Raw genomic sequence first — 115,343 nt, forward strand, 5'->3', positions numbered from 1 at the left:
ATCCTAGGTAAATCAAACCGAGTGCAACCCAGATGAATCCACCGATTAACGTCGGGAGATCTAATAAGAATAGCAGCCATGTAATGAAGGCAGTACCAATAATCGGTGAAATTAGGTTAGCAACTAATCCTCGAATCGAGCTTCTATGCTGCTTCTTGTTCTTAAAATAGAGTGTAATGACACATAGGTTAACAAAGAAGAAAGCTGTTAACGCACCGAAGTTAACAAAACGAAGGGCCGCATCAATTGAAATGAAAATCGCTGATAATGTGATAACGGATGAGAAAAGAATATTTAGTACAGGTGTCTTATATTTTGGATGAATATAACCAAAGAATTTTTTTGGAAGCATCGAATCACGGCCCATCACATACAAGAGTCTTGAGACAGCTGTAACTGAAGCTAAACCTTGTGTGAAAATCGCTGCAATAAGGACGGTAATGAAGATCGAACCTAACAGACTTCCACCAACAATATTGACTAGCTCCAAGGCTGCGGAGTCTTGGTTTTGAAAAGTGAAATTAGGAACTATCAATTGGATGAAATAGGATGTGGCAACGTGTAATATACCGACAATTCCAATCATGATAAAGATTGCACGAGGGATTGTTTTCTTAGGATTGATCGTTTCTTCTGATAAAGTCGTCATTGTATCAAAGCCTAAAAAGGAGAAGATAACTATCGATGCACCGGCTAAAACAACCGAAAGGGACATTCCACTATTTATAAAAGGGTCCATTGAAACAAGTGTTCCGCTGCCTTCACCGCTAACCAATCCTTTAATGATAAAGCCGCAGAAAACGACAATGAAGATGATTTGTAATAGAACGAAGAAGCTACTAATATTGGCTGAAGAATTTACTCCTAATATGCTAATGATGGCTAGTAGGATTGTTAATCCAATAATCCAAGCATATGGCGGTACTTGAGGGAATTGGGTATTTAGGAAGATTCCAAATGTAATGCAAGCAATAATCGGGGCAAACAAGTAGTTAAATAGTAAGACCCATCCAACAATAAAACCAAGCTTCGGATTCATTGTTTTCTTTACGAATGTATATGCGGAGCCTGAGATTGGAATTTTCTTTGCCATAACGGCATAACTCGCTCCAGTAAAAATTACTGCTAACACGGCTACAGCATAGGCAGGAGTTAAGAACCCGCTTGATCCTTCATAAGCTACTCCAAAAACAGAGAAATATATCATGGGGGTATTCCACGCAAGACCAAGCATGACGACTTGAAATAACGTCAACGTTCTCTTTAAATCTGATTCTTTGTTCATCTCTAAACAGCTCCTTTTTGTGGTTACTACTCATCCTTACATTTTTCTGCAATACTAATTTGCTTCGGTAACGGTTGAAAATGATTATGTTGTTAATTCTTGTGTAAAATGGATCGGTCTTGCAACAAGTGTGTGATATAAGCTGACATACTTTTCGAACAATTAAGATTTTTCGCATTTGTGAAAACTTTGTCATGTTTTCTAACAGACTCCTTGTTGTCGGTTTGATAAGTCTTTATACTTCGAGTTAAGTTAACCGAATAAAGGTTCTCACAAAGCGTTGAGGACGAAAAAGCTTTCTAGGGTTCCGTTGATGATTGATCAAGCCTGGTCCGAGAGAGAGCGGTACAGATATTCTGTATTACACGGAAGGATAAAAGCCTGGGAGACGACTCCCAACGCTTTTATCCTTTTTTTTATTACCATTTACAAATTGGGAGGTAGCGGAAATGAACTGGAACAAAACAATTCCTGCAGGAGGCAAATGGTCTGGCGTAATTAGTAAAGGGAAAGAAGTACGATTTACTGCACTTGAAGGGGGAGCAAATCTTTCTGTATTACTCTACAATCCGAACGATTTAAGCGAACGCTACAACATGCCTGATACTCTAAAGGCGCAGCATACAGCCCATTTAACGACAGGGCATGTTCTTATGAGTGATAACGGGCGGGCGATAGCAAGTATTGTAGAGGATACACTTGGCTGGCATGATTCAATTTCTGGTTACACAACAAGGGAACTAACAGATGAGAAATACGGCAAAACAACATATCAGGACCTACGTAATGAGTGGTATCGCAGTGGGCAGGAAAATCTACTAGTTGAACTTGTCCGAAATGGATTAGGAAAGAGAGACTTAGTTCCAAATCTTAATTTATTTTCAAAAGTGTTCTGTGATGAGGCGGGAAACATGAAGTATGTAGTTGACCATTGTGCAAAAGGAACAACCGTAACACTTCGAACGGAGATGGATTTGCTTTTTGTCGTATCGAACACGCCGAATCCGCTTGATCCAAGAACGACGTATCCTTCCGTTCCAGTCAATATGGTAGTAGGAGACGCAGATGAAATCACAGCTGATGATTATTGTTTAAATTTTCGCCCTGAAAATCGGAGAGCCTTTGAAAATACTTGGGAATACGAAACGTTAGTGAAATAAGGAGGAGATCATATGGCAGTTTTTAATCGAGTTGAAAGTGAGCGTATAGCAGAAGAGGCAATTTACAGCGAGGTCATTCAAGCAGGAGATGGCTGGATGCGTGAAATCGAGCCGGGTCAAGTACTTAGAATAGAAGATTTAGAAGGAAATCAAGCAGCCGACACATTATTTTTTGATGCCGAGAACCTTGATGATCACTATAGCGCAATTGCTACAATTGCTGGTCAACAAAATATTTATCTATCAACAGGTTCAGTGCTTAGAGCAGAATCTGGTAAGCCATTAATGACAATTGTTGCGGATACTTGTGGTCGTCATGACACATTAGGCGGGGCCTGCTCTGCACAAAGTAACACCGTTCGTTACGCACATGAGACACTACCAATGCATAATTGCCGTGATACATTTATGCTGCAAATGGCAAGATACGATGGCAGCTATACGAAGCGTGACTTAGCACCGAATATTAACTTCTTTATGAATGTTCCAGTTACACCAGAGGGCGGACTTACCTTTGCGGACGGAGTATCAGCACCAAATCGCTATGTAGAAATGAAAGCAGAATGTCGTACGACAGCATTGATTAGCAATTGTCCACAATTGAACAATCCTTGTAATGCATACAATCCAACACCTGTACGGGTACTAATCTGGGAGAAGTAATCATTTTCTGAGATGGTTCAAAAGGGAGGGAGAACCTTTTGAGCTATCTCTCACATAAACAAAGAGAGCGGGGTTTTCATATGTTTAAGAAAGTGTTAATAGCAAACCGCGGTGCCATTGCGGTTAGAATAGAGCGAACATTGAAAAAATTAGGAGTGCAGTCAGTCGCAGTTTATACAGAAGCGGACCAAGACAGCTTACATGTCGACCATGCAGATGAAGCCGTGTTGATCGGTGATGGTCCAGCTAAAGATAGCTACCTAAACGCAGACCTAATTTTAGAAACAGCGATCAAGACAGGAGCAGAAGCGATCCACCCGGGCTACGGCTTCCTCAGTGAAAATGCCGACTTCGCTCGTGCGTGTCAGGAAAAGGGGATCGCCTTCATCGGACCGACTGGGGAGCAAATGGAGATGTTCGGCCTTAAGCATTCAGCTCGTGACATTGCGATCAAAGCTGGAGTTCCTTTGCTACCAGGGACGAACCTATTAACAGAATTAGATGAGGCCTTAACAGAAGCTGATGCAATTGGTTATCCTGTTATCTTAAAAAGTACGGCCGGTGGTGGCGGTATCGGGATGCGTGTCTGTGAAGATGAGGCAACTCTCCGCCAAGCCTACGAGGGCGTTCGCCACATGGCAGAAACAAACTTTAACAATGGTGGACTCTTTTTAGAAAAATATATTGTAAGAGCACGCCATGTCGAAGTACAGATTTTCGGAACAGGGTTAGGAGAAGTGGTGACGTTAGGAGAGCGCGATTGCTCGATCCAACGCCGCAATCAAAAGGTTATTGAAGAAAGCCCAGCACCTAACCTATCAGACGATGTCCGTGAAAAAATGTTTGCTGCTTCCAAGAGCCTAGCAGAAGAAGTAGGTTATCGTAGTGCAGGTACTGTTGAGTTCTTGTATGATCCAGAATCTGAAGAATTTTACTTTCTTGAAGTGAATACGAGACTTCAGGTAGAGCATGGTGTAACGGAAGAGGTATTAGGAATTGATCTTGTCGAGTGGATGGTTAAGGAAGCGGCAGATCAGTTGAAGGATTTATCTTCTCTAGTTCAAAAGCCTGTTGGTCATAGTATTCAAGCGAGAATCTATGCGGAGGATTGCCTTCAAAACTTCCGTCCAAGTGCAGGTCAACTTGATCAAGTCGTTCTATCAGAGAAAGCTCGTGTGGAAACATGGTTGCGTGATGGAGTCACCGTGACCACACTCTATGATCCGATGCTTGCAAAGATCATTGTTCATGGTGAAAACCGTGAAGAAGCACTGACGAAATTATACGAAGCCTTACAAGAAACCCGCTTCTATGGCCTGACGACAAATCTTCAATACTTACAAGCGTTATTAATAGATGAAGAATGCAAGGCAGGTCGTGTCTTTACACAAATGTTGAATGGCTTTGAGCCGGTAGAGAACGCGATTGAAGTTTTAGACGGTGGTGTGCAAACGACTGTTCAAGACTTCCCTGGACGTACAGGTCACTGGGATGTTGGGGTTCCACCGTGCGGACCTATGGATCCACTTTCCTTCCGAGTTGGAAATAAGCTACTTGGAAACAAGGATGATGCACCAGGTCTTGAGCTGACATTACGTGGCGGCTCTTACAAGTTTAGAAATGACATCTGGTTTTGTTTAACAGGTGCAGACATGCAGGCTCAATTAGATGAAGAAATAGTTGAACTTTATAAGCCTATCCAAGCTAAGAAAGGTCAAACTCTCGAATTTGGTGAAGCAAAAACAGGTATGCGAAGCTACTTATTAGTTGCTGGTGGATTCGATATGCCGCGCATCCTTAACAGTGCAGCAACATTTACATTAGGTGGATTCGGTGGACATGGTGGCCGTGCCCTTCGCCCTGGTGATGTGTTGAATGTTACTGGCGGAGTGGAGCCGTTTGAAACAAGAGAGCTCGACCTCACGTCACGACCAGAAATGACGAAAACATGGACAATTGGTGTCATTCCGGGACCGCATTGTACAGAGGAGTTTCTGCAACCAGAATACTTAACTCAATTAACTGAAACAAGCTGGGAAGTGCATTTTAACAGCTCACGTACAGGTGTCCGTTTAATTGGACCAGCACCAAAATGGACGCGTGAAGACGGTGGCGATGCTGGCTTGCATCCATCGAACATCCATGACAATGCGTATGCAGTTGGAACACTTGACTTAACAGGTGATATGCCTATTTTACTCGGCCCAGACGGCCCAAGTTTAGGAGGGTTCGTTTGTCCAGTGACAACTGCATCGGCTGAATTCTGGAAGCTTGGTCAATTACATCCTGGAGATAAGATTCGTTTTGAGTTACTCACCCTTGATGATGCAAATGAACTGCGTGCGGAACAAGAAAAACAACTAACCGCAATCGGTGAAGGCACAAGAGCAGAGGTTCGAGTAGAAAGTGTCTTACCACCAGTGAGAGAGGTTGACTCAAATTACCCAATCCTTGCACAAGAAGAGGAAAACAGACGATTCCCGATGACGATTCGCTGTTCAGGGGATGAGTATCTTCTTGTCGAGTACGGGGAAATGGAGCTTGATTTACTGCTTCGCTTCCAAGCACATGTCTTAATGAATGCGATTAAGGAAGACGGCGAAATTCCGTATGTGGATCTAACACCAGGGATTCGCTCGCTCCAGGTGCATATTGATCCAACGAAGACAACGGTGCAAGAAGCCGCGGCGAAAATTATGGAGCTTGATAGCCAATTGCCACCACTTGAAGAGATTGAAGTGCCGTCTCGTATTGTAAAGCTTCCACTATCATGGGATGATCCATCGACGCAGCTCGCAACTGAGCGTTATCAAAAAAATGTCCGCCCGGATGCACCATGGTGCCCGAGTAACTTGGAATTCATCCGTCGTATTAACGGTTTAAATAATTTAGATGAAGTAAAGGATGTTGTTTTTAACGCAAATTATATCGTTATGGGCTTGGGTGATGTGTATTTAGGAGCTCCAGTTGCGACTCCAATGGATCCACGCCATCGTCTAGTGACAACGAAATATAATCCAGCTCGGACGTGGACTCCGGAAAATGCGGTTGGAATCGGTGGTGCCTACATGTGCGTCTACGGAATGGAAGGTCCTGGTGGCTACCAATTCGTCGGTCGCACGATTCAAATGTGGAATAAGCTTCGTTCAACAAAGAGCTTTGAAGAAGGGAAGCCATGGTTGCTCCGTTTCTTTGACCAAATTCAATTTTACCCAGTTGGAGCAGATGAGTTGCTTGAGCTCCGAGAAGATTTCCCGCGTGGCCGGTTTGAAGCGGATATTACCGAAACAACCTTTAAGCTTGGTGACTACTTAGCCTTTTTAAAGTCAATCGAAGCAGACACAGCCGTATTCCGTAAGAAGCAGCAGGACTCTTTTAGAGCCGAGCGAGAAAGCTGGAAGGAAAAAGGGCTAGCAGAATACATTTCCGAACAAGATACCGTAGTCGAAAGTGAAGAGCAAGAGCTTCCAGAAGGGGTTGTTGGTGTTCACTGCACAATGCCTGGAAGCGTTTGGAAGGTGCTAGTGGAACCAGGCCAATTTGTGAAAAAGGGTGAAACCATTTTAATCGAAGAAAGCATGAAAACAGAGTTCCCCCAGCATGCCTCTTGTGATGGCTATATTGACAGCCTTTATGTGAAGCCAGGTGATGAAGTACACGCAGGGCAGCTTATTGCAGGTATTAGAGCAGAAAAAGTAGAGGCGGTGACGGTATAATGCACATTCCATACGAGTTAACAGCCCAGTGGTTAAGAGAACAATATACTAGGAAGAAACTGACTCCAAAAGCGGTCGTTCTTGAGATTATTGAACGAGCGAAAGCTGACGCTGGAATGAATATTTGGATTACGCCACCATCTCTTGATTTTATTCAACCATACCTAGAAAGGCTGAACTCTCTTGATATTGAGAGTTCACCGCTCTGGGGAATTCCTTTTGCGATTAAAGATAATATTGATCTAACCGGTGTTGAAACAACGGCAGGATGTCCCGATTATGCGTATATACCCAATCAAGATGCATCGGTTGTCGCGAGGTTGATTGCTGCGGGTGCTATTCCAGTTGGGAAAGCGAATCTTGATCAATTTGCTACAGGATTAGTGGGAACACGTAGTCCATATGGTGAAACTCATAATGCTTTACGGCCTGAGCTTATCAGTGGTGGATCAAGCTCTGGTTCAGCCGTTGCGGTCGCACGTGGCCAGGCAGTCTTTGCATTAGGAACAGACACAGCTGGCTCTGGTCGGATTCCAGCACTGCTAAACAACCTAGTCGGATATAAGCCGAGTGTTGGAGCTTGGCCTACAAAGGGTGTTGTGCCCGCGTGTGCAAGCTTGGATTGTGTGACCGTCTTTACTCATCAATTCGAGGATGCCTTACTTGTTGATCAGATTGCTCGTGGGGGTGAGGAACAGGATCCTTGGTCACGTGAAATTCCAGCCCCTGTTGCATCTGTTCCAGAGCGAATTGTTTTGCCAAAGGATACTCCGTCCTTTTATGGACCGTTTGCTGATCAGTATCGGCAAGCTTGGGAGCGTACAGTTACTCAGCTCGAGAATCTGAGTGTTCCAATTGACTATGTTGACACTCAATTCTTGTCGGATGCAGCGACACTTTTATATGGTGGGCCGATGGTAGCGGAACGCTGGGCGGCACTTGGCTCGTTTGTAGAAGAACATCCTGGTGTAACGTTTCCAGTAACAGAAGAGGTACTTCGTTCAGGGGCTGCCAGTCATTACGATGCAGCTGCTCTCTTCCAAGCACAGCACCAGCTTCAGGCGTTTAAATTACAAGCGAGGCAGTTATTTAGAAATGCTGTTTTAATCTTGCCGACTGCTGGTGGAACATGGACGCGTGAGCAAGTACGTGAAAATCCAATTGAAACTAATAGTGATATGGGACGCTACACAAACCATTGTAATCTACTCGATATGTGTGCAGTCGCCGTTCCATCAGGTGAAGCGGAAGCGAATTTGCCGTTTGGCATTACGATGTTCGGCTTAGCGGATGAGGAAGGATTGATCTGTGGCACGGCAGATTTATTCTTGAAGGCTAGTAGTCAGATTCAGTTAGAAGAGACGACATTTGTAGCGGTCTGTGGCTTGCATATGCGAGGCTTTCCGTTAGAGAAACAAATGAAGGGATGCCGGGCAACTTTTGTTCGTGAAGCTGTTTCAGCTCCTGTCTATCAATTCGTCAAGCTCCCATCCGAGCCGGCAAAGCCTGGTATGATTAAAAAAAGCGATGGTGGTGGAGGAGCAATCGAGCTTGAAATCTGGGAAATGCCTCTCAGTGAATTTGGCAAATTTGCAACAATGATCCCAGCCCCGCTCGGCATCGGCAAAGTAGAACTCGCAGACGGAAGTGAAGTCCCAGGCTTCATCTGTGAAGCGTATGCAGCTGATGGAGCAGAGGATATTACAGAGTTAGGTGGTTGGCGTAAAGTATTACAAGTGAATTAAGTTGAAGAAGGCAACAACTCCTCCTGGGAAAGGCGGGGTTGTTTTTTTTATGTTCACAAGGGACCACTATCTTCGCGTCGCTGGTGCGGACAATCGTTCCGTTATGATAAAAAAAATGCGAGATTTCAGATTGTTGTGGACATACATTACTCTATTAATCTCAAATTAGTTGATTCACCAGAGCTCGACCAAATAAGGTACCAGAAGTGCCCCAATAATATGAATCCTTTTTATATTAAAAAATACCTGATTCAATGTCCGTTAGTTCCTAGCTTACTTTGTTTGCTGACCACTAATTCTCAAACCTTTTTAAAAGAATTACCTGACTGGGAAGAAGACTAGAGAATGTCAATGAAGAGAGAGGGGAATAGAGGTTTCTTTCGTTGAAAATAAGGAGGATGAAAAGCAAAGGGATTGTTTGAGTTCAGTGTATAGGGAAAATATTGTATTATTAAAGGACAATATTTTACAAGGAGGTTGGATAACATTTGAGAAAGCTAGGTGGATACGATACATGAGATGAAGATGTAAAATATAAATTCCATTATAAGGATGATACTCGTGAAAACAATCAATTTATCTAAACAACAAATAGAATCAGCGAGAATAGCAAATAGACCTTCACTTAAACTCAAAATTGCATACCACACGACGAAGCAAGGCGATTACGAACGTGCCCGTAGGCTTTATGAGTCAAGCGATTTCTCATTGTTTTCTGATGATCAAAAGCTTGATTATTGTAAAGTCCTTCATGAAGCTCAATATTCAGATCGAGCCTTGGGCCTTCTTATACAATTAGAAGACGAACTAGATGATCCCTTTTTATATAACCTAAAAGCAAACATTCTTAGAGAAACGGGTGATCATGATGAAGAAGCTCTTATTGCCATTAATGAGGGCCTAAAACGTAACCCGACATCTCAGAGGGAGTTTTACTTTTACACAAGAGCACTAATTCATATGGACCTTGGCTATAACGAGGAAGCCATTCAGGATTACAAGGAAACCATTCGTTTGGAATCTCAAGAATCAGTTTGCTCTACTTGGTATGAATTAGCTGTTCATTATTCTACTCTATTAAGATCAGAAGAAGCCCTGTTTGCTTTTCACAAAGCCATCGAAAGAGAAGAACATGTTGTGCCGATGTACTATTACCGACTAGCGATGGAGTTAAGAGAGAAAGGGCAATATTCTGATGCTGTGAGCTATCTTAAAGAAGCTTCCCATTTGCATCAGAAATTAGTAGTAACTGAGGATTTTGGCCGGGTGGAGTACTTCAATAGAGCTCAATATTCGACCGCTGCATTTTTGAATTTTCATGAACAAGCCGAAGATCGTTGCTCCTACTTGATTGATCTTGCTCAAATTTATTTAGATCTGGAGCAAGTCGATGAGGCACTAGCCACATATGAGAATGCCATCTCTTTATACCCACGTTCTGATATTCCTTTTCTAGAAAGGGGATTGTTTTACCGGGGAATTAATAAGTATGAAAAGGCTATAGATGACTTTAAAAAAGGACTAGAGCTAGACCCAACTTATCCGATGTACACGTATTGGCTTGCAAGTTCCTATCTAGCATTAGAGCAGTATGAGAAGGCACTTTCACTTTACAATATTGTAATTGAGGAAGACCCAGCAGATGGTCATATTCTGCTTGAACGAGGCTTAACGCTTTTGGGATTGAAACGTTATGAGGAGGCAGAAGCTGATTACACGTCCGCTCTCCTGCTTGATCAGGAGAATAGTGAAATATTGTGGAAACGAAGCGACGCTCGAATGTATCTTGCAAAGTATGAAGAGGCTCTGGCTGATCTCATGAAAGCTCAACATCATAATCCTACACTAGAACAAGATCCATTCTTCTTGCTTGACGTTGCGATGCTGTTAAAATCGTTAGACTATTATGATGAAGCGGCAGTCGAGTTAACCAAAGCAATTGAGTTAGATGAAAATCATCCTTTGTTTTACCTGAAGAGAGCTGAAATTTATACAGATGTGAAGAGACATGCAGAGGCGTTAGCTGATTGCGATCGAGCTCTTGTTCTTGGTGGCAATCAATCAAACATTCATTGGCTCCGAGGGCTCATTTATTTAAATGATGACAAACCAGAAGAGGCTCTTCTTGATGCAATAGAATATCAAATCCTTAATCCGGCAGACCCAGCTTCCTATTATAATCTGGCACTTGTTTATGCAGAACTTGCAGACATAGAAAATGAAGTGACTAATCTGGAAACCTGTCTATCCATTGATCCATCCTACCGAGCCGCATACTATCAATTAGCCCAGTTACATGATTATTGGATGAACATGGATGAGGCTCTTTCTCACCTCTTAACATGGCTTGAATTAGATAAAGAATGGACCTATGAAGAAAAAATGGAATTTCTAGAAGACTCCCATTTTTCGACTGAGCTTTTAGAAAACGTTCAAATACGCTTACAATTGGATCATCAAAAAGGCTTTCTTGCATAATAGGTAAATTTCCTCCGTCCTTTAGAGTGTTATATGGACATGGGTTCCGCTATACACCTCAAAATAGGACTCATTCAACAAACCTTTGTTGCATAAGGTATCTGATGTCCGTCAATCATATCAAAAACCGTTCCTTTCATTAGAAACGGTTTTTGTTATTTAATAATAGGAAATTAATGTTAAACTATGAATGAGTTATGTGAAACTAGTAATTGCAATTGGAATAATTGTAATTCGTGTGATCTTTAATTGGATTAAATAAATTTATCATAGTAACGAATAGTCGGAAACAAGTGTTTAGAAAAGGAAACCTAGTAAAACACGGTAAATGGGGGACAACAACTATATGTATGGGATTGAACCGAACTTTTGGCTGAGATTAATAGTGTTATTAACAATTGTATTATTATTGTTAATTTCATTTGACAAACTAATGAGAACCTTGTTCAAAACGAAGAAAAAGAAACGATTTTCCTATAACCATATCAATGAAAAACATAAAAAAATAGACTGGATCATTAGAATAGCGACAATGGTTTTTCTCATATTGGGATTTGTAAATAATATTATGACAGATCCTAATAGATGGCCTTGGTTCTTGGAGCCATGGTTGATCACATTTGTTTTTATTTCTCTTTCCGAAATGGTTAGAGCAATTTTTGAGCGAAAGTATGCTGAGAATCCTAATGATTATAAAGTGACCATTAGTCAAATTGTATTTATTCTTTTATTAGTTTTTGTATTGTTTCAGACTGATTTTTTTGGACTCGTGTAAAGAATGGAGGGATTTATTGATGACTGTCACTACCTGAACTATGTCGAAGTCATATTGACAAGATACGGGTTTTGACAGCCTGTTTTACGATTCATGATCACGATACAAGTTTAAGTCCTACCGCAGCACTTAAAATCATTGCAATGAAAACCAACCTTTTCCAATCCTTTGATTCTCCATAGAAAATCATCCCTAAAATGGCTCCACCAGACGCACCAATTCCTGTCCAAATGGCATAAGCGGTTCCCATAGGGAGTGTTTTCATTGAAAAAGATAATAATAGGAAGCTTGCTCCAAATCCAAAAACTAATAGAATTAGGGATTTCCAATGACGGTCCTTATGAAATTTATTTATCATAGCGACACCAAACATTTCAAATATTCCAGCTAAGATTAAAGAAATCCAGGCCATTAGGAATCAGCCCCTTCCTGAACGTTATCCTTAGTTAGTAATTTCAAGCCAGTTACCCCCACTAGCAACAGTAAAATCAAAAGTATTTTACTCATCTTGAATGGTTCTCCGAAGAGTATGATTTCGGAAATAACAGTGCCAGCTGTACCCAGTCCTACAAAAACGGCATACACAGTTCCGACGGGGAGTTTTCGCCCTGCCATAATCAATACATAGAAGCTGATGATGATGGATATGACTGTTCCAGTCCAAGTCCAAAAGCCATCTGCATATTTCAAACCAATAACCCAAAATACTTCGAATAGAGCCGCAATAAAAACTTTCATCCAATCAGTGTTCATTGAAATGTCACCTCCAAAATTAATGCTGACCAAAAAACAAAAAAACCTAGAGATACTGTTTAACAGTTATCTCCCAGGCTTTTTTCCTTCCGTGACACAGCAAGCTGTGAGTTTTCTCTCGGACCAGTCCAACGGTAATGCTGCGGAACCCTAGAAAACTTTTCTCAATGCAATTAACTTAGATTATACACATAACTATAGAACATTCAATAAAAAAAGCATCGATGGTCGACTTACGAATGATTGTCAGTTGGAAAAGTCTGCTCTTATAACAAAGAACTCTTTATCCAGAAGAAGGAGGGGCGAGATGAAGGAACGATCGTGTGGAGGATAATGAACTAAGAAAATAGAATTGTTTATACTTAAGTAGTGACATGATATAGGGGGGAGAATGATGTTTGTATATAAAATAGATCGTGAAATCTCACTAAAATTAGTTGAGCTAAACGATGCCGAACAACTATTTGAGCTAACAGATCAATCTAGGGAACATTTAAGAGAGTGGCTTCCTTGGCTAGATACCAATACTAAGGTAGAGGATACACTGAATTTCATTAAGGCAAGCATGAAAAATTATGCAGAACACTGTGGCATAAACACAGTAATTTTATACAAAGGTAAGATCGTTGGGGTTGCTGGTTATAACGAGATCGATTGGATTAATAAAATTGCTTATATTGGTTATTGGCTTGGTAAGGAATATGAGGGTAATGGGATTATGACAAGAGTATCAAAAGCATTAACGAATTATGCCTTTAATGAGTTAAACTTAAATCGTGTTGAAATTACAGCTGCAGTTGAAAATATGAAAAGCAGGGCCATTCCTGAACGATTAGGCTTTATAAATGAAGGGTGCAAAAGACAGGCAGAATGGCTATATGACCATTATGTCGACCATGTGATTTATGCGATGGTCGCTGCAGATTGGCCTAGCTGACAAAGCGTGTGTGAGTGCTCTATAACGAAATCAAAAAAATAATTGATTCCCATTCCGAAGCAAGGAGGAACTGTTATGGGCACAACGATATTAGTAACAGGAGCGACTGGAAATATAGGCTATTATGTTGTTTGTGAACTGATTGCAAAGAAAGAAAAGGTTAGAGTTGCACTTAGAAATGTAGAAAAAGATAGGAATAAATTCACCGATTTAGATGTGGAGCTAGTTGAATTTGATTTCTTACATACGGAAACCTATGTTAAGGCTTTAGAAGGTGTTCGTAAGGTTTTTTTAATGCGACCACCACAGCTAGCCAAACCTAAGAAAGAGATGAAACCGTTTATTGATAAAATGAAAGAAGTCGGGGTTGAGCATATTGTATTTGTTTCGCTGATGGGAGTTGAGAAAAATCCAATTGTCCCACATCGAAAAATCGAAGATATGATTCAAGAGTCTGGAATTGGATTTACATTTTTAAGACCGGGATTTTTTATGCAAAATCTGAACACGAATCATTTAGAGGATATCGCACTACGTAACGAATTATTTATGCCTGTCGGTCAGGCAAAAACAAGTTTCATTGATACAAGAGATATTGCTTCCGTAGCGGCCGTCTGCCTCAAAGAAGAAGGACATTTGGGGAAGAAGTATACATTAACGGGTGCTGAAGCGATTGATTATTACGAAGTCGCCCAACTACTAACAGAAACCCTCGGGAGAAAAATTGAGTACAAAAATCCTGGCATTCTTGAATTCAGAAAAACTCTTATTAAGAGAGGCATAAAGAAGGAATTCGCAAACGTTATGACGATGTTATATGTTTTAACTAGGTTAGGGACTGCCGAGAAAGTAACAACAGGGGTGAGTGATCTCCTAAAACGAGCTCCTATTTCATTTAAGCAGTATGCAATCGATCATCAAGAGGAATGGAATAGATAAGGCAAGGTTTAACCATAGAAAATAAAGTTCCTTTAAGGAAGAGGGGGTGTCTTGATAGAACCGGACATTGCAAATAATGTCACATTAATTAATATCGTAAGTGACATAGATTTCTTGAAAAAGAGGAGGTGGAGGGATGAATCAGCTATTACAATACAAAAGTGAAGCATTTGTAGTCGACCATACCGTCATTGATTCACCTTTCGATATTCTGACTCATATTCATGATTGCTACGAACTTTTCTTCTTTATATCGGGTGACCTCACTTATTACATAGAAGGTCAGGCATATAAGCTGTCTCCATATGACTTAATCATTACGAATTCTAGAGAGCTTCATCGGATTGTCTTTGATTCCGATGCGTTATACGAAAGAAAATATATTCATTTCAAACCTGAATATATATCATCCTTTCAAACAGAAGACTATAATATGCTGACCTGTATTGAAAATAGAAAGTTAGGTCATTTTAATAGAATCTCAGCAACAGACGTCCGAAACAGAAAGATTGATCTCCTATGGGAGAAGATTGAAGAAAACGCCGCCAGCCCCTCTCCTGAAAATCACATTCTAATGAAATCCTATTTTGTCCAAATGCTGATCCAAATCAATCAGGTTTTTGACATGTACAACCATCCTCTTGTGGAGCACCATAAATATGATGAAAAAGTTGTCAGAATCCTAGATTTTATTAACAAAAACTTGGACAAAAAAATCACTCTTGATTTGTTGCAACGCACTTTTTTTGTAAATAAATATTACCTATGTCATAGCTTCAAAAGAAGTACAGGATTTACTGTTATTGAATACGTCACGTACAAACGAGTGATGTGGTCAATGGATTTACTGCTGACTGGTATGAGTGCACTCGATGTCGCCCATACGGTTGGATTTGGAGATTACTCAACATTCTATAAGGCATTTAAGAGTATAACTGGTTCCTCACCAAGACAGTATTGTAACCAGTATAATATGAATGCTAATAAATAGATTTTTTGACATAACAAAAGTGTCTGAACCGTTCTAAAACCCAAATAAAGATAGATAGTGTGTGGACACCGCTCCTGAAATATACTTCGCTTTCCGCGGGAAGCCGGTGAGCCTCCTCGGCTATGCCTGTGGGGTCTCACCTTTGGCTTTATTTCCCGCAGGAGTCTACGTATATTTCATCCGCTACGTGATTGCGTTGTTCGAAAAACTCAGTAGACACTTCAGTTATATCGCAATCTTTTTTACGATGTAAACGTTTCCATATGAGCAATATTTGCAATGTTTAAAGCAATAATGACAATGTTTTTCATGTGGAAGTAAAATAGAATACTAATTGTAAGCGAATTCAATGGATGACAAATCCAAATAACCGTTCAAACAAGGAGTGATTCTAGATTGATTAATGTTGCGATTATAGGTTCCGGAGCTATTGCAAGTGCTCATATTAATAGCTATTTAGAATTAAACAAGGATTGTACGATTGTCGCCCTATGTGACATTTACCCTGAGAAAGCAAAAGCGATCGCCCATGAGCTTAATCTAGATGTGGATATTTCTAATGACTTCAAAAGCCTAATAGCTCGTAGTGATATAGACCTAGTGTCAGTTTGTACGCCTCCATACACTCATGCTGAAATTGCGGTAGATTTCTTAAATCATGGAAAGCATGTGTTAGTAGAAAAGCCAATGGCATCATCTCTAGCAGAATGCGATGCCATGAATGCTGCTGCTGAGCGTAATAAGAAAATTCTATCTGTGATTTCACAGAACCGTTTTTCAGACCCAATGATGAAATTGAAGAGTGTTCTTGATACAAAACTAATGGGACCGATCGTTCATACTCAGATCGATTCCTACTGGTGGAGAGGACATAGCTACTATGACCTGTGGTGGAGAGGAACCTGGGAAAAAGAAGGTGGTGGTTGTACGCTGAATCACGCGGTTCACCATATTGATATTTTTAGATGGATGAATGGCATGCCATCTGAAGTTACTGCTATTACCACCAATACAGCTCACGATAATGCTGAGGTAGAAGATTTGTCTATTGCTATTTGTCAGTATGATGATGGTTCTATAGCACAAATTACAAGCTCTGTTGTTCATCACGGGGAAGAGCAGCAGCTTATTTTTCAGGGGAAGGACGCACGGGTCTCCGTTCCATGGAAAGTTAAAGCCTCCAAGTCATTAGAAAACGGTTTTCCAGTAGACAACCCCAAACTCGAACTAGACATACAACAGGTGTATGATTCACAAGAATCGATTCAATATGAAGGCCATACTGGGCAAATCTATGATGTGCTGCAAGCCATTAACGGGGAAAAAGAAGTTCTCGTCGATGGAATTCAAGGTCGCCAAACGCTCGAATTAATTACAGCAATCTATAAATCTTCTAGTCTAGGAGAGAAGGTTTCGCTCCCGCTAGAGAAAGATGATCCCTTCTATACAAGAGACGGTATGTTGAGCAATGTTAAGTATTTCTATGAAAAAACAAAAGTAATAGAAAACTTTGGAATGAATGAGATTACGACAGGTGGAAATTACAAATAAAAGTCTTGGGATCGTTTAGGGAGGAGCATGTACATGAATAAACAGGATGGAATGAATTACGCACCTGAAGGAAAAGTAGATAGAGTGGTAGGAGAAGGTGAATTTCGATTCGCTGCTATTGGCCTAGACCATGGTCATATTTATGGAATGTGCAATGGTTTGATTGAAGCTGGAGCAGAGTTAGTTGCTGTCTATGATCCCGATTTTGAGAAGATGCATGCATTTTGTGAGAAATTCCCGGGGATTGTCCCAGCAAACTCAGAAGAGGAGCTTCTAAACGATCCATCTATTGAATTAATTGCAAGTGCCAACATCCCTGTTCATCGTCAAGAGCTCGGATTAAGAGCTCTTGACCATGGCAAGCATTACTTCACAGATAAACCGGCATTTACTAAAAAGGAACAGGTTGAGCTTGCCCGAAAGAAAGTGGAAGAAACAGGTCTGAAGTGGGGAATATATTATAGCGAGAGACTTCATGTTGAAAGTGCCATTTTTGCAGGCCAGTTAATTGATCAGGGAGCGATCGGCCGAGTCATCCAAGTAATGGGTACCGGTCCACACCGGGCTAGTGTTAATAGTCGACCGGATTGGTTTTTTGATCCAGAATCGTATGGAGGCATTCTCTGCGATATTGGCAGTCACCAAATAGAACAATTTTTGCATTATACAGGGGCAAAGGATGCCAAAGTGCTTCACAGTAAGGTCGCTAACTATAACCACAAACACTATCCCCAATTTGAAGATTATGGTGATGCAACTTTAGTAGCTGATAACGGGGCAACCTTCTATTTCCGCGTGGATTGGTTCACACCAGATGGACTTAGCACATGGGGAGATGGGCGCGTACTCATTCTCGGAACGGAGGGCTATATTGAAGTAAGAAAATACGTAGATATAGCCCGAAGTAACTCAGGAGATCACCTCTACTTAGTTAACAAAGAAGGTGAAAAGCACTTTGAGCTCTCAGGCCAAGTAGGTTTTCCATTCTTCGGTCAATTTATATTAGATTGTCTGAACGGAACCGAACACGCAATGACTCAAGAACATACTTTCAAAGCTGCAGAGCTATGTATCGATGCACAGGAGAAAGCAATTAATGTTGAATCAGCGTAATTCTCTATGTAAGTAATCTATATTATTTAGATAGGGCTTGGTGCAGAACTTGAATGTTTAACACAACTTGTGAACAACGTTAACAATTTAGCGGATGAAATATACGTAGACTCCTGCGGGACGTAAAAGCCAAAGGTGAGACCCCACAGGCGTAGCCGAGGAGGCTCACCGGCTTCCCGCGGAAAGCGTAGTATATTTCAGGAGCGGCGTGTTAGCTCCTACCATTGTTTGTGTCTGGTCAGTAAAATATTTAGGACAACTATTGAACAACTGGGTTATAATAGTCAAAGATATTTTTAATTTGACATTGGAAAAATTATCAAATATACTCAAAATTGAACAATGGTCAATAAGGAGAGAAATCATGACGCCAAGAAAAGCCGTACAACAGGAACTAACAAGAGAAATGATCATGAATGCAGCAAGAGAGCTCTTTGTGAAAAAGGGCTATCAATATGTATCAATGAGACAAATAGCTAAAGAATTAGGCTACAGTCATGGTGCTCTTTACTACCATTTTAAGAATAAAGCTGAGTTATTTTATGCATTAGTTGAAGATCATTTTACTATGCTTGATCATATACTGGATCAAGTGATGCAGCTAGAGATTGAAAACAAGATGAAGATGAAGAAGATCTTACTTAGTTATATTGAATTTGGTCTAACACATCAAAGTCATTATGAGATCATGTTCTTAGTAAAAGATGAAGAGGTACGAAATTTTATTAATGAAGGTCCAAACAAAACGTATGAGAAGTTTGCACAATGCTTATTCTCTCTATCTGACAAAACCATTTCTCTTCGTGAAATATACAGCATTTTCTTATCGCTACATGGATTTGTTACTCATTATTGTCGCCATGTTGTTAACTATGATGAAGTAAAGGATCTGGCTGATGCACATGTGAAATTTTTACTAAGAGTGCTTGATTAATTTTTTTTAACATAAATTGACCGGTGGTTAATAAAAGGAGGAAGAACAATGAAAAAGGCATTAGTATTAGGAGCTTCAGGGGGGATGGGCTATGCTATCACAAAGGAATTATCGAAAAGAGGTATCATGGTGACCGCTTTCGCACGTAATCTTGGCAAATTAGAGAGGCTATTTGCGGATGATAGCAATGTCACAATCTATTCAGGAGATCTCTTTCATATTGAGGATTTAGACGGAGCGGCGAATGGTGTGGACATTATCTTTCAATCCGCAAACCTGCCTTATAGCGATTGGGAGGAGAAACTACCGGTTATGATGACTAACATCTTAACAACAGCAAAAAAGCATTCTACCAAACTAGCAATCGTCGATAATATTTATGCCTATGGACGGAGTGGAAAGAATACGGTTGAAACAGCCGAAAAAAAACCACATACGAAAAAAGGAAGAATTCGACTTGAAGTTGAAAAGCTAGTTAAGGAATCTGAAGTTCCTGCTCTTATTGCTCATTTTCCAGATTTTTATGGCCCAAATGCAGAAAGCACCATTTTGCATTTTACCTTATCATCAATCGTGAAGAATAAGAAGTCTGCGTTTGTCGGAAACCAAAGAATCGCTAGGGAATATATTTTTACACCAGACGGAGCAAAGGCGATTGTTACTCTGTCTCTTGAAGAAAAGGCATATGGACAAAACTGGAATATACCTGGATATGATATTATTTCAGGGGACGAGATAATCAATACAATCCGTGAGATAACTGGATACAAAAAAGGAGTTTCAACTATTACGAAAAATATGATTGGATGTCTAGGTCTATTTAATCAACAGATGCGGGAAGCTGTCGAGATGTTTTATTTAAATGAAGAACCAGTCGTATTAAATGGGGAGAAATACGAACAATTAATTGGACCCGTTCCTCGGACATCATATCGTGAAGGACTAAAGGAAACGATTGAGCATATGAGACTAGTACAATAAGAGACCAGGGCCAAAGTATTGAAGTTAAATAATTTGAGTAAGGAGACATGCGTTTATGGAGAAAGTTATCGTATTTAAGAGGTAGTACCCTAAATATCAAATAAATTAATTGTGAGAGAGGGGAAACCAATGGATTTAGCAAAAATAATCCCGTTTTACGGGGGAGTCAATCCTGAGTTATTTGAGATAGAACGAAGATGTATGGACAGAGAAAATAAAGTGATTAGTTATTTGGACAAAGCTCTACCTAATGGAAAGATCCTAGACGTAGGAGCGGGGAATGGATATACTGCGGAAAAATTAATCTTCGAAAAGCGAACAGTTATTGCTATGGAACCAGATGAGAAAATGGTTGATACGAAGAAAAAATTAGTCTGGTCTCGTGGTGTAGCACAAAAGATTCCGTTTCATTCTAATACGTTTGATGCTATGTATTCAACTTGGGCATTCTTTTTCGATGGAATTGCTGATATTGATGAAGGATTAAATGAAGTTGAGAGAGTAGTAAAGGATGATGGGAAAATAATCATTGTCGATAATTACGGAAATGATGAATTTACATCATACTCTCCACATGACATCACAAGCTCTGTTTCAGATTGGGTTCGTAGAGGATATGATTATGAAATCATCGATACAGAGTTTATATTTGATTCAATCGAAGAAGCTAGACGATTACTCACTTTTTATTTTGGGGAACCAGGCAATCAAGTTAATAAAAAGAGGATTGAGTATAAGGTTGTTGCATATACAAAATGATGTTTACAGAAATTGTAAACACCTATATAATGAATTAATTATCAATGCGATGAAGAGAAGAGTAGATACACCTGTATTCTTCAAAGAGAGCTCGTATTGCTGAGAAGGAGTAAGAAGCGGTTATTGAATATTATATGTTATAATAAGGGAAAGAATTGAACCCAAAAAGGCCATTAAAGGGTAGAAATAAGCATCTGAGATTAAGGGTTGGGAGTTATAGAATCATATCGAAGTTGATCATAGTGAACAAATTATATATAAACCATTTATAACCGTGGAGATGTGTACAAATCCTAAGTTAGTTTTGACCATTTTACAAATGATTTTGTAGTGGTCTTTTTTTTAATAGAAGCTGATTAATGGAAAGTAGGAGTATGCAAGAGGATCAGAATAAACTGAAATATTTGGTAGACTCAATTTGAATATCAAGCTAGGGAGGAGAGATGGCAATGTTTTACGATTTACAAGGTGAAGAAAAGATGGAACCTATTGTGGGAATGCTGTATTCAGCTGTCAAGGAAAATAATAAAAGGCTACAATTTATTACAAATGGTATGTCCCAAATAGAAATCGATTACAAAGGGCCTACAAATGATTTTAATAGTGCAGCTCAGTTAATAAGGCATATTATCTATGTTGATCTTAATTGGGTTTATCGAATAAAGGATCAGCCTCTTCCCCATTCATTGAAAGAGCAATACGGTCCGATGATCGATCAAGATAATAGACTTCCAATGATTAAAGGAAAATCGCGAAATACGCTCATATCCGAACATGGAAGTGTATTAGACATGTTAAAAGAGACCTGTATTCAATTAACCGATGCTGATTTGGAGCGTCATGTTGGTTTTGGACATGATAACGAAAAGCAACGATTCGATGGGGGATATGGCATATGGCTGACCATAACCGCTATCACCAGGCTCATATTAATCAACTTAGAAAGTGGTTTAATGAATCTTCACATTAAGAACAGTTTAAGGTTTTAACTACGATTAATAGATTTTTCAGAACAGGTAAATGAAGGTAAATAAAATGATAGTTAACGAGGTGAAGGATGTATGAAAGATAGAGTGAAGAACATCTTTAATCAACTTGCGAGCGTTTATGAGAATACGGTCGATACAGCGAGCTTGTATAATAGTGAATATGAAAGACCTTCCATGTTAGACCAGATACCACAAGACTTGCAGAATATGAATGTTCTTGATGCGGGCTGTGCGGCTGGATGGTATACTCATCAATTAGTTATGCGAGGAGCTAATGTCGTTGCAACCGATCTTAGTCCCGAAATGGTTAGTTCCTCTAAAAGGCGAGTGGGTGAAAAGGCTACTATCCTCTGTTTAGATTTAGAAGAGAAACTACCATTTGAAGATAACTCATTTGATTACATTATAAGTTCATTAACCCTCCATTACATACAGGACTGGAGCAATACCTTCAGTGAATTTAAAAGGATTTTAAAGCCAAACGGAATCTTACTGTTCTCAATCCACCACCCATTTTCAGATATAAAACTACTTCAGGATTACAACTATTTTATGACTGAATTAATTATTGATAAATGGAATAAAGAAGGGAGATCTTATGAAGTCCCCTTTTACAGAAGACCTCTTCACTCAATACTAAACGAAACATTAAAATGGTTCTCTCTCGAAAAAGTAATCGAACCACAACCCACAGCAAAATTTAAAACACAAGCACCAGAAAAATACGAAATACTTATGAACAGTCCTCAGTTTCTTATTATCAAAGCAGTTGTGAAGTAATATCTAAAAAGGTTTTTTAAATCAGTTCAATTCGAATGGGCTCAGTTATATCAAAAGTGGTTAACTAAAATTCTTTGAACATAACTTAGCAGATGAAATATACGAAGACTCCTGTGAAGGACACACTAGCCAAAGGTGACGACAGTACTGGTAGAGCAGAGAAATCCTATCCACTCTCAACAAAGCGGACGGGATGGGCGGGCCGACTCCTGCAGGATGAAAGGGCAGGTTGAAATCCACCGGCGTAGCCGGTTAGTTCAACGCCCGCCTGCGGAAAGCGTGCCCCCATCCCGGTAGCGTATTCGAAGCGACTTTTCCGGCCACTTTCTTTAAATACAAATACACCATCCTAAGTTTCCATCATCCCTCAATCAAATGATGCTGTTCTCGATACTGCTTTGGAGTGACCCCTACATACTTTTTAAAGACTTTAGTAAAATGACTTTGGTCCGAGAAATTTAATAATGACCATATTTCCGAAATTGGAGTTTCGCTGTAGGACAGTAGCCGTTTTGATTCGTCTACTCTAGCCTGTTGGATGTATTCGCTTATTGTCGTACCTACCTCTTTTTTAAATAGAGTAGAGAGGTACTTTGGACTTACACCAATAAGTTCTGCTAATTGATCAAGAGTAATTTCTTCATAAAGATGTTGATAAATATAATTGATACAGACCGTAATTCTTTTTGTATACTTCTCATTTTTTATTTGCTTTACTTTATTAGTAAATGTGAACAATACTTCTCCTGCCAGACTTCTTACTTCATCAATCGTATTCAGGTCCTCTAGTCGTTGGATGAAAGTATCACTTAAAGTAAATGCAATCTCAGGGTGTAATCCTCCTTCTAAGGCTGCTCTGGTCACCAACGTGGTCATAATGATAATTTGATTTTTTCTTGAACGGATAAAACTCGACTTCGATAACAATCCTGCTTGTTCTTCCTCTGCTATTTTGAAAAAGTTCTTTAGGTCTTCTACTCTACCTTCCCTAACAATATCTAATTGTAATTTTTCAGTATGTGGATCATGATGCTGGACTCCATTTTGTAAGTTTTTGGAAACGGCAAGATTTGGTTTTTCCTTCTTTTCGAGTGCTTGAAAAAATGGCTTATTATTGTTTTTCACTGTTTCGAGAGAGAGTAATTCTTGATTTAAAATGTAGTATGCTGTCACTGATATCGTTAATAACCTATCACGTTTTAAGATAGGTAGACTTCTATAATAATGAAGCATTTGATCACGTAATTTAAAACTTCGATAATCAATTAGCAAACTATAAATTTTCTCATCAGACAAATGAAAGGGAACAGCTGGACCAATTAAAGCTGTCCCTATGAAGGATTTGTCGGAGAAAACACTAATACATAGATAATTCTCGAATAGAGCGGTTTTTCTCAATACAGGATAACGGTGTGCTTCTCCTGGGACGAACTTAAGCTCATTGAATAAATTTTGTTTCTCATTTTCATATAAAGGGTTTATTCCATGTCCATTTAAATATTCAAATAAGACATCCCCAGTCGGACTAACAAAAAAGGTCAATAGGTCAAAACTTTCAGAAATTAGATTGCATAACTCTTGAATTGAATGCTTCTTAAGTTCCACTAATTACAACACCTCTAAGTCTAATAATAAACATGGTAATTTAATACATGTACCTAGGTTCTAAAAATAATACCTAGATACCATATCTGATCTAGATGTAGTGATAGTATAAATGACGAAGTACGATAATTCAAATTGCAAACGCTTTACAATATTCTGATCTGACTGAGTTATCGACTTTGTAGTGAATATTGAGGGGGAAAGATAATGGAAACGAACGGGAAAGCAAGAATGAGTAAGAAGAAAAAAATAACACTCATTTCTCTTAGTTCAATCGCAGTTTTATTTATAGGTGTGTTGATTTACGGATTTGTCATCACGTCTTCAGGTTATTGGTTATTAGCCAAATTCCAACCAGATACAGAGGAACAGCAATTATCCTATACATCTGCCGTTGAGACAATCGAGAAGATAACGGATGAGGCCTTTGTTTTGATGCAAAATACAGATGATTTTCTACCAATAGAAACATCAGCAGAAGAGAAAGCAAAAATCAACGTATTTGGTACTAGATCTGTTGTTACTTTATTTAACTCGGGTGGTTCTACAGCAACTGATGTTACTAACGCAGTTAAATTGGAAGATGCACTTCAAAGCGAAGTTGGGAATTTTGAATTAAATCAAGATCTGTTACATCTTCATTACAACTTCTATAAAACTGGTAAAGTGTCCATTGATGAAACAGCTGCACCTAAGAATAGAAGTGATTCTGAAATCTTAGGTGAGGAAACTAATCTTATTCTTCCTGAAGTACCTACGAGCGCATATGAAGATAACTCGTTATATAGTGATGGGAAAACGATCTTAGAACATGCACAAGATTTTTCGGATACTGCTCTAGTTGTTGTCGGTCGTGGTGGCGGAGAAATGGTTGACTTAAGTGCCACTGATCTTCAATTAACTGAAGAAGAAGCTGAAATGATTGATGTAGTTAGTACAAATTTTGAAAACGTTATTTTAGTTGTAAACTCAGTTAATGTGATGCAACTTGATTTCTTAGATGATTATCCTGCAATTAAAAGTGTTGTATGGATGGGATTCCCTGGAGAATCTGGTACAAAGTCATTAGCTAGAATATTAAACGGAACGGTAAATCCTTCTGGACGTTTAGTAGATACTTGGGTGTCAGATATGATGAGTATCCCAGCTGCTAATAATTACAAAGAAATTGACTCAGAGGGTAACTGGACAGGGTCTAACCACTACGAGAATGCACCAGAAGAACAAGGATACTTTGTTCAATATAATGAGGGGATCTACGTAGGGTACAAGTATTTCGAAACACGTCATGCAACTGATGAAGCATACAATTATGAGGAAGAAGTATTGTTCCCATTTGGTCATGGTCTAAGTTACACTACGTTTGAAAAAGAGATAGTGGAAATGAATATTGAAGAAGACGAGGTAAATCTTCGTGTAGCTGTTAAGAATAATGGTGACGTTCCAGGTAAGGAAGTCATTCAAATCTATTACAATCCACCATATACAGGTGCAATTGAAAAATCAGCTGTCAACCTAGTTAATTTCGATAAAACGAACGAAATTCAACCTGGAGATACCGAAATATATACGGTTTCTTTTGATATAGAGGATATGGCTTCGTATGATTATGAAACCAACAAAGCGTATGTTCTTGAAAAAGGTGATTATGAGTTAATGCTGATGGATGATTCTCATACAGAACTTGATTCAGAAATATACACGTTAAATGAAGACATTATATTCAATGAAGAAAATGATGGTAGTCGTTCAACTGATGTTCAAGTTGCAACAAATCAATTTGAGGATGCACATCATATTGATGATTATCTGACTAGAGAGTGGGATGAAACAAGTCGAGCATTTACGGGTCCCGAAGAGGCTGATTTCACAGCAACGGAGGAAATCCTTGATGCACTAACGTACGAAGTGCCCACTGATGAGCAATTAGGGCTCAATGCTGATGATATGCCGGCACATAGTCAAGAACTTGAGAAGTCAATTATGCTTTCAGAGATGGCAGATGTCCCTTATGATGATCCGAAATGGGATGAGTTTGTTTCCCAATTAACACTTGAAGAACTAACAAATGTGAGTGGAACTGGTGCATATCAATTACTTGAGATTGAAAGACTTGGTGTTCCTAAAACATTACAGCCTGATGGAACGATGGCAATCGCATCTAATATCTACTCAGGTCCAATCATGGGAACTGAAGGTGTCGGTGTAACATACCCTGCACCAGCAATGATCGCAGCTACGTGGAATCCTGATGCTGGTTACTTAATGGGTGAAAGTGTTGGAAACGAGGCACAGGCATTCGGCTACAGTGGTTGGTTTGCGCCTGCTATGAATATTCATCGTACACCTTTTAATGGACGTAACTTTGAGTATTACAGTGAAGATGGAGTATTATCCGGAAAAATTGCTGCACAAGTCGTAAAAGGAGCGAGAGATAAAGGTGTCATTACCTACATGAAACACTTTGCTCTAAACGAACGTGAAGATGGTACTCGCTCGTCACTATTTACTTGGTCTAATGAACAAGCCATTCGTGAGATCTATCTAAAACCATTTGAATTGGCAGTAAAAGAAGGTGGGACTCTTGGTGCTATGTCTTCCTTCAACTATATTGGATTAACTTGGGCTGGTGGCCATGATGGTCTTCTTAATCAAGTGCTTAGAAATGAGTGGGGCTTTGAAGGGCTAGTAATCACAGATGCTCACATGTACCCACACATGGATCCAATGCAAATGCTATATAACGGTGGAGATGTTTCTCTAGATGTAATGGCAATATGGAGTGGTGGAGATGGTAACAACAAAGTTTGGTTGGCTGCGGCACAAGACCCGGCTACTCAAGTAAATACAGTTACTAATCTACAAAGAGCAAGCAAAAACGTTCTCTATGCCGTTTCTCGTACTTGGAAAACGGAGTAGAGCTTATAACGAAAAGAGGTTCGGCGGTGCTTTTTGTACCGCCGAGTTTCATTTAATTAGGAACCATTCATATATTGGCTTTTAGATAATGGAACTCAGTAGGGGTGAAGAATGATGAAGTATAGAGACTTAATAGAGAAAATGACGTTAGAAGAGAAGGCATCGTTAATGTCAGGGAAAGACTTCTGGCAAACGATGGACATCGAACGGCTTGGAATTAACAGCATGTTTTTAGCAGATGGACCACATGGTATAAGAAAGCAGGCTGAAGCGGCTGACCATCTAGGTTTGAATGAAAGTCTTCCTGCTACATGCTTTCCGACTGCTGCAACGATAGCAAATAGTTGGAATGAACAATTAGGACAAACAATTGGAGATTACCTTGGTCAAGAGGCTGTTTCACAGCAAGTGAATGTTTTACTAGGACCTGGTATCAACATGAAACGAAACCCGTTGTGTGGGCGGAATTTTGAGTATTTTAGTGAAGATCCATATCTAGCAGGAAAGATGGCAGCTAGTTATATTAAAGGCATCCAATCACATGGCATTTCCGCTTGTGTGAAGCATTTTGCTGTAAATAATCAAGAAGAGCGCAGAATGTCAATTGATACGATTGTTGACGAAAGAACGCTTCGAGAAATCTATTTAACTGCATTTGAAATTGCCATTAAAGAAGGTAAAACGAAGACAGTTATGTCTGCTTATAATATGCTGAATGGCGCCTATACAAATGAAAACATCCATTTGATGAGAGAGATACTACGAGATGAATGGGGATATGAAGGGGTAGTCGTTACTGACTGGGGTGGAAGCAATGATCGCGTAGCGGGTCTAATTGCAGGTAATGAACTAGAAATGCCGACAACTTCAGGAGAGACGAATCAAGAAATTATCCAAGCAATTAAGGCTGGGAAAATTGAAGAAGAGCTTCTAGATGAAAATGTTGATAGATTACTAGATCTTATTTTTACAACAGAAGTGGTTTTCAAGGAGCCTTCTATCGACTTTGACTTTGATTTAGAAAAACATCATATGCTAGCACAAAAGGCTGCCGAGGAATCGATTGTACTACTGAAAAACGAGGACAACATCCTACCTCTTAAGAAAGGTGTAAAAGTTGCTACTATCGGAGACTTTGCACAAAAAGCTCGTTACCAAGGGGCTGGGTCCTCAATCGTAAATCCTACGAAACTAGATAATACATTGGATGAACTAGAAAGATCTGAATTTGTTAACATCGGCTTTGAACCTGGATTTGAACGGTATGGTAAGAAGAATCAAAGTAAAGTAGATCAGGCATGTGTATTAGCAAAGAAGGCTGATGTTGTTCTTTTGTATATTGGTCTTGATGAAGTAACAGAAGCAGAAGGTTTAGATCGTTCAAGTATGAGTATTCCTGAAAACCAAGTGGAGTTATTACATGCACTGTATGAGGTAAACGAAAATATTGTTGTCGTTCTTTCTTGCGGTTCTGTCGTTGAAATGCCATGGATTAATAAAGTAAAAGGATTAGTACATGGTTACTTGTCTGGTCAGGCTGGTGCCAAAGCTATTTTAAGAGTTCTTTCTGGAGAGGTGAACCCTTCTGGAAAGCTGGCAGAAACGTACCCAATCCATTACGCGGATACACCATCCTACCATCAGTTTCCAGGTAAGGAAGTAAGTGTGGAATATCGAGAAGGTATTTTTATTGGCTACCGTTATTACGATACAGCAAATAAAGAAGTGTTATTTCCATTCGGTTACGGACTAAGCTACACCACCTTTAAGTACGATACGATCAATATCAACAAGGATGGTGTAACCTTCACGATTACAAATACTGGTCATGTAGTGGGGATGGAGGCTGCTCAGCTCTACATTGGCTGCAAATCCGATAAAATATGGCGAGCGAAAAAAGAACTAAAAGGATTTACAAAAGTCTTTCTGAAACCAGGTGAGACAAAGACAGTAACCATTCCTTTTGATGATAAAGCATTCCGTTACTTTAATGTAAAGACAAATAAATGGGAAATAGAAGAAGCTGATTACTCAATCATGATTGGTGCATCAAGTTCTGATATCCGATTAGAGAGTAGCCTCTTTGTCGAAGGTACAAATGCTCCAATTCCTTACGAAAACAATAAGCTACCATCCTATTATTCTGGTCAAGCTCACCAAATAAGTGTAGAAGAATTTGAAAATCTACTTGGCTATAGAGTTCCTGTTTCTACTTGGGATCGTACAAAGCCACTTGGGTATAATGATACGATTGCCCAGTGTCAGTATGCAAAAGGAGCTCTTGCTAGATTTGCTTTTAAACTAATGACCTTCTCTCATTGGTTCCTGAGAAAAATAGGAAAGAGAGAAACAGCGAACCTAATTATGATGTCTGTCTACCATATGCCATTCCGTGGCATTGCACGAATGACAGGAGGCATTATCAATATGCCAATGCTAGACGGTATTTTAATGATTGTGAATGGCAAGTTCTTTAAAGGCTTAAATCATGTGATTAAAGAACGAAAAAAGCTTAGAAAGGTCGCTAAGAGAAAGGTGGCATTAGATTAAGCACACAGAGGTGAATAAAAATGGAAAATCAAAAGGAAAAGTCGATTGCTTCCGGACCTATAGGGTATTGGAAGAGATATAAGGAAAAGCATCCAAATACTGCTCAATTCTTAGTGTTCTTCATGCTAAGTAATGGAATAACGGTTTTACAGCTTGTGTTAATGCCGGTGTTTAAGGGGATATTCGCACAAACATCTTTAGTGACGACAAGCTTTCAAGTCTTACAGTTTGGTCAGAATTTCGATGGGAGTCCTTACTACGTTTTTGATTATGCAGCAGGGGCACTTTCTGCTGGTGGTGGTGGAGGATTAGCTTATTTTCTGGCAGTTCAAATTACGATAGCTATTGCTCAAACTGTTAATTTCTTTGCACAACGAAGCATCACATTCAAATCAAACAGCAACATCTGGAAGGCAGCTTTCTGGTATGTTATAGCCTATATTATTATCACTATAGGTGCAGCGGCGGCTCAAGGATTCTACAAAACCCCAATCTATGATCTACTTATGAACACATGGGGAATGGGTGCTGTAGGTGAAACAACAGCAGATATCATTACAATGATCATTAATAGTGCAATTTCATTCTGGGTATTCTATCCGATATTTAAGATTATTTTCAAACAGGAGAATACACAGGAAACGTAATGATTTATTATAAGACTAGGATATAAGCCGAAACGTGGTCAGACCGTTACTGAAATTTGGAATAGTTGATCCACATTACGCTATGCCTGTGGGGTCTCAGCTTTGGCTTTTGCAAAGGGTCACTGAAAAAGGTGTGTCGTTTTCACCTTTCTTCAGTGGCCTTTAAGTAATGAGTGAAACCGTTACATTATTCTAAGCCTGCTCATAGTAGGCTTGCAATGTGCGGAGCCATTGTTGCTTCTTTGAATCACGAGGTTTAGATCCCTAAAGGTTGCTTACGGACATTTGTTCCGCTAATCATAGGAAAAAACGAAAAATCGTATAGTAACGGACATTTAATCCGTTATTCAGTGTTATGAGTGTCATTTCTTTAAGATTTATATGAAATAACGGATCAAATGTCCGTAAACAAGAAAAGAAAGCAAATTATTGCGATTTAAGGGATTATATGTCCGTATAGAATTCTATAGCATCAAATCTGCTAAAATTAGCTTATTCAGAAATTAACCACTATAATTATGTACACCCTCAAAACGTTTAAAACAATACGAATCGATATGAACTTCTAACCAAAATATAAAATAGTCTTTATTAGTTTGGTGATAATTGGTAATATGATATCAGAGATGTTTAGGAAAGGGGAATCTAGACTACATATGTGGATTACTTGGTAATGATTTGTTAATTAGATAGAGAGACGACAGCGATTCCTTATGGTTAAGGATACGTTTATTTTGTCTATCTTAAATCATTCAAGGGATTCATGGTGTGGACAATTCTATTCCCATTACCAAGCAGATACCTTTGTCTATCTGCTTTTTATTATGGGAAAATATCATCTCTATTGACACAGTCATAGTGTCCCTAATTATGGGGGGATTTTAATGACCAAGCACGATCATGAAGAAATGCTTGCAGGTGGAAATGTCTCAAACGTATATCGCTCAGGTGATACTGTACGAAGAGATTTAAAGGAAAATAGTAGCAAAGTTCATAAGTTATTAAAGCATTTGGAGAACAAGGGATTTAATAATGCACCAACGTTTTTAGGTATTGATGAAAAAGGAAGAGAGATCCTATCATTTATAGAGGGGGAAGCTGGTAATTATCCCTTAAAGAAATATATGTGGTCAAATGATGTGTTGAAAGAGATCGCTATTATGCTTCGTATGTATCATGATGCTGTGAGTGACTTTCCGCTATCTGATGAATGGACGCCTATGGATAATACTCCAGACAAAATGGAGGTTATTTGTCATAATGATTTTGCCATTTACAACATTATTTTTAATCACTACAAACCAGTAGGTATTATCGATTTTGATGTTGCTGCTCCTGGTCCTAGACTTTGGGATATCGCCTATACTCTCTACACATGCATTCCGTTAAGTAGGTTATATCACACGGAAGCAGGCGAGGCCGTTTATTATCATGCCTCAACGGACGCCGACCGTATCAAACAAAGAGTTACATTGTTTTTTGAGGCGTACGGTATTGAGGGAATGAAAGAGAATTATTTAGAGATGGTATTGCTTCGTTTAGATGGATTATGCAAATACATGATTAGAAGAGCAAGTGAAGGTGACATGGCTTTTCAAAAGATGATAGACGAAGGACATCATGAACACTACCAAAGGGACATTGACTTTATTCGTAAGCACGGAAAAGAGTGGGGTTAGAGAAACGAGCAGGACATGATTCAATAGTAATAGCGTTAAGCCATGTAGGTTTGGCGCTTTTTTCTTGTTAAATGATAGTGTCGTTTTAACCTGAAAAGATAATACATCGACTAGTAAAGGAGCTATGACGTTTTGAATCTCAACTATAAACCTAATAATACATTTACGCTTGTCTTAGAACACATTAACAATACGTTCAATCAAGTCGCTTGCTCAGGCTCCGCTCTCGTAATCATTCACAATGATTCGATTGTGTTAGAAGAATATATCGGTAAACAATCGAAAGAACCTGATGCAAGAACTGTTCAGCAGGATACTCAATTCCACGTCGCATCAGTAAGAAAAAGCTATATCGGATTCGCTGTGGCTTTTGCTGTACATAATCGTTACATACAAAGCATAGACGACCTTGTACTAAACTATTTACCAGAACTGGACGGAGCTATCTGGAAGGGTACGACAATAAGACATTTGTTAACACACACTCACGGTTTAAATGGAAAAGGTGATGGGACTTACCGGGAGTATCCAGTTGGACAAAACTGGACATATAGACAGGTAGGAGTTGAAGCATTAACCAAAATTGTGAAAAGGGTCACCGAAAAAACAATATCCGAAATTATTCATGAGCAAGTATTTACCCCCTTAGGCTTTCATCAATCAGATTGGTATGCTCAAAAGAATAATAAACTAGTTGATCTTATCCATCGGGAAGAAGAGGTCCATGCATTGGAGACGAGTGAAAGTGTAGATGGTACTAAGATGAATATGTATGTGTCAGCTCGTGAATTGGCCTTTTGGGGGTATTTCCATCTGAAGCAAGGGAATCTGAACGGTAAACAGATTGTTCCTATAGAAATAATACAGTTGGCAACTTCACTCCAAAGCCCTCATACATTAGCTGGCGATCTGCCGAGAAACGGTTTTTTGTGGTTTGTACAAGGGATACCAGCAAAGAAATCAGAGATAGGTCAAACAGTTCCGCTTGGATCGTATCAAATACTAGGCTACACAACTGTAACATTATTAGTCATTCCACAAGAAAATATCGTTGCGGTTCGTATGTTTAATAGTGTAGGTTCACCTGAAGGGTATGATTATTTGGCCGATGTTCGCTCTTTTGGGGATAGAGTAATGGAATGTGTGTAATGAAGAAGGACTAATGTGGGTATATAAAGAAAAACAAATAATAGTAGTTAAGAGGATCGCTGTTCCAGTGATCCTCTTTATTTATGGAAGCCTTGTTGGTTTGTGATCCTATCATTAGCAGTATAAAAAGGAATTATTTAACTTTATAATCATAAGGATATAACAAAAAACCTTATAAAAGGAAATTGGTGTTAAACTAAATGGAGTTGTACTTTAGACTTAGGAAAGGTGGATAATTATTTTAATTTTATTTGGTTTATTCATTTCTCTCTTTACGATTATCTTATTCTTAATTCTATGTGCCTACATACTACTGTCCTTCATTAAGAAAAAGCCACTTCCTAAGAAACTGATGATTGCGACGGTATCGGGAGTGTTTTTAGTGTCTTCCATTTATCTATATGAGATGTACTTTTTTACATTTAGTGAAATTGATAGAGAGTTTCTTCAAGAGGGCCCTGGATCTGTGCTATCCCCAACTGAAACATATACAGCTAATGCTTACTATGAACTATATGGTGGGGCAGCAGGAGGCGTAAACGTATGGGTTGAAATCATCGATAATACTAAGAAAGACAACGCCAAAATTGTGTATTATAGTGATGCAAAAAGCGATTTCTCGATGGAATGGATCGACGGAAATAACCTCTATATCCTAAATGAAGAACGTGATGATCCCGCTTCGAAAAGAAGTATCAAGCTTGAAGTTGGTAAAGAAATTTACCACGAAAATGGATTGGCTTGTCAGAGTTTATTAATGAAGGATGACTATAAGACTTGCTATCAAAACTAGCAGCGGATGAAGAAAGATCATAATCAATGATCGGAGGTTCAATGATGGAAAATGAAACAGAAAAACAAATTTTAAAAGAACTAAAAAGTATGAATAAATCGTTACAGGAAATGAATAAAAAAATTGATAATATTGACAGTGACGGCAAGCCGTCGTCTCTCTTATGGGATATAAGTAAGTCTTTATTAATAGGTGTTTTCATTTTAGGTCCTGCAATAGTCGTTGTAATGTCATTGTTTCAGCTAATAGGCAGTTGGTTATTTAACTAGAGGTTAAGAGCGTAGAGAGTTAAGGGATCAATTGGAAGATATCCATGCAATCAATGATGAATGTACGATTCAATTTTCGTACTATGAGTTGTAATCGATTTAAGGGTGAAATGGACTTCAAAAAGGATAAGTGGATCGTGGTTCCGTTAACGAGCTAATAATGTTGGAATATAAGACTGGAAATGGCTAATAACGGAATGAGGATCATAAACCGAGTTCTAAATTGGGAAATTAGGTGAAATAGAGGAATGAGGATCCGACAAATTAGCAAACTGGATTCTCATTCCTCTATTTATTAGCTTAATTTGAAGTAAAAGGATATATTGAAACTTTTATCGCACTAATTCGTATGTACTACTAGAAAAATAGGATGCAGCAAGGGGAAAGGGGTTCATATGATGAATAAGTGGTTGTTTTTTACTTTATTTTTTTCTGTGCTATTAATCTCGGCTTGTAGCAATAGCGACGAATTATCAGGGCACACATTTAATGTTTCGCACACTCCACCATTTCAAGAGGATATTGATGATCCTGATAAGTATCATTCGATCATGACTTTAGAATTTTCAGATGGCAAGGTATCAAGTGCAAATAGTGGAGAGGGAACATATGAGTTGAAAGATGATGTACTCCTCTTGAATTTTGAAAATGAAAATGAACAGTTAGAAATAGAATTTACTGAGTTTAAAGAAAGTGATAAAGATTTCAGCGAATATTCTACGCTAATAAGTCGGTCAGAGTTGAACATCACGGATCCTGATAAAGTAAGCCACTTTGGTAGTTTACATAGTAGTTTAACTAACGATATGCTAGTTGAATTTCTTCAAAAATAGAAGGAAGACATCTTGTCGGATAGCTTTTCTCTTTAGAAAAAGGGGTCCATCAAAGTAAGAGGAACGAATTTCCATAAACCTCCACCCGGAGAGTGAAGCAAGTGAAGAGTTAATGTTGGTATTGAACAAGTTACTTAAGGTATCTTGTTATTTGAATGTAAAAGGTAAAGTAAAAAAGAAGCTGCAATAGCAGCTTCTTTTTTGATCATGTACAGCCTTCACATTCATAATAGGTGTCTTTCAAATCCAGCGTTTTGATCAAGCCCTCGACTTGAATATCCTCGAGTTCAGTAAATTCGATATCCGCGATTCTCTCCTGAATCACCTGCCTTGCAAGCTCTTCGCTTTTTTCGGCGATGCTAAAGGTTCGCTTTGCTCCGGTCGAAAGTATCGTGTACTCAAACAAAAATCGTTTCATGCGGTGACTCCTTTCCATTTCTAATTGCTCCTATGATAACATACCGAAGTCTTGTCCTCTAAAATAAAGACTTTTATTTCCTGATATGAAGTGATGAATCTTTCGATAATTGATGAATGAAAAGCCAGCCAAAGTGGGTGAGGCTCATAAAAGTATGACTTCCGCTCATAAGTTACTAGATTCCGCTCATAACATAGCGAGTTCCGCTCATAAAGTTTTGAATCCCGCTCATAACCAACAGCTGTCGTCTCTCAAACCAGCTAGATTCAAAAGGCAGGAGGTCTGCTTCTTAGCAGGAAGCTGATTAAATGGCTGGATTTTAGATAAAATTAATCATTTCTTTTAAGGACAGAGTGAATGAAAAGCCAGCCAGAGTGGGTGAGGCTCATAAAAGTATGAATTCCGCTCATAAGTTACTAGATTCGGCTCATAACATAGCGAGTTCGGCTCATGAAGTTCTGAATCTCGCTCATAACCGAAGCTGTCGTCTCTCAAACCAGCTAGATTCAAAAGGCAGGAAGCTGATTAAATGGCTGGATTTTAGATAAAATTAATCATTTCTTTTTAAGGACAGAGTGAATGAAAAGCCAGCCAGAGTGGGTGAGGCTCATAAAAGTGTGCATTCCGCTCATAAGTTACTAGATTCGGCTCATAACATAGCGAGTTCCGCTCATAAAGTTTTGAATCCCGCTCATAACCAACAGCTGTCGTCTCTCAAACCAGCTAGATTCAAAAGGCAGGAGGTCTGCTTCTTAGCAGGAAGCTGATTAAATGGCTGGATTTTAGATAAAATTAATCATTTCTTTTAAGGACAGAGTGAATGAAAAGCCAGCCAGAGTGGGTGAGGCTCATAAAAGTGTAACTTCCGCTCATAAGTTACCAGATTCGGCTCATAACATAGCGAGTTCCGCTCATAAAGTTCAGAATCTCGCTCATAACCGAAGCTCTCGTCTCTCAAATCAGCTAGATTCAAAAGGAAGGAATCTCCGGTGGGTCTGTTGAAGTGTACTACTAACCCAAAAGGAGTGTAATTTAAATAAAACGATCTAAGGTGCATTTGTTGATGCATCTTTTCTTATTAAAGTGAGGAAGTAATGCATATTCATGGTAGTCAGTGCGGTGTTGAATTTTGAATAAGTACGAAAATGAAAATCAGATATCATTAGAACTTATAATACTTAACTCTACTCTTCAAGTGTTAATGAGAAAAATTAATCGAATTCCTTTAGGAGGTGAATCATGGAGAGTACATGGAAGCGCCTCGGTCGTTATATCTGCTTTTTAGTCTTATTTTTAGGATTCATTTATCTGGGATTGAAGTTTCAAATGACCTTACGTGAAAATGAAAGCTTATCTTATCGTCATCTTGCAGCACTTGAGTCATTTTTTCCAATAATCATAGGGGTGGTTCTAGCAATGCCTAATGTGATTAAGTCTCTAACGAAGAAAGGACATTGGAAAGTTGATTGGATAAAATTAATTGTAATAGGACTCCCGTTCTTATATTTGTCGATTGTCCCTATTATGTACATAATAGGTGTATTAAAAATTGATTTGCCGTTTTCCGCGTATGCGATGGGCAGTTATATTGGTGGAGACCTATTATTAACGTTTGTTACGATCAACGGTATAGTTGCTGGTTATATGCTCTGTACGAGTTTTTATAAGAGAAATAGCAAGGGATTTTGAGGTTACCTATGAGAATGAATAAGTTTTTCAAATATGAGAATTTTGAATTCACATCAAGTCCCAATAGGAAAAATCGTTTCAATAAGCCATATAAACTTTTACTGAAAATTAAGGTGATGTTAAGTGACTAAAGAAATGTTTGTTCAAATAAATGATTGTAGACTGTATGCTAAATTAGTCGGAGAAAATACCGGGAAACCAACCATTGTAATGGATGCTGGATATGGAGATTCTTCTAAGGCTTGGGATTCAGTAATTGAAGATATTTCATTGCTCTCTAATGTTTTCATTTACGATAGAGCAGGACTTGGAAGGAGTGAAGGCAATCCTAATCCTAGAACCAGCCGTTTTATGGTAAAAGAACTGAGAGAACTTCTTTATGAAGCGAAAATTGGACCACCATATCTACTAGTAGGTCATTCATTTGGTGGCGTTAATATGCGGATATTTGCAAGTGAATACGAGGATGAAGTTTGTGGACTTGTTTTGATTGACTCCACTCCTGAGGATTATAGAGAAAGATTTCTCCCGATAATGTCACGTGATTTTCAACAAGCATACAATAGGCAATTCATATACGAAGGAAATTATGATGAATTCATGGAAAGCTTGAAGCAACTAAAAGAAACTCGACGTAAACTAAATATTCCAGTAATTGTTCTCTCAGCTGGTAAGAAAGCTCATTATTGCAAGCCAGCACAAGAGTTATGGGATGAAATGCAGAGAGAACTTCTTGAAATATCCTCTGATAGTCAATTAGTGGTTGCTGAAAAGAGTGGTCATTATATACAAGATGATGAACCAAGAATTGTTGTTACTGCTTTGAGAAAGTTAATTAAGGGGATCAGAAATTAGATATATCACTTTTAAAATAAAACAAATAGGAACGCATCCGGAGCCAAATACTTAGGCGTTGAATGCGTTCCTATTTTTATAAAAATGTAAATTCTGATTTTTTTTGATAACAATACGTTCTTTACTTTCTAGCAATATCCACCCGCATTTCGAGATTTAATTTCGAAGGATAATAAAAATCAGGTAGATGACGTAGATCATAGCTAAACCGGCACCTTCGATTTTCGAAATCCGATATTGGGTCCGTGAAAGGATTAGTAGTAAAGCTGTCACGAAAATCATGAGCCAAACATCTAGGAATATTTTTTGATCAACAGCTAATGGGTGGATTGTTGCGGAAGCTCCTAGAATGAAAAATACATTAAAAATATTACTACCAATAATATTCCCTAATGCAATCTCAGTTTGTCTCTTTAAGGCTGCGGTGATAGAAGTAACTAATTCAGGAAGTGAAGTCCCGACAGCTACGATGGTCAAGCCAACAAGAGTTTCACTCATTCCGAGTGCGAGAGCGATTTCAATACTGTTTTCGACTACAAGATTACCACCAAAAACAATTCCAACAAGTCCCCCAATTGTGAATGCGAGGTTTTTGCCCCAAGACGTACTCACTGTGTCAGTAGGAGTGTTTTCGATTTGATCTCGGTTATTTCTTGCCATTTCAAAAACATAATAAAGAAAAATGGCAAAGAAAAGGAGCAGCAGGATACCTTCTGTTCTCGTAATGATATTGACTTCTGAATATTGTAGCTGAATATCACTAATCAAGATTAATACAGTAATGGCTGCAAGCAAAGCAAATGGGATTTCTTTTCTGAGTGTGTCACTTTGAACGGCTAAAGGAAAGACAATTGCTGTAACTCCTAAAATGAATGTAGCATTAAAAATGTTGCTTCCTACGATATTACCAATCGCTACATCGCTCGTTCCTTCGAAGGCAGCAATAAAACTGACCGATGCCTCGGGAGCACTTGTACCAAAGGCTACGATTGTCAAACCGATTAACATTGGTGAAACCCTCAAGCCTGTCGCTATTTTCGAGGCACCGTCAACAAAATAGTCAGCACCCTTAACTAAAAGGGCAAATCCTATTAATAATAAAACATAAGTCATAACTTCACCTCTCATAATAAATTGATTAATTGTTTCTATAATTATTTCCGCATACACAAGTTTACCCAACTAGGTTAGTAAGTAAACCGTTTTGAGTGAAGCTAGGGACATAACGCAAGTCTCTAACTGGAATAATGAACAAACAACTAAGTAGCGAAGTACATTTCAGGAGTGGATTACATCAGCCATCTTGTTCGGTTCTTTTGTTAGCTAAATCACTTCTGTCCCTGACTCTTTTTTGTGCTCACGAAAAAGGGAATTAATGTTAGTATTAAAGAAGCTATTGTCAATGAATTCTATATAGAAAATAGGACAATTAAAGTTCGATAGAGTAAGGGGTTGATTGTTATTGTGGAATATTAATTTCAATATAATCGTTTTTTTAACTGAATTAATTGCTTGGGCAATAATTGGATTCATAGCATTTCGCATTTATAGAAAATTATCGATTAAGCCGAGAATATGGAAGGTTGGACTTGTCATTTTGTTTGGGCTTTTTTCTTTTTCGATTAATTGGACTATGTTTGATACGTTAATTCGAATTTCTATCTTACCTTTAGGTGTATGGATTTTGTATGCTGTCTTGAAAGGGAAAGAAGGAAGGTGGCAAACCTATCGCGGGTTTGCTTGGTTGGGGTTCTGGGCTAACTATATCTTTTTGGCTGCTACTTTGATAGCCTTACCTATTCATCAAGCCATCTATCCCGAAGAGAAGCCATCAACATATATTTCAGACATTTCGAATGCTTCTATTATTAAGACCCATCCAACAGGAAATAAAATGCTATTAAACAAGGATCTTTTAATTAGTCAGCTAGATACATTCGATCAAGATCGTATCATGAGTGACGTGTGGTATGAGGAAACCTACATGAATACAGATGATTCAAATAAGATAAATGAACGGTTTCCGTATCTACTCACCGAAGTTAAGTCGAAATGGGGAAGTGGAATTAATAGCACAATTTATATTGAGGAGGACGGAGCAGGAATATTAATCTCTACAGCTGATAGGCAATATTATTTTCGTTCCGACAGCTCTGTTTTAAAGGAGGGACGTCAAAGTGAATAAGAAAACGCTCGTCTATACTTCGATTGGAATTATGATCTTGATCATTTCCACCTTTATCTACCTTATTTATTTTTCTCTTCCAGCTTCTTTCCCATCGGAGAAACAATTAATCGAGGAGATCAATAGCACCTTTCCAGAAGCTGAAGCAACTGAGATACAAGATGTGTTCGATGTTGCTGACAGACAAAGGTATGTTCCTTTTAAATCGAACGAAACAAGCTATGGTAAAAGTTTTTGGGTGTGGGATAAATACAGGTGGCGAGTAGCCTATATTGATTCGGTTGGTGAGCCTCTGCTTTGGAGGATTAATAAAAATGACCCTTCTTCTTACCATATTGTTTGGAACATTCATCCCGATGATCAATTGAAGGAAATACAGTTTTATTTGACTCGTGACAGAGGATATAGCATTAGAGAAAACACAAAAGAAACGTATTATCCCAAAGTTCAAATGCGTCAAAAGATTTCTTTTGAAGAAGAAGGATATGGGGCTTTGAAAATCCCGAAAGACTGGGCAAGTTTTGTGACAACTATAAATGATACACAAGCGGTTAAACAATCGAATCTTGATGCTTTATTTACTGGAACTTCGTTGGAACAGCAGGTTTTTTATGGATGGCTTCCATATGACAGAGCAAACAAAGTAGCGTTTCCGAGCAATTCTGTAAATGGCAATGGCTATTCAAATGGTGATATAGAATTAGATTTTGTGATGATATTAAATGAAATTGAAGTGGATGTTCAATTATATTAATAGAAATTTAAAAAATATAAGGGAATGTCCACGCCAGAATTCTATAAATAAAATAGTCAATCATGATAACTATGCATAACAACTAACGAGGAGTAATTTGATTATTGGTTTTTTCATTTTGTTTCTTCTGATAGGTATTGCAAGACTTTTCGGATATAGTGGGTTTTGGGAAAGAGGTCTCGGTGATAATCGAAATGTCTTTATATATGCAGTGTCTTTAGTGATTTTTTGGACCGTTCAGATATGGATAAAAGCCAAAAAGACAAAGTAATTATTACGAAGAGAGAAAGACAAGTACCAGGGGTCAACTATTTTCATTTGAAGACATTGATTTAGGGAATCCAACGACATTTAATATTTACAAATAATTCTCAGTGGTATTATAACCTTTGTAGATGAGGAGATTACCCTAAAACTTGACGAAGAGTAATATATAAATCGTGTGCTGATTAAAGGAAGGTATCAGCACATTTTTTCAGTCATTAAATAGGAAATTAATGTTAAGTTATAAGTATAGATTATTTTGGAATTTAACTTGATTTTAATTATGTTTCTAGGGAGTTAAAAAGGGGGACATTTAATGCTAGGTGTCAACAGAGGTGAGGTTGTTTTAGTCAGACATTCTGACAATTGGAAAGAGTTATTCCATAAAGAGAAGGATTTATTAGAGGTGATTATAGGGGATGAAATTAAGAGTATTCAGCATTTTGGTAGCACAGCAGTCAATGGTATTGAGGCAAAGCCTATTATTGATATCTTGATCGGTGTTGAGTCCTTAGAAGATGTTGAGGAATTCAATAAGGAAAAATTAAGAGCGGCTGGATACTATCATTTGTCCAGAGTTCAGATAAATGGAAAAGTGGTTTTTGCTAAGTTTAGCGACCTAGTAAGCTTAACAAAGACTCATATTCTTCACGTAGTTGAGTACGAAGGTGATTGGTGGAAGAAACATATCTTGTTTAGAGATTACCTTAATGAACATCCATCGGTTGCGAAGGAATACGAAATTCTTAAGAAAAGTCTGGCAGTTAAATATCCTAATGATGAACGCTCCTATACAGATCAGAAGAAAGTATTTGTTGATAATATTTTGAGTCAAATATAACGGAGGGGGAGCTATGGAAATTATTCGAATTATATTACCTCTTGTCATAGTTGGAGGAATTGTAACATTTGTCATTTTGAGGCTAAAACATAAATATGAAAAAGGCACCCTTGGAAAGAAGAAAACAAAAAGTGCTCAACATGTATTGGATAGCTTAATACCATTTGGGATGCTTTTTGGTTGTAGTATCGGTGTCATCCTTAGTATGTTTTTCAGAATTTCTTCATCATCTGCAATTAGTGTAGGGGCGGGTGGAGGCTTCTTATTGGGGTATATTGCTTATGAATTATATAGCAAAATGGATACTGAACATTAAATAATAGCAATCTCTCATTAGAGTGAACATATTGATCCATTTCTTTATTGAACTTATATAAAAGCTAAGTGGAAGAGGAGAGAAGATAAATTGGATAGTATTATTTTCGATTTAGATGGAACCATCTGGGATCCAATCGACACAGTACTCGGTGCTTGGAACAGTGTCATAAGAAAAAATAGTCAAATAAAAAGTGAATTAACTAGAAAAGATTTTGAAGGGACAATGGGATTACAAATGGAGGAAATAGGTAGGAAGCTCTTTCCTTCCTTGAGTTATGAGGAACGTCAGCAAATCGTAAATGATTGTGGAGAGGTAGAACATTCTTTTATAGAAAAACAAGGCGGTATGCTCTATCCAAATGTTGAGAATGTCCTAAGAGAACTTTCTCAGAAATATAAATTATACATTGTTAGCAATTGCCAAGCGGGCTATATAGAATCCTTTTACAAGTATCATAAACTTGAACAATATTTTCTGGATTTTGAAAACCCAGGGAGAACGTGCCTGTCGAAAGGGGAAAATATTAAATTAGTTATTGACCGAAATAACTTGTCAGATCCAGTTTATGTAGGAGATACGAAGGGTGATTTAGAAGCAGCTAGATTCGCTGGCATTCCTTTTATCTATGCGACATATGGGTTTGGTCAAGTGAATCAATATGATAAGGCAATTGGAAGCTTTGAAGAACTTTTAAATGTTTTCTAGGACTTGCTGACCAGGGGGGGGAAAATGGCATCGATTGTTTACACAGCTATCTTAATTGTTAGTTTTTTATTCTTGTTGGGGAAAAGGAACGATGAAGAGTCTTTCTTTTCTTTAAGAATACTAGGGTATTTTATACTAGGTTCATTTGCGTTTAACTTCAATCAAATCTCACTTCCTTTAGGGTTTATTGTGTACTTGTTGTTTTTTCGACCTAAGTTAAATGTGGATGTCAAACGATTGGCTTCAGTCATTGGTTTCCTTGCATTTATATTGGTCCACTGGATTTTTCCATTTGCTGTTCACGCTTGGGAAGGCAGAGAAATATATATTGAACAAGAACTAGGTTCAATTTATATGACGAACTTTCTAGATGAATATGACCAGATTATACAAGGGTTGAAAATAGAGAGTAACGATCTAAAGCTAGAAGATTTTTCAGTGAACTATCTTAAAGATGGTAGTATTACAAATTTAAGCTTGCAGCTAATCGATCAAAATGACAATAGCTTTACACATTATCAAATTGGATATGAAATCGACAAGAGTAGGTATCGAGTTACGACCAGTCAGCCTGATTCATGGATTCAATACAATCGATTAGTTGAAGCTAAGCGTTTCTTTGAAAATTTTGATGTACTTACTATTAAAGATATTACTAATGAAAAGGGTGAGTTTTCTTTTTATAGAATCAGCTCTACAGGGGAACGAATCAGTAACCTAGTAGGAGATCGAACTCATTATCTAATATCTAATGAAGGAGTACATTTATTAGAAGATGAACATCCTCCGGTGGAAGGCTTTTATATATCAACATCTGCAATGATGAAAATTGGAGAAGAACGAGATGATAAAGGCAACATCACACAAGAGAGTTTCGAAGGTGTCGAAACATCTGATTATCTATTCGACGTCAATTTTAGTGAGGAATAAAAACAAAGCCGCATATTAATTCGAGTAGCGTTATAACTTTAATATTCTAAGTCAGTAAAGAACGGGGGCTGATTCTTGGTAATTAAATATAGGGTAAGAGCCGTGTGGATGTTTTCTGGTGTAATGTGGTTAGTGGTTGCTGTTTTGAATATAGTTGTTTTATTTATGAGTAGAGATGTTGATCTTCCTTCATTTCTTTTAACTTTAATCACTTTAACAATAATAGTTAATCTATTTTTGTCACTAGCCTTTTTAAGCATTCATACCATTGACTACCTTCGAATCGAAAAGGGATTTCTTTCTGTCCATCGTGGATTTCCAATACGAAGGAAGAAGATCAAATTATCAAATGTAGAAAAAGGCAGAATGACAGATGGGAATTTAATCTTATATGTAAAAGACCAAAGAAAAGTAGAACTAAAGTCAAAGTCTATAAGTGTTAAGGAATTTATGAAATTAAAATGTGAATTAAGTCAGTATTTTAGCATTGAATAAGTATAAAGGGGGAGTGCACTTTGGGAAAATGGAAACTATTAAGCTCAGATTACCTCTATAAAACGCCATTTGGAAATTTGAGAATGGATAAATGTCAACTACCGAATGGAATTGTTATAAATGAGTACTATGTGAATGAATATTCAGATTGGGTAAATGCAATTGTTATAACCAAAGAAAACAAAGTTGTCCTTGTTGAACAATATCGCCATGCTGGGGAGGATTTCTTTTTAGAAATACCTGCTGGGAAAATAGAGGAGAACGAGACATATGAGGAAGGAATTGTCAGAGAATTAAGAGAGGAAACGGGCTATACTTCAAATATGAAACCTATAAAACTGGGTGAATTTATGGTCAACCCGGCTACGCAAACAAATAAAGTTATCACTTATCTGATTGTTGATGCGTTTAAAGAATTTGAACAGGAGTTAGATGATACTGAGGATATAGAAGTTCATTTGTATGATTTTGATGAGTTGGGTAGGCTCTTAAGAGAAAACCAAATAAAAACCCAGTTATTTACCGCATCTGCTTATTATATGGCTAAGGATTTTTTAGCTAACAAACATCTTCAGTCTACAACTCCCTAATATGAACAGAGCGTTCCTGCAATAAGTCAGGTACGCTTCTTTTTTGTGAACAAACACAAATAAGGTAAAAAATGTTAATATTGAAGAAGATTATATTCCTTCTATCTGCTTAATGGAGGTAGCGGAAATTTAAAGGAAAGAAGCTGTTGAAAAATGATATATAGAAGAAAAACTTATAAAATCAACCCTGAAAAACTTAATGATTTTAATAATTTCTTTCATACATACTTATATCCAAACCAGATTAATCACGGTGCAAAGTTAATAGGTCGCTGGGTTAATGAAGAACAGAACGAGATTTTGGCAATCTGGGAATATACAAGTTTAGAACGGTATGAAAGCATAGAAACTCAAATCAGGCTTAGTGAGCTACACAAAAAAGCACAGGAAATAAGAAAAGAGTTAGGCGACCTATACATTGAAAGCAACCAAGACTTCTTATCTTCAACAGCGTACCCCGCTTCATATCATCCTCCTAAACAGATTGTGTCTGTTAGTGGATATATAACAAATGATGAGGGAAAGGTGCTCTTGGTTCGTAATGTCCATCGAGCAAACACGATGGAAATGCCAGGAGGTCAAGTAGAAGAAGGTGAAACATTAGAAGAAGCAATTCATCGAGAAGTGTTAGAGGAAACAGGAGTAGTAGTTCAGTTATCTGGAATAACTGGTATTTACCAAAATGTCACGAGCGGTGTAATATGTGTTGTATTTCGTGGGCAATTTGAATCTGGTGAGATAAGATCGGCTGAAGGCGAAACGTCAGAAGTCATCTTTATAGAATTGACGAAGGAACGGATAGACCAACTAATTACGAGACCTCATTTTAGAAATAGAACACTTGATGCGATGGTTCCAAATTATTTACCGTATGAAGCATTCAAAGTAAGGCCATACGAACTTATTACAAGGTTTGAAGTGAAAGAAGAGTTTAGTAGTTAGCCGAATCAAGCACTAAATAAATGTTGGAGGGTGTAAAGGAATGCAATGCTTCTGTGAACAAAAGGAAACCTATCATTTGAAAGTTGAAGGGGATGTAGGAGCAGACCCTATTTGGTGTCAACATTGCCAGTGTAATCTTGACATAGATGAGATTCCAATTTCACTCGATTTAAAATCAGAGTTAATTGAATGGGTCGAGAAGTATGGAACATGGATCGACTGGGATAATGATAAAATCGTTTCTAACGGGGTTAAACTTGAAGAAAAACATAATGAGCAAGGAGCAAGCCTTACAATACAACTACAGAAAGAACTTCAGGGACAATACAAGGTTACCTTTTCGCCATCTTCATTAGCAAGAAATTATTCTAAAAAAAGGTAGCAAGGAATTATGGCGTAACATTACATTTGGTAGAAGAAATTATTTAATTAGCAGGCATGATAAGAAACTATGGTTGAACACTTTTAAAAGTTGACCCTAACTGATTTAGTTTAAGGAGTGTTGTCGTGAGAAAGCATAACAAGACAGGTAAGATCCTATACTTTATAGGTATTTGGATCAATGCTATTGGTTTGGCATTACTATGGGTAGAAGGTATTCCAGAGCCTTACCCAAGCTTTTCCATACCATTAATAGTGCTTGGAGTGATTCTATTGATTTCAACGAACTTCTTTAAGAAGGGTAAAGATGATTAAACAATAGTAGAAATGTTTGTTTCTATTCATAAAGGCAGCGTTTAGAAAGTGAGACTTCGTATATCTAAACGCTGTCTTTGTTTATCAATTGAAATGATAGCATCGCTCGGTCCTGAACCTTGATTAAAAACTAGATTATATAAAATTCTTTAAAAAGGTTCCTAAGCTATGGCCGGCTGAATACATACTAGTACAAAGAAGAACAGTCATGTCTATTAAATCAGCCATAAGCCGTGGGATCAGATTCAACGCTAGTATAAATACTATTATCGATACTGGATGAAACTTACGAATTCGACTCATGTAAAAACCCCCATGGAAATATATAGTACTTATAATAGAATACTAAATTATCCCAAAAATGCAATATCATAAATTCATTTGGGTTTTAGTACATAATGAGAGTTAGCATCTTAAGTTAACCGTATAAGGAGATGTTTGGATGGTAAGGGATTAGAAAGGTGAATAACACTTTGTTTAGGAAAAGGTGAAACCTAAAAAATCAGGTAAACGTAGTAAACTAAAGGATAATCGGATATGAAGTAAATCCGACTTGGGGGAACTAATGTGGATAATCAAAGAATAGATCGACTTAACAATATCATCGAAGAACTCCAAATAACTGTCGATAAAAAAACAGCCAGAAAACTTGAATTAGATAAGTGTAAGTCACTTATTCAAAGGTTGAATTCATTCTCAGCAGGTTGTGAGGAGTGTGACAACTATTTAATTGATTTTGAAAAATGGATGATAGAACTTAGCGAGAAGGAAAATCTACTTGATGGAGAGGCTTTTAAGCATCATAAACAAATAGTTAGTGAGAGTAGCTCACATCTCCAGAAGAATCACAAGTTAGTGCCAGAAGGGTATTACCTCAGTATCTATATGTCTATTGGCACAAGTATTGGTTTAGTGTTAGGGTTACTAATATTTAATAATATAGGCCTAGGATTACCAATCGGGATAGGGATTGGTGTTGCAATTGGGGCTGGTTTAGATGCAGATGCTAAGAAAAAAGGATTAACCTTTTAGACAAAAAAAGGACTTGATTTCAAAAGAAGATTTGTTTATGATAGGAAAAATATACAAATTTTATGATGAAGAGAGTAGTTATGAAAATGTCTTAAGCGAGTTAGGGATGGTGTGAGCCTAATAGTCATATCATAATGAAGCGCACTTCTGAGAAGCAGCCTGAACATAAGTAGGGCTTAGCCGGTCTAAGACCGTTATCATGAGAGTAAGAAGGTTCTTGATGAACAAAAAGAGTGGTACCGCGGGTAATCTCGTCTCTATTATAGAGACGGGATTTTTTTATTTTTATAAGGAAAAGGAAGGTGTCTTAATTGAATTTCAAAACGATGTATGCAAAGGAAATTATAAAGTACTTACCTTCATTATCACAAAGTGAAGTTGAACAGTTAATTGAGAAGCCAAGATTGGAAGAGCAAGGTGATCTGGCATTTCCTTGCTTTTCACTTGCTAAGATCTTAAAGAAATCTCCACAAGAGATTGCACAGGAACTGGCGAGAGCCATTCAGCATCCTCTTTTAGAAACAGTTGTCGCAAATGGTCCTTATGTTAACGTTTTTCTAAGTAAGAAAACGGTAAGCAAAGAAATTCTAGAAACAATTTTAACGGAGGGTGAAAATTTTGGTTTCGTTTCGATCGGAGCAAGTAAAAACATTGTTGTTGATTTTTCTTCTCCCAATATTGCCAAACCCTTCTCGATGGGACATTTACGTTCAACAGTCATCGGTAATGCCTTATCAACTATTGCAGAGAAATGTGGCTATAACGTTACGAAAATCAATCATCTAGGAGATTGGGGAACACAGTTTGGAAAACTAATTGTCGCATATAAAAAGTGGGGAAATGAGAATAGTGTAAAAGAAAACCCAATTGAAGAGTTGTTATCACTGTATGTAAAGTTTCATACAGAAGCAGAGTTGAATCCTCTCTTAGATGAGGAAGCGAGATCTTGGTTTTTAAAATTAGAGGAAGGAAATGAAGAGGCCGAAGCACTATGGAAATGGTTCAGAGATGAGTCACTAAAGGAATTCACTAAAATATATAGACTGCTCGATGTCACGTTTGATTCGTATCAAGGTGAAGCATTTTATAATGACAAGATGGACCGAACGGTGGAAGAACTTAAGAAACTAGAGCTTCTTACGAAATCTGAAGGGGCGGAAGTTGTTAATTTAGAGGACGTTCAGTTGCCGCCATGTTTGATAAAAAAATCAGACGGTGCAACATTGTACGCAACTCGAGATTTAACAGCTGCTGTGTACAGATATGAGAACTACAACTTCGAGCAAGCGATTTATGTAGTAGGTCAAGAACAGGGCTTACACTTTAAGCAAGTCTTTATAGTATTAGAAAAAATGGGATATTCATGGGCAAAAGGGTTAAAGCATGTTCCGTTTGGCTTTATTTTGAAAGATGGCAAGAAAATGTCTACTCGAAAGGGCAAAATCGTCCTTCTAGAAGAGGTTATTACAGAAGCGATTGATTTAGCGAAACAGAGTATTGCAGCTAAAAATCCTAATCTCGAAAATAAAGAGGCAGTAGCTAGGATGGTTGGTGTGGGTGCAATCATCTTTCATGATTTAAAAAATGAAAGACAGAACAATGTGGAGTTTTCGCTTAACGATATGCTGAGATTCGAGGGTACTACAGGACCTTACGTACAATATACTCATGCAAGAGCATGTTCGATATTACGAAAAGCAACGTATAATGAAAGCAAATTAAATATCGATGGATTAACAGATAGTCTTAGCTGGTCTGTTATTAAAAGATTAATGGAGTTTTCATCTATTATTGAAAAGAGCTTTTCTCAGTATGAGCCTTCACAAATCGCAAAATATCTAATCGATGTTTCTCAGGACTTTAACAAATATTATGCTCATGTCAAAGTTCTTAGTGATGATCATTTATTAGAGAGCAGACTAGCATTAGTAAAGGCTGTTACAATCGTTTTAAAAGAAGGTCTGAGATTACTAGGAATAAAGGCACCAGATAAAATGTAGAGTTTTCCACCTTATTTCACGATCAAACGAAAGGAGCGTTTCTTTAATAAGAAGAAGTGCTTCTTTTCGCATTCAATTAAAAGGAAAATAATGCTAAAATATTGTTATTATTATTAGGAGTTGGTATCTCTTTGACTAATTTATATTTTGTGCGACATGCACACTCTACATATTCACCGGATGAATTAAACAGACCCTTATCAGAGAAAGGAATAACTGATGCAATTACAGTTACTAACTTATTAAAAACAAAGGGAATTGATATAGTCGTTTCAAGTCCGTATAAAAGAGCGATTCAAACAGTCGAAGGCTTAGCGAGATACATAGACAAAGAAGTTGAAATGATCGATGGTTTTAAAGAAAGAACTCTAACCATAGCTCCTGCCGAAGATTTTACACTTGCAATAAAAAGAGTATGGGAGGATTCTGATTTTTCGTGGGAAGGGGGAGAGTCGAATACTGTCGCTCAAAAAAGAGGTGTAGATACTACTTATAATCTATTAGATAAGTATAAAGGTAAAAATATAGTTATCGGTACACATGGCAATATAATGGTTCTAATTATGAATTTCTTTGACAAGCAATATGATTTTTCATTTTGGCAAAAGTTAGCTATGCCAGACATCTATAGGCTAACTTTTGAAGGTGAAATATTAACAAATGTAGAAAGAATATAGGACAGGTCATGAAGAAGATTATACTAAGGTTTAGTACAAACATGAATTAAGTTTATTACAATAAATAATAGGTGAAATTCATTCACTGTGTAGGGTTTACATTCGAAAGATAGGAGGTAGTTATGAGCAATTATGGCAGTCTTATTGTAAAAGAAGGAAGACAAGTATTGGTCTTTGAACGTAAATATTTATTTAGTCCAGAAAAAGTATTTCATATCATAACGGAACCAGATTCTTTCATTCAATGGTATCCATTTGCTACTGGAGAAATGGACCTGAGGGTTGGAGGGAAGATAGAGTTCGATGACGGTGAAGGCTCAGCTTACGAGGCAGTTATTACCGAATTAGCCCCTCCGCATTCTTTTTGTTTTCAGGAAGTTGATGATTTGATAGATATCAGACTACATATATCAAGTCAAGGTTGTACCTTGACCTTTAGCCATACCTTTGATGATCGAGAAATGGCTATTTATACAGCTGCAGGATGGCATAGATGTTTAGATGTACTAGATCAGATAGTTAATGGGAAACCAGTTGAGTGGAAAGATAACTCTGTTGAATTAAGAGAATTTTATCGGAGAAACTTTCTTCAAAATGATTGAGGAAGATCAACTGATACAAAAACATATTGACTAAATGATGCTAATCAAAATTGTAATTGAAATATAAAACATGGGGGAATAAAAATGAGCAGCTATCAAAAAGAAATTGTAAAGATTAAGCATCAAGGGAGGGAAATTCATAGCGTTTCATACATGCCTAATAGTAATGAGAAGTGCCCTGTCGTAATCTTTAGCCATGGTTTTAATGGCACAAATGTAGATTTTGCTATGAATAGTGAGCTTTTAGCGGAAAATAATGTAGGTGCGATTTGCTTCGATTTTTGTGGTGGTTCTGTTCATTCAAAGAGTGACCTTAAGACTAGTGAGATGACTATTTTTACCGAAAAAGAAGACTTGTCTGCTGTTGTAGAGACCATAAAGACTTGGGAAAATGTTGATCCTGATAATATCTTTTTATTTGGCGGAAGTATGGGTGGACTCGTATCAGCATTAGTAGCCGATGAAAAGGTAGAGGGAATCAAAGGTCTTTTATTGCTGTTTCCAGCATTAGGTATAGCAGAGGAGTGGAATAGAAGATATCCAACACTTGAGACGATCCCTGATATACATGAATTATGGGGAGTTCGTTTGGGTAGAGTGTTTTTTGAATCGATTCATGGATACAATGTGTTCGACCATATCGGGAAATTCAATAAAAACGTATTGATTTTTCATGGAGATCAGGATGAAATTGTAGCACTTGATTATGGAAATAAGGCAGAAAAGGTATATCCTCATGCTAAAATTGAAGTATTTCCAGGAGAGGGTCACGGTTTTTCGGAGACTGGCAATAGAAGAGTCGCTGAGATGACATATGAATTTGTAAAAGCAAATAGTTAACAATACAGTAAGCGAAGGGGAGCATTCTTTAGTAAAGGGTGCTCTTTAACACATTATTGCCAGGAAAATAATGTTAAACTTAGAATTGAAAATTATTGGGGGAATTCTACTAGTCTCAGGGGAATTTACAGTAAAATGACATAGAGGAGAATGGGAATGCAAAAAAAGGGACAATTAGAGGTTCTCAACCTCATTGAATTAGTAAACGATCAAAAGGACTATACTAATTTCATTGTAAGTGAAGTAAATGACCATGCACTTAGAATAGCTGTAATAGATGGAGAATTTCACTGGCATAAACACGAGGACTGCGATGAGATGTTTTTTGTATTAGAAGGTGAACTTTTCATAGACTTAGAAAACAATGAAACCGTTTCATTAAAGCCAGGTGAAATATTTACAGTGCCTAATAACACAATGCATCGAACTCGCTCAAACGAACGGACAGTTAATTTATGTTTTGAGAAAGTAAGTAATGATATAAACGGTAGCGATGAAAAAAACTTGGACAACTAAAGTGAGAGTCAATGCTTTTCAGCTATCAGCTAATGTTCCTAAATTAGATAGGAATGCTTTTTCTATTTAGGTTTAACTGGAAAATTTAATAATATGGGGAGAACAATATATGGGATGTGTTTTTTGTCAGGTTGTTAATAGAGAAGAACCAGCTGAAATAATATATGAAGATGAGGATGTTATAGCCTTTTACGGATTGCACTTTAGTGCCCCAGTACATGCGTTAGTGATTCCTAAAAAACACATTGAAAACATTATGGATATAAAAGAGGGTGACGAAAAAATCATATATAAGATTCACCTAGGGCTACAGGAAGTTGCAAAGATATTGGGTGTTGAGGAAGATGGTTTCAGAGTAATCACCAATACTGGAAAACATGGTCAACAAGAGGTATACCATATGCATTATCATATTATTGGTGGTCGACAATTGAAATGGGAAATGTAATGTAAAATCCTAAACATGGAATTGTGACATAAAAGCCTGCTCGAATTAATAGTTCATTTGACTATTTCAAGCGATGTAGAAAACAAAGAAAATGAGAAGTTATGGGTATTGAGTTTATAATAATGAGAAAAGTGTTTTTCATGCGTTTTTGGAAGAAGATTAAACAGTTCAATAACCCTCACAACTTGGTTGCGAGGGTCATTTAAGTTTTCTTTAAATTTCATTCATCCAAACAAGCATTTCTTCTCTAGGACTGCGATTCCCCCACATGTGGTAAGCTACGGCCTTCACCTTTACCGGCTTTCTGACTGGCTCATGCGAGGAATATAGATTGCCTTCCCACTGATCTTCTTCATAACGTACTCCTTTAATCTCAAGGCTAGTAATGTTGTCTATTGAGTTTAGTATTGGAGTTTCATCTCGAGGGATGAAGATGTTCTTTAAGTGAGGACCATTATCCTCTTGTTCCAGACAGTAGACGACTGGTCCTCGTTTTAGAGCGATTTTACCGATGTTTTCTCGGACGCGTGGGTTTGCCCGAATCTTTTCAACTAACAATGGCAGTTCAAGCTCGATTGTATCCTTCTCCGTCCATTCTTTTGATAAGGTAATATACCCGTCATCATTTATTGGCGAGTGGATGACTTGATTATTGATTTTTACTGTAAATTCTTCGCACCATGCCGGAATCCTTAAGGAAATTTCGTGTGTTGTTGGTTTCTCCGGGTGTATATCAAACAAAATCTTTCCGTCAGTTGGATAATTGGTTTTTTGGATGATTTCAAACTTCTTACCATTTACATTAAACTCTGTTTGACTACCGATATACAAATGGACATTGATTTTATTTTCGCTCGTTGTATACATGTACTGTCCTATCGAGGTGATAAGTCTTGCGATGTTTGGTGGACAACAAGCACAACCAAACCATGGCACCCGTTCTGGCTCAACATGCTTATGGTCAAATCTCTCTTCAACTGCACTAGGAAAGACCTCAAGTGGATTAACGTAAAAATACTTTGTTCCTTCTAAGGAGATGCCACTTAACACGCCATTATAGAGGGCGGTCTCCATTACATCAGCATACTGGCGATCATTTTCAAGCTCCAGCATTCTCATTGCCCAAAACATTAATCCAATTGAAGCGCATGTTTCAGCATAGGCAACATCGTTCGGTAAATCATATTCTGTGGTGAACCGTTCACCATGTCCCTGAGAGCCAATGCCACCGGTAAGATACATTTTTTGATTTGTGACATTGTTCCAGAGTCGTTTTAGCACTTTTTTTAGTTCTTTGTCACCTGTTTCCTTGGCAATATCGGCCATCCCAGTGTACAAATACATTGCACGAACAGCATGCCCATGAGCAGTTGTTTGCTCTCGCACAGGTGCATGTGCCTGATGATAATCTAGCCCAAACCATCGGTCTCTTTCTCCTATTAACGTGTTTTCCTCTAAAAGGAAAGACGGCTGAGTGCCTCTCTCATTAATAAAGTAAATACATAGGTTTAAATGCATTTTGTTGCCTGTTACTTTATATAGTCGCATTAACGCAAGCTCAATCTCTTCATGTCCTGGATAGATCTTTCGTTTGCCATCCTCAATACCGAACATGCTATCAATGTAGTCAACGAACGTATTAGCAATGGCTAGTAACGTATCTTTGTTTGTGACTTCATAGTAGGCAACAGCTGCCTCTATCAAATGACCTGCACAATATAACTCATGACCATGAGAAAAATCAGTCCATCTTTCATTTGGTTTCGCAACGGTATAATATGTGTTGATATATCCGTCATCTTGTTGAGCTTGTCTAATTAACTCTATTAATTCTTCAATCTTAGCTTCAAGTTCTTGATCGGGGTAATGTATGAGGCTATAACTTGCTGCTTCAATCCACTTATATACATCACTATCTTGAAAAGGCATCCCATGGAAAGTACCACTTGATTGTCCAGAAGCAATTCGGAAATTTTCTACGGAATGACTTGGTGGTGCACCTTCTATCTCATCATTTAATGCCTTCCATTGATAGGGTATCGTTTTCGTTGAAATGATATCTATCCACTGACTCCAGAAATCATCCTTTATTTTGGTTTGATTTATAGTTGAACGTTGAGATGTTACTTTTAACATGAAAAATCCGTCCTTTACTGTTGTATTATTACTACTTAAGGCCAGTAATCACTTCTCTTACTTAGTTCTATTCGATGCACTGTAAACCCTTCCATAGGTAAGTAGAATGTGTTCTATAATAAAACAAAGACACTTTTTTTCTCTCAATAAAAAGGAAATTAATGTTAATATATAAAAGAGTTAAATTAAACAGACTTGGATTAGGAGAAAAATTACTATGACGAACAAATTAAAAGAAAAAAAGATTAAGATTCTTTACTTAGATAAACATCCATTTGCTGGGGGGAGCAACCATCATACTGTATATTTTGAAGATCCTGATAGAGTAAAAGTAGAACTTGTAGCACCTGAACAGGAGAGTGTTTAAATGAAGAATACTTGTCCTTGCTGTGGCTATAAAACGTTAGATGAAGAACCTCCAGGAACATATGAAATATGTAGTATCTGTTTTTGGGAAGATGACGGTGTTCAATATGAAGATCCGGATTATGAGGGTGGTGCAAACACCCCATCTTTAAGGCAAGCCCAGAAGAATTATCTCTTATTTGGGGCCTGTGAGGAAAGCTGTATTGAGTTTGTAAGAAAGTCAAATGAAAATGATGTAAAGGATTTAAATTGGAAACCATTATAGTTAATTCAACTACAGGAAAATTGTAAATTTCAACAGGATTTACTAACGGAGGAATAGTGAATGGATTTTGATAGTGATTATAAAGTGGAAAAAAAGAAAACATATAAGAGAATAGTTAGAGTGTTACTGATTTGGGTACTGCTTTTTATAGGGATTATAGCCTACGGAGTGTATTGGCTTTTATTTGATTGGAGCCGACTTAAAGATGAATTAATAACCCAATCGACTTCCCCAAATGGTACCTATATGATAAATGCTTATTTATCAAACGGTCATGCAACAGTTTCATATGCGGTGTTGGGGGAGTTAGTTTTTAATAATGATAATAAAAGAGCTAAGAAAATATACTGGCAACATAGAGAGGAAAATGCAAACATAGAATGGATCGATGATGATACAGTGATCATTAATAATGTGGAATTGGATTTACCAAATGAAACGTATGATTATAGAAATGATTAAATGATTATTAATACTCGGTGAGCACTCCTGAAAGACAGAGGGTGCTATTTTTGTGTAAATAAAAAGGGAATTAATGTTAAAATAAAAATAGAGGATAGTGTAAGAAGAATTTACTGATTCAGTTATTTCAATTTATGATATGGGAAATTAAGGTTTTATGTAAAGGGACAAGTATCTTGGAGGGAGGAAATTAATGTGGACTTTTTTATTTTAATGGCACTTTTATTAATAGGGCTAGTTGTTTGGGGTATTTATGATTCTAAAAAGAAACATGAAGTAAAACTTGAAGAAATTAAATTAGAAAGAGAAAAAATAGTATTAGAACAAAGAAGGTTAGAAAATCTTGGTGAGTGATTTAGTAGAGAAAGAGGAAAATATGTCCAGATGTAGGTCAATTTTTCGACTGTGCTTTTATATTACTAATTATCGTATTACCTCAATTTTTTTATTGGCTTCTTAACAGTCATGATGAGTGTGAAACCATTGCTCAGCTCATTCGTAAGTAGTGTAAAAAGACCTAAAGTTGGGAGGCATTATTTATGAATCAACTCTATATAAAGCAGAAGGTATTCAGTCTTAGTGGGAAATTTACAGTCAAGGATCAACAGGAGAATGATAAGTATTACGTGGAGGGAAGCTTCATGCAAATCCCGAAGACTTTCTCCATTATGAATACAGCCCGAGACGAAGTAGCTCTCATTACGAAAAAGGTGTTCAGCCTCTTACCGAAATTTTTCGTTGAGGTGAATGGGCAAGAGGTACTAACGATAAAGAAAGAATTTTCCTTCTTCAAAGCTCGTTATACAATTGATGCGGCAGGTATTGAAGTACACGGGAATTGGTGGGATATGGACTTTCAGGTTTTACAGCAGGGTCAAATTATAGGTGAAGTCAGTAAGGAATGGTTTAGCTGGGGAGATAGCTACAAGGTTCAAATTATAGATGAAGAGATGGAAACGATTGTAATTGCACTTGTCGTTGCAATTGATTGTGTGAAGGCAGATGAAGCAGCAGTGTCTTCATCTGCGTCGACTTAAGAAGAGTCAAGGCTTCTTTTAGGTATTATACTCATACAACAGGGAGCGAATGTTCAATAAGGGCATTCGTTTTTTTCTACTAAGGTGAATAGTATATATAAATATTAAATGTTATGAGGTTCATGTTTTTCTTAATGGGGGATAAGCAATATCTGACTAATAGTAGTATAACTAATTGTCATACGAGGGGATTGTAAATTGGAAACTAAACGTTGTAGTATCAACATAACTACACAAGCTGACTATAATGACTTAGTGAAATTATACCGTGATACTAAGGTATGGGATTACTTAGGTGGACAAAGAAGTTCTAAGCAAATTGAAGATAGAATTATGGAGTGGATAAATCCACAAGAAAATTGCCTGTATTGGACAGTTAGAGAAAGAGTTTCAGATGTATTCTTAGGATGTATTTTATTAACACCTCACTACGACGGAGAATATACTCAAATTTCATATATGTTTCTAGCAAGTAGCTGGGGTAAAGGTTTTGCGTTTGAGTCGATAGGTCAAGTTTTAAGGGATTTTCTCAATGATAACATCAATATCAAGCTAATTGCTGAAGCACAATCGAAAAATATTGCTTCTTGTAACTTATTAAAGCGACTTGGGTTTTATGAATTAAAGAAAGTCACTCGCTTTAATGCTGAACAGCTCATTTTTGCTATAGATTATTCAATTATTTCGAAACGAAAGTAATAATGCTCTCTAGGAGTGACTATTATGTTAAAACGGAAATTTGGCGATCGTTCAGAATGGAAACGAATAATTGAAAGGAAATATTCGCAGTCCTATCTTGATACAAAAGAATTTAAAGGATATGTAACTTTATTGAATACAATAAAAGTTGCTGAACCATTGTCAGTTAGGTACGGGGAGCAAAAGGTATGCATAGTGAATGATGGTTATATGTGGTTGCAGCAGTTTCCGTTGGATAAGTATCATTCGGTAACGACGATGTTTGATGCGAGTGGTGAAATTGTCCAAAGGTATATCGATATATGTCTTCGAAACGGAATAGAAAATGGAACTCCTTGGATGGATGATTTATTTTTAGATGTTGTTGTATTGCCATCTGGAGAAGTAATTGAAAAAGATTCAGATGAGCTAGAGACGGCTTTAACAAAAGGGATTATCGATATATCCCTCTATGACTTAGCATGGAATGAAATGAGAAATATTAAGAATTTAATAAATGAAGACAGTTTCGACTTAATCAAACTTTCAAACAGTCACAAGGAAATGTTATCTCGAATATTAGAATAGTTGCTATGAGTCAGTTGTAATTAGTGGAAGACCGAAACTGTTATTATTTCTGGAACAATGGTTGAAGGTTCCAGAAGAGTCTAGAAAAAATGTTTCTGGATGGAGGAGAGTAGAATTAATAAGGATTTTGGTGTTGGTTTGATAATAATACTATTACTTATGGTTGGATGTAATAATGATGATGTTCTCGTAGAGAATCAGAATGAATTGGAAGAGTTAAAGGAGCAAAAGAATGAGCTTGAGGAAATTATTGAGAATCAACGACAAATAATTGAACAACATGAAACTAATGAATTTTCATATTTAGAGGATTTTACAGAAAGTGAACTAAAAGCATATGAAGATTTTTTTGAGGATAAGGATGTAAAGCACCTATTAGACTATTCTCCAACTAGTATAGTATTAGTGTATTTTCATTCAGTTGTCATTGGCGACACTGAGGCAATTTATTCACTAACTTATAACGATGATAATTTACCTGACATATCTACATTTAAGGAAAAGTATTATAGTGGAAACATGCATAAACAATTGTTGGAAACCACACTCGATTTTAGATATTATGATTCAATTGAAGTTAAAGAAGCTAATGATCCTGAAGATGAGATAGCTGTCGAAATAGGTGTAAGCTTTGGACTTTTTCAATCAAAGGAAGTACTAGGTTTGAAAAATGTAAATGGGATTTGGAAAATGGATATTTTACATTTATTTTAATGCACTTTCTAGAAGTTTGATAGAAAGGAGTTGTTAATGTTGAGTTTGGCTCTTAATATCGTTGGAGCGATAGCTATCATTTTTAGTGTGATAGCAGGTATTTTTACTGGGACATTATCAGGCTTTTTCATTTTTTCATTTGGTGGAGTTTGTATTGCTATGGTTTTATTTGCATTTGCTCAAATCATTGATAACCAGTTAAATATTTTACATCAGTTACAAGTTCAGAATGAGTTTGCGAAACAACATTACAAAGCACTAATAGACTGTTCGAATTGTGACTATGAATATGATGACAGCTTATCATCATGTCCTCATTGTGGGCATAGAAGAGGCCACTGAAAAAGGTATGATTTTCACCTTTTTTATTGCCTTTAAGCAACGAGTGGAGCCATTGCTTCTTCCTCGAATCTGCTAAAGGGACTTTTTCAGTCCCTCGGCATAGAAAGTCATAGAGCTAATGTAAGTATTTGAATGGTACTCGAAAGGTGACGGATGTGTTGAAATCAATTAAGAGAATAAACTTTAGAACGGCTGTACTTATGGCAATAAGTTTTTACTCATTAACAATTCTAATCCATCTACTTATCATTATCGAAACAATCCCATTCGTATGGGTAAATGGTGGGCGGTCACCAACTTTAGAGGCACAGTTGCCACTATCTTTTGGTAGCATTGTTATTTCTTTAATTGGGGCTATTTTTATTATTATTGTTGGTCTAAGGAAGAACCATACATTCAACAAAGGAATATCTATTGTCTGTTGGTTTCTTGTATTCTTTTGGATTTTTGGATTAATACAGCAATTTTTTGGGACACCTTTTGAAAAAATGGTTTGTTCGTTCGTATTACTTCTTGGAGTTCTCTCGCATTATCGGATTGCAATTGAAAACAGATGAGTAGGTTAGCTTTGAAGAAAGTGTGTTTTACAGCAACTATGAAATGTATTCCTCTCATTTAGTATTGGCATTCCTTTTATGAGGAATGTTTTTTCTTTGTTAGTTAAAAGGAAATTAATGTTAAAATAGGTTGAGGTACGCTAATTTAATTATTGATTTAAATAAAAGTACGAGGTGAAAATGATGGATGGTTTAATAGTGGCAGTTTTTATGGCACCTGTTTTCTATATGATATTGAAAAGGCTGAGAGCAGTAGAAGACGAGTTGAGAGTTTTGAAGAAAAATCTGGAAGAATCTTAAATTAGGATTTTAAACAACTGGTAAATCATATCTGGTCAAACTGAATGAAGGTTAGTGAAAAAAGTAAAAGGAATGGTTGGGTTGTTAGCACCGTCTAAGTACAAAAACAGTTAGTTAAGAGAGGTTCCATCTATGAATAAAATGAATTTGATCTTATTTCTATTCTTTCTATCAATTGGTTTATTTGGTTGTCAGCAAAATGATGAAATAAAAGATAAGAATCCACAAAGTGATATAACTATTAATCCAGTGGGGAGCAACGCTGAAAAAGTAGTGATTGAGAATGCAGCCACAATTGAAATGCTTAAAGAGATTATTGATCATGCAGAAAAACAACCAGGTGTTGTTAATATGGCAGACCCTGAATTTAGAATGGCAGTTGGGGAAGAAACATATTTTCTTTGGATTGATGAAAAGTCGGGTACTATTATGAATACAAAAGATACAAATACGATTTATTTATTACCTGCTAGTTCAGTTAATCAAATCAATGAATTAATTTCATATAATTATATGAACATTAGAGAAATGGCATGGAACTTCCTAAAAGAAAAAGGATGGAATGACCGAGCTAAGAAAGAATGGAAAAGTGCAACAGTCACGAAGGTTATCGTTAATGAAGACTATGAGTTATTAGACGAAAGTTATGACGGCAAAGAGGTGTTCTCTGTTTCTTTTAAAGATAAAGAGAACATTGTTGCAGGTACGCCAACAGTACTTGTTGATGCTACTAAGAATACATTAATAGGCTATATGCCAGGGGGATGAGCATTTAATAAAGTTAATGCCATTTGGATCGAGCTTTAAATTCACCATCCAGTAAAACTGGCCGACTCACTTAAATGACAAAGTATTTTAAAGGATTGATCGAAGTGGCAAAAAGAACCGTATTAAAATTATGCTTTGGGATACTAGTACTATTTATTGTTTTCACAATTTATTTAGCCTACAGTATTTGGAGTTTCGCTGAGGAAAACCAATTAGTGGAAACTGATGTCGCGGTAGTACTTGGTGCTGCAGCTTGGGGAGACGAACCATCTCCAGTGTTACGAGAGAGAATAAATCATTCGATTTGGCTATACGAGAATGGCTATGTAGAGAAGATAATATTTACTGGTGGCAAGGGCGTTGATGATGAATTTGCAGAATCGGAAGTAGCAAGAGATTATGCTATAAAAAACAACGTCAATTCCGATGATATTTTGATTGAAACTAAGTCAAAGATCACTGAAGAGAATCTTACATATGCAAATGACATTATCACAGAGAATGATTTCAAAACAGTTACTATTGTAAGTGATCCATTACATATGAAAAGGGCTATTCTAATGGCAGAGAACACTGGAATAGTGGCATATTCATCACCTACACAAACGTCTGTCTATCAAACATGGAAGAGTGAAATTCCTTTCCTTTTTCGTGAGTTATTTTTCTACAGTGGTTATATTGTCAGCTTGCCATTTAGGTAATTTTAATTAAAAAGTCAACATGGAGTGAGGTTCATTATGGTCGAAGTAAAGGAATATTTAAATACTTATTTTCCGGGGTTATGTTTAGGGGCAAGTCTCTACAATCAATGGGATACAGGCATTCACTTTGAATTAGGAGAAGGGATATACCAGATTAAAGATGATGACACTCTTAATCTTGATAGGTTTGAGAGAGTTTATAAGCAGTCATTGTCTATTTTTAATTTTCTCTTTTCTGAACAGGACGATATTTTCCTCGTGACAAATGTCTATCATCATAAAAGTAATAAAAAAAGGATGCGCCAAACAAAGGTTTATGACCGTTTTCTCAAAAATAAAAAATTGAAATTTAATGTAAGACAGGAAACTTTGCCGTTCATTTTTGCTGATGAAGAAGAAGCAGATGGATGCTATACTTCCCGATTTTTTCTGAAGTGTAAAAAGCGGGATTTAGATTATCTCTTACTAATTAAAGCAATTTGTAATGAAGATTTCCCATTGAAACCTAAATTAGGTGGGGAGAATGGTTCATATTATCCAGATGTATTTTTTATAAATGCTTCAAAGAATATCATCTTCTTCATTTATGATGATAGAGGGTGTGAAGTGATTTCTGATCAAATAGAAGCGTTACGCCCATTATATAACGAATATAAGAATTGGATTGCTGAGTACAACCGAGAAGAGGTCGAACAAACCTTTAAGCAGTTTTAAGGATCTTTTTAATAGAGTTTTATTATTTCTAGATAAAAAAGGGGGGAAGAAAAATGAAAAACGTATATATGCTACTACTATTTGCCGCATTGGCATTTGTTATAGGGGCCTGTGGTAATCACGATTCTTCAATTTCTGTTGGTGAATTAACTGAGAGAGAAAAAGCGATACTTTCGGTTACTTCGGACAAATCATTTGTATTTGATTTCAATATAGAGAGCGAATACAAAGAACTAACTGTCTGGATGGAAAAATATAAGTCAGGGAAATTAGTCGATGATCAATTAGGTGATATAACGTCAATGGTTGAGGAAAATGGATCTATTATTTTTGCGTTATCGAAAAATGCTGATGAAGGACAAAAAACCTATAATATTGGAATTAGTAGTGAGGGTAGGATCGCTTCAGTAAGTGGTTTAGAGGAAGATCTTAATGACCTAGAAAAAATGGCGAGTTTATGGGGCGATTTTCAAGGAAAGAGAATCTTGGACGAAGGAGAAGTCGTTTTAGCACATATTAGTTATTCTGATGCTGAGAATGGTATGAGAACACTCTCGACAGATTTTGATGAAGATGTTGAAGGTCATATGAATGAATTGGAACAATATGATGTTACTTATTTACTTAAAGCTAAATTTATTAAGTAAGTTAAATTTACAATATTGCTAGTGACTATGGTATTGAGAATTAAGGAGGTGCAGATAGTTGAGGAAAATATGGATGTTAGTTGTCTTGTCATTTTTATTTTTGACTGTTAATGCTTGTATTAATTCTCAAGACCCAAAAATCACGGTTGAAGCAGTCGTTTCACACTTAAGTGATGAAGAGTTTGACGAGGTGGGGTTACACGGGTTAGAAGATCCTTCAAAAGATGGTTCTCGTAAATTTACTATTGATTTTGAAGTCGAACACTCTTCAACAATTACGAGTAAGGTAGAATTCCCTAGAAATGGGAGTTGGCAAGAGGCTATTAATAGTATAGATAGTAATAGGGATAGATATTGGTTTGGTGAAGGTTATGAACAAAATAATGATGATGCAAACGTAGCAAGATATTATCGAGAATTTGTTTTTTACTCTAAAGGCTTGGATAAACAAGAAATTAGTGAGGCTTTTAATTCGATTATTATTGATCTTTATTTGGACAAAGAAGAAGGAGATAGTATCGAGAAAGAATATAAAGTTAGTGATCTAGTTGAATTTGATGAAAATAAAACTTCTTAAAGCAACGGATAGCAATCTAAAGAAGAGAGATTGTTTTTCTTATATAGAAAGGAGAAATTATATTGGGTTCAAGGATCATGCATTTAATTATTGCAAATAGAATTGCAGATGAATTAGCAATACAAGATAGAACATCCTTTCTTTTAGGCGGCATTGCAGCGGATGCGGTTTCATCTAAAGAAGTATCACATTTTTTCAAAGGCGACGTGAATGATTATTCTCGATATATTGACCACGATGATTTCATACATAAATATAGCTTCCATAAGAATTCTCACTATGTATTAGGATACTATACTCATTTGATTGCGGACGATATTTGGTTAAAAGGCTTTTACTTGCCTTGGTTAAAAAACCGAATCGATGCGGATAAAACCATGCTCAAACAATACCATAATGATTTTCGATTACTTAATGCAAAGATATTAGATTATTATGGCTTCAAAGAGCAATTAAGTAAAGGATTGCACAAAACTGGGTCAATTATTGAAACAGACGAGGTCAAGCCTAGCGAAGTGGAGGAATTTGTCTCATATGTAATTAGAGATATGGATTATGATAGGGAAGACCTTGAACAGCCACTAAATGTGTTCACACTTCAACAAATTATTGGATATATTGAGACTTCCGTTGATAAAGGCTTGATCTGTATCAGTTCTTTAAAGGGGTGAGATCTGATAGCTTTGTGCAGCACTAGTGCTTAAGTTAAAAACTTGTAAGTGAGGAAATGCTATGAGAAAAACCAATATAGTTCCTTGGACTAAAGAGTGGGATATCGTATATAAGCAAGAAGAGACAATACTCAAAGAATTATTTAAAGATGAATTGATTTATATCTTTCATATTGGGAGTACGTCCGTTCAAGCAATAGGTTATGCAAAACCAATAATAGATATATTAGTTGTCGTGAAAGAGATTGAAAACGTTGATTTGTATAATGAAGAATTACGAAAAATAGGGTATGAACCAAAAGGGGAGTATGGAATACCTGGTAGAAGGTACTTTCCTAAAGGAAAAGAAAATCGAACCCATCATGTACATATCTTTCAAGTAGGCAATGAACATATTAACGCACATTTAGATTTCAAGGAATATCTAATTAAACACCCAGAGGATGCTAAAAGATACGGAGATTTAAAATTAAAATTAGCAAAACAGTTTCCAGATAATCATTATAAGTATCAAATGGAAAAACAGGGGTTTGTTAATGAGTTAGTGGAGAAGGCAAAAAGTTGGGCACTGCAATAAAACTCGAACAGGTTAATAAAAAGCCGGTTTTTGGTACCTCTACCTTTCAATAGAGAGTACCTTTTTTTGTTTATAGTTATAAAAAGGAAATTTGTGTTAAAATTGGATGTGATATATTGCTCGGTTTAAGATAAGCAAAGAGAGAATTTTGGAGGAGTTAAATTGAAAACCTTTTTAGAAAATCGTCTTGATATCATTCGAAAATCTATTAATTTCTCTGGAAGTATACTTGTTAAAAAGGCGAATGAGACTATAAAAGAGTTAAGCTATGGCTATGCTAATCGGTCTGAACAAATTGAGAACCATTCATATACAAGATACGGAATAGCATCAGGGTGCAAGCTTTTTACAGCAATCGCCATCTGTCAACTAGTGGAAGCAGGGAAGCTTTCTTTTGATAAGACATTAGAAGAATGTCTTATCATGAATTTCCCTCATTTCTCCAAAGGTATTACAGTTCATCATCTGTTAACACATACTGCTGGAATACCTGATTATTTTGATGAAGACGTTATGGACGATTTTGAGGAATTATGGGTGGATAATCCTATGTATCTTATAAGAACATTAGAAGATTTTGTTCCGCTGTTTCAGGACGAACCTATGAAATTAGAGGTTGGAGAAAGGTTTCATTATAACAACACTGGCTATATCTTACTTGGATTAATCGTAGAGAATATCAGTCAACGGACTTTCTCAGATTATGTTGAAGAACATATCTTTAAGAAAGCTGAAATGACCAATTCAGGTTATTTTGAATTTGATTGTCTTCCTAAACATACAGCACTTGGTTATATTGACCTTCCGAATGGGAAGTGGAAATCGAATATTTACTCGCTGCCAGTCAAGGGTGGCTCAGATGGGGGAGCCTATATTACTATTAACGATATGTCCAACCTATGGGATGCACTAATCAGCAATCGATTACTTAATGAAGAACATACGAGTAAACTATTAACACCACATGTTCATACTGGTGATTTTAATGAATTCTATGGTTACGGAGTTTGGATTGATAAAAATGATGGTGAGATCTTTAAGTATCATGTTATGGGCTATGACCCAGGAGTTAGCTTTCATTCGGCCTATTATCCGAAACAATTAATTAATACTATGATTTGCTCTAACAAATCCAGTGGTGCGTATGAAATGATGAAAGAAATTGACCAAGAAATTAGGTGCTTATAATGATTATTTGGATTAATGGGGCGTTTGGATCAGGCAAGACTCAAACCGCACATGAATTACATAGAAGAATCCCTCATTCATTTGTATTTGACCCAGAAAATTTAGGCTTTTATATCCGGAAAAATATCCCTAAAGAAATTAAAAGAGCTGATTTTCAAGATTATCCTATCTGGCGTGATGGAAATTATGAAATGCTAAAACATATAGATCATGAATACGATGGTGTGATCATTGTACCAATGACGATTGTTAATCGAGAGTATTTCCAAGAAATTGTAGGCAAATTGAGAGCAGATAATATCATGGTTAATCATTTCGTATTATCGGCTACAAAAGAGACATTGGAGAAAAGGTTACGCAGCAGAGGCGAGCGGAAAAATTCATGGCCAGCTCGACAAATTGATCGATGTATAAAAGCATTTGAAGATGAGATCTTCCACCAACGAATTGATACTGATCATATGTCGATTGAAAGTGTGGTAGAAACAATTGCTTCTCTGTCAGATATAAAACTATTACCTGATAACAGAAATAAATTTAAAAAGAGGTTGGACCGAGTCGGTGTGCAACTTAAACAATTAAGGATTTAGTTGACTGATGAAGAAATTATAGGAACTTTTCATTCTTTCAATCGTAAAACCTTTTAAGGGAGAGATCAGAGAGAAATTGAAAGGGGTGCTAACTTGGAAACAACAGAAAAGTATCAGAAAGAAACTAAAATTACATTGTGACTGACTAGTATTGTTGCAATCATTCTACTAATAGCTCTCATAACTGGGATAATATCTCCTGAATTTTGGGTTATATTTATTGTTATTTCAATGACTTTGCCTATTATTTTCAAAAATAGAAAATTGACGATAGAAGAAGTGAGAATGAAACAAGCACGAATGGTAAAGAAAGGGGCATTGTACTTTGTATTTGTCTATGGCATTTGCTTCTTTGGTTTTCCATTTGGGTTATTTATGGCTTTAGAAGATTGGGGTAATACAGTTGAATTTATTTCGAGAATTTTAGCAGCTATGCTGATCGGTGGGACTATTTTTGGTTCACTGATGTACATCTCCCTTAATAAAGGTGTGAGGAAATAACATTCACTATCGATATGAATGATTATGATGGATGATTATAGTTAATGTTGAAGGTGCCATGAATCATGATGGGAATGTGTGGTAGAAGGGTTCTAAAGATGTGCAAAGTATTTAAGACGGGAAATATTAGATAGGTGAAGATATTAAATTATGAAGGCGATTGCTTAATAATAAATGGTGATCGCTTTTTGATTTAAGTTATTATAGTGTTGTCATTCTAAAAGGGCAGTTATCTATTCCTGCTGAAGTGAAATTCCCGTAATATTTAGCGATAACCATTGGAGAGTGAGAGATATGATAGATCTAAGGCAGAAGCCAATTATCGAAGGTGAGAAAATAATTCTAAGACCTTTTAAAACTGCTGATTTTCCTTATATTGAGGAATGTTTAAAGGATGCCGAGGTAATAAAACTGACTGGAAGCACTTCGGATCGTGTTAGAGATACTGTTCTCGATTGGTACAATACAAGAAATGACCAAATGGATCGCTTAGATCTTGCTATTGTAGATAAATCTCAAGACATTCTAGTTGGAGAAGTTGTTCTCAATTTATATGATGCGGAAAGCAACAGTATGAACTATCGAATACTCATAGGACCAAGAGGAAGAAATCGGGGGTTAGGAACGGAAGCAACCGAGCAGATGATTGACTATGCCTTTCAAAACATGAAACTAGATCAAGTAACGTTGAGTGTCTATGAATTCAATCCAAGAGCTAGGAGTGTGTATGAAAAGGTTGGGTTTGTTTTAGAAAGTATAGATGAAAACGAGCTAGAGTTCGAGGGAGAAGGGATAGATTCTATTAATATGAAATTGACTAGAGAAGTTTGGTCGAGTAAAAAAAGACGTTAATTTAATTAATATTGATAGAAATTATCGATAGTTAATAATATAGAGTGTTGCTCCAATAAATAGTGCCTTATCATTCGAGAATGCTATTCGGTAGAAGAAATTATCTCGAGGAAAGCAGGGGATAGTATGGAAAAACAAAATATATTCACTTGGTGGTTAATTGTTTTATTTGTTGAAATTATATGGTTGTATGTAACAATTCAAAATGTTCATGATACCAGTGAACTTGTATTTATGGTTGCACTAATTGGAGTCACAATCGCAGTGGGGGCAGTTGGAATAACTATATTTGGAATATCCAAAAGGTGAGAATTAAGTAAAAAAATATAAAACAGTGCGGCAAGGTTCCTTTTAAACTAATTAGAAACCTATTACATAGTTATTCGTATTGTTAGATCAATCTTTCCAATATTCTATAATGAAAAATCTTGATTTCATTCTGGGTTTCAAGTGATCAAGTAGGAGGTAATCATGCTCGATGTTAAAATTGATCAGTTTTCCTATAATAAAAACGAACCTATCTTAGAGAATATTCATTTCAACATAAAGCCAGGTGAAATTATTGGCTTGATCGGTCAAAATGGGGCTGGGAAAAGTACGACTATTAAAACGATTTTAGGATTAACGAAAGGTTCGGAGCATTTGGTTACGTTCAAACAAGAAGAAGTATTGAGCTACATTCCTGAACGTCCAATTATTTATGAAGAACTGACAGTCTGGGAGCATATTGAACTATGTGCGTCGGCCCACCAATTAACGGAATGGGAACCGGAAGCCAATCGATTGTTAAAGCTATTCCGTCTTTATGAAAAATCACAATCATACCCGAAAGATTTCTCAAAAGGGATGCAGCAAAAATTAATGTTCATTCTAGCTTATCTGCCAAGCCCAGATTATTACATCATCGACGAACCTCTTATGGGCTTAGATCCTCCTTCTATAAAAGTGATACTCGAATTCTTACAGGCTGAAAAGCAGCGTGGTGCAGGCATTTTGATGTGTACCCATGCACTTGATACAGCCGAAAAGCATTGTGACCGTTTAATTATATTAGCCGATAAAACGACCATCTTCCAAGGGACTTTACAAGAATTAAAAGAAGTAACTGGCAATGCAGACGGAGACTTACTAGATTGTTTTACCGATTTAGTTCAGAGCAAGGATGTCATTTATGATTGACCTAAGAGAGTTGTATACAATTCGTAAAAAAGAGGATGAAAGACAGCAAAAAAAACTGCTAGCATTCTTTTTTGACTGGACAATCTTATTCTACATATTATTGGTTGGAGCCGTTTTAATTGGTATATATATTTACTCTTGGTTAACGTCTTCTGACTGGTTAAGTGAGGTTCCTTTTCGCTTGATTCACTTAAGCATTTTTATAGTGGTCGCATCAACATCATTAAGAATTTATTTCAAAGAAGCAGATCAACTTTTTTTGATTCGAAATACGTCGTTGATGAATCGAATGATCAAAATTGGCTATAACAGATTAATTGTATTTGGGTTAATTAAAGCGACAATCGCCATTATAATACTCTTGCCATTCTTCTTGTTGAATTTCAATGTTTTACAGATGGTATTTTACATTATGATGGTGTTACTATTCACTGTTTTTTATTTGCTCTATCTCAACAGTAACTGGCGTAGAAGGTGGCTGACATTTTGCATCTTTGTCATATACCTTTATTCAGATATGCATGTTGGAATGTGGATTGTAATTAGTATTTTATCTCTAATTCTAGCAATGTATTTGGTTAGAAAGATCGATTATCGTGCTAAGCTTTTTAACAAATGGTTGGAGATCGACATGATTAATGGGGCTAAATTGTTGAAGTGGCTTTTCAGGTTATCTTCATTAGTGATGATGATGAATGGGATCAAAGGTGTTAAGGGTGAATCGGATATGACACGGTTTATCCAGAAACATTGGACGATGAAGGGACGAATATTTAAGGAGCGATCCCAAAGCAACGTGTTACTAGAAACATTTTTGAAATGGTTTCAACGCCAACCGACAGTTTGGGTTTACTTTCTCGATGTTTGTATCTTAACTACGGTGGCCTTTTGGCTGCTGCCTGCCATTTGGATGGTTATTATTGTTGCGTTAATCAGTTGTTTCATAATGAAGAGGACCTTAAATACTCTATGGACTTTGTTCTTAGAAAATCCTTTTATGAAGCTTTATCGATGGGATAAAGAGCATATCATTAATGCGAAACAAAAAGCTCGGATTCTGTTTTTAATGAGTTATGGGGTTGTTGTCATTGCTGGGTTGTTGGTTAAGTTGGTATTTTAGTTCAACCTTATTGAGTTAAAAATGATATGGATTAAGGTTTATGTTGGGCTTTCCTTGGACAGGGAGTGCCCTTTTTTAATAACGAGGATCCTCATTCCGCTAAATACTTGTATAGAACATTGAAAAGGGATGAAGTGGATCCAGGTTCCGCTAATCGTCTAAGATTGACGATGTTATGAGCTATAAACTACAAATAACGGAATCAGGATCCTAAACCATACTTAAAATGAAGTAGTTTAAGCAAATAGCGGAACTAGGATCACAAACAGAAAATAACTTCTCAATAAATCTAACTCCCGACTAAATAGTTTCGTTTTTACCGACAGTACGTGCATTAGTAGAACCTTATTTATCAACTGCTGTAGAGGAATGGTAGCCTAGTAACGAGTATTTTTAATCGCTGAAAATATTTAGAGTTTCAAAGACAATTTCTCATTATATTGCTATTATTATAATGAAGATTTAATTAGATAATAGGTATTGATTTCCCCACACATAACGGCTTGTATAAGCCATCAACATCAAGAGAAGGGTGAAGAAGAGAAAATGTTTCAAAAACTAATTTCCAAATACAAACGATTTTTTCATAGAAACAACCAGGACTCAGCACAAGTCCAAGCTGACAATGAGTCTATAGAAAAGCGTATTCAGCAGGAAGTTGATAAGAGAGTAGAGCAAGAAGTGGGTCTTCGGCTTCAGCAGGAATTAGAGAAACGGACTGTCAAAGAAAATGAAGTGCTAGATATCTTTAGAGAAAAAGTACAAATACCAGAAAGCAAAACTAGTCATAACAATATCAGCTCCTTATTTCAGCAAGAAAAACAGCTGCAGCAAGAGGAAACTGTACGTATACAAAAGCCGGAGCAAGAAACCCAAACACGTGTCGAACGTCAAAGGAAATTACGAGAAGCACAGCAAGAAAGATATCTATTACAAATGAAAGAACGTTTAAGAGAGGAACTAGAAGAAAAAGAGAGACTAGAAGAGGAACAAAGAAAGAAAAGAATTGAAGAGGAACGTAAAAAAAAGCTTGAAGAAGAACAACAAAAGCAAAGACAAGAAGATGAGCGTAGAAGAAAGCTAGAAAAGGCGAACCGAGTACGAATTGAAAATGAGCGAAGAGAAAAAGAGGCATGGAAACAATTAGAAGAGAGAAAAGAACGTGAAAAAAAGCAACAGCTTTTAGAGCAACAGAGAATAGAGCTAGAAAAGCAAAGACAGGCTCAACTAGATTTGGAACGAAAAGAAAAGTTAGAGCGTGAGAAAGAAAGAATTGCGAAAGAACTAGAAGAAGAGAAAGAGAGAATTGAGAAATTAGCTAGAGATCAAGGATTAACTTACGTCGGACATATTACAGAACTCATGAGAGCTGCTGAAAATAATGATTTGGATCTTGTGAGGACTTTAATTGATGACGGAGCGAATGTTAATGAATGTAATCGACAGATTGAAACACCGCTCATTTATGCGTTAAAAAGTATCCAAAAAGGTTCGTTTGCTCAGGTTGTTGAATTGCTGTTACTAAATGGGGCCAATCCTCATGTGAAAACAAGAAATGATGTTACCGCCTTCATGTATGCGGAATCAAGAAAAGATCAAGCCTCAATGGATATATTATTGCAATTTGGTGCTGAGCAAAAATCATACAACCGCGAACAATCTACAGATAAACTAACGAATCAAACAGAAGCGAGTCAAAAAGCTCAACCAAAAGTAGTATCATTTGAAGAACGTTTAGCTCGTTCCAAAAAGTTCTTTCCTGAAGATGACGCATTTGAGCGTCAGTTTTTAAAGCATACGATTCAAAAACTAGATGAAAAAATCAAGCACTATACTCGTCCTAAATACTTTCGTGGTAACCCAGCAAATGCAGGGAATTTAGATAGGTTCGACCCTGTAGAAAATGCCTATTATAACAAGATTGCTGACAGTCTTAAACCATTAAGATCGCGCCCTTATTTTGGGAGGATCGATGTTAAAGGAGAAACTAGAGAAACATTTTATATCGGGGAATCCAGTATTGGGGATCGTGTCATTAGTTGGACAGCACCTGCTGCTTCTATTTTTTATGAAAAAAGATTAGGAATGGTTCAACATTATACACTAGGAAACGTATTTGTCGGTAGGATTCGTCAGTATGATATTAAGGGCGGATCGATGATAAGTATGAGTGACTATAATGGCCATGTTGATCCGATTCTCGAACAAGCGTTAAAAACAAACAAAGGACATGAAATGACAACGATTGTCGAGACGATACAGGGTGAACAAGATAGAATCATTCGTCTACCTAAGAATCAAAATGTTATCGTTCAAGGTTCGGCAGGAAGTGGAAAGACGGCAATTGCTCTTCATCGTATCGCCTATTTGTTTTTTCGATATAACGATCTCAAAGCTTCGAATTTAGTAATATTCGGACCTAATGAAATTTTCTTACAGCATATTAAAAACGTAATACCTAGTTTGCAAGTCTGGGATGTTGTTCAAACCTCTTTTCATAAGTGGGCAGCGGATCAGCATTTAAAGTTAAGTAAGATACCTGATCCTCAAACTATTTTTAATCGACTGGATAAGATAAAAGATAGTAATAAAAAGAGTGAGCTTTCCGTGATATTGTCTTTTAAAGGTTCATACTTATTTCGAGATGCGGTGGAGGAGTATTATAAGCAGTACGAAAAAACGTTTGCTCCTAGTGAACCATTTGAATTCAAAACCGATCAAGGGTCATTTGTACTTTCAGTTGAAGAGTTTAGCAAGAAGTTTAAAGCATTGGATTATTTACCGTTAGCGAAGAGAGTAAGCAATATAGAATCAATCGTAATGTTAGAGTTCCAAAAATGGCAGAATTCTAAAAACCAAGTAGAAATTCGGGCGTGTCAAAAACAGTTTAAACGTTATCTTGGACAAATAAAAAGCTTGAAGCCTATAAATATATATACGGAGTTTCTTGGATCAACACAACTGAGTCCTTATTTTCCTGAAAGCTTTGAAAATAGACCCGTTGACTTGCTTTTGAAGATGGGGAAAGAAAACCATATTTTTAATCCAAATCAAATAGTGTCTGAGGACTTAGCTGCTCTCATGCATCTAAAAATGTTGCTACATGGACTAAGTGAGGATGAGAAATTTCAGTATACAGTAATCGATGAAGCCCAGGATTACAGCCCATATGATCTGTGGGTGATCAGTCAGTTTACCGCAAAGAACTCACTAATGCTGCTTGGTGACTTAGGTCAAGGCTTGTACTCATACCGCGGGCTACAAAACTGGGAAAATGTAAATAATGTGATCAATTCACCTAGTTATATTGAACTAGAAATGACCTATCGTTCGACTAAACAAATTACAGAGTTAGGTAATGATATCATTAGCAGTTTTAGTGAAGGCCGATATCGTCCATCTAAGCCTACATTTAGAAATGGACCGAGGCCTGAAGTATATATCTGTCATTCAACGGAACTTATGCACGAAATGCTCTATCAGAAAATAGTTACTGCTGCAGAATCCTTTAAAACGATTGCTGTTATTACACGCAATGAATCAGAGGCTAGAAATGTTTATGGAATATTAAATCAGCAATTGAATTGTGTGTTAGTTACTGATGACAAACAGAATCAAGTAGAAAAGGTGACAATCATTCCAGTTCATTTAACAAAGGGTCTGGAGTATGATGCCGTTCTTATGTATCAACCAACTGAGGAGAATTACATGAATGAAAGTACGGATCAGAAATTGCTCTATGTTGCTTGTACTCGTGCGTTGCATGAGCTTTCACTCTTTTCTACTCTCCCATTATCGAGATATTTGATTCAATCAATAGATAATGACAATTTACAGGTCGTAACGGAATAATAAGTTTTTACAATACGAGAAAGAGGCTTGGATAAAGGTGATTTAACTAATAGAAAATCCGAACAATGGTGGTTGGCGGGCGTAAACCGCTCCTGAAATACACTTCGCTTTCCGCGAGAAGCCGGTGAGCCTCCTCGTTTACGCCTGCAGGGTCTCACCCTTGGCTTTACATCCCGCAGGAGTCTACTACGTATATTTCATTCGCTACGTGATTGCATTATTCGGTATTTTAGATAGGCACTTTAGTTATGTCACAGCCTCTTCTTTACTTACAAGCAGTAACAAAGAACTAGCCATAATGTTATTTCTAAACAGAATAGATCTAGGTGGTTAAATTCTCCTATCTTGCTTTTATAAAAAGAAAACGTTTGCACGAATAATTTATATCGTGGTACGATAATCTTGAAAATTAAGAATATTTTCTTGTGCAACTAATTGCACAGTGAATGCACAAAGGAGGATAGTGAATTTTCTGATTGAATGATTGACATTTTGGTAAACGCTTTCAAATTAGAGGAGGATGAAGATGAGAGGACGAAAAAAGGGATTAATAAGTATATTACTAGCTTTTCTAATGGTGATTACAACTTTACCATTTAACTCGGCAAACGTAGAAGCACATCATAATGGGACGAACGGAACGATGATGCAATACTTTGAATGGTATCTTCCTAATGATGGTAATCATTGGAATCGGTTAAACTCTGACGCGGCTAATCTGAAAAATAAAGGAATTTCAGCTGTCTGGATTCCTCCTGCATGGAAGGGAGCTTCTCAAAATGATGTAGGATATGGAGCCTATGATCTTTATGACTTAGGTGAATTCAATCAAAAAGGCACTGTTCGAACAAAGTATGGAACACGTAGTCAGTTACAAGCTGCGGTCAACTCCTTAAAAAGCAATGGTATTCAAGTATACGGCGATGTTGTAATGAATCACAAAGGTGGTGCGGACGCCACTGAAATGGTGAGAGCAGTTGAAGTGGATCGCAATAACAGAAACCAGGAAGTGTCCGGTGATTATACTATTGAGGCTTGGACGAAGTTTGATTTTCCAGGAAGAGGTAACACCCATTCTAACTTTAAATGGAGATGGTATCATTTTGACGGTGTAGATTGGGATCATTCACGTCAACTTAGCAATATTTATAAGTTTAGAGGTGACGGTAAAGGATGGGACTGGGAAACTGATACTGAAAATGGAAATTACGATTATTTAATGTATGCAGATGTCGACATGGAGCATCCAGAAGTAGTAAATGAACTGCGTAACTGGGGTGTTTGGTATACAAATACACTTGGACTCGATGGCTTCAGAATAGATGCGGTTAAGCATATTAAATATGATTTCACTCGTGATTGGATCAATCATGTTAGAAATACGACTGGTAAAGATATGTTTGCGGTTGCTGAGTTTTGGAAAAATGATTTAGGTGCTCTTGAAAACTATTTACAGAAAACAAACTGGAACCACTCAGTTTTTGATGTACCGCTACACTATAATCTCTATAATGCCTCAAATAGTGGTGGAAATTATGATATGCGACAAATATTTAATGGGACGGTTGTTCAAAAACATCCAACTCATGCTGTAACCTTTGTTGATAATCATGATTCACAACCAGAGGAGGCACTAGAGTCTTTTGTTGCTGAGTGGTTTAAACCTTTAGCATACGCACTTACATTAACGCGTGAAGACGGTTATCCTTCTGTCTTTTATGGGGATTATTACGGAATACCAACACATGGTGTGCCAGCAATGAATTCCAAAATCGATCCGATATTAGAGGCACGTCAAAAGTATGCATACGGAAAACAAAACGATTACTTAGATCATCATAATATCATTGGTTGGACACGTGAAGGAAATACAGCACACGCCAATTCGGGTCTTGCTACGATCATGTCTGATGGTGCTGGCGGAAATAAGTGGATGTATGTTGGAAGTAATAAAGCGGGTCAAGTTTGGCGCGATATTACTGGGAACCGCTCAGGCACAGTCACAATCAATGCAGATGGCTGGGGTAATTTTTCAGTAAATGGCGGATCAGTTTCTATTTGGGTTAAAAGATAAAAGTAGTTTCTTGAAAGAAATAGATCATAGAGCTTGGCAGTTTCTCTAATTACTTCGACTTGAAAGGGAAGTCCTTTTCTCGGTCTAGGAAGAGGTAGTAGCTAGATTTGTTAATGGGTTTGTCCTACAAGGTTTGAATTTTCCCTTTAGGCAAGCCCTTTTCATTAGGAGGTTGCAGTGGGTTGTCGATTATTCAATTAGTACATGCTGAATTACTAGATTCCTCGTACCAAGAAGTGGAACTAAAAACCAAAGTAATGATCACACAATCTGGTTTAAGGAAATTAAGGCTGCACTATAACACTGGAGGGCATGATCAAAGCGTTACAGGGGTAATACACTTTAAAAAAGAAGATAAGGAAATTTGGACATTTAGTGCACGAATAAGAAAGTACTCAGGTCTCTTTAACAATGGAGTCCGTTTTGAGATTCAGGCAGCCGAGCACCATTCATCAACATACAAAATAGGAGGTGAATTTGGGAGTGTGATTTTAGGTGAATCACTACTTCTTAAGCCCTATCATCTATACAAGCATAATATGCTATATACTGGATCAATCATCTGCCAGCCTAACAAGAATATTAATAAAGTGGAAATTGTCATTGTTGATAAACAACATCATCCGCTTGTAAGGCAGAAGGCTCAATTCAAGGAATATACACCTTATAATTGTTTAGAGATATGGGAATATGCATTCAAGTCTATAGATGTGACTGATTGTCTTTTTTATCTAGAATATCACCGATCTGGAAGCTGCTTGAAGGAAAATAATTTTGGTGAGTGTTATAATTTCGATGCTGTCATAGGTGAATACCATGAATAGTGAGTATTTCTCGAGGAGGGAGGTACTCATTCGGTAAAAGAGTAGAAAAGGAATGAAGGCTTTAGGTTGCTAGCTGTGAGAGTAGAAACAGCTGGATCCTGGTCCCGCTATCAAGTTGAGAAGCTAGTCGGAAGGGACTGGATCGGATCCTGGTTCCGTTAATCCTACAAAACTAACTAAATAACAAGGGGAAACAGATAGATAACGGAACTAGGATCCGACTGTATGACTAAAACTTGTGTTTCATAAGCAATAGCGGAATGAGGATCCCTGCTTAAATCTTCATTATGGAATATTTTTCTATATTCCATAATCTTGGAACTGTGGTACAATAGTGCTATTACTTTTGAACAACTTCCTACGATAAGGGCAAACCTACTGAAAGGTGGGGACGCAAAGCTACAGGCCTAACGCACTAGATGGTGCTAAGGTGGCTGGGATACCGAATGAGATGGCTTAGATTTTTAAACCACCTTTTGTATCGGGTGGTTTTTTGGTGTCCAATTTTCAGTTGCTTGTCATGTAGCGTAGGGAAATAGTTGTGGTTATGAAAGAGGAGAGTGCCCCCGTGAGGCTAGTTGTTAAAAACACATTAGTTATGAGTCTATTGATTACTGTATCAATGATCAGTCTATCTGCATTTGGTTATATGAAGGCGAAGGATATTCTGTATGATCGTTTTGAAGAGCAGGCCTTTAGTCAGCTTGAATCGGTTAAGGCAAGTATTGATATTTGGATTACTGGCAAGCAGGAAGCGATGGAATATATCGCTGAAGCGGATGAATTGAAAACAATCAATGAAGAGAAAGCAGATGCGTTAGGAATTCGTATAGGAGAAAGATTGGATAATCCCGATGCCTTCGCATTTATGGATGCTGCTGGATTTTTGTACTTAGCTGGAGCGAAAATTCCTGTTTCAGAGTTTGAACATTATCAAGGTGGTATGAATGAACTGACAAAAACGTATAACCCTGTGCCTTCTCAATCACCTAGTGTAAATGGTGCTCCGATTGTTTTAACGTCATCACCAGTTTATGGTGAGAATGGTGAGGTTGTCGGTGTTGCATCAGGCGGTAATCAGATTGAGAGTTTACTTGGTATTATTTCGAATATAAAGCTAGGTAATAGTGGATATGTGACTGTTTTCACAAGTGATGGGACGATTGTTGCTGGTGAGAATAAGGAAGATACGTTGGCGAAGAGCATGTCTGATTATGAGAGCGAAGAGTTAAATCAGTTGGTAGAGGCTAGTATTAGTGGTGAAACTGGTGTGATTGAAACAGATTTCAACGAGGAGCACAGTCTCCTTTTCTATAGTAAAGCGAACGAAATGGATTGGGGAGTTATGATTTCGATTCCTACGAACGAAGCGTTTGCTGATGCAAATTCACTCTTACAATTCTTTGTGATCATAACCGTGATCTTTATCGTTGTAGGGGCAATTATTAGTTATTTACTTAATCGTAGATCTTTAAATCCAATCACTGATATTAATAACAAAATTGAGGAATTGGTGAATAATGAAGGTGACTTAACACAGAGATTGAAAATTAATAGTAAGGACGAGGTTGGAACATTAGCTAATAGCTTTAATTCCCTGCTTGATAGCTTACAAGAGCTATTGGTTGGGATTAGGCATAAAGGTGATGTTGTCTCAAAAAATGCATCGACTCTATCGGTTAGTGCTGAGGAGATGGTTCAGCTCTCTAATGCTGTTACTCGAAATGTCCAGCAATCTGCTGAACTATCAATTGAACAGGAAAATGGAAATACAAAGAACCTGGAATCAATGAATCAAATTACCGAAATTGTTTCAGGGATCAAAGAGAATTCTTCATTAGTTTCAGACAAAACAAGATTAGCCTACAAGGAAGTGGAGATAGGAACGGAGGAGGTTCAGACATTGCTTGATCAAATGTCCACGATCCAAAGCTCTGTACGACACTCTTCTGAAATGGTTAGCAACTTAGGAAATCGTTCGTCTGAAATTGGTCATATTGTTGAGATGATTACAACAATTACGGAACAAACTAATCTGCTTGCGTTAAATGCCTCAATTGAAGCGGCTAGAGCTGGCGAGCATGGTAAAGGATTTGCAGTTGTAGCGAACGAGGTCCGAAAGCTAGCAGAGCAGTCTGCCCAATCAGCACAGCAGATCTCTAAGCTAATCAATGAAATTCAAGCAGAGACATCAAGTGCGGTTGTTGAGATGAAATCTGGAACAAGTCAATTTGATCAAGGCATGGAAAAGCTTGAGGAAGTGAATGGACGACTTCAACGAATCTACCACTCTTCGAAGGACTCAAGTGCCGGTGTCGACAAGATCTTTATCGAAATTGAACATCTCCTAGGTAAGGTGGAAGATGTAGAACAAGTGATCCTCGATAACTCACAAAAATCAAAAGAATCAAGCGAGCATATCCGAGAGGTTGCTTCAACATCTGAAGAACAGCTATCATCGATGCAAGGAATTAATGTTTCAATTGAGCAGACAGCACAGCTGGCTGAGGAACTTAGAGAGTTATTAAATCGGTTTAAATTATAAATACAATGAAAAGAAACAATTACATTTGTAGTTGTTTCTTTTTTTTGTGATCCTCTCAGTCTATTTTCAATAGAAAACAGTGAAGTAAAATACATTTTATTCCTAATAAAAGGAAATTAATGTTAAAATTATTAGTGGTTAAAAAATATGTGGCAGGAATTAATTATCTAAAAAGGTGGATTATTGCTTTATGATTAAAGGTATATTTGAAACACACATTAATGTTAGTAATTACCGTGAATCTGCAAGCTTTTATGAAAAGCTTCTCAACATTATCCCTTTATACGAAGACGAAAAGAGAAAGTCGACATTCTATTGGGTTGGGAAGCCTGGAGAGTCAATGCTCGGCATAAGAGAAAACTACCCAAGTTCTCTTATTCAACGACAACACTTTGCCTTTCGAGTTGATTTAGAAGATATTGCATCAGCAAGAGATTATTTATCTAGTCTGGGAATTGAAACGACCAACTTTTGGGGAGAGAGTGCTGAGGAATTAGTAGTATTCCCTTTTATGCCAGCTGTTTCTATTTATTTCAACGATCCAGATGGTCATTCAATTGAATTTCTTGCTATGTTGAAGGATCCACCAAGGCCAAAAGAGGATATGATGACTTGGGATGAGTGGGATAGGTTGAATGGTAGAAAGAAATAGTTTGTTTTAAATTTGGAGTTATATATAACAACTAAGGTTCAAAGATTTCGAGGGAGTAGCTTCAGTTCAAAATTCAGACTTTGAATAACCTAGACTGCCGGACTACCATTGGAGGTGAACTTGTATTGTATTATAAAGAATGTGGAAATGAGAATTCACCATTGATGGTTTTCATTCATGGTGGCGGAGTGAGTGGTTGGATGTGGGATCGGCAAATCGAATACTTTGCTTCAAAGTATCACTGCTTAATTCCTGACATGCCTGAACATGGGAAAAGTAGAAACGGATTACCCTTTAAGATAGATGAAACAGCTGTAGAAATTAATAAACTAATTATAGAGAAATCTAATGGGAAGTGTGTGATAGCAATAGGTTTCTCGTTAGGTGCTCAAGTGTTAATAGCTATGCTTAGTCAAAAACCTACTCTAATTGATTTCGCTATGATTAACAGCGCTTTAGTAAAACCAGTTCCTTTTGCTAAAGCTTTAACGAAATCGATGCTGTTTGCTTTTCCGCTAGTCAGAATCCGTGCATTTTCTAATATTCAAGCAAAGTCAATGTACTTAGATGGTGAATTTCAAGACATTTATTACGAAGAGAGCTGTCAACTAAAAAAGGATGCTTTCACAAGAGTTATGTACGAAAACATGTCATTTATGATACCTGATAGTTTCAAGAATGCGACTGGTAAGATATTAGTTACCGTAGGGGAGAAAGAGAGAAGAATGATGAAAGACTCCATGAAAGAAATTATTGAAAGTCATCCTAATAGTAGAGGTCTTATCTTTCCGAATATAGGTCATGGTTTTTCTTTAGCGAACCCTTCAAGTTTCAATGCCACATTAGAGGATTGGCTTGAAAATAATGGTGTTAGAGATAATACAGATGATACCTTTCAAAGTGAATGAATACCAACGTACAACATCGATTTATATTAGTAGGTGTTTTATGGGAATTAAAGGTCAAAAAAAATAGCAAACAAAGGAGAGACATATGGAATCTAAGTTAATTATCATCAGAGGAAACTCTGGAAGTGGGAAAACAACGATTGCGAAAAGTCTCCAAAATCACTTTGGACATGGAACCCTATTGGTGTCACAAGATAACGTCCGTCGTGATATGTTGAAGGTTCATGATAGAGAGGGAAATTTTTCAATTGATCTGATTCGTCAAATTACAGAATACGGTAAGGATAAGTGTGAAGTTGTTATTGTGGAAGGGATTTTAAATCAAAGTCGTTATGGTGAGATGCTGAGGTACTTAATTCAATTCTTCAATGGAAAAGCATATACTTATTATTTCGATTTATCGTTTGAGGAAACGGTAATACGTCATAATTGTCGTCCGAAAAAGATGGAATTTGGAGAAGATTCTTTGCGTGCTTGGTGGAAGCCAAATGATTATCTTGGGGTGGTGGGAGAGGAATTGTTAACTAATGATATGTCACATGAAGATATTTTGGAATTGATCTTGAATCAATGTGGGAGGGATTAATATAAATACTTATTAGTGTTTTCATCTCCACCAGACATTCTTTACATAATCTATATATTTGTTAATTGTTATACCCCTTAAAGTTGGGATGTATAGGAGTAGTACTACACAAACATCCCATTTTTCTCTATTTGTTACAAAAAATTTTATGTTTATGTATCACTTTATGATATATCTATAGACATATATATCATAAAGTGATACATTTGCTTTAATACTTATATCGTTTTGTGATATATCATAAAATGATACCAGGGGTGATTAATTGAAAACGGATGAGCAATTAACGGATTCGATGTTTTATATTATGGCTGCATTAACGAAACCAAGGCATGGTTACGCTATTATGGCCCTAATTGAGGAAAAAACAAAAGGAGCAATTTCGATAGGTCCTGCTTCAATGTATACAATTATTAAGAAGTTATTAAAACAAGAGTGGATTTATTTATATGATGGATCAGTACCAAGACGTAAAACCTATTTGCTCACTGAGAAGGGCAAGGAAGTATTGGAAGCAGATGTGAAGCTAAGAAAAGTGATGATTGAGTTAGCGGAATTAGGATTAAAGGAGGTTTGAGAATGAGGAGAACTAAGTATGTGATGTCGGGTGGATTAGCTTTTTCTGAGGATAAGGATATGAAGAAATTAAGACGGTTTTCTTTGAAGGGCTGGCATGTTAGTGACCTTAGTTTTCTAGGTTATACGCTTGAAAAAGGGGGAAGCACCGATTATATCTATAGTGTAGATTATCGTTCACTAGCGGAAGGAGAAGAAGATGAGTATTTTGATTTTTTCTCTTCCTCTGGATGGACACATATTACATCAGAAGGATATATTCACTTATTTCGAGCAATCCCCGGTACAAAGCCTATTTATAGTGATAGCGCGACAGTAGTTGAGAAACATGATAACTTAGGAAGTTCTATGAAGTGGCTTGCCATTTCATTGGTTTTCTTAACTATTCTCGTATGGATTGGTGCATTGAATAGCACGGTCACAATACAAAAGACACTGCACGTAATAGCTGTAATTCTAACTGTAATAACCATTCCAATGACAATGACTCTGTTAGCGATATACAGTAATAAATGGGGAGCTGAAGGAAAGAAGGGCTTAGCCAAACTAATAAAAGTTTCATTTTTTATTATTGCCATTCTTTTTATTTTGTTTGTAGCCGGTGACTTAAGTGAAGGAATTGCCACCGTAAAAAGTATGATAATTGGAGGGATCGTTCTTCCAACAGCTATCTGGATCCTTATGTCCCTCTATCATAAATGGATCGGAAGAAGAGCCTAGCTTAGGAATGTAAATCGAAATAAGTAATATAGATTGAGAGAAGTATCTAGAGAAATTGAGATTAAGCGAGGAGGAAAATAAGTGGAAGTCTTTTTGAAAGTAGATCATCTAAACAAATCATTTAAAGGTAAGCCGGTCCTTAGAGATATTTCATTTGAAGTGAATAAAGGTGAGATCATGGCAATTCTTGGACCGAATGGGGCTGGGAAATCTACGACCATTCGTAATATTATGGGGATTATGTATCCAGATGAAGGAGCCATCACATTTCAGGGGAATAGGGAAATTCCCCGCAACAAGGTTGGCTATTTACCTGAAGAACGTGGTCTTTATAAAAATGTAAAAGTAATGGATATGCTTATGTATCTAGCTGAACTTAAGGATTATCCATTGAAAAAAGCTAGAGAACGGGTACTTACCTATCTAAAAAAATTCGGATTAGAAGGAAAGGAAAAAGCTTCTATCGAGGAGTTATCTAAAGGAATGGGGCAAAAGGTTCAGTTTATTGCTTCTATCTTACACGAGCCAGAGTTTTTAATTCTAGATGAGCCTTTTTCCGGATTAGATCCAGTGAGCCAAGAATTAATTAAACAAGAAATACGAGACTTAGCAGCAACTGGTACTGCCATTCTATTATCCTCACATCAAATGAATGTAGTAGAGGAAATGTGTGATCGCTTGTTCTTGATCCATCGCGGTCAGAAGGTTATTTATAGCACGTTAGATGATGTGAAAAAAGAATATGCTAATTTCAAATGTACTATTAAAGGAACAATAAGATTGGAGGATGTAGAAGGGTTACCTGAGGTGCAACGGATCGAACAGAAGGATGATACGACTGTGATGTATCTAACTAAGGATGTTCAAGTAGCTTCTTGGTTGAAGAATTTACCGGAGCAAATAGACATAAAGGAATTGTCTATCGATCGCATTTCCCTCCATGAAATTTTCATAGATATTGCTATGGATAAGAATATGTTGAAAGAGGGGGCAGGGGCAAATGCGTAATTCAATGAAGGTTGCAAAATGGGAAATGAAAAGAAATTTGAAAAATAAATCGTTCCTCATCGGACTATTCTTAACACCTGTGCTATTTTTAGGATTTATGTTAATAGGGAGTCTGTTTGGGGGTTCAGAAGCTGAAGATGAAATAACACATGTGCTCGTAAATGACCAACTTGGAGTTTTAGACGCACTAAACGAATCTGTCGCTTTACTAGATTTAGCAATAGAGTTGGAATCTACTGATAAAAGTACTGAGCTAATAACAGAAGAAATAATAGATATGGAGAATACGGCATTTATTATGCTTGATGAGTCTTCTCTTGAGAGCGGCGTTTTCTACGTCCATATGAGTGAGGAGATGAATCCTTATTTTATCAATCAAATTCAAGCATTAACTACACCTTTAAAAACATTACAAATGAAGCAATTGGGTCTCTCCGATGAAGAGTTAGCTGTTATTTCAAAAGAGATGGCATTTGAGGAAGTAACTGGGGATGAAAATGTGATGGAGGGTGAAGAGGCGGGCTCTCCACTTGGAACCGATGTGATTAAGCGGGCAGTACCTGGGGCGTTTGGTGGTATTATCTTACTATCAATTGTGTTTTCAGGGATGTACATTTTTCAAAGTGCTTCACAAGAGAAGAAGGATAAAGTTGCTGAAATCATTTTATCCTCTCTTACACCTGGGGAATTGATGCAAGGGAAAATCATTGGTTATTTTGGACTTGGAATGATCCAAGCGATTGTGTTTTTAGGATTTACGATGCCGATTGCTGCTTGGAAGCTTGAGATTCCTTTATTTGAGTATTTATTTGTTCCAGAACTTCTATTATATGTAGCTTTAGCTCTTCTGGGATACCTGTTGTTTGCTGCACTTTTTGTTGGTGTCGGGGCAACAATGGCGGATATCTCTGCCGCTGGTAATTTTCAAGGGATGGTCATGATGCTGCCTTTCCTACCATTTATCTTTATTGGACCGGTAGTGGGTGAACCGAACGGCCTATTTGCACAGATTGGTACATATATACCTTTTACAGCACCGGGAGTATTACTATTGCGGCTAACGATGCTGGATAATTGGCCTTGGATCGAAATTATCATTTCACTCGCTATTTTAGTAGTAAGCATCTGGATCTGCATGAAACTTGCTGGTAAGATTTTTAAGATAGGGATCCTAATGTATGGTAAAAATGCTACACCACAGGAAATTTGGAAATGGATTCGTGCTTAATGAGGGAAGTTCCTTATATACCTAAAGAATTTAGCAAATATGATCCTAAACGTAAGGAGGAGAAGACCTGTGGAAAATATTCTAAATAAACTAGTAGATTTGATTAACAGTAAGCAAGAAAAAATCATTATTGGGATTTCAGGACATGGTGCATCTGGAAAAACCATGTTTGCCCGTAAGCTTATAAAGCTATTGGAACACGAGGAAGTTAGTTATATCAATACAGATCCATATATAATCGGCTCCCATCTTAGGAAGCATACATCGATAAACTATGATTATATGAATGAACAACATCAAGGTAAAATGACAGCCTGTCACCCTGCTGCACATAATATATATGCTTTAGAGAGAGACATCCAAATGATGAGAGCTGCTTTAGATTTCTATACAATAGGTACTCATTATTCTGAAAGTAAGTTCATTTCTTCCCAAAATAGAGTAAGTATTATCGAAGGGATGACTGTCGCTTTCACAGATCCAGAATTATATGATCTTCGGATTTACTTGTATACAGATGGTGAAACTGAGCTGATGAGAAGAGGAATACGTGATGTTTCTGAAAGAGGAACAGATCTAAATTACTTAAGAAATTCTCATGATGAACGTAGAATTCAGTATGATTTATTTATGCATCCATTTCATCAGAACTTCGATTTAGTGATAAAAAACTCAAATGAAAACTATACACTTGAAAAAGATTGTTTTAAATAATTTTCAAAACAGTACATGTATATCAAACGGTGAGGCTGGGACAGAACTAAGTGGCTAACTGAAATTCCGAACTAGGCAATTGCGTAGCGGATGAAATATACGTAGACTCCTGCGGGATGATAAAGCCAAAGGTGAGACCCCGCAGGCGTAGACGAGGAGGCTCACCGGCTTCCCGCGGAAAGCGAAGTATATTTCAGGAGCGGTTACATCCGCCAACGACCATTGTTCGGATTTTCTTTTAGTTAAATCACTTTTGTCCTAGCCTGTTTTTTTATTATGGAAACTTTTGTTAAAAAAGGTTAACAGTACCGCATTACTGTGGTATTATGAATATAATTTTTTAGAAGAGGTGAGTTAGTTGAGTAAAGTTGAGCAGAGTAGAAAATTAGATTTAGAGCGAATTATTTTTATTGGTAGAACCTTTGAAGAGTATGTAGACATGTTCTTGCTTTCAGAGGATGAGCTGCAAGGAAAAAAGATACTCGATTGTCCAGCAGGTGCTTGTTCATTTACGGCTGTTGGCAACGAATTAGGATTAGACATCACAGCTTGTGATATTGCTTATTATCATTCAGGTGAAGACCTGAAGAATAAAGGTCTTCAGGATCTGGAGCACGCAATGGCAAGTATGGCTAAAGCGAAAAATAATTACAAATGGGATTATTTCGGGGATATAGACGGTCTTAGAAACCATCGTCTAAGTGCCTTACAGAATTGTGCTAAAGATATGCAGGAAAGTAACGAAAAGTATATTGCTGTAACATTACCTTCCTTACCGTTCAAGAATGAAGAATTTGATATTCTACTCTCGGCACATTTTCTATTTATGTATGCAGATCGATTAGATTATCAGTTTCACATAGAAACGATAGATGAGCTATTAAGGGTTACAAAAGAGGAAGTTCGTATCTTTCCTTTAGTTGATTTAGAAGGGAAACGCTATGAGTTTTTAGATAATGTAGTTGATTATCTTGCAGAAAAAGGATACGTAGTCGAAGAAATTAAAGGTAGGTATGAATTTCAGAAGAATGCAAACTCAATGTTGAAAATCACAAAAAAGTAAAATGACGACAAAGAAAACGTTCAATAGTAGAACGTTTTTCTTTGTATTTAAAGGTGGTTGGAGAAGTGGATTTAGAAAAAACAACGATTGAATATGAAAAATATAGACATGGGTATCCTAAAGAATTGTTAAATCGATTAAAAGGTTATGAGATAGGGTTAAAGGAACAAAGGATACTTGATATCGGAACATCGAATGGAATATTTGCTCGAGATCTTGCTAGGAACGGCAGTGAAGTAATAGGAATTGACCTTTCATCAAAGCTGATTGAACAAGCGGAACGAATTAATTTTGAAGATAAGTTGCCTATTAAATATCTAGTAGGAAATGTCGAGAACCTCCCTTTTGAAAGCAATTCTATCGAAGTAGTTACAGCGGCATACTGCTGGCATTGGTTCAATAAGCTAAAAGCTGCAGAAGAGGTTATACGAGTATTAAAACCAAATGGAAGATTAGCAATCATAAACTATGATTGGCTGCCGCAAACAAATATATCTTGTTATACAAATGAATTAATTCAGGAGTTTAATCGCAAATCTACAAGTAAAGATAAATTAGCGATGTACCCGGAGTGGATTGAAGAGCTTCATTCAACAGGATTTACATCAATTGAAACATTTTCATTTGATGTAAATGTGAATTATACGACTGAGTCTTGGATAGGAAGAATTCAAGCAAGTCCTGAAATTGGTGGAGCACTTTCTAAGGAAGAAATGGGATGTTTTAATCAAAAGCTTGAAACATTTCTGGAGCATGAAGTTATGGAAGAAAGTTTTGATATCCCTTATAGGATTTTTGCGATTATAGGGCTGAAAAGATGATAAGAAAATATTTTAAAAAGCTATTAGTGTTCAAGACAAAGTATGTCCCTCAGAGCTTGAAAAATAGTTTTAGGTCTTTAGTTTAAAAGAATGTTTTTTTGCTAGTGGAAGTTTACCATTAGGAACATATCAAGCCTTTATTAGGGAACAATTGAACTGAAATTACCATATAAGCTTGTGAGGCGGTCGAATTGGTGAATATAACTGACAATGCACGAAAGTACTTAGATTCTCTCGATTTAGATTTAAAGAAACCAACTTATGATTATTTAAAACAAATTTGTGTTGCACATTTAAATACGTTCCCCTTTGAAAATATTAGCAAACTACTATATTTCAAGAAGCATAATTATACTAACTTTGAACTACCTTCCTTTGAGTTGTTTATTAATAATCATAGAGATTTCAACTTTGGAGGTACTTGCTATACGTTAAACTCAAATTTAATGATTTTATTAAAGGGAATAGGATTTAGCTGTTACCATGTGATGCTTGGAGAAGAACATATGGGGATTATAGTGGAAATTGAAAATGAACGTTTTTATGTTGATTGTGGTGCTGCAGCTCCTATCTTTAAGCCTGTTAATTTTGAAAATGATGATAAAAATATCTCCTCTTTTGGTAAGGATGTTGTAAATATAGTACCTGTCGATTCTAGCAGAAATACATATAATTATGTTCGTTATACCAACGGCAAACAAAATGGGAAGAACTGGGTATTTAATTCGGTAAAAGAAACTAAAATAGAGCATTTTAATGAGGTAATGAAACGAGCTAATCAACCTAATGCTCCTTTTATGACTATTCTGCGATGCCAGCTATATCAGACTCACAAGCATAGAAGTGTTTCCTTAGTAAATAATAAATTCTCTATACGTTATTCGAGTGGTGAAATCGATCTAAAAGTCTTGTCAACTCCTGAAGAAATAAGTTCAGTTCTATCAGAGGAATTCGCGTTACCTAAATTACCTGTAACAGAGGCTATTGAAGTATTAGAGCTGTTAAATGTAGATATATTCAAATAAGACATGCAAATCGTTAAAGATCAGATTTTTCAATGAATTATATAGAAAATTGGGGTTGGATTCCTATGAATACATATAAAAATTTAATTAAAGTTACTGCTTATATAACCCGAGTAAAAGACGGGAAAGTCCAATTACTTGTAATGTTAGAAGAGGGGATGGAATCGTATGGACTTCAAGTCCCAGGTGGCACTCTGGAGCGAGGGGAAGGATTAGAGGATTGCTTGCTCAGAGAAATCTATGAAGAGGCTGAACTTACCAAGTTGAAAATAAAATCATACCTTTGGGAGCACCAATATACATTAGAGGAGAAGAAAACGAATATTACACGTCACTACTTTCATTTAGTACTTGAAGATTGTCAGGATCATTTCACTGTAGTTGTTCGTAGCCAGGATGAAGATAATGGCTGGATATATCATTATGAGTGGATCGATTTAGATAGAGCAACCATACCTGAACTTGGTGGTCATTTAGGATTTGGACTAAGGAAACTATATGACTCATTATTTAATCTTAATTCAGTAGAGCCTGATTGAAGTCTGATATGTGCTTAACCTTTCTAAAAAGTAGATTAACACTTTGAATTTATTAAAAATTGTAAGGAGTGATTATATGAAATTTGTTCTTCTATTCGGGCCGCAAGCAGTCGGGAAAATGACGGTGGGTCAGGAGTTAGCTAAAATAACTGGTTTGAAGCTTTTTCATAACCATATGACTATTGATTTAGTTGCACCACTATTTGGTTTTAATTCAGAGATGTGGAGATTAGTAAATTTATTTAGAACAGAAATTTTCGAGTCAGTAGCTAAGAGTGACCTTGAAGGATTGATCTCTACCTATGTGTGGGATTTTGACTTGGAAGCTGATTGGAATTATGTTCATGAGGTTTGTGAGATTTTCGAATCTAGGGGAGGGACTGTTTATTTTGTAGAACTTGAAGCTGATTTGAATGAAAGACTTGAGCGGAATAAAAGCCCAAATAGACTAGAACACAAGCCTACAAAGAGAAACATCGAATGGAGTGAAAAGGAACTTAAGGAAACGGCCCAAAAGCATAGATTGAATTCCTTAGAGGGTGAAATCCAAAGAGAGACTTATATAAAAATTAATAACACTCATTTAAGTGCAGAAGAAGTAGCAGGAATTATTAAAGCGAAATTTAATATATAAAAATGGGAATGTAGCAATAAAGCAGGTATGTTGATATTAATTTTTTTCTAGATAGTAAAGAGGTGTGTCACTTATGATACCAGCAAAATACGGGAATCTATTGGCAGATATTCTAGTTCCAATTGATACGAAGCAGTACAATTGGTATGTAGCAACTAGCGAGTGCATTGTAGAACATATTTCTCTAAACGAAGACTTATTACCAGAGCTACAGCTGAAAGGTAGAGAGTTAGACGAGAGAATAAAGAGAAGGCCCTATTATATTAACTTTATTGATCTAAAAGCATTTCCGGTTGGAGATGAGGTTCATGACATAGAAACATATGAAGATTTTCTTGAAAGTAAAAGTGAGGTTGTGTTATTAATTGCGGATACAGCCTACACCACAATTTACTGTAAAGATAAAGACACAATAAAGAAGGTATTTGAAAATACCAGGAACTTTGGATTTGAAAATGTTGAATATATAACAGATGAAAATGACAGCAGAACTAGACTAGCTGTTTACTAGGGTGTAGCGATAACTAAAAAGTATTCCAACGTCGGATACGTTCTTGTAATGAAAGCAGGAGCGTTTTTTCTATTCTAATTAAAACCCACTATGTAAAGCGAAATGATCTTAGGGCTCACAATGGAGCTGTACTTTCGTTGATGAAATGACCTCTTCATGTATTAGAATTACTTCTCTAGTTCCTCAAGCAACGATTTTCCTCATAACTAAAGCTACTTAATTTCGCCTCACTCATACAACCCATTCCCATAAATACTCACCAAATTATGAATAACGTCATCCATTGCATACTTCTCTTCATTATGAACGAGCTCCCACATATACATTTCATTTGAATAGAACCAGCCTCTAGCAACGAGAGATGGATCTAGATTCTTTTTGGCTAAGTCATTTTCTTGTGCGTAGGCAATATCGATTGAGATTCGATTGATAAATCGTTCTCTAATTTTATACCATGCCTGGTCGATGTCAGCCGAGACTCCAATTGCTTCCTTCACGATCATCATCATGTTTTTTTCTTCGACCGCAAGTGTTAGGAAAAGGTGCACTTGGTTTTTGATCAACTCTAATGCTTCATTCTTGGATTGCGGTTTGAATGGAATTTCAGCGACTTCATAGAACCGGTTCATCAAATCATCCATTAGGATCATAAACAGTTCATCTTTATTTTTGAAATAGACATAGGCCGTACCGTAACCTGTATTGGCTTTTTTGATGATTTGGGCGATGGTTGTCTTTTGAAAGCCATTTTCTAGAAAGGTTTCTTGCCCTGCTTCAAGAAGCTTCTTTCTTGTTTGTAATGCTTGCTGTTTTCGTGGAGATAGCTTGTCAATTGAGTCTATCATGATTTCATTCCTTTCATAATGCAACGAATCCATTGTATTCTCACTTAGTGTTACCTTAGTTTACAAGTTAATAAATGTTATGACAACTTATATCATAGTCGGGAGAGATAGTTCATAATTTATATTGACATGGTGTCATTGACTTTGTGTCAATGGGAGATATATACTTTCCTTAATAATTAAAATAGTTTGAGAGGTTGGTTGCAATGGCTGAATTTGATCACAGGATTGACTATGCGAAAAGACTAGATAAGCATGATCCTTTGGCGAGGTATCGTGCAGAATTTTACACAGATAACACAGGGATCTACCTTGATGGAAATTCACTTGGTCTACTTTCGAAAAGAGCAGAGGCATCATTGCTGGACGTATTAGATTCCTGGAAGAGGTATGGGATTGATGGTTGGACAAATGGAGATAATCCTTGGTTCTATTTGTCAGAAAAGCTAGGGGATCAGATGGCACCGATTGTAGGGGCAAATCCTAATGAAGTGATTGTAACGGGTTCGACAACAGTGAACCTTCACCAATTAGTGTCTACGTTCTATCAGCCAAATGATCGACGAACCAAGATTCTAGCGGATGAATTAAATTTCCCTAGTGATATTTATGCGTTGAAAAGTCAGTTGAAATTAAAAGGCTATGACCCGAGTGAGCATCTTGTTGAGGTGAAAAGTGAAGATGGTCATACACTTCGGGAAGAGGATATTATCGCAGCGATGACAGATGATATTGCACTTATTGTCTTACCTGGTGTGTTATATAGAAGCGGGCAAGTATTAGATATGGAGTTATTAACAAAGGAAGCTCACAAACGAAACATTGTGATTGGGTTCGATCTTTGTCATTCGGTTGGATCGATCGTCCATGAGTTAAGTGCATGGGATGTTGATTTTGCTTTTTGGTGTAATTATAAGCATTTAAATGGTGGGCCTGGAAGTACGGGTGGGTTGTACGTGAATCAGAGACATTTCGGTTCTGAGCCTGGTCTTGCGGGTTGGTTTAGTTCAAGAAAAGACAAACAATTTGATATGGATCATGAGTTAACTGCAGCAGAGCATGCGGGTGCCTTCCAAATAGGGACACCAAATTTGTTCAGTATGGCACCGATCATTGGAGCGCTATCAATGTTTAATGAAGTCGGGATGGAACAAATACGAGAGAAGTCACTTAAGCTGACAAGCTATTTTATGCAGTTAATCCAAGCTGAGCTAGCTAAGTTTGGTCTCGTTATACAGAATCCAATCGACGATCATAAACGAGGTGGACATATCTATTTAGAACATCCAGAAGCTGCTCGCATTTGCAAAGCATTGAAAGCTGAGGGAGTCATCCCAGATTTTCGAACACCAAATGGGATTCGCTTAGCACCAGTTGCTTTGTATAACACATTTGAGGATGTATGGAATGCAGTTCAAATATTGAAAGATATCATGGAAGAAGAAAAATATAAAAAGTATGAAAATAAACGAGGAGTCGTCGCCTAACAATGACAACAAATAAATGGATTGATATCTCACAGCCGTTAACAAATACAATTGCCCACTGGCCAGGCGATACAGCCTTTTCCTACGAAACGACGTTCACAAAAGAGCAGACAGGTTCAGTTAATATCGGAAAAATCACAACAAGTCTCCATACCGGAACTCATATCGATGCCCCATTTCATTTTAAAAATGACGGTGAAAGAGTGCTTGATCTAGATATTAATTTATATGTAGGGCCAGCTAGATTAATTGATGTGTCAGGCAATGACAGAATTGATGCTGACGTATTAAGGACGTTCGATTTAACAGGAGTGTCGAGACTACTGTTAAAAACGGTTACGCATAGCAACTCAACGGTTTTTCCAAAAGAAATCCCTTATCTATCAGCAGATATTGCATCTTATATAAAGGAAAAAGGGGTTCGGTTACTAGGTGTGGATGTTCCTTCAGTTGATCCGTTAGATAGCAAGGATATGAAAACACATCATGCCCTATACGAGCATGGTATTCATATTCTGGAAAATATTGTTGTTGAGCATGTTGAAGAGGGTAATTATGAATTAATTGCTCTGCCGCTACCGATTCAAGATGGCGACGGGAGCCCAGTACGTGCGGTGCTAAGACAGATTTGATTTAAGGGTTAAGGGGGATCTAAAAAATGAGTGAAATACGACAAGTTGAGAATGCGACGAGCTCAGAAAAGCAGCTTCATACTGATTTCACAAACAACATGACATATGGGGAATACCTAAATTTAGATAAAATACTATCTGCTCAAAATCGATTGTCAGGTCATCATGATGAAATGTTATTCATCGTGATTCATCAAGTAAGTGAATTATGGATGAAGTTGATCCTTCATGAAACACAAGCAGCAATTGCATCAATTGAAAAGGACGAATTAGCAACAGCACAAAAACGACTAGCAAGAGTGTCGAAAACACAATCACAAATCATTCAAGCTTGGGACGTTCTTTCAACGATGACTCCATCTGAATATCTCGAATTTCGTGATTCCCTAGGGCAAGCATCAGGATTTCAATCATACCAATACCGCATGATCGAGTTCGCATTAGGCTATAAGACAGATCATGTCTTGAAAATCTATCAAAAAGATCCGGAGCTTCATGCTAGCTTAAAAGAAGCATACGAAGCAAAAAGCCTATATGATGCCGCAATCTCAGCATTACATCGAGCTGGCTTACATATAGATGATGAGATTTTAAATCGAGATGTAACGAAGAGCTATCAAGATAATGAATCTGTGCGTTTAGCATGGATGGAGGTATATCGAAACACAGATACCTACTGGGAGCTATATGAGTTAGCTGAAAAGCTAGTTGATCTAGAGGACTGGCTGCATCAATGGCGCTTCCGCCACATGAAAACAGTAGAAAGAGTGATTGGATTCAAAACAGGTACAGGAGGATCATCTGGTGTTGGTTATTTGAAGAAGGTATTAGATCAGAGGTTTTTCCCAGAACTGTGGGCGATTCGAACGGAACTATAGTTAAAGGTTGGATGAGAGAGGAATCAGAGCGTGATGTGCTTTGGTTCTTTTTGATTTTATAGTGTTTATCATGACATTTTACCTTCTAAATGAGTCATTTGATTGAAATGCTTCAATTAAATCTGTTCAGTGGTAGATAAATTATGAATTCTCTGAAATAGAATGAATTTTCCAACCCTCATCTGTCTTATCTAATATTATCTCTCCATGAAAAAATGTTTCTTTATTGGTTTGATCTTCATACATTAGCCTGTATTTTACTATTGAATAATATGACTTTATTTCTGACACTTCTAATTCCAACAAATGAATATGACCAAACTTACTAATATTTTTTATAATAGATTCTTTACTGCCATATGTTTGCGAAATAAAATAGTCATTTAGATGCTCAATATATCCGTCTGCATCTTTTTCATTCATTGCAGTTACCATTGATCTTACAACATAAATGATCCTTTTCTCTTCAGAGGAATCAAGCCCTGTAGAAAGAAATAAAATGGTAACGATCATGCTAATTAGATGCTTATGTTTCAATTTTTTGCCCCTTCTCTCAATCGATTTATCTATGGAATTAGTATTGAACTAGAACGGCTAATTATTACCTATTACATAAAGTTCTTTCAACACTCAGTTTTGACATTAAGATTACGGAACGATTTAGAATAAAGAACTGTATTACCACTTGGACTTCCTTTGAATTCGCCTAGCATTGAAAAATGGTCCCTGTATGAATTTGGCTGCAACATATTGGTAATTTATCATTAAACAGTATGTTTTTTGAAATAGCGATTGAAAATAAAATATTTGAAGGATATTCTTATCTCCATTTGGATAATTTAAAAAAAGAGTGATAATTCAAATCGAGGTGAATTCACTAATGACATCTAGACGCCACGTATTATTTAATCTAGCGATGATCATTATTCCATGGTCTTCAATGATATTTATAGGCAAGCGTACTATCAAACGATATTCTTTGGTAAGTGTTATCATAGGTGTTTTTCAAATTATAAATCATATCTATGGACGCAATAAGAACTGGTGGAAGTTTTATGACAAGCCAAAATCATTTATAAGAGATGAACTTCCTTTTGATATTGGCCCCTATCTTCCTCTTTCTATGTGGGTACTTAAATTATCGTATGGAAACTTTAAATTGTTTGTGTTGCTCAACGTTCTTATTAATGGACTCTTTGCATTTCTCTTCATGCCATTTCTAAAGAAAATTAAAATCGTTCGTTTGCACCGAATAAATTATTTTCAATTCTTCATTTATATACACTATAAAGCGTATCTTTTGTACGGAGTGCAATATTTATTAGAGAAAAAGAATGTAAGGAATTAGTATGGTTATCATACAAATTAATTTGCGTTAAACATCACAATACCCTAAAATACAAAACATCCTCAATCCATCGGTATAACTGGAATGGGGTTTTTTTTATATTTATGGATTAAGTTTGTAAGTGAGATTAACCATAATACGATGGAAAAGTGGTCAAATCTATCCTCTTTTTTATGTTTCTCAGAAAAATTCAACCACCACGAATAATAGAAATCGATTAAAAATACTTTCGATATAATTCTTGTCGAAGTCGCCCGCTAAGCTGGGCATAAATGCGTGTCGTCTCCGTTTTTTCGTGGCCAAGTAAACTTTGTATGACATCAATAGGTGCCCTTTGTTTAACAAATGAGTGGCATAACTGTGTCTAAGCTGATGGGGGTGGATGGATTTATCAATTCCTGCTCGGCATGAAATCCGTTTGATGATGTATCTCATTTGAGCAATGCTCATTCGGTGAGGGGAACGCTCTGTCACAAATATAGCCGGATCATGATCTTTACGGTTGTGAATGTAACGCTTTAACCAAATGTCTGCACGAATGTTAAAGTAAACTTCCCGTTCTTTATCGCCTTTTCCTCTTACAATAGCGGAACGATTGGACCAGTTAATACAATTCTTGTCTAGAGATACAATCTCACCAATACGGCAGCCAGTTGAAAACATAAACTCAAATAGTGCCTTTTCGATTGGTATTTTACAAGCTTCCCTAAGATGTTCAATCTCTCTTTCTGTAAGGAACTTCGGGATTCGCTTTCCAACCTTGGGCTCCTTAATCTTAGAAGCTGGGTTTGAAGGAATATGGCCCTCTTCATGTGACCATCGAAACAATGATCGCATGAAACGAATACGATGAGATAGGCTGGAAGGTTTTAAGTGTTCGCTTGATTCGGCTAAGTACTCTTTTAGTTGATTAGTAGATAATGACTCAATGGACACATCATCAAAATAACGTATGAGAAGGCCTGATTGGAGTCTGTATGCTTTTAGGGTTTGAGAAGAAAATCCTTCGATTCGTTTATCAGATTCATAGGTTTTGTATGCTTGTGATATGAGCATGATGATTCCCCCTGTACAAGTCTTTATAGAGGAATTATTGACACTTTTTTTCTGAAGAATACAAAGTTGTCAATAAAAAGGGAATAAATGTTAAGATATAATAGATAGGTGTTGTTCTTCAACTAACGGGGCAGGTTTGTTCAATAGGTTGGTTGTGTTTTATGGTAAAATAATGGTAAAGGTGATTTTTTAATGGGGGATAATTTGAATAAGTTATTTGGCACTTTTAAGAATATGTTCTTGGATTTATTTTGATTGTAAAATAGCATATGTAGTTATAGTAAAACTTATCATTCATTTATGATGTAAAGGTTAAAGGAGAGGAGTAAATGGGGTATCTATTACACACTGCACTTCACTTTTTAGTAGGTGTAAGTATTTCATATTTATTGTTTAACAAGGATTTCTTATCGAAGAAAAAGCGAAGTATAGTGTTTTTGTTTGGAGGGGTATCTGCTGTTTCGCCAGATGTAACAAAGTTTTTTGGCGATTTATTTGGTCACTCAATTTTTTCGGTACCACTATTTGGCTTACTATTTACAATAATCTTTCGAATATTTATTAAAGATTTTTCATTTGTTAAAACGTGGTTTATTTTTTCAATAACTGTTTTAATTGGTCACATTTTTATAGATTATATTGGAAATGGCGTAGCCTTCCTCTTTCCGTTTGTTAAAAGTGAATTTGATTTTCATATAATCGCCAGTGTTGATTTTATTATTACAACCACCTTACTTATTAGTGTTATTATTGGATTTTTAAATAAAAAAGGTAAAGCAATTATTCTAATGGGTACTATAATCATCTGTTTATATTTTGGCTTTTTATCAATCTCTAAAGTTCAACTGGAACATACATTAAAAAGTAAATATGATGCTAATAAAATCGAGTTACTACTTACCTATCCAAGTTTTGGGAAAATGGGTTCATGGGATTTCCAGGTGAGAACTAAAGAGGTGTGGGTAAATGGATATTCTTCTATTTATAAACCGAAAATACATATTGATAGCGAAAGAGAAGTAGATTCGTAATTTAATGCCTTCAACTAACTAGGATAGTTCCTACAATGGGTACTTTTCACGAAAATAAGATTAATGTTAGGCGAAAGGAGGGAGAAAGGTTTTATAAGAGAGATAAAATTGTAGTGGGGACAGATTCGAAAATATATTATTGAAAATGGTTATTTATTGGTGTTTATTTTGATAATAGGTGTATGTTTTGTAACTTACAATCGACTGTTGCCATAGAACAAATTATGGAAACTCTATGGTAAAATAATTGTAAGGAAGGAGGGAATGTATTGAAGTTATATAAAATTATTTTCTCTTTATCGGTGTTCTTATTTTTAATTTGTATGGCGGCTTGCTCTTCAAGACCTGATTTTGAATTGTATAACGGTAATCCTCTTAATATTGCAATAATTGGAGAGATACCAGAAGTAAAAGAAGACCAAATTAGTTTTGAAAAAATTGATTTTGACTATCTCCTAAAAGAGGATATAAAATACTATGATGCTGTATTCATAACAAAAGAAAACTTATCTGAGGCTTCTGAAAGTCGATATGCAGAGGTGTATCTAAATTCATATTTACCATTTTTCTTTATAGAGGCTACAACTTCTTATCGCCCGTTCATTGAAAAAGACTTAACTTATGAGGATGATTTAGATTTAAAAGAGATTAGCAATCACTACGCAATAGGTTTTCTCTCTTCTGATGAGGGAGAAGATAAATATTGGTATTATGGGTTATACAATAACAAGGAAAGTCCTGAAAATATTAAGGGAATGTATTCAAGAATTTTCTCAACCACAGAGGATAGTCAGTAACATTATTGGGTTAACTGAGAGGCTTAATTTAAATAGGGATAATTTAATTCAGCTGCAATCTGCAATCATAGCTATCATCTGCATAATTAACCATTTATTTATTTGGATATTTATGTAAATACTTCGTTTTTATGGATCGCAACAATTATAACTGTATTGTCTGGATGGGATTATTTAGTCAACAGTAAAGACATTCTAATAAATCTTAAAGAAAAGTTGTTGAACTAACTTGGAGCAATCCTCATGGAAGAAGGAATTGTCCTTTTTGTTATTGAAATATAGGTACAGGATTTTTTAGTAAGACAGGTATTGTTAGGTGTTTTGTCGAAATAATCAATAATCGAATACATAGTTTCTATATAAATTCAAAAGATAATATATTTTATCGAGGTGATTTTTTTTGGTTAATAATGTGCAGATTGAACAAGTGAAAATTATTGATAAACACGTTGATGAACTATCTGAACTTCTGATACAGGTAGTAGAAGATGACGCATCGATTGGTTTTTTGCCACCACTGCAATTGTCGGATGCTAATAAATATTGGTTGGATGTCTTAAATCCGGAAGTGGTTTTATATGTCGCTAAAATAAACACTCAGATAGTTGGGAGCGTACAATTACAGCTGTGTACTAAGCAGAATGGTGGTCATAGAGCTGAAATTGCAAAGCTAATGACACACCCTAATTATCGACGTAATGGTATTGGTCGTTCACTTATGAACAAAGCTGAAGAAAGAGCCAAGAAGGAGGGCAGGTCATTATTAGTTCTCGATACAAGAGAAGGAGATCCTTCTAATCTTCTTTATTCTTCAATTGGTTATATTCAGGCTGGTAAAATCCCTTATTATGCTAAATCGGCAAATGGTGAACTACATTCTACCGTTCTTTATTATAAATCTATTTAAATTAAGCGTAGGTTATTTCTTAATATGTGACATATTTCATTTAAAGTAACGGGTGCGATTGCTGAACAAGCAGCAGTCGCTTCTTTAGCTATATGGCAGGTTAGTAAAATATTACGGAGGTGCTTACATGTCGATGGGAAGTGTGATTTATCAGATAGTATCTATTTTAATTCTTATTACTTTAATCCTTTTAGTTGTATGGTTTATTCGTTCATCTATAAAGAAGAATAAAAAGTTAAAGAGAATAGAACAAAAACTAATTGAAATTGAAAACAGTAATACTAAAGGTAATTAGTCTAATTTCCCTAACGGGGAGCGATTGTGGAACAAGGCAAGCCCTCTTTTGCTAAACGGAGTAGTTTATTGAAAGAAGAGTTGTTCTTTTACTTACGGTAAAATGGTTTTATTATTTATTAAAAGGATGAGGTCAATGAGTGAGATAACCTTTAAAAGTGATATTTTCTATTCCCAATTAGCTGTATTTCAGCATGGTTTAGAACACCCATTTAATGACTGGAATGACACTCATGTTAACCAAGGTTTTGCATGGAGAGAAGGTTCTGTATCTTTTGGAACTCTGTCTTATGATGAAGAATGCAAAATTACCGTGAGAGTTACCGATAAGAATGAAGTGGATACCAATGTTATTAGGGCAATTACTGTCCCTTTTTATATCAGTAACATAGGAATTGAAGTTGGTTCTATCATGGAAACAAAAGCTATTGAAATTGATGAGGGAATGTATGAGTTACTTTTTACGGTAAAACGATTAGAAAATGGGTTGGGTCATTACTCATTTGCTTTCATAAAGAATGATAATCCTATTGCGAAAATTATCAAGGCAGATGAAGAACTAAATCCTCCATCAGTGTTAGTGATGAATGCTGAACCAGCAATATAAGGAAGTCATCTTCTACAAACGGGTGCGTTTTTGCTATAAAGCAGGAACGTATTTTTTTGGACACGGAAAAGGAAATTAATGTTAAAATTAAAACAATCGTTATTCAAGTAACGGGCAGAATAGTTAAAGAAAAATTAGTAAGCAAACAGGTGCTTTTCTAAATGGGAAAGCATTTTTTTAAGAAGGTTATGTAAGGTTTACTTGACACAAGAATTACACTCTGATATGTTTAATGTAAGGTTAACCTGACATGGAAAGAGGTACAATAATTGAAAAACAAAGTTAAAAAACTAAGAGAGCAGTTTGGATTATCACAAGCACAATTGGGTGGTAAGGTGAATGTTTCACGGCAAGCAATTAATGCAATAGAAAACAATAAGTTTGATCCTTCGATTTGGTTGGCATATGATTTAGCAAAATTTTTTAATATGTCAATTGAGGAAATATTTGATTTTGAGGAGAGTGAAAGAAAATGAGTTTGTTAAAACAACCTATCATAAATATAATTTTTATTGGTTTTATGTCAGGCATTTATTCGCTTATTTTTATTTTTACAGCTGGTCATATGGAATTTGTTAGTATCCTTTCAAATGGCGAGACACTAAATTCTGCTTTCTGGAATGGATGGTCTGACTTTCTTAGAACTGGAAATATGAGGTTCATTGGATACCTAATAATTGGTTTAACCATTGCCATAATAATATTTATTTTGATTAAAAGAAGTAAAAAGTACGATGAATATCAAGTAAGTATTTTATCCAAAAGTCTGTTAGTTGCTGGTACTTTATCTATTTTAATGATTCCATTTATGATGATTTTACTTTTGAGTGATTCAAACTATGCGGTGGAAATAATCTTCCTGTTTGCATCCATTCAATGGGTCAGTGTTTTAGTTTCGTATTTGGTTTATGTTATTAAGTTTTAAATTGTGAAAAAATGTACTTAAACAAACGGGGAGCTTTTCTTTAATAAACAGGGAAGCTTTTTTCTTTTTGCAAACAAACAAAAGGAAATTAATGTTAAACTATGAGTGCAGAAGAATTGCACAAGAGCATTAGAATTTTAAAGGGGTGTCTAAAATTAAAAGACAAACTTTAATGGGAGCTACATTATTTATTGCTGGGACATTATTATTTGGAATAGTACATATAGCAATTGCTAATTACATCCCAAACATGCATGTTTGGAGCGATCCACCAGGGAAATTTCAACAAGCAAGAAAAGAAATTGGGGTTAATATTCCTTATATCCTAAGTATTATTTTTATGGTTTTTGGTTTTATTCTTTTAATCCTAAACGAGGTCAAATTAATCGTGAATTTCTTAATAGGCAAAAATCAATCTTAAACTATAGGGTGCGTTTCTGGAACAAGCAGAAAGGGGTGAGTGTTCTTGAAAAAGCTTTTTATTATGACCATTTTTTATAGCGTGCTCATCGTTTCGGCTTGTGGAAATGAAAAAGCTAGTGTTTCGGATTTTGAACTTATACCAACTGAAAAAAACATTTTATCTATTCATGTTGGCGGGGTTGATGAAAATCAAGCATCAACAGATGAGACAAATATATTGATTGATGAAGAAGAGAAGATAAGCCAAATGTTAGTTTTATTAGGTGATGTAGAAGTCGAACCTATAAATAAACAATACGTTACAGACCAACAATTGCATCAAATGATTGATTACAATATATTTTTTATCGAAGATTACGACTCAGAAAAACACTTACAATTATGGCTCTTGAGCGATGGAACGATAGTTTTCCCTACGTGGGGAGAACAGTATTACAAGGTAAGTAATGCTCAAGACTTGCAACAGAAATATTAAATAGTCTAGAAATTAACTTTTAATTTTTTATTGAACAAACTGGGAGCATTCCTTCAACAAGGGATGCTCTTTCTATGTGACAAAAAATGGTAATTGATGTTAAAATAGAATGGTAGCGTAGTTCGTAAAAGTGATTAGATTTAAGGGGGAATATACAAATAGTAAAGTTTAGTATTTTAGAAAACTGGATAACTAGTGATTATAATAACTTTATGATTTTTATTGGTTTAAGTTCCCTGATTTCAATGATTTCAATTATAGCTATTATAATCTTAAAGAAAAGAATAGTTAGTAACGATGAAAAAAAATCAATGATAAACTTAAAAGTAACTTCCTACATGTATAATACAATACTTATTTATCTAGGATTATATATTTTGTGGTTACCCGAATTCACTCCTGTTAATAAACAGCTAATTATATTAGGTTTTATAATTTCTATAGTCGTTGGTGCCATCAGTTATTTTATAATTTATGTTAAACAAATAAGCAGAACTTAAAAAATATAAATAGTAAACTGCTTGATTTAATGTAGATTGTGAATAATTTCACTTAAAGTAACGGGTGCAGATGTTGAAGAAGGAAATTCCTATCTATGATTTTTGAAAGGGAGGAGGTCAATATGACACTAGAATCACTAGAGAAATCTGACCTTAGTTCAGTTGTCTTTATAAGAGACTACATACAATTTGTCTTTGAAGGGGAAAAAGAGAACGTAATTTTGAGTGCATTTACACAGCCTTCAACAATAGTAAGTAATCAAATATATGAGTTCCAAAGTGCGGGTTGGAGAGATGCTCTATGTACTCTAATCAATAAGATAGTAAGAACAGCTATTGCAGAAGAAGGGATTGCTATTAAAATAACGTTTGAAGATGGGGACGTTTTGGAGATTTCCCTTAGAAAAGAGGATTATGAAGGTCCCGAAGCTGCAATGCTCTGCATCAAAAATGGAGAGATAAGGTTTGGTAATTAGATATTTCTTATTAAAGTAAAGGGAGCAATTCTTGAATAAAGAGGGATTGCTCTTTTGCTTATTGAAGTAAAGAGGCAGGATAATGAAACAAGCAAATCGATTTTGCGATAGAATATGTTATAAGTAAATCTCAAGGAAGAGAGATGATGGAACTTGAAAAGGAGGTCCTCAATAGAAAAAGCAGAGTGGTCAAATGAAAGAGAGAATTTTTATAAACAGGACTGCTCGGATATTGTTTTTAGCTTTGGAGATGGGTTAAGGGTCGACAATGATACAGTGTATATAAATAAAAATGGAGTAGAGATAAAGTTAGAGAAACCACTAAAATCAAAAACATTTTGGTATGAAACTTGGTTAAAATTAAAGTCTTTTTATAAATTAGACTAAATTTTCAACTTTTGACTAACTGAGAGCTTGAATTTAATAAGCAATTGTAATATCAATAGAAATTTAAAGAGGATGAACCATTATGGATAAGGACTTGTTTAAATTTTTTAATTGTAACCCGCCTACAACTATAAATGTAATAAGAGAAGTAGAAAAACAATTAAACATAAAGTTTCCTGAGGACTATACTGACTTTATGTTGAATTCAAATGGCGGGGAAGGTCAGATTAATGAGAGATATTTAAGACTTTGGGAAATGGAAAGTATTGTTGATTCAAATGGGCCTGAGGGTTACTCAACTCTGGAATTTGCACCTGGTTTAATTGTTATAGGCTCTGATGGTGGTGGAACAGCAATTGGCTACGATTTTCGTAATAACACACCCCGGTTAATTGAAGTGGATTTTATAGGTTTAGATATAGATTCACCATTTTTTAGTACAGGTAATTTTATTGATTTTGTTCGATACTTATATAATCATCGTTATGAGGAGTAAGGAATCCTGTTGTGCTAACTGGGAGCAATCCTTCAAAAAGCAGGGAGTGCTCTTTTCTTTTTGAAGGATTTGGCAGGATTGTGTAACAAGGTATAAAAAGTTCTGTTGTAAAATAAATAGTGTGGGTGGTGTTAGGATGAAATCCAAAGTTATCAAAATATTGCTTGGTCTAGTTCTATTCGCTATTATTTTGTATGTTTATCCAATTGGGAAATTAGCATTAACTGATACTCAAGTTACTAAATCCCTACTCGCAGACGAGTATTATGTGAAAATATCTTCTGATGATTATGACTTCGATGTTTTCCGAGATTATATGGAAAGTAGAGGTTGGAAAGAAAACGAAGATAAGCGTATGGGTGGTATGTATGCTTTTGAAAAGAACGGTGAAACAAAAGAAATAATAAACACACAAGTAAAGACAATTTTTGTTGATGGCAAATTAAATTTTTAATGTCTTGTTTCGCTAACTAGGAGCCATTCTTCAAGAAGGGGAATGGCTTTTGGTTGTGGAAATATAGAATCACATCGTTAACGAGAGTGAAGTGATAACAGTGTACAGTGATGAAATTTTAATTGAAAAATATAATTCAGTTCAGAACGATTCTATAAATCAATTGCTTTCTATATGTTTTGGGGATGATGGCAATTCCAAGATGTACTTCGAACGAGGCTTGAAAAGTCCTAATATTCTTTGTACCTATGTTGCTTTACAAAAAAGTGAAGTTGTAGGTGGCATTACAACATGGAAAACAAATTTTCATCCAAATTGCACTTATATGGCTATTATTGTCCATCCTCTATTTAGGGATATTGGTATGGAGAATCAGTTATTAAAAATAGTAGAAAGCAATCAAAGTACCGATTCTCACTCCAAACTTCGATTTATGAAACTAATTATTTTACAAAAGAGTTTTATGAGAAAAGTGGTTTCAAAGAGATTAGGCGAACTTACTTGCCTATATTTAAAATGAATGAGATTGCAGAATTAGATGTGAAATTCATACAAAAGTATAGTAATACTCAGACCTCTATTGAAACTTTAGATTGCATTAGAAAAGATGAACATTTAAAAAAGAAGTTAACCTCCCTCGTAAAAGAAACTTATGAAGCAACACATAGGGATAATCCACCAAGAAAAAATGATTTACATGCTTGGGAGAACTTAATATTCAGTAAGGATACTTTGGTGAATCATAGTTACATTGCTATATCTGAGAATAAAGAAATTCTTGCATTTGCTCTATTACATGAAGGTGAAGAGGATAATACTTTGGAATTTGGGTGGAGAGGCACTAAGGGAGAAACGGATTTAAATTTAATTATTTTATTAACTGCCATTCAAATAAGGTCTACCAAAATTGGGGGTTATAAATACATTGTGGGTGAGATTGATACGACTGACGTATACTCAAAAGAGATGTTTAGAAAGTTCCCCTTTTCCCCATCACCTTCGTTAATTACTTATCAAAAAAGAATTGAAACTACAATTTCCAGTTCGTGGAAAAATGCACTTAAGCTAACGGGGAGCTTATGTTGAAGAACGAATCACAGAAAATGATCAAACTTTTTCACGAAAATTGCGCATTGAGCCAAAAATGAGGAACCGGTTTTAATCAATCTTTTTTCAAAACGGGTTTGGGGGATGGTTTTGATCAAATTTTATTTTAAAGCTACATAAACGACATAAATAAATATATATGGAGGTATAGTTATGTGGGTAATATTTGGGATTATTGCAATAGTAACAACTTTTATAAATCTTTATATGTATAGAGCGGGAAAGGATTATAAGCTCGCTATGGCGATGGCATTATCGTTTACAGCATTAACAATTTGTGCAGATTACAGTTATCTAAATAGGTGGGTAAAAGCGGAAGATTGGGCGGCTTTATCAGATGTAATACCTGGTATGGCAAGGGCATTTTGGTTTTTGACAATTGTTTCAATCTTACTAAATATAGCACCTATATTTTTAGAACGAAAACGTAAGAAATAATGACTTATTGTTTAAGTCTTTATGTATAACTAACTGGGAGCAAGAGATGAAGATCAAGACGGATCAGCAGCTCTTTTTCTTTATTGAAGAAACGTGGCAATTTAGTGCAACAAGAACTATTGTATTCTTAGCGTAAACTATAAATAAGGGGAGGTACTGATGAAAAGAACTTTATTGTTTTTTATATTATTTATTCTTACTTTTACATCATCTGTTCAAGCACTAAGTTGGGCTTATCCTTTTGTTGTTTGGAACGGGAACGTTTATGAAGTAAAAGAAGAGAAGGTATTAGCTAATCAAATTGGAGAGGAAATTGGAGAAGTAAAAACAAAGCCTAATGATATGACTGGAAATTTTTACGGAAATGCTTCAAATGCTTATCCTAAAGGTACAAAGTATTTTCATATAAATAATATATCATCTAAAAATGCAATTGCTGTTGAAGTAGGGGACAACGAGTGGCAAAAAGCCGTATATCTCTATAAGGCACCTTTTCATTGGATGGATATATTCACAAAAATCCTACCTATCCTTGTTTTAATAGCAATCATCATTATCGTTTTTATTCTCTTTAAAAAAAGAAAAAATAAGTAAATATATAATTAGAGTTTTTTCATTCACGGGTAGCGATTGTTGAACAGCAGCTATCGCTTCTTTCGCTATAGAGGCAGGTTAATTGAGTATTTCTGAAAAATGATTATAAGGTTTACAGTGTTAAAATAAGAAGAGGTGAAAGTTTATGTATAATTTACTGATAGTATTAGGAATTATCGTTTGTATATGGCAATTTTTCTTAGCGAAGAAAGGGCAAGTAAAAACATCTTTATTTATAGCGATTTTATATAGTGTCATTGTGGTTTTAATGATTTTAGGTGGGCTTGCTACTTTAAAATTCTTCGTTATTGTTGCTGCTATTATTTTATGGGCTTTATCTATTTGGGCATTCACAACAAAGAAATAATAGAGTTATTCAAGTAACGGGTAGGTGTGACAAGTTCTGTAATAAGCGCTTCTAGCGTGAAATACAGGGGATTCACTAGATGAATTCTAACTTTACAAGGGAGAATAGGAATGACGGAACCACGTTTCCAGAAACTATTCCATCAATACTCCTGCGTGCGTTATAAATAACAGTTTATAGGGTTCGAAGCACAGGTAGATTCGGTTGAATGAAAGCTAAAGCCATCTTTATAGAGGGGTATGCTGACAGATAGACCGCATGGCTGAAAAACTAGATATGGTGAGAATAGTTCTAATCGAACAGAACTGACGAACTTCCGAAGGTACGGGTCTAAAGTTAGAACATAGAGGAAACCTATGACTCTTCTTACGAAGAGGTGAGTGATGTAGAGTAAAAATCTCCCCTATGAAATACATTATACCGAACAACGGCGGTATCGAGCTCACAGGCTCAGAGGAAGCACCTACCTCTAGAATGGATAGCTACCTTGTAAGGTACTTGGGAAGCAAGAAACATCGCAAACATGGACTGCTTATCCTAGATGGCTGCTATAAGGCTAAGCCGAAATGCATTTATTCTTGTGAAGGTAGGGGCATGACTGAGGAAACTTCTGTAATGGAAGTGGAGGAACAGCCCCAAGTCTAGTAATATAGAATGATTATTTTCCTAAAGTGAATTGCACCGGTCGGGTATGAATGTGGGAACCTCATCTAAGAGAGGATGATGCCACAGTGCAAACGCTAAGATACTGGGATTACTACGATATGACAGATACGTTTACCGAACTCTATGATAAATCGTCTAGAAAGGAGTCATTTTCTCGTTTATACGACATTATTACTTCTAGGAAAAACATTCTGCTTGCATATCGAACGATCAAGTCAAATAAAGGGTCAAGGACACCGGGAACAGACAATAAAACGATTAATGACTTAAAAAAGCTATCAGAAAATGAAGTCGTTAATGAAATTCAAAACAAGTTAAAGAATTATCGCCCTAAGAAAGTACGACGGAAATTGATTGAGAAAGAAAATGGTAAGTGGAGACCGTTAGGTATCCCCTGTATTATAGATAGGATTATTCAACAATGCTTTAGACAAGTACTTGAACCAATCATGGAAGCAAGGTTCTACAAACATAGTTATGGTTTTAGACCGTTAAGGTCTACACACCATGCTATGGCAAGAGTACAATTCCTTATTAATCAAGCTCAGCTCCATTATGTGGTGGACATTGATATTAAAGGATTTTTCGATAATATCAATCACAACCTACTAATGAAACAGCTTTGGAATCTAGGAATCAATGACCGACAGGTTTTAGCCTGTATTTCGAAAATGCTAAAAGCTGAAATTGATGGAGAAGGAGTCCCCACAAAAGGTGTACCTCAAGGTGGTTTGTTATCACCATTATTATCAAATGTAGTGCTCAACGATCTAGACCATTGGGTAGCTGAACAGTGGGAGTTCTTCCCTCTTCACAAAGAATATAAGTCCCGTGAAGGCGAGCTTTATGCTAAGAAGCGAACGACTTTAAAAGAAGGTTACCTCGTCCGCTATGCGGACGATTTTAAGGTCTTATGCCGTGATTGGAATACGGCACAGAAATGGTATCATGCCATAAAGTCATACTTGAAGCAGCGATTGAAACTAGATATATCGCCAGAAAAATCTCAAGTCATCAACCTAAGAAAAACAGAGTCTGAATTTCTTGGGTTTACTATCCGTGCAAATAAAAAAGGGAAAAAGAGAGTAGCACACACAGGCTTAAAAGAAAATAAAAAGCGTAAAATCAAAGAAGCATTCAAAAAGTACGTTCGAAAATTAAAGGCCTCGCCTACTACTCAAAATGCATTATTGTTTAACAGTTTTGTCTTAGGCATTCACAATTATTTCAACCGTGCCACCCATGTCTACAACGAGTTCTCACGTCTTGCCTACGATGTGCGACCTTTTATATACAACCGTCTAAAATCTGTGGGGAAATTTGCACATCCAACGAACGCTCCACCAACCTATGAGAAGTTTTATAGTTTAGGAGCCAAAACATTCAAAATAGCCAGTATCTATCTCTTCCCATTGGCTGATGTGAGAACGAAAAATGCTATGAATTTCAGTCAGAGCTTAACACCTTTTACATCAGAAGGAAGAGCGAGAATACACAAGCAATTACGCTTAGATATTCAGCGAGAAATTGCATTATTGTTGGAGTCGAATATTCAAACACGAAGTGTTGAGTATATGGATAACCGTATTAGCCGATACAGTATGAAAATGGGAAGATGTGAAATTTCAGGCGTACTTCTACAAGCTCGTGACGTTCATTGCCACCATTACATCCCCATACATCTAGGTGGAGATGACACGTTTAAAAACCTTAGAATTCTTCACAAAGACATACATACGGCAATACACCAAACAGATGAAATGGCAATACATTCACGCTTACAAGGCTTTAATATTGCAAAGCCAATGTTAAAGAAGTTGAACACATATCGTGAAAAGTGCGGTTTAAGGACAATCATGTGATTTCAATTCTACTTAAGTAACAAGGAACTTATAATCTAGTACATTTTATTAGATGGCACGCGGAATGATGGGAAACTATCACGTTCCGTGTTGGGCAGGGGAAAAGCTGTAGATAACTTCAAACGCTTACCTATTGCTACCAAGAGTTGAAGATCAAGACGGATCAGCAACTCTGTTTCTTTATTGAAGTAACTGGCAGTAGAGTTGAAGAAGAGGAATCTATAGGAAGATACCAAATATTTTGAAATTGGTTTATTTTTCAAGGGGGGAAAATAATGATTTATAGTAATACAGAAAAAACAATAGATACGAATAGGTTGGTTCTACGTCTATTTAATAAATCTGACGCACAAGAGGTTACAAGGCTCTGTAATAATTACAACCTTATAAAAATACTCTCTATTTGCCGTTTCCGTATTCAATGGAGGATGCTTTATCGTGGATGAAAAACCATGTTGAAAATTTTAACGATAATAAATCTTATGAATTTGCTATTACAGATAAGATTTCGGGGAAGTTATACGGAGCAATAGCATTAACTAACAATCAAAGATTTAATCATGGTGAAATTGCTTATTGGGTTGGAGAAGAATATTGGGGAAATGGCTATGCGACGGAAGCTGCTAAAGCAGTGCTTGAATTTGCTTTTATGGAAAAGCAATACAATAAAGTATTTGCTCGTTATTTTCATACTAATCCAGCTTCAGGTAAAGTGATAGAGAAAATAGGCATGAAAAAAGAAGGGATTTTAAGAAAACAAGTTATGAAAGATAACGAATATATAGACCTTGTTTATTATGGAATCCTAAAAAATGAAGCTAATATAAACAAACAATAGGGTTCTTCCACTAAAGGAGTGCAATTCTTAAAGAAGCAGAGATTTTTTTATTGAAGTCAAGTTAACAGGATAGTGAAAGGGAAGATTATTGATTAGGAGTTCAAAAGATGGAGATAAGAAAAGCAACAGTAAGTGATATTGGAGAATTAACTTTACTGATGGATCAACTAGGATATCCCACGACACCTGAAAAGATGAAATTACGTTTTTGTAATATTGAAGCAAACTCTGATTACAACACTCTGGTAGCTTCCTACGATGGAAATGTTGTTGGGATGATTGGATTAGTTAAGGGGTATTATTATGAATTGGATGGGTCTTATGTAAGAATAGTTGCTCTGGTTGTAAACATTAATTATCGAAGTAAGGGCATAGGAAAAAAGTTAGTACAAGAAGCAGAGAATTGGTCACGAAAGATAGGGGCTTCTGGAATCGGACTTAATAGCGGTAATCGGACAGAAAGGATAAATGCTCATGAGTTTTATAAAAATATGGGCTTCATAGAAAAGAGTATCGGTTATGCTAAAAGCCTTATTTAAGTGACGGGTGCACTCCTGCAATAAAACAGGAGTGCTTTTTGTATGCCAACGAAAAGGAAATTAATGTTAAACTATAAGAATGAAATTACAAAGGAATATAGAATTAAATGAAACAATTACTAAAGGGAGAAAGAAAATGGATAATTTTTTATTAGAATCACACTGTATATTTCCAACACAGAATATAAGAAGAACTGCTAATTTCTATGAACATAAAATGGGATTTAAGGCTGTTCATTATTTGGATGCGAATGAACCCCATATTTGTTTGTATCGTGATAGAACGGAGATTATCTTAACCAAAACTAATGGACAAAAAGTAATTCCGAATAGAGAATTATATGGTTACGGATACGATGCTTACTTTATTACAAAAAATCAAGAAGAATTTCAAGAAGAGTTGGTCAATTCAAATGTGAAAATAGTCCGTTTATTAGAAAATACCGATTACAATAATAAAGAATTTGTAGTTGAAGATATAGATGGAAGGTGGATAGCCTTTGGGATTAAAGTAGGTTAAAGGCAATATTAAACTTTGTGAAAAAATACACTTAAAGTAACTGGGAGAATAAGATTTTTATATTCCCTTATTAAAAAGGAGGATTCTGATAATGGAAGGCAAACACACATATAACTATTATCTAATACTCTCTGCAATAGGGATTGCGGCTTTTGGAGAATGGCTTTATAGATTAGCTCTTCCTATAATCGTCTTAGAGATGACTAAATCAGCCAGTCTAACAGCATTAATGTATATTTTAGAATTTATTCCTTTTATTATTTTAGGGCCAATGGCAGGAGCTATTGCAGACAGAATAGACAGGAAAAAACTTGTTGTTAGTATGCAGGTTATAGCTTCAATATTAGCAGGATTGTTAGTTTATGTACTTCAACAACAATGGGTCAACTATTGGATCCTATTTGTTTTCGGTTTCTTACTCTCCTGTACACAAGCTTTTTTTTATCCTGCTCTTCAAGGCTTGATTCAAACGTTAATACCTAAAGGTTTATTAACCAAAGTAAATTCCCGAAAACGTTCTATTGAGAGTGTGTTTTCTGCTGTAGGACCAGCATTAGGAGGAGTATCTATTGCATTAATGGGTATATACGGAGCCATAATTATTAATTCAACTACATTTCTTATAGCAGCACTCATACTTATTTTCTTAACTAGTCAAAAGATAAATCTCGCAGGAAATGTAAAAGATGTTTTAAAAACAAATAGCATGTTCGTTGAATCGATAATGTATCTTAGGGCAAATAAGGCTCTATTAGCTGGTGTCTTACTATTTGGTGGGGTCAATTTTGGCTTGATGGCTTTACAATCAAATTTAATATATATTATTACTATTATTTTTGGATTGTCAAATGTAATAACAGGTATTGTTATTGGTGCAGGGGGATTTGGAGCAATTATTGGTGCATTGATTGCCCCAATGATTCATCAAAAATTAAAAACTGGTCACATGATAGTTTATAGCATGTTTGCAACAGGAGTGTTTATGTGCTTTATGATTTTTGAATCATGGATTGCTCTGGCATTATTTTTGGCTCTTGCAAATGCAGCTGTATCAAATATTGTTGTCCCTTGGATGTCTTATCAGCAAAGTATTGTTCCTGTTACTATGATAGGTAGAGTTACATCTATTGGCAGGATGCTGTCATTCATAGCGATACCATTAGGAGCATTTGTTGGAGGTTTTCTACTTGAAAACTATAATCAGTTATGGCCAATTTCTGTTGTAGCTGGTGGATCCATAATTTGTATGGCTATTATAGCCAGAATAACAGCTCTATGGAGTGCTGAGTTTAATGACGATGAAACTGTAATAAATCCACAGAAAGAACTATCTTAGTTATGAGAATTGAAAAGAATTAGTTTGTCAGTTTTGAAATTCTTTGTTTGCTACATATTGCTGCACGATGTACACGATGTAATTGAAGAAACAAAATGTTAAGTATTTGAAGCAGAATGTAAATCTTTGTTTCAGAAATGATTAAGATGAAATTTTGCTGTAGGGTGTGAATGGGATGTTGAAAAATTTCTTTAAACCAAAATTTATCCTAGCTATAATCGTATGTGCCTTATTAATTTTCGGAATCGTATATATAGCCACTGATAAAGAAAGAGTATCTGATAGATTTGCACAACAACTCTTTGATTATCCGATTCCGATGCAAACAAAATTAATAGAAGAAAAACAGTATAACGGTCATCCATGGGTGACTTTTTCCGGTAACAGTGGGGCATGGGTTGTCATTGTCTATCAGCGCTTTTCAACAACTTTAAGCAAAGAAGAAATTCTTACTTATTATGAGAAAGCAGGCAAGTTTAAATTCCCTAAATCTGAGACTAAAGGTGTGGTTTTGGAACTCTACTTTGAGGGAGATATGAAAAAGGTTATTGAAGATAAAGGCGTTTATTATGAAAGTGAAACACGTGGACCTCTATATTCTTACTTTGATGATCAAGGAAATATCAATTTAGAGGAGCTTGGTAACAATACTAATCAAGAGTATGAGTATGTAATTCAACTAGTGAGTAGCTTTGATTTTTTTCTAAATATAGATTAGGTTTAAGACTTTGTATTACTTTTAAACTTCAAATAATAAAACCAAAGAAAAATTTTTGGGTTATTATTTGGAATAGTTTACGCACTGGCTAGAACATTGACTAATATAATTTTTTCATTCTTTAACATCTTATTATTATATTTAATTAGATACATGTGAAACGAGGTTAGTTATGAATATGAAGAGAAAAATACTAGTTTTTTTAACAGTGCTTATTTTAGTTTTAACTACAGCTTGTAGCCCTAATTATATAAAAGACTCAAACACTGAATCAAAAGAGACCTCCTATGATTTTTTTAGTCCTATGTATGAAGATGGGGAAGGAAGAACTTTTATTGGAAAAAAAGAAAAACTCTCAATTCTACTATCTGAGGAATTCAAAAAGAATACCACTAACAAGTATATGTGGCTTATTTGGAGTAATGACGATGATATTTTGAATAAAAGGTTATCTGTTGTTGCTTTCCATCAAGAAACAGGTTTACAAGAGGCAGTCTTAATCGTTGGTGAAAATAAAACTATTCAAATTCCTAACAAACTCTTTGGACCTAATCATGGGGCAGATGCACATATACCTACAAATATGGAATTCTCTGAATCAGGTAAATGGATAATGCACGTTTTTCTAGATGATGAACTACATGAGACTTTGATTGTCGATGTAAAAGATTAAGACTCATTATATTTAAATACAATCCCTTAACAAGAGATGTCTTGGATCTCCGGAACTAGCTGATAATTTCATGCAATCAATGGCATCTAATTAATCACTACAGTTGTTGATGAACCAGAACCAGTAGTAGAGGAAGCACCCCCGAAACCAAATAATGAACAGTTCTCTTGTACACACTCATTGAAGTTGATGGTGGTGATTTATCTGGATATCGTGAACCTAACGTCGTTGTTGACATTGGTTATGGGGACCGTGAATATTGGGCATTTACTAATGAATACGGGCAGCTAGTACGTGTCATTGCTGATGAAATCATTTTACAAGATGACAGTAATGAATCTGTATTATCGTCTGGCAGGTACTATTCAGATGATGCGAAGGTCCCTGGTGTCGAAAGTGAAGTTTTGGGTGAAAGGCATATCATTGCTGATTCTCTTGGAGGGGTAGCAAATGCTTATAATATTCCCGCAAGATAGTACACTCAACCGACATGGTGATCAAGCTTATATGGAAGACGCAATCCATAAGGCTGGTGGAGCCTCTAATTTTGAAGTCATCATCACATACCCCGATAAGGAAACTCAGATTCCTTTAAGCTATCAATATACCTATACGTTAATGGGTAACGAGATCGTTGTTACATTTGATATTGTGAATCCGGATGAAGTAAACGCATCATGAGTAAACATTTACTGCGTAATACAATTATACTTTTTAAAAATTACGGAGACGATTACTTAATAAGTAATCGTCTCTTCTTTATATATGAGTAAAAGAGACTCAATAACTAAACATATTAAATCATTCATAGGTTAATTTTGTAGAATTAGTACAAAAAAGCACAAATTTTTCCTATTAGCCAACGGTCTAGTTTAAAACCTTTTTATACTAAAAATGGATTTTTATATTGTAATTGTTAAATATTTCTGCAATAATTGCTTTTGGTAATGAGAAAGGGGAAAGACAAATGTTAAAACTTAAATTGATAACTATGTTGTTAGTTGTTTCTGTAATTCTATTTATGACAGCTTGTAATGAAACTTCTACCAACAATTCTTCAGGCACT

Annotated in this window: 120 protein-coding genes, 5 pseudogenes, 3 riboswitches and 1 other annotated feature (2 of these 129 only partly in view); of the genes and pseudogenes, 114 read left to right on the forward strand and 11 right to left on the reverse strand. The window is 36.3% G+C overall.

The features are described from left to right. Window positions 1-1,285, reverse strand: the 5' portion of a protein-coding gene (locus J7W16_RS11105; protein WP_210597379.1) for an APC family permease. 86 nt of this gene lie to the left of the window's left edge; the window shows 1,285 of its 1,371 coding nt (coding positions 1-1,285); its start codon is at window positions 1,283-1,285; the stop codon falls past the left edge of the window. A 288-nt stretch (window positions 1,286-1,573) separates the two neighbouring features. Further along, a riboswitch (guanidine-I (ykkC/yxkD leader) is annotated at window positions 1,574-1,675 on the forward strand. A 59-nt stretch (window positions 1,676-1,734) separates the two neighbouring features. On the opposite strand from J7W16_RS11105, the gene J7W16_RS11110 reads away from it, so the two are divergent. The 6 genes from J7W16_RS11110 to J7W16_RS11135 all read left to right on the forward strand — a co-directional run bounded on the left by J7W16_RS11110 (window position 1,735) and on the right by J7W16_RS11135 (window position 11,822). Next, complete coding sequence (locus J7W16_RS11110; RefSeq protein WP_210597380.1) at window positions 1,735-2,445, forward strand: urea amidolyase associated protein UAAP1; 711 nt, start codon at window positions 1,735-1,737, stop codon at window positions 2,443-2,445. A gap of 12 nt (window positions 2,446-2,457) precedes the next feature. Continuing rightward, window positions 2,458-3,108, forward strand: a complete 651-nt coding sequence (locus J7W16_RS11115) for an urea amidolyase associated protein UAAP2 (RefSeq protein ID WP_210597381.1) — start codon at window positions 2,458-2,460, stop codon at window positions 3,106-3,108. A gap of 80 nt (window positions 3,109-3,188) precedes the next feature. Next, window positions 3,189-6,824: an urea carboxylase gene (uca, locus tag J7W16_RS11120; protein WP_210597382.1), complete on the forward strand. Its 3,636-nt coding sequence runs from the start codon at window positions 3,189-3,191 to the stop codon at window positions 6,822-6,824. Next, window positions 6,824-8,569: an allophanate hydrolase gene (gene atzF / locus J7W16_RS11125; RefSeq protein ID WP_210597383.1), complete on the forward strand. Its 1,746-nt coding sequence runs from the start codon at window positions 6,824-6,826 to the stop codon at window positions 8,567-8,569. The genes uca and atzF overlap by 1 nt, the downstream gene beginning before the upstream one ends. 561 nt (window positions 8,570-9,130) lie before the next feature. Beyond that, window positions 9,131-11,047 (forward strand): tetratricopeptide repeat protein, encoded by a 1,917-nt coding sequence (locus J7W16_RS11130; RefSeq protein ID WP_210597384.1) that lies wholly within the window; start codon window positions 9,131-9,133, stop codon window positions 11,045-11,047. Between the two features lie 346 nt (window positions 11,048-11,393). Beyond that, window positions 11,394-11,822, forward strand: coding sequence for a DUF4181 domain-containing protein (locus tag J7W16_RS11135; protein WP_210597385.1), 429 nt, complete (start codon window positions 11,394-11,396; stop codon window positions 11,820-11,822). A 97-nt stretch (window positions 11,823-11,919) separates the two neighbouring features. Here the strand turns inward: J7W16_RS11135 and J7W16_RS11140 are convergent, their stop codons facing one another. Then, window positions 11,920-12,234 carry a DMT family transporter gene (locus J7W16_RS11140; protein ID WP_210597386.1) on the reverse strand — a complete coding sequence of 105 codons (315 nt, stop codon included), beginning with the start codon at window positions 12,232-12,234 and terminating at the stop codon, window positions 11,920-11,922. Then, window positions 12,234-12,575 carry a DMT family transporter gene (locus J7W16_RS11145; RefSeq protein ID WP_210597387.1) on the reverse strand — a complete coding sequence of 114 codons (342 nt, stop codon included), beginning with the start codon at window positions 12,573-12,575 and terminating at the stop codon, window positions 12,234-12,236. The genes J7W16_RS11140 and J7W16_RS11145 overlap by 1 nt, the downstream gene beginning before the upstream one ends. 68 nt (window positions 12,576-12,643) lie before the next feature. Then, window positions 12,644-12,740: riboswitch (guanidine-I (ykkC/yxkD leader) on the reverse strand. 229 nt (window positions 12,741-12,969) lie between these two features. Here J7W16_RS11145 and J7W16_RS11150 point away from each other — a divergent pair. The 10 genes and pseudogenes from J7W16_RS11150 to J7W16_RS11195 all read left to right on the forward strand — a co-directional run bounded on the left by J7W16_RS11150 (window position 12,970) and on the right by J7W16_RS11195 (window position 22,549). Continuing rightward, entirely contained in the window at window positions 12,970-13,512 is a 543-nt protein-coding gene (locus tag J7W16_RS11150) for a GNAT family N-acetyltransferase (RefSeq protein WP_210597388.1), read from the forward strand. Between the two features lie 75 nt (window positions 13,513-13,587). Continuing rightward, window positions 13,588-14,451 (forward strand): SDR family oxidoreductase, encoded by an 864-nt coding sequence (locus J7W16_RS11155; RefSeq protein ID WP_210597389.1) that lies wholly within the window; start codon window positions 13,588-13,590, stop codon window positions 14,449-14,451. A gap of 136 nt (window positions 14,452-14,587) precedes the next feature. Beyond that, window positions 14,588-15,442 carry a helix-turn-helix domain-containing protein gene (locus tag J7W16_RS11160; RefSeq protein WP_210597390.1) on the forward strand — a complete coding sequence of 285 codons (855 nt, stop codon included), beginning with the start codon at window positions 14,588-14,590 and terminating at the stop codon, window positions 15,440-15,442. A gap of 396 nt (window positions 15,443-15,838) precedes the next feature. Further along, window positions 15,839-16,993 (forward strand): Gfo/Idh/MocA family protein, encoded by a 1,155-nt coding sequence (locus J7W16_RS11165; RefSeq protein ID WP_210597391.1) that lies wholly within the window; start codon window positions 15,839-15,841, stop codon window positions 16,991-16,993. Between the two features lie 33 nt (window positions 16,994-17,026). Continuing rightward, window positions 17,027-18,106: a Gfo/Idh/MocA family protein gene (locus tag J7W16_RS11170; protein ID WP_210597392.1), complete on the forward strand. Its 1,080-nt coding sequence runs from the start codon at window positions 17,027-17,029 to the stop codon at window positions 18,104-18,106. A gap of 364 nt (window positions 18,107-18,470) precedes the next feature. Then, window positions 18,471-19,040, forward strand: coding sequence for a TetR/AcrR family transcriptional regulator (locus J7W16_RS11175; protein ID WP_210597393.1), 570 nt, complete (start codon window positions 18,471-18,473; stop codon window positions 19,038-19,040). 48 nt (window positions 19,041-19,088) lie between these two features. Continuing rightward, window positions 19,089-20,021: an NAD(P)H-binding protein gene (locus tag J7W16_RS11180; protein ID WP_210597394.1), complete on the forward strand. Its 933-nt coding sequence runs from the start codon at window positions 19,089-19,091 to the stop codon at window positions 20,019-20,021. A gap of 129 nt (window positions 20,022-20,150) precedes the next feature. After that, window positions 20,151-20,780 (forward strand): class I SAM-dependent methyltransferase, encoded by a 630-nt coding sequence (locus J7W16_RS11185; RefSeq protein ID WP_210597395.1) that lies wholly within the window; start codon window positions 20,151-20,153, stop codon window positions 20,778-20,780. Window positions 20,781-21,229: 449 nt separating this feature from the next. Continuing rightward, window positions 21,230-21,750 (forward strand): annotated as a pseudogene (locus tag J7W16_RS11190) (DinB family protein). Between the two features lie 91 nt (window positions 21,751-21,841). Then, complete coding sequence (locus J7W16_RS11195; protein WP_210597396.1) at window positions 21,842-22,549, forward strand: class I SAM-dependent methyltransferase; 708 nt, start codon at window positions 21,842-21,844, stop codon at window positions 22,547-22,549. A 360-nt stretch (window positions 22,550-22,909) separates the two neighbouring features. Here J7W16_RS11195 and J7W16_RS22295 read toward each other — a convergent pair whose 3' ends face one another. Further along, entirely contained in the window at window positions 22,910-24,154 is a 1,245-nt protein-coding gene (locus J7W16_RS22295) for a helix-turn-helix domain-containing protein (protein ID WP_210597397.1), read from the reverse strand. Window positions 24,155-24,361: 207 nt separating this feature from the next. Between J7W16_RS22295 and J7W16_RS11205 the strand changes: the two genes are divergently transcribed. From J7W16_RS11205 to J7W16_RS11240, 8 genes are all read left to right on the forward strand, one after another. Next, on the forward strand, window positions 24,362-27,073 hold the full coding sequence (locus J7W16_RS11205; RefSeq protein WP_210597398.1) for a glycoside hydrolase family 3 C-terminal domain-containing protein: 2,712 nt from the start codon (window positions 24,362-24,364) through the stop codon (window positions 27,071-27,073). 114 nt (window positions 27,074-27,187) lie between these two features. Continuing rightward, the gene (locus tag J7W16_RS11210) at window positions 27,188-29,623 is read left to right on the forward strand and encodes a beta-glucosidase family protein (protein ID WP_210597636.1); all 2,436 of its coding nucleotides are present in this window, start codon (window positions 27,188-27,190) and stop codon (window positions 29,621-29,623) included. Window positions 29,624-29,643: 20 nt separating this feature from the next. After that, window positions 29,644-30,270 carry a hypothetical protein gene (locus tag J7W16_RS11215; protein ID WP_210597399.1) on the forward strand — a complete coding sequence of 209 codons (627 nt, stop codon included), beginning with the start codon at window positions 29,644-29,646 and terminating at the stop codon, window positions 30,268-30,270. A gap of 884 nt (window positions 30,271-31,154) precedes the next feature. Beyond that, window positions 31,155-31,949 (forward strand): phosphotransferase, encoded by a 795-nt coding sequence (locus tag J7W16_RS11220; RefSeq protein WP_210597400.1) that lies wholly within the window; start codon window positions 31,155-31,157, stop codon window positions 31,947-31,949. Between the two features lie 132 nt (window positions 31,950-32,081). Beyond that, window positions 32,082-33,098, forward strand: coding sequence for a serine hydrolase domain-containing protein (locus J7W16_RS11225; RefSeq protein ID WP_210597401.1), 1,017 nt, complete (start codon window positions 32,082-32,084; stop codon window positions 33,096-33,098). A gap of 352 nt (window positions 33,099-33,450) precedes the next feature. Next, window positions 33,451-33,891, forward strand: a complete 441-nt coding sequence (locus tag J7W16_RS11230) for a DUF5412 family protein (protein WP_283246041.1) — start codon at window positions 33,451-33,453, stop codon at window positions 33,889-33,891. 44 nt (window positions 33,892-33,935) lie between these two features. Further along, the gene (locus J7W16_RS11235; protein WP_210597402.1) at window positions 33,936-34,160 is read left to right on the forward strand and encodes a hypothetical protein; all 225 of its coding nucleotides are present in this window, start codon (window positions 33,936-33,938) and stop codon (window positions 34,158-34,160) included. A gap of 398 nt (window positions 34,161-34,558) precedes the next feature. After that, window positions 34,559-34,993, forward strand: coding sequence for a hypothetical protein (locus J7W16_RS11240; RefSeq protein ID WP_210597403.1), 435 nt, complete (start codon window positions 34,559-34,561; stop codon window positions 34,991-34,993). A 205-nt stretch (window positions 34,994-35,198) separates the two neighbouring features. Here the strand turns inward: J7W16_RS11240 and J7W16_RS11245 are convergent, their stop codons facing one another. Next, window positions 35,199-35,411 (reverse strand): S1 domain-containing protein, encoded by a 213-nt coding sequence (locus J7W16_RS11245; protein ID WP_210597404.1) that lies wholly within the window; start codon window positions 35,409-35,411, stop codon window positions 35,199-35,201. 1,239 nt (window positions 35,412-36,650) lie between these two features. Between J7W16_RS11245 and J7W16_RS11250 the strand changes: the two genes are divergently transcribed. Together J7W16_RS11250 and J7W16_RS11255 are read left to right on the forward strand one after the other, a co-directional pair. Continuing rightward, complete coding sequence (locus tag J7W16_RS11250; protein ID WP_210597405.1) at window positions 36,651-37,100, forward strand: hypothetical protein; 450 nt, start codon at window positions 36,651-36,653, stop codon at window positions 37,098-37,100. Between the two features lie 123 nt (window positions 37,101-37,223). Further along, entirely contained in the window at window positions 37,224-37,955 is a 732-nt protein-coding gene (locus J7W16_RS11255; RefSeq protein ID WP_210597406.1) for an alpha/beta fold hydrolase, read from the forward strand. 156 nt (window positions 37,956-38,111) lie between these two features. On the opposite strand, the gene J7W16_RS11260 is transcribed toward J7W16_RS11255, so the two are convergent. Next, on the reverse strand, window positions 38,112-39,068 hold the full coding sequence (locus J7W16_RS11260; protein ID WP_210597407.1) for a calcium/sodium antiporter: 957 nt from the start codon (window positions 39,066-39,068) through the stop codon (window positions 38,112-38,114). A 349-nt stretch (window positions 39,069-39,417) separates the two neighbouring features. Here J7W16_RS11260 and J7W16_RS11265 point away from each other — a divergent pair, with 349 nt between their 5' ends. The 11 genes from J7W16_RS11265 to J7W16_RS11315 all read left to right on the forward strand — a co-directional run bounded on the left by J7W16_RS11265 (window position 39,418) and on the right by J7W16_RS11315 (window position 46,676). Continuing rightward, window positions 39,418-40,140, forward strand: a complete 723-nt coding sequence (locus tag J7W16_RS11265) for a hypothetical protein (RefSeq protein ID WP_246879965.1) — start codon at window positions 39,418-39,420, stop codon at window positions 40,138-40,140. Beyond that, entirely contained in the window at window positions 40,133-40,894 is a 762-nt protein-coding gene (locus J7W16_RS11270; protein ID WP_210597409.1) for a hypothetical protein, read from the forward strand. The genes J7W16_RS11265 and J7W16_RS11270 overlap by 8 nt, the downstream gene beginning before the upstream one ends. A gap of 580 nt (window positions 40,895-41,474) precedes the next feature. Beyond that, on the forward strand, window positions 41,475-41,999 hold the full coding sequence (locus J7W16_RS11275; RefSeq protein ID WP_210597410.1) for a GrpB family protein: 525 nt from the start codon (window positions 41,475-41,477) through the stop codon (window positions 41,997-41,999). A gap of 13 nt (window positions 42,000-42,012) precedes the next feature. Next, a complete protein-coding gene (locus J7W16_RS11280; RefSeq protein ID WP_210597411.1) occupies window positions 42,013-42,315 on the forward strand; it encodes a hypothetical protein in 303 nt (100 codons plus the stop codon). Between the two features lie 90 nt (window positions 42,316-42,405). Further along, window positions 42,406-43,023 carry an HAD family hydrolase gene (locus J7W16_RS11285; RefSeq protein WP_210597412.1) on the forward strand — a complete coding sequence of 206 codons (618 nt, stop codon included), beginning with the start codon at window positions 42,406-42,408 and terminating at the stop codon, window positions 43,021-43,023. 24 nt (window positions 43,024-43,047) lie between these two features. Then, a complete protein-coding gene (locus J7W16_RS11290) occupies window positions 43,048-43,953 on the forward strand; it encodes a hypothetical protein (RefSeq protein ID WP_210597413.1) in 906 nt (301 codons plus the stop codon). Between the two features lie 75 nt (window positions 43,954-44,028). Then, the gene (locus J7W16_RS11295) at window positions 44,029-44,448 is read left to right on the forward strand and encodes a hypothetical protein (RefSeq protein ID WP_210597414.1); all 420 of its coding nucleotides are present in this window, start codon (window positions 44,029-44,031) and stop codon (window positions 44,446-44,448) included. A 20-nt stretch (window positions 44,449-44,468) separates the two neighbouring features. After that, complete coding sequence (locus J7W16_RS11300; protein WP_246879966.1) at window positions 44,469-45,038, forward strand: NUDIX hydrolase; 570 nt, start codon at window positions 44,469-44,471, stop codon at window positions 45,036-45,038. Window positions 45,039-45,191: 153 nt separating this feature from the next. Continuing rightward, entirely contained in the window at window positions 45,192-45,980 is a 789-nt protein-coding gene (locus tag J7W16_RS11305) for an NUDIX domain-containing protein (protein ID WP_210597415.1), read from the forward strand. A gap of 40 nt (window positions 45,981-46,020) precedes the next feature. Further along, entirely contained in the window at window positions 46,021-46,362 is a 342-nt protein-coding gene (locus J7W16_RS11310; RefSeq protein ID WP_210597416.1) for a hypothetical protein, read from the forward strand. A 125-nt stretch (window positions 46,363-46,487) separates the two neighbouring features. Then, window positions 46,488-46,676 carry a hypothetical protein gene (locus J7W16_RS11315; protein ID WP_210597417.1) on the forward strand — a complete coding sequence of 63 codons (189 nt, stop codon included), beginning with the start codon at window positions 46,488-46,490 and terminating at the stop codon, window positions 46,674-46,676. Window positions 46,677-46,811: 135 nt separating this feature from the next. Here the strand turns inward: J7W16_RS11315 and J7W16_RS11320 are convergent, their stop codons facing one another. Further along, window positions 46,812-46,979: a hypothetical protein gene (locus tag J7W16_RS11320; RefSeq protein ID WP_210597418.1), complete on the reverse strand. Its 168-nt coding sequence runs from the start codon at window positions 46,977-46,979 to the stop codon at window positions 46,812-46,814. A gap of 264 nt (window positions 46,980-47,243) precedes the next feature. Here J7W16_RS11320 and J7W16_RS21955 point away from each other — a divergent pair, with 264 nt between their 5' ends. From J7W16_RS21955 to J7W16_RS11355, 7 genes are all read left to right on the forward strand, one after another. Further along, window positions 47,244-47,708 (forward strand): hypothetical protein, encoded by a 465-nt coding sequence (locus J7W16_RS21955; RefSeq protein ID WP_246879967.1) that lies wholly within the window; start codon window positions 47,244-47,246, stop codon window positions 47,706-47,708. Between the two features lie 53 nt (window positions 47,709-47,761). Next, window positions 47,762-47,970, forward strand: a binding site (T-box leader). A gap of 49 nt (window positions 47,971-48,019) precedes the next feature. Next, window positions 48,020-49,708, forward strand: coding sequence for an arginine--tRNA ligase (argS, locus tag J7W16_RS11330; protein ID WP_210597419.1), 1,689 nt, complete (start codon window positions 48,020-48,022; stop codon window positions 49,706-49,708). 131 nt (window positions 49,709-49,839) lie between these two features. Continuing rightward, window positions 49,840-50,385 carry a histidine phosphatase family protein gene (locus J7W16_RS11335; protein ID WP_210597420.1) on the forward strand — a complete coding sequence of 182 codons (546 nt, stop codon included), beginning with the start codon at window positions 49,840-49,842 and terminating at the stop codon, window positions 50,383-50,385. A gap of 122 nt (window positions 50,386-50,507) precedes the next feature. Continuing rightward, the gene (locus tag J7W16_RS11340) at window positions 50,508-50,987 is read left to right on the forward strand and encodes an SRPBCC family protein (protein WP_210597421.1); all 480 of its coding nucleotides are present in this window, start codon (window positions 50,508-50,510) and stop codon (window positions 50,985-50,987) included. Between the two features lie 84 nt (window positions 50,988-51,071). Further along, window positions 51,072-51,827: an alpha/beta hydrolase family protein gene (locus J7W16_RS11345; RefSeq protein WP_210597422.1), complete on the forward strand. Its 756-nt coding sequence runs from the start codon at window positions 51,072-51,074 to the stop codon at window positions 51,825-51,827. 156 nt (window positions 51,828-51,983) lie between these two features. After that, window positions 51,984-52,343 (forward strand): cupin domain-containing protein, encoded by a 360-nt coding sequence (locus tag J7W16_RS11350; protein WP_210597423.1) that lies wholly within the window; start codon window positions 51,984-51,986, stop codon window positions 52,341-52,343. Between the two features lie 109 nt (window positions 52,344-52,452). After that, window positions 52,453-52,791, forward strand: a complete 339-nt coding sequence (locus tag J7W16_RS11355) for an HIT domain-containing protein (protein WP_210597424.1) — start codon at window positions 52,453-52,455, stop codon at window positions 52,789-52,791. Window positions 52,792-53,004: 213 nt separating this feature from the next. On the opposite strand, the gene J7W16_RS11360 is transcribed toward J7W16_RS11355, so the two are convergent. Then, the gene (locus J7W16_RS11360; protein WP_210597425.1) at window positions 53,005-54,927 is read right to left on the reverse strand and encodes a glycoside hydrolase family 127 protein; all 1,923 of its coding nucleotides are present in this window, start codon (window positions 54,925-54,927) and stop codon (window positions 53,005-53,007) included. A 217-nt stretch (window positions 54,928-55,144) separates the two neighbouring features. On the opposite strand from J7W16_RS11360, the pseudogene J7W16_RS11365 reads away from it, so the two are divergent. The 42 genes and pseudogenes from J7W16_RS11365 to J7W16_RS11570 all read left to right on the forward strand — a co-directional run. Continuing rightward, window positions 55,145-55,294, forward strand: a pseudogene (locus J7W16_RS11365) (VOC family protein); the annotation flags it as partial. Next, the gene (locus J7W16_RS11370; RefSeq protein WP_210597426.1) at window positions 55,295-55,558 is read left to right on the forward strand and encodes a CPCC family cysteine-rich protein; all 264 of its coding nucleotides are present in this window, start codon (window positions 55,295-55,297) and stop codon (window positions 55,556-55,558) included. A 60-nt stretch (window positions 55,559-55,618) separates the two neighbouring features. After that, window positions 55,619-56,020 carry a DUF5412 domain-containing protein gene (locus tag J7W16_RS11375; RefSeq protein WP_210597427.1) on the forward strand — a complete coding sequence of 134 codons (402 nt, stop codon included), beginning with the start codon at window positions 55,619-55,621 and terminating at the stop codon, window positions 56,018-56,020. Between the two features lie 195 nt (window positions 56,021-56,215). Beyond that, window positions 56,216-56,374 carry a hypothetical protein gene (locus J7W16_RS11380; RefSeq protein ID WP_210597428.1) on the forward strand — a complete coding sequence of 53 codons (159 nt, stop codon included), beginning with the start codon at window positions 56,216-56,218 and terminating at the stop codon, window positions 56,372-56,374. A gap of 185 nt (window positions 56,375-56,559) precedes the next feature. Further along, window positions 56,560-57,057 (forward strand): LURP-one-related/scramblase family protein, encoded by a 498-nt coding sequence (locus J7W16_RS11385; RefSeq protein WP_210597429.1) that lies wholly within the window; start codon window positions 56,560-56,562, stop codon window positions 57,055-57,057. Between the two features lie 198 nt (window positions 57,058-57,255). Then, the gene (locus J7W16_RS11390; protein WP_210597430.1) at window positions 57,256-57,756 is read left to right on the forward strand and encodes a GNAT family N-acetyltransferase; all 501 of its coding nucleotides are present in this window, start codon (window positions 57,256-57,258) and stop codon (window positions 57,754-57,756) included. 24 nt (window positions 57,757-57,780) lie between these two features. Then, window positions 57,781-58,323: a ribonuclease FAU-1 family protein gene (locus tag J7W16_RS11395; protein WP_210597431.1), complete on the forward strand. Its 543-nt coding sequence runs from the start codon at window positions 57,781-57,783 to the stop codon at window positions 58,321-58,323. A 99-nt stretch (window positions 58,324-58,422) separates the two neighbouring features. Then, entirely contained in the window at window positions 58,423-59,037 is a 615-nt protein-coding gene (locus tag J7W16_RS11400; RefSeq protein ID WP_210597432.1) for a hypothetical protein, read from the forward strand. A gap of 36 nt (window positions 59,038-59,073) precedes the next feature. Further along, complete coding sequence (locus J7W16_RS11405) at window positions 59,074-59,379, forward strand: hypothetical protein (RefSeq protein ID WP_210597433.1); 306 nt, start codon at window positions 59,074-59,076, stop codon at window positions 59,377-59,379. A gap of 158 nt (window positions 59,380-59,537) precedes the next feature. Further along, window positions 59,538-59,936, forward strand: a complete 399-nt coding sequence (locus J7W16_RS11410; RefSeq protein ID WP_210597434.1) for a hypothetical protein — start codon at window positions 59,538-59,540, stop codon at window positions 59,934-59,936. 432 nt (window positions 59,937-60,368) lie between these two features. Then, complete coding sequence (locus tag J7W16_RS11415; protein ID WP_210597435.1) at window positions 60,369-61,004, forward strand: YhfM domain-containing protein; 636 nt, start codon at window positions 60,369-60,371, stop codon at window positions 61,002-61,004. A 74-nt stretch (window positions 61,005-61,078) separates the two neighbouring features. Next, window positions 61,079-61,705, forward strand: a complete 627-nt coding sequence (locus J7W16_RS11420) for a YdcF family protein (RefSeq protein WP_210597436.1) — start codon at window positions 61,079-61,081, stop codon at window positions 61,703-61,705. A 36-nt stretch (window positions 61,706-61,741) separates the two neighbouring features. Beyond that, entirely contained in the window at window positions 61,742-62,419 is a 678-nt protein-coding gene (locus tag J7W16_RS11425) for a DUF3885 domain-containing protein (protein ID WP_210597437.1), read from the forward strand. A 53-nt stretch (window positions 62,420-62,472) separates the two neighbouring features. Further along, on the forward strand, window positions 62,473-63,066 hold the full coding sequence (locus tag J7W16_RS11430; RefSeq protein WP_210597438.1) for a hypothetical protein: 594 nt from the start codon (window positions 62,473-62,475) through the stop codon (window positions 63,064-63,066). Between the two features lie 58 nt (window positions 63,067-63,124). Beyond that, window positions 63,125-63,643: a fructose-bisphosphate aldolase gene (locus J7W16_RS11435; RefSeq protein ID WP_246879968.1), complete on the forward strand. Its 519-nt coding sequence runs from the start codon at window positions 63,125-63,127 to the stop codon at window positions 63,641-63,643. A 62-nt stretch (window positions 63,644-63,705) separates the two neighbouring features. Next, window positions 63,706-64,314 (forward strand): hydrolase, encoded by a 609-nt coding sequence (locus J7W16_RS11440; RefSeq protein WP_210597439.1) that lies wholly within the window; start codon window positions 63,706-63,708, stop codon window positions 64,312-64,314. A 61-nt stretch (window positions 64,315-64,375) separates the two neighbouring features. Continuing rightward, window positions 64,376-64,891 carry a GrpB family protein gene (locus tag J7W16_RS11445; protein WP_210597440.1) on the forward strand — a complete coding sequence of 172 codons (516 nt, stop codon included), beginning with the start codon at window positions 64,376-64,378 and terminating at the stop codon, window positions 64,889-64,891. A gap of 162 nt (window positions 64,892-65,053) precedes the next feature. Then, window positions 65,054-66,079, forward strand: coding sequence for a serine hydrolase domain-containing protein (locus J7W16_RS11450; RefSeq protein WP_210597441.1), 1,026 nt, complete (start codon window positions 65,054-65,056; stop codon window positions 66,077-66,079). Continuing rightward, window positions 66,079-66,669 (forward strand): AAA family ATPase, encoded by a 591-nt coding sequence (locus J7W16_RS11455; RefSeq protein ID WP_210597442.1) that lies wholly within the window; start codon window positions 66,079-66,081, stop codon window positions 66,667-66,669. Before J7W16_RS11450 ends, J7W16_RS11455 begins: the two co-directional genes overlap by 1 nt. A gap of 285 nt (window positions 66,670-66,954) precedes the next feature. Next, window positions 66,955-67,170: a hypothetical protein gene (locus J7W16_RS11460; protein ID WP_210597443.1), complete on the forward strand. Its 216-nt coding sequence runs from the start codon at window positions 66,955-66,957 to the stop codon at window positions 67,168-67,170. Window positions 67,171-67,464: 294 nt separating this feature from the next. Next, window positions 67,465-68,022, forward strand: coding sequence for a GNAT family N-acetyltransferase (locus J7W16_RS11465; protein WP_210597444.1), 558 nt, complete (start codon window positions 67,465-67,467; stop codon window positions 68,020-68,022). Window positions 68,023-68,148: 126 nt separating this feature from the next. Then, window positions 68,149-68,331: a hypothetical protein gene (locus tag J7W16_RS11470; protein ID WP_210597445.1), complete on the forward strand. Its 183-nt coding sequence runs from the start codon at window positions 68,149-68,151 to the stop codon at window positions 68,329-68,331. 162 nt (window positions 68,332-68,493) lie between these two features. After that, window positions 68,494-69,201, forward strand: coding sequence for an ABC transporter ATP-binding protein (locus tag J7W16_RS11475; protein WP_210597446.1), 708 nt, complete (start codon window positions 68,494-68,496; stop codon window positions 69,199-69,201). Beyond that, entirely contained in the window at window positions 69,194-70,321 is a 1,128-nt protein-coding gene (locus J7W16_RS11480) for an ABC transporter permease (RefSeq protein WP_210597447.1), read from the forward strand. Before J7W16_RS11475 ends, J7W16_RS11480 begins: the two co-directional genes overlap by 8 nt. Before the next feature lie 546 nt (window positions 70,322-70,867). Further along, window positions 70,868-74,173: an ankyrin repeat domain-containing protein gene (locus tag J7W16_RS11485; protein WP_210597448.1), complete on the forward strand. Its 3,306-nt coding sequence runs from the start codon at window positions 70,868-70,870 to the stop codon at window positions 74,171-74,173. Between the two features lie 574 nt (window positions 74,174-74,747). Then, on the forward strand, window positions 74,748-76,247 hold the full coding sequence (gene amyS / locus J7W16_RS11490; protein WP_210597641.1) for an alpha-amylase: 1,500 nt from the start codon (window positions 74,748-74,750) through the stop codon (window positions 76,245-76,247). A gap of 182 nt (window positions 76,248-76,429) precedes the next feature. Continuing rightward, entirely contained in the window at window positions 76,430-77,071 is a 642-nt protein-coding gene (locus J7W16_RS11495; protein WP_210597449.1) for a hypothetical protein, read from the forward strand. Between the two features lie 358 nt (window positions 77,072-77,429). After that, window positions 77,430-77,518, forward strand: a riboswitch (cyclic di-GMP riboswitch). A gap of 121 nt (window positions 77,519-77,639) precedes the next feature. Continuing rightward, a complete protein-coding gene (locus tag J7W16_RS22630) occupies window positions 77,640-79,616 on the forward strand; it encodes a methyl-accepting chemotaxis protein (RefSeq protein ID WP_210597450.1) in 1,977 nt (658 codons plus the stop codon). A 190-nt stretch (window positions 79,617-79,806) separates the two neighbouring features. Then, window positions 79,807-80,268 carry a VOC family protein gene (locus J7W16_RS11505; protein ID WP_210597451.1) on the forward strand — a complete coding sequence of 154 codons (462 nt, stop codon included), beginning with the start codon at window positions 79,807-79,809 and terminating at the stop codon, window positions 80,266-80,268. Window positions 80,269-80,432: 164 nt separating this feature from the next. Then, window positions 80,433-81,176, forward strand: a complete 744-nt coding sequence (locus J7W16_RS11510) for an alpha/beta fold hydrolase (RefSeq protein WP_210597642.1) — start codon at window positions 80,433-80,435, stop codon at window positions 81,174-81,176. An 85-nt stretch (window positions 81,177-81,261) separates the two neighbouring features. Further along, window positions 81,262-81,762, forward strand: coding sequence for a kinase (locus J7W16_RS11515; protein WP_210597452.1), 501 nt, complete (start codon window positions 81,262-81,264; stop codon window positions 81,760-81,762). 265 nt (window positions 81,763-82,027) lie between these two features. Then, entirely contained in the window at window positions 82,028-82,339 is a 312-nt protein-coding gene (locus J7W16_RS11520) for a PadR family transcriptional regulator (RefSeq protein ID WP_210597453.1), read from the forward strand. Between the two features lie 2 nt (window positions 82,340-82,341). Next, window positions 82,342-83,058, forward strand: coding sequence for a DUF2812 domain-containing protein (locus tag J7W16_RS11525; protein WP_210597454.1), 717 nt, complete (start codon window positions 82,342-82,344; stop codon window positions 83,056-83,058). A gap of 81 nt (window positions 83,059-83,139) precedes the next feature. Beyond that, window positions 83,140-84,066 (forward strand): ABC transporter ATP-binding protein, encoded by a 927-nt coding sequence (locus J7W16_RS11530; RefSeq protein ID WP_210597455.1) that lies wholly within the window; start codon window positions 83,140-83,142, stop codon window positions 84,064-84,066. Then, window positions 84,059-85,294 carry an ABC transporter permease gene (locus tag J7W16_RS11535; RefSeq protein WP_210597456.1) on the forward strand — a complete coding sequence of 412 codons (1,236 nt, stop codon included), beginning with the start codon at window positions 84,059-84,061 and terminating at the stop codon, window positions 85,292-85,294. The genes J7W16_RS11530 and J7W16_RS11535 overlap by 8 nt, the downstream gene beginning before the upstream one ends. 69 nt (window positions 85,295-85,363) lie before the next feature. Beyond that, window positions 85,364-86,008: a uridine kinase family protein gene (locus tag J7W16_RS11540; RefSeq protein WP_210597457.1), complete on the forward strand. Its 645-nt coding sequence runs from the start codon at window positions 85,364-85,366 to the stop codon at window positions 86,006-86,008. Between the two features lie 358 nt (window positions 86,009-86,366). Continuing rightward, the gene (locus J7W16_RS11545) at window positions 86,367-87,071 is read left to right on the forward strand and encodes an SAM-dependent methyltransferase (RefSeq protein ID WP_210597458.1); all 705 of its coding nucleotides are present in this window, start codon (window positions 86,367-86,369) and stop codon (window positions 87,069-87,071) included. 65 nt (window positions 87,072-87,136) lie between these two features. After that, window positions 87,137-87,892: a class I SAM-dependent methyltransferase gene (locus J7W16_RS11550; protein WP_210597459.1), complete on the forward strand. Its 756-nt coding sequence runs from the start codon at window positions 87,137-87,139 to the stop codon at window positions 87,890-87,892. A gap of 194 nt (window positions 87,893-88,086) precedes the next feature. Next, window positions 88,087-88,917, forward strand: a complete 831-nt coding sequence (locus tag J7W16_RS11555) for an arylamine N-acetyltransferase (protein ID WP_346726923.1) — start codon at window positions 88,087-88,089, stop codon at window positions 88,915-88,917. Window positions 88,918-88,982: 65 nt separating this feature from the next. Beyond that, a complete protein-coding gene (locus J7W16_RS11560) occupies window positions 88,983-89,456 on the forward strand; it encodes an NUDIX domain-containing protein (protein WP_210597461.1) in 474 nt (157 codons plus the stop codon). Window positions 89,457-89,532: 76 nt separating this feature from the next. Beyond that, on the forward strand, window positions 89,533-90,090 hold the full coding sequence (locus tag J7W16_RS11565; RefSeq protein WP_210597462.1) for a DEAD/DEAH box helicase family protein: 558 nt from the start codon (window positions 89,533-89,535) through the stop codon (window positions 90,088-90,090). A 64-nt stretch (window positions 90,091-90,154) separates the two neighbouring features. Continuing rightward, a complete protein-coding gene (locus J7W16_RS11570; protein WP_346726924.1) occupies window positions 90,155-90,601 on the forward strand; it encodes a DUF2691 family protein in 447 nt (148 codons plus the stop codon). A gap of 227 nt (window positions 90,602-90,828) precedes the next feature. On the opposite strand, the gene J7W16_RS11575 is transcribed toward J7W16_RS11570, so the two are convergent. Next, a complete protein-coding gene (locus J7W16_RS11575; RefSeq protein WP_210597464.1) occupies window positions 90,829-91,446 on the reverse strand; it encodes a TetR/AcrR family transcriptional regulator in 618 nt (205 codons plus the stop codon). A gap of 206 nt (window positions 91,447-91,652) precedes the next feature. On the opposite strand from J7W16_RS11575, the gene kynU reads away from it, so the two are divergent. From kynU to kynA, 3 genes are read left to right on the forward strand one after another with little or no spacing between them, the layout of a single operon-like run. After that, window positions 91,653-92,933, forward strand: a complete 1,281-nt coding sequence (gene kynU / locus J7W16_RS11580) for a kynureninase (protein ID WP_210597465.1) — start codon at window positions 91,653-91,655, stop codon at window positions 92,931-92,933. Window positions 92,934-92,935: 2 nt separating this feature from the next. Further along, complete coding sequence (gene kynB, locus J7W16_RS11585) at window positions 92,936-93,565, forward strand: arylformamidase (RefSeq protein WP_210597466.1); 630 nt, start codon at window positions 92,936-92,938, stop codon at window positions 93,563-93,565. A gap of 26 nt (window positions 93,566-93,591) precedes the next feature. Continuing rightward, entirely contained in the window at window positions 93,592-94,443 is an 852-nt protein-coding gene (gene kynA / locus J7W16_RS11590) for a tryptophan 2,3-dioxygenase (RefSeq protein WP_210597467.1), read from the forward strand. 141 nt (window positions 94,444-94,584) lie between these two features. Here kynA and J7W16_RS11595 read toward each other — a convergent pair whose 3' ends face one another. Together J7W16_RS11595 and J7W16_RS11600 are read right to left on the reverse strand one after the other, a co-directional pair. Continuing rightward, window positions 94,585-94,980 (reverse strand): hypothetical protein, encoded by a 396-nt coding sequence (locus J7W16_RS11595; protein WP_210597468.1) that lies wholly within the window; start codon window positions 94,978-94,980, stop codon window positions 94,585-94,587. Between the two features lie 1,028 nt (window positions 94,981-96,008). Beyond that, a pseudogene (locus tag J7W16_RS11600) lies at window positions 96,009-96,847 on the reverse strand (tyrosine-type recombinase/integrase). A gap of 329 nt (window positions 96,848-97,176) precedes the next feature. Here J7W16_RS11600 and J7W16_RS11605 point away from each other — a divergent pair. The 25 genes and pseudogenes from J7W16_RS11605 to J7W16_RS11725 form a co-directional block, all read left to right on the forward strand. Then, window positions 97,177-97,878 carry a metal-dependent hydrolase gene (locus J7W16_RS11605; RefSeq protein ID WP_210597469.1) on the forward strand — a complete coding sequence of 234 codons (702 nt, stop codon included), beginning with the start codon at window positions 97,177-97,179 and terminating at the stop codon, window positions 97,876-97,878. Between the two features lie 269 nt (window positions 97,879-98,147). Next, complete coding sequence (locus J7W16_RS11610; RefSeq protein WP_210597470.1) at window positions 98,148-98,675, forward strand: hypothetical protein; 528 nt, start codon at window positions 98,148-98,150, stop codon at window positions 98,673-98,675. 400 nt (window positions 98,676-99,075) lie between these two features. After that, window positions 99,076-99,582, forward strand: coding sequence for a GNAT family N-acetyltransferase (locus J7W16_RS11615; RefSeq protein WP_210597471.1), 507 nt, complete (start codon window positions 99,076-99,078; stop codon window positions 99,580-99,582). Between the two features lie 430 nt (window positions 99,583-100,012). Continuing rightward, a complete protein-coding gene (gene comJ / locus J7W16_RS11620) occupies window positions 100,013-100,483 on the forward strand; it encodes a competence protein ComJ (protein WP_210597472.1) in 471 nt (156 codons plus the stop codon). A 269-nt stretch (window positions 100,484-100,752) separates the two neighbouring features. Further along, on the forward strand, window positions 100,753-100,959 hold the full coding sequence (locus tag J7W16_RS11625) for a helix-turn-helix transcriptional regulator (RefSeq protein ID WP_210597473.1): 207 nt from the start codon (window positions 100,753-100,755) through the stop codon (window positions 100,957-100,959). Next, the gene (locus tag J7W16_RS11630; protein ID WP_210597474.1) at window positions 100,956-101,408 is read left to right on the forward strand and encodes a hypothetical protein; all 453 of its coding nucleotides are present in this window, start codon (window positions 100,956-100,958) and stop codon (window positions 101,406-101,408) included. Before J7W16_RS11625 ends, J7W16_RS11630 begins: the two co-directional genes overlap by 4 nt. Window positions 101,409-101,580: 172 nt before the next feature. Continuing rightward, entirely contained in the window at window positions 101,581-101,829 is a 249-nt protein-coding gene (locus J7W16_RS11635; protein WP_210597475.1) for a hypothetical protein, read from the forward strand. A 45-nt stretch (window positions 101,830-101,874) separates the two neighbouring features. After that, complete coding sequence (locus J7W16_RS11640; protein WP_210597476.1) at window positions 101,875-102,306, forward strand: hypothetical protein; 432 nt, start codon at window positions 101,875-101,877, stop codon at window positions 102,304-102,306. A 622-nt stretch (window positions 102,307-102,928) separates the two neighbouring features. Then, window positions 102,929-103,282, forward strand: coding sequence for a hypothetical protein (locus J7W16_RS11645; RefSeq protein ID WP_210597477.1), 354 nt, complete (start codon window positions 102,929-102,931; stop codon window positions 103,280-103,282). A 469-nt stretch (window positions 103,283-103,751) separates the two neighbouring features. Beyond that, entirely contained in the window at window positions 103,752-104,165 is a 414-nt protein-coding gene (locus tag J7W16_RS11650; protein WP_210597478.1) for an SMI1/KNR4 family protein, read from the forward strand. A 136-nt stretch (window positions 104,166-104,301) separates the two neighbouring features. Next, a complete protein-coding gene (locus J7W16_RS11655) occupies window positions 104,302-104,619 on the forward strand; it encodes a hypothetical protein (protein WP_210597479.1) in 318 nt (105 codons plus the stop codon). Window positions 104,620-104,719: 100 nt separating this feature from the next. After that, window positions 104,720-105,139: a hypothetical protein gene (locus tag J7W16_RS11660; RefSeq protein WP_210597480.1), complete on the forward strand. Its 420-nt coding sequence runs from the start codon at window positions 104,720-104,722 to the stop codon at window positions 105,137-105,139. Then, entirely contained in the window at window positions 105,121-105,705 is a 585-nt protein-coding gene (locus tag J7W16_RS11665) for a hypothetical protein (protein WP_210597481.1), read from the forward strand. The genes J7W16_RS11660 and J7W16_RS11665 overlap by 19 nt, the downstream gene beginning before the upstream one ends. Window positions 105,706-105,879: 174 nt before the next feature. After that, window positions 105,880-106,164 (forward strand): hypothetical protein, encoded by a 285-nt coding sequence (locus J7W16_RS11670; protein WP_210597482.1) that lies wholly within the window; start codon window positions 105,880-105,882, stop codon window positions 106,162-106,164. A gap of 159 nt (window positions 106,165-106,323) precedes the next feature. Beyond that, complete coding sequence (locus tag J7W16_RS11675) at window positions 106,324-106,758, forward strand: hypothetical protein (RefSeq protein ID WP_210597483.1); 435 nt, start codon at window positions 106,324-106,326, stop codon at window positions 106,756-106,758. Between the two features lie 145 nt (window positions 106,759-106,903). Beyond that, window positions 106,904-107,125: a hypothetical protein gene (locus J7W16_RS11680; protein ID WP_210597484.1), complete on the forward strand. Its 222-nt coding sequence runs from the start codon at window positions 106,904-106,906 to the stop codon at window positions 107,123-107,125. Window positions 107,126-107,856: 731 nt separating this feature from the next. Continuing rightward, complete coding sequence (gene ltrA, locus J7W16_RS11685; protein ID WP_210597485.1) at window positions 107,857-109,653, forward strand: group II intron reverse transcriptase/maturase; 1,797 nt, start codon at window positions 107,857-107,859, stop codon at window positions 109,651-109,653. A 275-nt stretch (window positions 109,654-109,928) separates the two neighbouring features. After that, a pseudogene (locus tag J7W16_RS11690) lies at window positions 109,929-110,491 on the forward strand (GNAT family N-acetyltransferase). A 107-nt stretch (window positions 110,492-110,598) separates the two neighbouring features. Beyond that, window positions 110,599-111,030 carry a GNAT family N-acetyltransferase gene (locus tag J7W16_RS11695; protein WP_210597486.1) on the forward strand — a complete coding sequence of 144 codons (432 nt, stop codon included), beginning with the start codon at window positions 110,599-110,601 and terminating at the stop codon, window positions 111,028-111,030. Window positions 111,031-111,166: 136 nt separating this feature from the next. Continuing rightward, window positions 111,167-111,550 carry a VOC family protein gene (locus J7W16_RS11700; protein WP_210597487.1) on the forward strand — a complete coding sequence of 128 codons (384 nt, stop codon included), beginning with the start codon at window positions 111,167-111,169 and terminating at the stop codon, window positions 111,548-111,550. A 91-nt stretch (window positions 111,551-111,641) separates the two neighbouring features. Continuing rightward, window positions 111,642-112,886 carry an MFS transporter gene (locus J7W16_RS11705; protein ID WP_210597488.1) on the forward strand — a complete coding sequence of 415 codons (1,245 nt, stop codon included), beginning with the start codon at window positions 111,642-111,644 and terminating at the stop codon, window positions 112,884-112,886. A gap of 175 nt (window positions 112,887-113,061) precedes the next feature. Further along, window positions 113,062-113,604 (forward strand): hypothetical protein, encoded by a 543-nt coding sequence (locus J7W16_RS11710; RefSeq protein ID WP_210597489.1) that lies wholly within the window; start codon window positions 113,062-113,064, stop codon window positions 113,602-113,604. 172 nt (window positions 113,605-113,776) lie between these two features. Beyond that, window positions 113,777-114,277, forward strand: coding sequence for a hypothetical protein (locus J7W16_RS11715; protein WP_210597490.1), 501 nt, complete (start codon window positions 113,777-113,779; stop codon window positions 114,275-114,277). 96 nt (window positions 114,278-114,373) lie between these two features. Next, window positions 114,374-114,955: pseudogene (locus tag J7W16_RS11720) on the forward strand (DNA/RNA non-specific endonuclease); the annotation flags it as partial. A gap of 289 nt (window positions 114,956-115,244) precedes the next feature. Next, window positions 115,245-115,343, forward strand: the beginning of a protein-coding gene (locus tag J7W16_RS11725; RefSeq protein ID WP_210597491.1) for a hypothetical protein. It continues 435 nt past the right edge of the window; the window shows 99 of its 534 coding nt (coding positions 1-99); it begins with the start codon at window positions 115,245-115,247; the stop codon falls past the right edge of the window.

The sequence above is a fragment of the Halalkalibacter suaedae genome (genome assembly GCF_017939705.1).
Lineage (GTDB): Bacteria > Bacillota > Bacilli > Bacillales > Bacillaceae_D > Halalkalibacter > Halalkalibacter suaedae.

Coding starts and splice junctions, on each gene's coding strand:
- J7W16_RS11445 (WP_210597440.1), top strand. CDS start 64,376: ATGAGAAAAACCAATATAGTTCCTTGGACTAAAGAGTGGGATATCGTA.
- J7W16_RS11355 (WP_210597424.1), top strand. CDS start 52,453: ATGGGATGTGTTTTTTGTCAGGTTGTTAATAGAGAAGAACCAGCTGAA.
- J7W16_RS11210 (WP_210597636.1), top strand. CDS start 27,188: ATGAAGTATAGAGACTTAATAGAGAAAATGACGTTAGAAGAGAAGGCA.
- J7W16_RS11575 (WP_210597464.1), bottom strand. CDS start 91,446: ATGATAGACTCAATTGACAAGCTATCTCCACGAAAACAGCAAGCATTA.
- uca (WP_210597382.1), top strand. CDS start 3,189: ATGTTTAAGAAAGTGTTAATAGCAAACCGCGGTGCCATTGCGGTTAGA.
- J7W16_RS11280 (WP_210597411.1), top strand. CDS start 42,013: ATGGAAATTATTCGAATTATATTACCTCTTGTCATAGTTGGAGGAATT.
- J7W16_RS11455 (WP_210597442.1), top strand. CDS start 66,079: ATGATTATTTGGATTAATGGGGCGTTTGGATCAGGCAAGACTCAAACC.
- J7W16_RS11370 (WP_210597426.1), top strand. CDS start 55,295: ATGAAGAATACTTGTCCTTGCTGTGGCTATAAAACGTTAGATGAAGAA.
- J7W16_RS11260 (WP_210597407.1), bottom strand. CDS start 39,068: ATGACTTATGTTTTATTATTAATAGGATTTGCCCTTTTAGTTAAGGGT.
- J7W16_RS11705 (WP_210597488.1), top strand. CDS start 111,642: ATGGAAGGCAAACACACATATAACTATTATCTAATACTCTCTGCAATA.
- J7W16_RS11115 (WP_210597381.1), top strand. CDS start 2,458: ATGGCAGTTTTTAATCGAGTTGAAAGTGAGCGTATAGCAGAAGAGGCA.
- J7W16_RS11535 (WP_210597456.1), top strand. CDS start 84,059: ATGCGTAATTCAATGAAGGTTGCAAAATGGGAAATGAAAAGAAATTTG.
- J7W16_RS11400 (WP_210597432.1), top strand. CDS start 58,423: ATGGAGGAGAGTAGAATTAATAAGGATTTTGGTGTTGGTTTGATAATA.
- J7W16_RS11195 (WP_210597396.1), top strand. CDS start 21,842: ATGAAAGATAGAGTGAAGAACATCTTTAATCAACTTGCGAGCGTTTAT.
- J7W16_RS11150 (WP_210597388.1), top strand. CDS start 12,970: ATGTTTGTATATAAAATAGATCGTGAAATCTCACTAAAATTAGTTGAG.
- J7W16_RS11135 (WP_210597385.1), top strand. CDS start 11,394: ATGTATGGGATTGAACCGAACTTTTGGCTGAGATTAATAGTGTTATTA.
- J7W16_RS11480 (WP_210597447.1), top strand. CDS start 69,194: ATGATTGACCTAAGAGAGTTGTATACAATTCGTAAAAAAGAGGATGAA.
- J7W16_RS11375 (WP_210597427.1), top strand. CDS start 55,619: ATGGATTTTGATAGTGATTATAAAGTGGAAAAAAAGAAAACATATAAG.
- J7W16_RS11240 (WP_210597403.1), top strand. CDS start 34,559: ATGAATAAGTGGTTGTTTTTTACTTTATTTTTTTCTGTGCTATTAATC.
- kynB (WP_210597466.1), top strand. CDS start 92,936: ATGACAACAAATAAATGGATTGATATCTCACAGCCGTTAACAAATACA.
- J7W16_RS11160 (WP_210597390.1), top strand. CDS start 14,588: ATGAATCAGCTATTACAATACAAAAGTGAAGCATTTGTAGTCGACCAT.
- J7W16_RS11110 (WP_210597380.1), top strand. CDS start 1,735: ATGAACTGGAACAAAACAATTCCTGCAGGAGGCAAATGGTCTGGCGTA.
- J7W16_RS11695 (WP_210597486.1), top strand. CDS start 110,599: ATGGAGATAAGAAAAGCAACAGTAAGTGATATTGGAGAATTAACTTTA.
- J7W16_RS11425 (WP_210597437.1), top strand. CDS start 61,742: ATGGTCGAAGTAAAGGAATATTTAAATACTTATTTTCCGGGGTTATGT.
- J7W16_RS11635 (WP_210597475.1), top strand. CDS start 101,581: ATGGGAGCTACATTATTTATTGCTGGGACATTATTATTTGGAATAGTA.
- J7W16_RS11345 (WP_210597422.1), top strand. CDS start 51,072: ATGAGCAGCTATCAAAAAGAAATTGTAAAGATTAAGCATCAAGGGAGG.
- J7W16_RS11645 (WP_210597477.1), top strand. CDS start 102,929: ATGACACTAGAATCACTAGAGAAATCTGACCTTAGTTCAGTTGTCTTT.
- J7W16_RS11360 (WP_210597425.1), bottom strand. CDS start 54,927: ATGTTAAAAGTAACATCTCAACGTTCAACTATAAATCAAACCAAAATA.
- J7W16_RS11140 (WP_210597386.1), bottom strand. CDS start 12,234: ATGGCCTGGATTTCTTTAATCTTAGCTGGAATATTTGAAATGTTTGGT.
- J7W16_RS11230 (WP_283246041.1), top strand. CDS start 33,451: ATGATTGCGACGGTATCGGGAGTGTTTTTAGTGTCTTCCATTTATCTA.
- J7W16_RS11420 (WP_210597436.1), top strand. CDS start 61,079: ATGACAAAGTATTTTAAAGGATTGATCGAAGTGGCAAAAAGAACCGTA.
- J7W16_RS11475 (WP_210597446.1), top strand. CDS start 68,494: ATGCTCGATGTTAAAATTGATCAGTTTTCCTATAATAAAAACGAACCT.
- J7W16_RS11485 (WP_210597448.1), top strand. CDS start 70,868: ATGTTTCAAAAACTAATTTCCAAATACAAACGATTTTTTCATAGAAAC.
- J7W16_RS11340 (WP_210597421.1), top strand. CDS start 50,508: ATGAGCAATTATGGCAGTCTTATTGTAAAAGAAGGAAGACAAGTATTG.
- J7W16_RS11630 (WP_210597474.1), top strand. CDS start 100,956: ATGAGTTTGTTAAAACAACCTATCATAAATATAATTTTTATTGGTTTT.
- J7W16_RS11175 (WP_210597393.1), top strand. CDS start 18,471: ATGACGCCAAGAAAAGCCGTACAACAGGAACTAACAAGAGAAATGATC.
- J7W16_RS11310 (WP_210597416.1), top strand. CDS start 46,021: ATGCAATGCTTCTGTGAACAAAAGGAAACCTATCATTTGAAAGTTGAA.
- amyS (WP_210597641.1), top strand. CDS start 74,748: ATGGTGATTACAACTTTACCATTTAACTCGGCAAACGTAGAAGCACAT.
- J7W16_RS11275 (WP_210597410.1), top strand. CDS start 41,475: ATGCTAGGTGTCAACAGAGGTGAGGTTGTTTTAGTCAGACATTCTGAC.
- J7W16_RS11650 (WP_210597478.1), top strand. CDS start 103,752: ATGGATAAGGACTTGTTTAAATTTTTTAATTGTAACCCGCCTACAACT.
- J7W16_RS11385 (WP_210597429.1), top strand. CDS start 56,560: ATGAATCAACTCTATATAAAGCAGAAGGTATTCAGTCTTAGTGGGAAA.
- J7W16_RS11710 (WP_210597489.1), top strand. CDS start 113,062: ATGTTGAAAAATTTCTTTAAACCAAAATTTATCCTAGCTATAATCGTA.
- J7W16_RS11185 (WP_210597395.1), top strand. CDS start 20,151: ATGGATTTAGCAAAAATAATCCCGTTTTACGGGGGAGTCAATCCTGAG.
- J7W16_RS11680 (WP_210597484.1), top strand. CDS start 106,904: ATGTATAATTTACTGATAGTATTAGGAATTATCGTTTGTATATGGCAA.
- J7W16_RS11465 (WP_210597444.1), top strand. CDS start 67,465: ATGATAGATCTAAGGCAGAAGCCAATTATCGAAGGTGAGAAAATAATT.
- J7W16_RS11305 (WP_210597415.1), top strand. CDS start 45,192: ATGATATATAGAAGAAAAACTTATAAAATCAACCCTGAAAAACTTAAT.
- J7W16_RS11145 (WP_210597387.1), bottom strand. CDS start 12,575: ATGAACACTGATTGGATGAAAGTTTTTATTGCGGCTCTATTCGAAGTA.
- J7W16_RS11510 (WP_210597642.1), top strand. CDS start 80,433: ATGGTTTTCATTCATGGTGGCGGAGTGAGTGGTTGGATGTGGGATCGG.
- J7W16_RS11170 (WP_210597392.1), top strand. CDS start 17,027: ATGAATAAACAGGATGGAATGAATTACGCACCTGAAGGAAAAGTAGAT.
- J7W16_RS11515 (WP_210597452.1), top strand. CDS start 81,262: ATGGAATCTAAGTTAATTATCATCAGAGGAAACTCTGGAAGTGGGAAA.
- J7W16_RS11405 (WP_210597433.1), top strand. CDS start 59,074: ATGTTGAGTTTGGCTCTTAATATCGTTGGAGCGATAGCTATCATTTTT.
- J7W16_RS11565 (WP_210597462.1), top strand. CDS start 89,533: ATGAAATTTGTTCTTCTATTCGGGCCGCAAGCAGTCGGGAAAATGACG.
- J7W16_RS11220 (WP_210597400.1), top strand. CDS start 31,155: ATGACCAAGCACGATCATGAAGAAATGCTTGCAGGTGGAAATGTCTCA.
- J7W16_RS11670 (WP_210597482.1), top strand. CDS start 105,880: ATGTGGGTAATATTTGGGATTATTGCAATAGTAACAACTTTTATAAAT.
- J7W16_RS11605 (WP_210597469.1), top strand. CDS start 97,177: ATGGGGTATCTATTACACACTGCACTTCACTTTTTAGTAGGTGTAAGT.
- J7W16_RS11215 (WP_210597399.1), top strand. CDS start 29,644: ATGGAAAATCAAAAGGAAAAGTCGATTGCTTCCGGACCTATAGGGTAT.
- J7W16_RS11430 (WP_210597438.1), top strand. CDS start 62,473: ATGAAAAACGTATATATGCTACTACTATTTGCCGCATTGGCATTTGTT.
- J7W16_RS11675 (WP_210597483.1), top strand. CDS start 106,324: ATGAAAAGAACTTTATTGTTTTTTATATTATTTATTCTTACTTTTACA.
- J7W16_RS11320 (WP_210597418.1), bottom strand. CDS start 46,979: ATGAGTCGAATTCGTAAGTTTCATCCAGTATCGATAATAGTATTTATA.
- J7W16_RS11245 (WP_210597404.1), bottom strand. CDS start 35,411: ATGAAACGATTTTTGTTTGAGTACACGATACTTTCGACCGGAGCAAAG.
- J7W16_RS11470 (WP_210597445.1), top strand. CDS start 68,149: ATGGAAAAACAAAATATATTCACTTGGTGGTTAATTGTTTTATTTGTT.
- J7W16_RS11415 (WP_210597435.1), top strand. CDS start 60,369: ATGAATAAAATGAATTTGATCTTATTTCTATTCTTTCTATCAATTGGT.
- J7W16_RS11655 (WP_210597479.1), top strand. CDS start 104,302: ATGAAATCCAAAGTTATCAAAATATTGCTTGGTCTAGTTCTATTCGCT.
- J7W16_RS11235 (WP_210597402.1), top strand. CDS start 33,936: ATGGAAAATGAAACAGAAAAACAAATTTTAAAAGAACTAAAAAGTATG.
- J7W16_RS11205 (WP_210597398.1), top strand. CDS start 24,362: ATGGAAACGAACGGGAAAGCAAGAATGAGTAAGAAGAAAAAAATAACA.
- J7W16_RS11560 (WP_210597461.1), top strand. CDS start 88,983: ATGAATACATATAAAAATTTAATTAAAGTTACTGCTTATATAACCCGA.
- atzF (WP_210597383.1), top strand. CDS start 6,824: ATGCACATTCCATACGAGTTAACAGCCCAGTGGTTAAGAGAACAATAT.
- J7W16_RS11290 (WP_210597413.1), top strand. CDS start 43,048: ATGGCATCGATTGTTTACACAGCTATCTTAATTGTTAGTTTTTTATTC.
- J7W16_RS11180 (WP_210597394.1), top strand. CDS start 19,089: ATGAAAAAGGCATTAGTATTAGGAGCTTCAGGGGGGATGGGCTATGCT.
- J7W16_RS11525 (WP_210597454.1), top strand. CDS start 82,342: ATGAGGAGAACTAAGTATGTGATGTCGGGTGGATTAGCTTTTTCTGAG.
- J7W16_RS11350 (WP_210597423.1), top strand. CDS start 51,984: ATGCAAAAAAAGGGACAATTAGAGGTTCTCAACCTCATTGAATTAGTA.
- J7W16_RS11715 (WP_210597490.1), top strand. CDS start 113,777: ATGAATATGAAGAGAAAAATACTAGTTTTTTTAACAGTGCTTATTTTA.
- kynA (WP_210597467.1), top strand. CDS start 93,592: ATGAGTGAAATACGACAAGTTGAGAATGCGACGAGCTCAGAAAAGCAG.
- J7W16_RS11155 (WP_210597389.1), top strand. CDS start 13,588: ATGGGCACAACGATATTAGTAACAGGAGCGACTGGAAATATAGGCTAT.
- J7W16_RS11250 (WP_210597405.1), top strand. CDS start 36,651: ATGGAGAGTACATGGAAGCGCCTCGGTCGTTATATCTGCTTTTTAGTC.
- J7W16_RS11460 (WP_210597443.1), top strand. CDS start 66,955: ATGAAACAAGCACGAATGGTAAAGAAAGGGGCATTGTACTTTGTATTT.
- kynU (WP_210597465.1), top strand. CDS start 91,653: ATGGCTGAATTTGATCACAGGATTGACTATGCGAAAAGACTAGATAAG.
- J7W16_RS11700 (WP_210597487.1), top strand. CDS start 111,167: ATGGATAATTTTTTATTAGAATCACACTGTATATTTCCAACACAGAAT.
- J7W16_RS11505 (WP_210597451.1), top strand. CDS start 79,807: ATGATTAAAGGTATATTTGAAACACACATTAATGTTAGTAATTACCGT.
- comJ (WP_210597472.1), top strand. CDS start 100,013: ATGAGTGAGATAACCTTTAAAAGTGATATTTTCTATTCCCAATTAGCT.
- J7W16_RS11395 (WP_210597431.1), top strand. CDS start 57,781: ATGTTAAAACGGAAATTTGGCGATCGTTCAGAATGGAAACGAATAATT.